This window comes from Cerasibacillus quisquiliarum (assembly GCF_014202495.1).
Classification (GTDB): domain Bacteria; phylum Bacillota; class Bacilli; order Bacillales; family Amphibacillaceae; genus Cerasibacillus; species Cerasibacillus quisquiliarum.
The window spans coordinates 57,672-173,014 of sequence record NZ_JACHHA010000005.1; the positions used below are offsets into that span (position 1 = coordinate 57,672).

Annotated in this window: 116 protein-coding genes, 1 tRNA gene, 1 pseudogene and 1 other annotated feature (1 of these 119 only partly in view); of the genes and pseudogenes, 51 read left to right on the top strand and 67 right to left on the bottom strand. The window is 34.3% G+C overall.

Features of this window, described 5'->3' with window-relative positions:
* The 4 genes from HNQ35_RS07410 to HNQ35_RS07425 form a co-directional block, all read right to left on the bottom strand.
* Positions 1 to 923, bottom strand: partial view of a UPF0182 family membrane protein gene (locus tag HNQ35_RS07410; protein WP_146936080.1) — the 5' end (the start) only. Its footprint begins 1,819 nt before the window's first position; only the first 923 of its 2,742 coding nucleotides appear in the window; its start codon is at positions 921 to 923; its stop codon lies off the left edge, out of view.
* A gap of 160 nt (positions 924 to 1,083) precedes the next feature.
* On the bottom strand, positions 1,084 to 2,241 hold the full coding sequence (locus HNQ35_RS07415; protein WP_146936082.1) for an iron-containing alcohol dehydrogenase: 1,158 nt from the start codon (positions 2,239 to 2,241) through the stop codon (positions 1,084 to 1,086).
* Positions 2,242 to 2,561: 320 nt separating this feature from the next.
* On the bottom strand, positions 2,562 to 4,286 hold the full coding sequence (locus tag HNQ35_RS07420; RefSeq protein ID WP_146936084.1) for a sulfate adenylyltransferase: 1,725 nt from the start codon (positions 4,284 to 4,286) through the stop codon (positions 2,562 to 2,564).
* Positions 4,287 to 4,599: 313 nt separating this feature from the next.
* Positions 4,600 to 6,660 carry a catalase gene (locus HNQ35_RS07425; protein ID WP_146936086.1) on the bottom strand — a complete coding sequence of 687 codons (2,061 nt, stop codon included), beginning with the start codon at positions 6,658 to 6,660 and terminating at the stop codon, positions 4,600 to 4,602.
* Between the two features lie 698 nt (positions 6,661 to 7,358).
* Here HNQ35_RS07425 and HNQ35_RS07430 point away from each other — a divergent pair.
* Positions 7,359 to 7,431, top strand: a tRNA-Val gene (locus HNQ35_RS07430).
* 197 nt (positions 7,432 to 7,628) lie between these two features.
* On the opposite strand, the gene HNQ35_RS07435 is transcribed toward HNQ35_RS07430, so the two are convergent.
* A complete protein-coding gene (locus HNQ35_RS07435; protein ID WP_146936088.1) occupies positions 7,629 to 7,826 on the bottom strand; it encodes a respiratory nitrate reductase subunit gamma in 198 nt (65 codons plus the stop codon).
* 267 nt (positions 7,827 to 8,093) lie between these two features.
* Between HNQ35_RS07435 and HNQ35_RS07440 the strand changes: the two genes are divergently transcribed.
* From HNQ35_RS07440 to HNQ35_RS07450, 3 genes are all read left to right on the top strand, one after another.
* On the top strand, positions 8,094 to 8,531 hold the full coding sequence (locus HNQ35_RS07440) for an NUDIX hydrolase (RefSeq protein ID WP_146936090.1): 438 nt from the start codon (positions 8,094 to 8,096) through the stop codon (positions 8,529 to 8,531).
* A 9-nt stretch (positions 8,532 to 8,540) separates the two neighbouring features.
* Entirely contained in the window at positions 8,541 to 9,086 is a 546-nt protein-coding gene (locus tag HNQ35_RS07445) for a histidine phosphatase family protein (RefSeq protein ID WP_146936092.1), read from the top strand.
* Positions 9,087 to 9,228: 142 nt separating this feature from the next.
* Entirely contained in the window at positions 9,229 to 9,417 is a 189-nt protein-coding gene (locus tag HNQ35_RS07450) for a hypothetical protein (protein WP_146936093.1), read from the top strand.
* Here HNQ35_RS07450 and HNQ35_RS07455 read toward each other — a convergent pair.
* Positions 9,385 to 10,118: pseudogene (locus HNQ35_RS07455) on the bottom strand (ISLre2 family transposase); the annotation flags it as partial. The gene HNQ35_RS07450 and the pseudogene HNQ35_RS07455 sit on opposite strands and share 33 nt — an antisense overlap.
* A gap of 341 nt (positions 10,119 to 10,459) precedes the next feature.
* Here HNQ35_RS07455 and HNQ35_RS07460 point away from each other — a divergent pair.
* From HNQ35_RS07460 to HNQ35_RS07495, 8 genes are all read left to right on the top strand, one after another.
* Positions 10,460 to 11,077, top strand: a complete 618-nt coding sequence (locus HNQ35_RS07460) for a hypothetical protein (RefSeq protein ID WP_146936095.1) — start codon at positions 10,460 to 10,462, stop codon at positions 11,075 to 11,077.
* On the top strand, positions 11,070 to 11,306 hold the full coding sequence (locus HNQ35_RS07465; protein ID WP_146936096.1) for a hypothetical protein: 237 nt from the start codon (positions 11,070 to 11,072) through the stop codon (positions 11,304 to 11,306). Before HNQ35_RS07460 ends, HNQ35_RS07465 begins: the two co-directional genes overlap by 8 nt.
* Positions 11,307 to 11,569: 263 nt before the next feature.
* Positions 11,570 to 13,300, top strand: a complete 1,731-nt coding sequence (locus tag HNQ35_RS07470) for an ABC transporter ATP-binding protein (protein ID WP_146936097.1) — start codon at positions 11,570 to 11,572, stop codon at positions 13,298 to 13,300.
* Positions 13,290 to 15,107, top strand: a complete 1,818-nt coding sequence (locus HNQ35_RS07475) for an ABC transporter ATP-binding protein (protein WP_146936099.1) — start codon at positions 13,290 to 13,292, stop codon at positions 15,105 to 15,107. Before HNQ35_RS07470 ends, HNQ35_RS07475 begins: the two co-directional genes overlap by 11 nt.
* A gap of 119 nt (positions 15,108 to 15,226) precedes the next feature.
* Entirely contained in the window at positions 15,227 to 15,955 is a 729-nt protein-coding gene (locus HNQ35_RS07480) for an alpha/beta hydrolase (protein WP_307724217.1), read from the top strand.
* Positions 15,956 to 16,109: 154 nt separating this feature from the next.
* The gene (locus HNQ35_RS07485) at positions 16,110 to 16,628 is read left to right on the top strand and encodes a YjcG family protein (protein ID WP_146936101.1); all 519 of its coding nucleotides are present in this window, start codon (positions 16,110 to 16,112) and stop codon (positions 16,626 to 16,628) included.
* Positions 16,625 to 17,050, top strand: coding sequence for a GNAT family N-acetyltransferase (locus HNQ35_RS07490; RefSeq protein WP_146936103.1), 426 nt, complete (start codon positions 16,625 to 16,627; stop codon positions 17,048 to 17,050). The genes HNQ35_RS07485 and HNQ35_RS07490 overlap by 4 nt, the downstream gene beginning before the upstream one ends.
* A gap of 108 nt (positions 17,051 to 17,158) precedes the next feature.
* Positions 17,159 to 17,860 (top strand): YetF domain-containing protein, encoded by a 702-nt coding sequence (locus HNQ35_RS07495; protein WP_146936105.1) that lies wholly within the window; start codon positions 17,159 to 17,161, stop codon positions 17,858 to 17,860.
* On the opposite strand, the gene HNQ35_RS07500 is transcribed toward HNQ35_RS07495, so the two are convergent.
* Complete coding sequence (locus HNQ35_RS07500; RefSeq protein ID WP_146936107.1) at positions 17,861 to 18,109, bottom strand: hypothetical protein; 249 nt, start codon at positions 18,107 to 18,109, stop codon at positions 17,861 to 17,863.
* A 159-nt stretch (positions 18,110 to 18,268) separates the two neighbouring features.
* On the opposite strand from HNQ35_RS07500, the gene HNQ35_RS07505 reads away from it, so the two are divergent.
* The gene (locus HNQ35_RS07505; protein ID WP_146936109.1) at positions 18,269 to 18,751 is read left to right on the top strand and encodes a CotY/CotZ family spore coat protein; all 483 of its coding nucleotides are present in this window, start codon (positions 18,269 to 18,271) and stop codon (positions 18,749 to 18,751) included.
* A gap of 51 nt (positions 18,752 to 18,802) precedes the next feature.
* On the opposite strand, the gene HNQ35_RS07510 is transcribed toward HNQ35_RS07505, so the two are convergent.
* From HNQ35_RS07510 to yjbM, 5 genes are all read right to left on the bottom strand, one after another.
* Entirely contained in the window at positions 18,803 to 19,252 is a 450-nt protein-coding gene (locus HNQ35_RS07510) for a CotO family spore coat protein (protein ID WP_146936112.1), read from the bottom strand.
* A 175-nt stretch (positions 19,253 to 19,427) separates the two neighbouring features.
* Complete coding sequence (gene mgtE / locus HNQ35_RS07515) at positions 19,428 to 20,777, bottom strand: magnesium transporter (RefSeq protein ID WP_146936113.1); 1,350 nt, start codon at positions 20,775 to 20,777, stop codon at positions 19,428 to 19,430.
* Between the two features lie 248 nt (positions 20,778 to 21,025).
* Entirely contained in the window at positions 21,026 to 21,907 is an 882-nt protein-coding gene (locus HNQ35_RS07520; RefSeq protein WP_307724218.1) for an RluA family pseudouridine synthase, read from the bottom strand.
* On the bottom strand, positions 21,900 to 22,724 hold the full coding sequence (locus HNQ35_RS07525; protein ID WP_146936115.1) for an NAD kinase: 825 nt from the start codon (positions 22,722 to 22,724) through the stop codon (positions 21,900 to 21,902). Before HNQ35_RS07525 ends, HNQ35_RS07520 begins: the two co-directional genes overlap by 8 nt.
* Before the next feature lie 19 nt (positions 22,725 to 22,743).
* A complete protein-coding gene (yjbM, locus tag HNQ35_RS07530; protein WP_146936117.1) occupies positions 22,744 to 23,349 on the bottom strand; it encodes a GTP diphosphokinase in 606 nt (201 codons plus the stop codon).
* Positions 23,350 to 23,479: 130 nt separating this feature from the next.
* Between yjbM and HNQ35_RS07535 the strand changes: the two genes are divergently transcribed.
* The 4 genes from HNQ35_RS07535 to HNQ35_RS07550 all read left to right on the top strand — a co-directional run bounded on the left by HNQ35_RS07535 (position 23,480) and on the right by HNQ35_RS07550 (position 25,942).
* Complete coding sequence (locus HNQ35_RS07535; protein ID WP_146936118.1) at positions 23,480 to 24,049, top strand: CYTH domain-containing protein; 570 nt, start codon at positions 23,480 to 23,482, stop codon at positions 24,047 to 24,049.
* A gap of 137 nt (positions 24,050 to 24,186) precedes the next feature.
* Complete coding sequence (locus HNQ35_RS07540) at positions 24,187 to 24,585, top strand: globin domain-containing protein (RefSeq protein ID WP_146936120.1); 399 nt, start codon at positions 24,187 to 24,189, stop codon at positions 24,583 to 24,585.
* Between the two features lie 19 nt (positions 24,586 to 24,604).
* Positions 24,605 to 25,510, top strand: a complete 906-nt coding sequence (locus tag HNQ35_RS07545) for a ClpXP adapter SpxH family protein (RefSeq protein ID WP_221261451.1) — start codon at positions 24,605 to 24,607, stop codon at positions 25,508 to 25,510.
* A gap of 252 nt (positions 25,511 to 25,762) precedes the next feature.
* Positions 25,763 to 25,942, top strand: coding sequence for a hypothetical protein (locus tag HNQ35_RS07550; RefSeq protein ID WP_146936124.1), 180 nt, complete (start codon positions 25,763 to 25,765; stop codon positions 25,940 to 25,942).
* A 56-nt stretch (positions 25,943 to 25,998) separates the two neighbouring features.
* Here the strand turns inward: HNQ35_RS07550 and pepF (HNQ35_RS07555) are convergent, their stop codons facing one another.
* Positions 25,999 to 27,801, bottom strand: coding sequence for an oligoendopeptidase F (gene pepF / locus HNQ35_RS07555; RefSeq protein ID WP_146936126.1), 1,803 nt, complete (start codon positions 27,799 to 27,801; stop codon positions 25,999 to 26,001).
* Positions 27,802 to 27,868: 67 nt separating this feature from the next.
* Positions 27,869 to 29,050, bottom strand: coding sequence for a competence protein CoiA (locus tag HNQ35_RS07560; protein WP_146936128.1), 1,182 nt, complete (start codon positions 29,048 to 29,050; stop codon positions 27,869 to 27,871).
* A 183-nt stretch (positions 29,051 to 29,233) separates the two neighbouring features.
* Here HNQ35_RS07560 and HNQ35_RS07565 point away from each other — a divergent pair, with 183 nt between their 5' ends.
* Positions 29,234 to 29,428 (top strand): hypothetical protein, encoded by a 195-nt coding sequence (locus tag HNQ35_RS07565; RefSeq protein WP_146936130.1) that lies wholly within the window; start codon positions 29,234 to 29,236, stop codon positions 29,426 to 29,428.
* 204 nt (positions 29,429 to 29,632) lie between these two features.
* On the top strand, positions 29,633 to 30,646 hold the full coding sequence (locus tag HNQ35_RS07570; protein WP_146936132.1) for a hypothetical protein: 1,014 nt from the start codon (positions 29,633 to 29,635) through the stop codon (positions 30,644 to 30,646).
* 55 nt (positions 30,647 to 30,701) lie between these two features.
* On the opposite strand, the gene mecA is transcribed toward HNQ35_RS07570, so the two are convergent.
* From mecA to HNQ35_RS07585, 3 genes are all read right to left on the bottom strand, one after another.
* The gene (gene mecA, locus HNQ35_RS07575) at positions 30,702 to 31,382 is read right to left on the bottom strand and encodes an adaptor protein MecA (protein ID WP_146936134.1); all 681 of its coding nucleotides are present in this window, start codon (positions 31,380 to 31,382) and stop codon (positions 30,702 to 30,704) included.
* Positions 31,383 to 31,697: 315 nt separating this feature from the next.
* A complete protein-coding gene (gene spxA / locus HNQ35_RS07580) occupies positions 31,698 to 32,093 on the bottom strand; it encodes a transcriptional regulator SpxA (protein WP_146936136.1) in 396 nt (131 codons plus the stop codon).
* 254 nt (positions 32,094 to 32,347) lie between these two features.
* Positions 32,348 to 33,553, bottom strand: a complete 1,206-nt coding sequence (locus tag HNQ35_RS07585; protein ID WP_146936138.1) for a putative glycoside hydrolase — start codon at positions 33,551 to 33,553, stop codon at positions 32,348 to 32,350.
* Positions 33,554 to 33,692: 139 nt separating this feature from the next.
* Positions 33,693 to 33,866 (top strand) — a binding site (T-box leader).
* A gap of 71 nt (positions 33,867 to 33,937) precedes the next feature.
* Here HNQ35_RS07585 and trpS point away from each other — a divergent pair.
* Together trpS and HNQ35_RS07595 are read left to right on the top strand one after the other, a co-directional pair.
* Positions 33,938 to 34,927: a tryptophan--tRNA ligase gene (gene trpS, locus HNQ35_RS07590; protein ID WP_146936140.1), complete on the top strand. Its 990-nt coding sequence runs from the start codon at positions 33,938 to 33,940 to the stop codon at positions 34,925 to 34,927.
* A gap of 222 nt (positions 34,928 to 35,149) precedes the next feature.
* Complete coding sequence (locus HNQ35_RS07595; protein WP_146936142.1) at positions 35,150 to 35,395, top strand: hypothetical protein; 246 nt, start codon at positions 35,150 to 35,152, stop codon at positions 35,393 to 35,395.
* A gap of 200 nt (positions 35,396 to 35,595) precedes the next feature.
* Here HNQ35_RS07595 and HNQ35_RS07600 read toward each other — a convergent pair whose 3' ends face one another.
* Both HNQ35_RS07600 and HNQ35_RS07605 read right to left on the bottom strand, forming a co-directional pair.
* Positions 35,596 to 36,030: a hypothetical protein gene (locus HNQ35_RS07600; RefSeq protein WP_146936144.1), complete on the bottom strand. Its 435-nt coding sequence runs from the start codon at positions 36,028 to 36,030 to the stop codon at positions 35,596 to 35,598.
* Between the two features lie 150 nt (positions 36,031 to 36,180).
* Positions 36,181 to 36,447, bottom strand: a complete 267-nt coding sequence (locus HNQ35_RS07605) for a hypothetical protein (protein WP_146936146.1) — start codon at positions 36,445 to 36,447, stop codon at positions 36,181 to 36,183.
* Between the two features lie 881 nt (positions 36,448 to 37,328).
* Between HNQ35_RS07605 and HNQ35_RS07610 the strand changes: the two genes are divergently transcribed.
* The 5 genes from HNQ35_RS07610 to HNQ35_RS07630 all read left to right on the top strand — a co-directional run bounded on the left by HNQ35_RS07610 (position 37,329) and on the right by HNQ35_RS07630 (position 40,723).
* Positions 37,329 to 37,814, top strand: a complete 486-nt coding sequence (locus HNQ35_RS07610) for a sigma-70 family RNA polymerase sigma factor (RefSeq protein WP_146936147.1) — start codon at positions 37,329 to 37,331, stop codon at positions 37,812 to 37,814.
* 4 nt (positions 37,815 to 37,818) lie between these two features.
* Positions 37,819 to 38,874 carry an anti-sigma factor gene (locus HNQ35_RS07615; RefSeq protein WP_146936149.1) on the top strand — a complete coding sequence of 352 codons (1,056 nt, stop codon included), beginning with the start codon at positions 37,819 to 37,821 and terminating at the stop codon, positions 38,872 to 38,874.
* Positions 38,859 to 39,152 carry a hypothetical protein gene (locus HNQ35_RS07620; protein ID WP_146936151.1) on the top strand — a complete coding sequence of 98 codons (294 nt, stop codon included), beginning with the start codon at positions 38,859 to 38,861 and terminating at the stop codon, positions 39,150 to 39,152. The genes HNQ35_RS07615 and HNQ35_RS07620 overlap by 16 nt, the downstream gene beginning before the upstream one ends.
* Positions 39,153 to 39,240: 88 nt before the next feature.
* Complete coding sequence (locus HNQ35_RS07625) at positions 39,241 to 40,035, top strand: phospholipase A2 family protein (RefSeq protein WP_146936153.1); 795 nt, start codon at positions 39,241 to 39,243, stop codon at positions 40,033 to 40,035.
* Positions 40,036 to 40,342: 307 nt separating this feature from the next.
* Entirely contained in the window at positions 40,343 to 40,723 is a 381-nt protein-coding gene (locus tag HNQ35_RS07630) for a hypothetical protein (RefSeq protein ID WP_146936155.1), read from the top strand.
* A gap of 1,010 nt (positions 40,724 to 41,733) precedes the next feature.
* Here HNQ35_RS07630 and HNQ35_RS07635 read toward each other — a convergent pair.
* The 8 genes from HNQ35_RS07635 to HNQ35_RS07670 all read right to left on the bottom strand — a co-directional run bounded on the left by HNQ35_RS07635 (position 41,734) and on the right by HNQ35_RS07670 (position 47,917).
* On the bottom strand, positions 41,734 to 42,255 hold the full coding sequence (locus HNQ35_RS07635) for a topoisomerase C-terminal repeat-containing protein (protein ID WP_146936157.1): 522 nt from the start codon (positions 42,253 to 42,255) through the stop codon (positions 41,734 to 41,736).
* Between the two features lie 462 nt (positions 42,256 to 42,717).
* Positions 42,718 to 43,044: a hypothetical protein gene (locus HNQ35_RS07640; protein WP_146936160.1), complete on the bottom strand. Its 327-nt coding sequence runs from the start codon at positions 43,042 to 43,044 to the stop codon at positions 42,718 to 42,720.
* An 85-nt stretch (positions 43,045 to 43,129) separates the two neighbouring features.
* Positions 43,130 to 43,888, bottom strand: coding sequence for a DUF3603 family protein (locus HNQ35_RS07645; protein ID WP_146936162.1), 759 nt, complete (start codon positions 43,886 to 43,888; stop codon positions 43,130 to 43,132).
* 91 nt (positions 43,889 to 43,979) lie between these two features.
* Complete coding sequence (locus HNQ35_RS07650) at positions 43,980 to 44,192, bottom strand: YuzI family membrane protein (protein WP_146936164.1); 213 nt, start codon at positions 44,190 to 44,192, stop codon at positions 43,980 to 43,982.
* 105 nt (positions 44,193 to 44,297) lie between these two features.
* Positions 44,298 to 45,536, bottom strand: a complete 1,239-nt coding sequence (gene fabF / locus HNQ35_RS07655) for a beta-ketoacyl-ACP synthase II (protein WP_146936166.1) — start codon at positions 45,534 to 45,536, stop codon at positions 44,298 to 44,300.
* A gap of 39 nt (positions 45,537 to 45,575) precedes the next feature.
* On the bottom strand, positions 45,576 to 46,514 hold the full coding sequence (locus HNQ35_RS07660; RefSeq protein ID WP_146936168.1) for a beta-ketoacyl-ACP synthase III: 939 nt from the start codon (positions 46,512 to 46,514) through the stop codon (positions 45,576 to 45,578).
* 117 nt (positions 46,515 to 46,631) lie between these two features.
* Positions 46,632 to 47,588, bottom strand: a complete 957-nt coding sequence (locus HNQ35_RS07665) for a BMP family ABC transporter substrate-binding protein (protein WP_146936170.1) — start codon at positions 47,586 to 47,588, stop codon at positions 46,632 to 46,634.
* 35 nt (positions 47,589 to 47,623) lie between these two features.
* Positions 47,624 to 47,917 (bottom strand): hypothetical protein, encoded by a 294-nt coding sequence (locus HNQ35_RS07670; RefSeq protein WP_146936172.1) that lies wholly within the window; start codon positions 47,915 to 47,917, stop codon positions 47,624 to 47,626.
* Between the two features lie 447 nt (positions 47,918 to 48,364).
* Between HNQ35_RS07670 and HNQ35_RS07675 the strand changes: the two genes are divergently transcribed.
* Positions 48,365 to 48,544 (top strand): DUF2929 family protein, encoded by a 180-nt coding sequence (locus HNQ35_RS07675; protein WP_146936174.1) that lies wholly within the window; start codon positions 48,365 to 48,367, stop codon positions 48,542 to 48,544.
* 62 nt (positions 48,545 to 48,606) lie between these two features.
* On the opposite strand, the gene HNQ35_RS07680 is transcribed toward HNQ35_RS07675, so the two are convergent.
* Positions 48,607 to 48,930 (bottom strand): hypothetical protein, encoded by a 324-nt coding sequence (locus tag HNQ35_RS07680; RefSeq protein ID WP_146936176.1) that lies wholly within the window; start codon positions 48,928 to 48,930, stop codon positions 48,607 to 48,609.
* Positions 48,931 to 49,015: 85 nt separating this feature from the next.
* Between HNQ35_RS07680 and HNQ35_RS07685 the strand changes: the two genes are divergently transcribed.
* Positions 49,016 to 49,828 (top strand): undecaprenyl-diphosphate phosphatase, encoded by an 813-nt coding sequence (locus tag HNQ35_RS07685; protein WP_146936178.1) that lies wholly within the window; start codon positions 49,016 to 49,018, stop codon positions 49,826 to 49,828.
* A gap of 36 nt (positions 49,829 to 49,864) precedes the next feature.
* Here the strand turns inward: HNQ35_RS07685 and moaD are convergent, their stop codons facing one another.
* From moaD to HNQ35_RS07700, 3 genes are all read right to left on the bottom strand, one after another.
* Positions 49,865 to 50,098, bottom strand: coding sequence for a molybdopterin converting factor subunit 1 (gene moaD, locus HNQ35_RS07690; RefSeq protein WP_146936180.1), 234 nt, complete (start codon positions 50,096 to 50,098; stop codon positions 49,865 to 49,867).
* A 91-nt stretch (positions 50,099 to 50,189) separates the two neighbouring features.
* Complete coding sequence (locus HNQ35_RS07695) at positions 50,190 to 50,501, bottom strand: metal-sulfur cluster assembly factor (RefSeq protein ID WP_146936182.1); 312 nt, start codon at positions 50,499 to 50,501, stop codon at positions 50,190 to 50,192.
* Positions 50,502 to 50,581: 80 nt separating this feature from the next.
* On the bottom strand, positions 50,582 to 51,346 hold the full coding sequence (locus tag HNQ35_RS07700; RefSeq protein WP_146936184.1) for a prolyl oligopeptidase family serine peptidase: 765 nt from the start codon (positions 51,344 to 51,346) through the stop codon (positions 50,582 to 50,584).
* A gap of 120 nt (positions 51,347 to 51,466) precedes the next feature.
* On the opposite strand from HNQ35_RS07700, the gene HNQ35_RS07705 reads away from it, so the two are divergent.
* The 4 genes from HNQ35_RS07705 to HNQ35_RS07720 all read left to right on the top strand — a co-directional run bounded on the left by HNQ35_RS07705 (position 51,467) and on the right by HNQ35_RS07720 (position 53,427).
* Positions 51,467 to 52,294 carry a Cof-type HAD-IIB family hydrolase gene (locus tag HNQ35_RS07705; protein ID WP_146936187.1) on the top strand — a complete coding sequence of 276 codons (828 nt, stop codon included), beginning with the start codon at positions 51,467 to 51,469 and terminating at the stop codon, positions 52,292 to 52,294.
* A gap of 82 nt (positions 52,295 to 52,376) precedes the next feature.
* On the top strand, positions 52,377 to 52,514 hold the full coding sequence (locus HNQ35_RS07710; RefSeq protein ID WP_170226610.1) for a hypothetical protein: 138 nt from the start codon (positions 52,377 to 52,379) through the stop codon (positions 52,512 to 52,514).
* A 1-nt stretch (position 52,515) separates the two neighbouring features.
* Positions 52,516 to 52,710, top strand: a complete 195-nt coding sequence (locus HNQ35_RS07715) for a DUF3813 domain-containing protein (protein ID WP_146936189.1) — start codon at positions 52,516 to 52,518, stop codon at positions 52,708 to 52,710.
* Between the two features lie 453 nt (positions 52,711 to 53,163).
* A complete protein-coding gene (locus tag HNQ35_RS07720; protein ID WP_146936191.1) occupies positions 53,164 to 53,427 on the top strand; it encodes a NifU N-terminal domain-containing protein in 264 nt (87 codons plus the stop codon).
* A gap of 63 nt (positions 53,428 to 53,490) precedes the next feature.
* On the opposite strand, the gene HNQ35_RS07725 is transcribed toward HNQ35_RS07720, so the two are convergent.
* Positions 53,491 to 54,336, bottom strand: a complete 846-nt coding sequence (locus HNQ35_RS07725) for a YitT family protein (RefSeq protein ID WP_146936193.1) — start codon at positions 54,334 to 54,336, stop codon at positions 53,491 to 53,493.
* A gap of 95 nt (positions 54,337 to 54,431) precedes the next feature.
* Here HNQ35_RS07725 and HNQ35_RS07730 point away from each other — a divergent pair, with 95 nt between their 5' ends.
* Both HNQ35_RS07730 and HNQ35_RS07735 read left to right on the top strand, forming a co-directional pair.
* A complete protein-coding gene (locus HNQ35_RS07730; RefSeq protein ID WP_146936195.1) occupies positions 54,432 to 55,292 on the top strand; it encodes a fatty acid kinase binding subunit FakB in 861 nt (286 codons plus the stop codon).
* A gap of 454 nt (positions 55,293 to 55,746) precedes the next feature.
* Complete coding sequence (locus HNQ35_RS07735) at positions 55,747 to 56,970, top strand: hypothetical protein (RefSeq protein ID WP_146936197.1); 1,224 nt, start codon at positions 55,747 to 55,749, stop codon at positions 56,968 to 56,970.
* Between the two features lie 58 nt (positions 56,971 to 57,028).
* Here HNQ35_RS07735 and HNQ35_RS07740 read toward each other — a convergent pair whose 3' ends face one another.
* Both HNQ35_RS07740 and HNQ35_RS07745 read right to left on the bottom strand, forming a co-directional pair.
* Positions 57,029 to 58,513 (bottom strand): alpha-amylase family glycosyl hydrolase, encoded by a 1,485-nt coding sequence (locus HNQ35_RS07740; RefSeq protein ID WP_146936199.1) that lies wholly within the window; start codon positions 58,511 to 58,513, stop codon positions 57,029 to 57,031.
* 67 nt (positions 58,514 to 58,580) lie between these two features.
* The gene (locus HNQ35_RS07745) at positions 58,581 to 58,961 is read right to left on the bottom strand and encodes a YisL family protein (RefSeq protein WP_146936201.1); all 381 of its coding nucleotides are present in this window, start codon (positions 58,959 to 58,961) and stop codon (positions 58,581 to 58,583) included.
* 177 nt (positions 58,962 to 59,138) lie between these two features.
* Between HNQ35_RS07745 and HNQ35_RS07750 the strand changes: the two genes are divergently transcribed.
* A complete protein-coding gene (locus HNQ35_RS07750; protein WP_146936203.1) occupies positions 59,139 to 60,332 on the top strand; it encodes an ornithine--oxo-acid transaminase in 1,194 nt (397 codons plus the stop codon).
* Between the two features lie 354 nt (positions 60,333 to 60,686).
* Here HNQ35_RS07750 and addA read toward each other — a convergent pair whose 3' ends face one another.
* The 3 genes from addA to HNQ35_RS07765 form a co-directional block, all read right to left on the bottom strand.
* Positions 60,687 to 64,400 carry a helicase-exonuclease AddAB subunit AddA gene (addA, locus tag HNQ35_RS07755; RefSeq protein ID WP_146936205.1) on the bottom strand — a complete coding sequence of 1,238 codons (3,714 nt, stop codon included), beginning with the start codon at positions 64,398 to 64,400 and terminating at the stop codon, positions 60,687 to 60,689.
* Positions 64,401 to 67,898 (bottom strand): helicase-exonuclease AddAB subunit AddB, encoded by a 3,498-nt coding sequence (addB, locus tag HNQ35_RS07760; RefSeq protein ID WP_146936207.1) that lies wholly within the window; start codon positions 67,896 to 67,898, stop codon positions 64,401 to 64,403.
* A gap of 84 nt (positions 67,899 to 67,982) precedes the next feature.
* Positions 67,983 to 68,645 carry a TVP38/TMEM64 family protein gene (locus tag HNQ35_RS07765; RefSeq protein ID WP_146936209.1) on the bottom strand — a complete coding sequence of 221 codons (663 nt, stop codon included), beginning with the start codon at positions 68,643 to 68,645 and terminating at the stop codon, positions 67,983 to 67,985.
* Between the two features lie 204 nt (positions 68,646 to 68,849).
* Between HNQ35_RS07765 and HNQ35_RS07770 the strand changes: the two genes are divergently transcribed.
* Positions 68,850 to 69,221, top strand: coding sequence for a YhjD family protein (locus HNQ35_RS07770; RefSeq protein WP_146936211.1), 372 nt, complete (start codon positions 68,850 to 68,852; stop codon positions 69,219 to 69,221).
* Here the strand turns inward: HNQ35_RS07770 and HNQ35_RS07775 are convergent.
* Both HNQ35_RS07775 and lplA read right to left on the bottom strand, forming a co-directional pair.
* Positions 69,193 to 69,777, bottom strand: coding sequence for a competence protein ComK (locus HNQ35_RS07775; protein ID WP_146936213.1), 585 nt, complete (start codon positions 69,775 to 69,777; stop codon positions 69,193 to 69,195). The two genes, HNQ35_RS07770 and HNQ35_RS07775, sit on opposite strands and share 29 nt — an antisense overlap.
* Before the next feature lie 181 nt (positions 69,778 to 69,958).
* Positions 69,959 to 70,954 carry a lipoate--protein ligase gene (lplA, locus tag HNQ35_RS07780; RefSeq protein WP_146936215.1) on the bottom strand — a complete coding sequence of 332 codons (996 nt, stop codon included), beginning with the start codon at positions 70,952 to 70,954 and terminating at the stop codon, positions 69,959 to 69,961.
* A gap of 238 nt (positions 70,955 to 71,192) precedes the next feature.
* Here lplA and yhfH point away from each other — a divergent pair, with 238 nt between their 5' ends.
* Both yhfH and pepF (HNQ35_RS07790) read left to right on the top strand, forming a co-directional pair.
* The gene (yhfH, locus tag HNQ35_RS07785; protein ID WP_146936217.1) at positions 71,193 to 71,321 is read left to right on the top strand and encodes a protein YhfH; all 129 of its coding nucleotides are present in this window, start codon (positions 71,193 to 71,195) and stop codon (positions 71,319 to 71,321) included.
* Positions 71,322 to 71,532: 211 nt separating this feature from the next.
* Complete coding sequence (pepF, locus tag HNQ35_RS07790; RefSeq protein WP_146936220.1) at positions 71,533 to 73,344, top strand: oligoendopeptidase F; 1,812 nt, start codon at positions 71,533 to 71,535, stop codon at positions 73,342 to 73,344.
* A 238-nt stretch (positions 73,345 to 73,582) separates the two neighbouring features.
* Here pepF (HNQ35_RS07790) and hemY read toward each other — a convergent pair whose 3' ends face one another.
* The 4 genes from hemY to HNQ35_RS07810 all read right to left on the bottom strand — a co-directional run bounded on the left by hemY (position 73,583) and on the right by HNQ35_RS07810 (position 79,271).
* Positions 73,583 to 74,989, bottom strand: a complete 1,407-nt coding sequence (gene hemY, locus HNQ35_RS07795) for a protoporphyrinogen oxidase (protein ID WP_146936222.1) — start codon at positions 74,987 to 74,989, stop codon at positions 73,583 to 73,585.
* Positions 74,989 to 75,924: a ferrochelatase gene (gene hemH / locus HNQ35_RS07800; RefSeq protein ID WP_146936224.1), complete on the bottom strand. Its 936-nt coding sequence runs from the start codon at positions 75,922 to 75,924 to the stop codon at positions 74,989 to 74,991. Before hemH ends, hemY begins: the two co-directional genes overlap by 1 nt.
* Before the next feature lie 26 nt (positions 75,925 to 75,950).
* Positions 75,951 to 76,985, bottom strand: a complete 1,035-nt coding sequence (gene hemE, locus HNQ35_RS07805) for a uroporphyrinogen decarboxylase (RefSeq protein WP_146936226.1) — start codon at positions 76,983 to 76,985, stop codon at positions 75,951 to 75,953.
* 87 nt (positions 76,986 to 77,072) lie between these two features.
* Entirely contained in the window at positions 77,073 to 79,271 is a 2,199-nt protein-coding gene (locus HNQ35_RS07810) for a transglycosylase domain-containing protein (RefSeq protein ID WP_146936228.1), read from the bottom strand.
* A gap of 143 nt (positions 79,272 to 79,414) precedes the next feature.
* On the opposite strand from HNQ35_RS07810, the gene HNQ35_RS07815 reads away from it, so the two are divergent.
* Complete coding sequence (locus HNQ35_RS07815; protein WP_146936230.1) at positions 79,415 to 79,915, top strand: antibiotic biosynthesis monooxygenase family protein; 501 nt, start codon at positions 79,415 to 79,417, stop codon at positions 79,913 to 79,915.
* A gap of 54 nt (positions 79,916 to 79,969) precedes the next feature.
* Here the strand turns inward: HNQ35_RS07815 and HNQ35_RS07820 are convergent, their stop codons facing one another.
* From HNQ35_RS07820 to liaF, 5 genes are all read right to left on the bottom strand, one after another.
* Entirely contained in the window at positions 79,970 to 80,455 is a 486-nt protein-coding gene (locus HNQ35_RS07820; RefSeq protein ID WP_146936232.1) for a thioredoxin family protein, read from the bottom strand.
* A gap of 6 nt (positions 80,456 to 80,461) precedes the next feature.
* Positions 80,462 to 80,887, bottom strand: coding sequence for a disulfide oxidoreductase (locus HNQ35_RS07825; RefSeq protein ID WP_146936234.1), 426 nt, complete (start codon positions 80,885 to 80,887; stop codon positions 80,462 to 80,464).
* A 78-nt stretch (positions 80,888 to 80,965) separates the two neighbouring features.
* Positions 80,966 to 81,592, bottom strand: coding sequence for a response regulator transcription factor (locus HNQ35_RS07830; RefSeq protein WP_146936236.1), 627 nt, complete (start codon positions 81,590 to 81,592; stop codon positions 80,966 to 80,968).
* Between the two features lie 20 nt (positions 81,593 to 81,612).
* A complete protein-coding gene (locus HNQ35_RS07835) occupies positions 81,613 to 82,656 on the bottom strand; it encodes a sensor histidine kinase (protein WP_146936238.1) in 1,044 nt (347 codons plus the stop codon).
* Positions 82,657 to 82,670: 14 nt separating this feature from the next.
* Positions 82,671 to 83,447: a cell wall-active antibiotics response protein LiaF gene (gene liaF / locus HNQ35_RS07840; protein WP_146936240.1), complete on the bottom strand. Its 777-nt coding sequence runs from the start codon at positions 83,445 to 83,447 to the stop codon at positions 82,671 to 82,673.
* A 249-nt stretch (positions 83,448 to 83,696) separates the two neighbouring features.
* On the opposite strand from liaF, the gene HNQ35_RS07845 reads away from it, so the two are divergent.
* Complete coding sequence (locus HNQ35_RS07845; protein ID WP_146936242.1) at positions 83,697 to 84,872, top strand: M20 metallopeptidase family protein; 1,176 nt, start codon at positions 83,697 to 83,699, stop codon at positions 84,870 to 84,872.
* 32 nt (positions 84,873 to 84,904) lie between these two features.
* On the opposite strand, the gene HNQ35_RS07850 is transcribed toward HNQ35_RS07845, so the two are convergent.
* A complete protein-coding gene (locus HNQ35_RS07850; protein WP_146936244.1) occupies positions 84,905 to 86,122 on the bottom strand; it encodes an ABC transporter permease in 1,218 nt (405 codons plus the stop codon).
* Positions 86,115 to 86,858 (bottom strand): ABC transporter ATP-binding protein, encoded by a 744-nt coding sequence (locus tag HNQ35_RS07855; protein ID WP_146936246.1) that lies wholly within the window; start codon positions 86,856 to 86,858, stop codon positions 86,115 to 86,117. The genes HNQ35_RS07850 and HNQ35_RS07855 overlap by 8 nt, the downstream gene beginning before the upstream one ends.
* A 410-nt stretch (positions 86,859 to 87,268) precedes the next feature.
* On the opposite strand from HNQ35_RS07855, the gene HNQ35_RS07860 reads away from it, so the two are divergent.
* The 3 genes from HNQ35_RS07860 (at position 87,269) to HNQ35_RS07870 (ending at position 88,842) form a co-directional block, all read left to right on the top strand.
* Complete coding sequence (locus tag HNQ35_RS07860) at positions 87,269 to 87,697, top strand: HIT family protein (protein ID WP_146936248.1); 429 nt, start codon at positions 87,269 to 87,271, stop codon at positions 87,695 to 87,697.
* A gap of 116 nt (positions 87,698 to 87,813) precedes the next feature.
* The gene (locus tag HNQ35_RS07865) at positions 87,814 to 88,332 is read left to right on the top strand and encodes a tryptophan transporter (RefSeq protein WP_146936250.1); all 519 of its coding nucleotides are present in this window, start codon (positions 87,814 to 87,816) and stop codon (positions 88,330 to 88,332) included.
* A gap of 144 nt (positions 88,333 to 88,476) precedes the next feature.
* Positions 88,477 to 88,842 carry a YtxH domain-containing protein gene (locus HNQ35_RS07870; RefSeq protein WP_146936252.1) on the top strand — a complete coding sequence of 122 codons (366 nt, stop codon included), beginning with the start codon at positions 88,477 to 88,479 and terminating at the stop codon, positions 88,840 to 88,842.
* Between the two features lie 84 nt (positions 88,843 to 88,926).
* On the opposite strand, the gene HNQ35_RS07875 is transcribed toward HNQ35_RS07870, so the two are convergent.
* Positions 88,927 to 89,253: a DUF1878 family protein gene (locus HNQ35_RS07875; protein WP_146936254.1), complete on the bottom strand. Its 327-nt coding sequence runs from the start codon at positions 89,251 to 89,253 to the stop codon at positions 88,927 to 88,929.
* Positions 89,254 to 89,473: 220 nt separating this feature from the next.
* On the opposite strand from HNQ35_RS07875, the gene HNQ35_RS07880 reads away from it, so the two are divergent.
* Together HNQ35_RS07880 and HNQ35_RS07885 are read left to right on the top strand one after the other, a co-directional pair.
* Entirely contained in the window at positions 89,474 to 89,659 is a 186-nt protein-coding gene (locus HNQ35_RS07880; RefSeq protein ID WP_146936256.1) for a hypothetical protein, read from the top strand.
* 100 nt (positions 89,660 to 89,759) lie between these two features.
* A complete protein-coding gene (locus tag HNQ35_RS07885; protein WP_146936258.1) occupies positions 89,760 to 90,623 on the top strand; it encodes a peptidylprolyl isomerase in 864 nt (287 codons plus the stop codon).
* Between the two features lie 26 nt (positions 90,624 to 90,649).
* Here HNQ35_RS07885 and HNQ35_RS07890 read toward each other — a convergent pair whose 3' ends face one another.
* The 4 genes from HNQ35_RS07890 to HNQ35_RS07905 all read right to left on the bottom strand — a co-directional run bounded on the left by HNQ35_RS07890 (position 90,650) and on the right by HNQ35_RS07905 (position 96,082).
* The gene (locus HNQ35_RS07890) at positions 90,650 to 90,841 is read right to left on the bottom strand and encodes a sporulation YhaL family protein (RefSeq protein ID WP_146936260.1); all 192 of its coding nucleotides are present in this window, start codon (positions 90,839 to 90,841) and stop codon (positions 90,650 to 90,652) included.
* A 74-nt stretch (positions 90,842 to 90,915) separates the two neighbouring features.
* Complete coding sequence (gene yhaM, locus HNQ35_RS07895; protein ID WP_146936262.1) at positions 90,916 to 91,854, bottom strand: 3'-5' exoribonuclease YhaM; 939 nt, start codon at positions 91,852 to 91,854, stop codon at positions 90,916 to 90,918.
* Between the two features lie 28 nt (positions 91,855 to 91,882).
* Positions 91,883 to 94,846 (bottom strand): ATP-binding protein, encoded by a 2,964-nt coding sequence (locus tag HNQ35_RS07900; protein ID WP_146936264.1) that lies wholly within the window; start codon positions 94,844 to 94,846, stop codon positions 91,883 to 91,885.
* 9 nt (positions 94,847 to 94,855) lie between these two features.
* Positions 94,856 to 96,082: a metallophosphoesterase family protein gene (locus HNQ35_RS07905; RefSeq protein WP_221261448.1), complete on the bottom strand. Its 1,227-nt coding sequence runs from the start codon at positions 96,080 to 96,082 to the stop codon at positions 94,856 to 94,858.
* A 139-nt stretch (positions 96,083 to 96,221) separates the two neighbouring features.
* Here HNQ35_RS07905 and HNQ35_RS07910 point away from each other — a divergent pair, with 139 nt between their 5' ends.
* Positions 96,222 to 96,407 (top strand): YhzD family protein, encoded by a 186-nt coding sequence (locus HNQ35_RS07910; protein WP_146936268.1) that lies wholly within the window; start codon positions 96,222 to 96,224, stop codon positions 96,405 to 96,407.
* Positions 96,408 to 96,459: 52 nt separating this feature from the next.
* Here the strand turns inward: HNQ35_RS07910 and HNQ35_RS07915 are convergent, their stop codons facing one another.
* Positions 96,460 to 96,801, bottom strand: a complete 342-nt coding sequence (locus HNQ35_RS07915) for a YlbF/YmcA family competence regulator (protein WP_146936269.1) — start codon at positions 96,799 to 96,801, stop codon at positions 96,460 to 96,462.
* A gap of 175 nt (positions 96,802 to 96,976) precedes the next feature.
* Here HNQ35_RS07915 and HNQ35_RS14420 point away from each other — a divergent pair, with 175 nt between their 5' ends.
* A complete protein-coding gene (locus HNQ35_RS14420) occupies positions 96,977 to 97,864 on the top strand; it encodes a PucR family transcriptional regulator (protein ID WP_146936271.1) in 888 nt (295 codons plus the stop codon).
* 108 nt (positions 97,865 to 97,972) lie between these two features.
* The gene (locus tag HNQ35_RS07925) at positions 97,973 to 99,076 is read left to right on the top strand and encodes an oligosaccharide ABC transporter ATP-binding protein MsmX (protein WP_146936273.1); all 1,104 of its coding nucleotides are present in this window, start codon (positions 97,973 to 97,975) and stop codon (positions 99,074 to 99,076) included.
* A gap of 266 nt (positions 99,077 to 99,342) precedes the next feature.
* Here HNQ35_RS07925 and HNQ35_RS07930 read toward each other — a convergent pair whose 3' ends face one another.
* On the bottom strand, positions 99,343 to 99,549 hold the full coding sequence (locus tag HNQ35_RS07930) for an alpha/beta-type small acid-soluble spore protein (protein WP_146936275.1): 207 nt from the start codon (positions 99,547 to 99,549) through the stop codon (positions 99,343 to 99,345).
* Between the two features lie 290 nt (positions 99,550 to 99,839).
* The gene (fumC, locus tag HNQ35_RS07935; RefSeq protein WP_146936277.1) at positions 99,840 to 101,228 is read right to left on the bottom strand and encodes a class II fumarate hydratase; all 1,389 of its coding nucleotides are present in this window, start codon (positions 101,226 to 101,228) and stop codon (positions 99,840 to 99,842) included.
* A 232-nt stretch (positions 101,229 to 101,460) separates the two neighbouring features.
* On the opposite strand from fumC, the gene HNQ35_RS07940 reads away from it, so the two are divergent.
* Entirely contained in the window at positions 101,461 to 102,381 is a 921-nt protein-coding gene (locus HNQ35_RS07940) for a zinc dependent phospholipase C family protein (protein WP_146936279.1), read from the top strand.
* A 30-nt stretch (positions 102,382 to 102,411) separates the two neighbouring features.
* Here HNQ35_RS07940 and HNQ35_RS07945 read toward each other — a convergent pair whose 3' ends face one another.
* Together HNQ35_RS07945 and HNQ35_RS07950 are read right to left on the bottom strand one after the other, a co-directional pair.
* Positions 102,412 to 103,689, bottom strand: a complete 1,278-nt coding sequence (locus HNQ35_RS07945) for an MFS transporter (RefSeq protein WP_146936281.1) — start codon at positions 103,687 to 103,689, stop codon at positions 102,412 to 102,414.
* A gap of 205 nt (positions 103,690 to 103,894) precedes the next feature.
* Positions 103,895 to 104,128: an IDEAL domain-containing protein gene (locus tag HNQ35_RS07950; protein ID WP_146936283.1), complete on the bottom strand. Its 234-nt coding sequence runs from the start codon at positions 104,126 to 104,128 to the stop codon at positions 103,895 to 103,897.
* 482 nt (positions 104,129 to 104,610) lie between these two features.
* Here HNQ35_RS07950 and nhaC point away from each other — a divergent pair, with 482 nt between their 5' ends.
* A complete protein-coding gene (gene nhaC / locus HNQ35_RS07955) occupies positions 104,611 to 105,993 on the top strand; it encodes a Na+/H+ antiporter NhaC (RefSeq protein WP_146936285.1) in 1,383 nt (460 codons plus the stop codon).
* Between the two features lie 29 nt (positions 105,994 to 106,022).
* Here the strand turns inward: nhaC and map are convergent, their stop codons facing one another.
* The 4 genes from map to HNQ35_RS07975 all read right to left on the bottom strand — a co-directional run bounded on the left by map (position 106,023) and on the right by HNQ35_RS07975 (position 110,125).
* Complete coding sequence (map, locus tag HNQ35_RS07960; RefSeq protein WP_146936287.1) at positions 106,023 to 106,796, bottom strand: type I methionyl aminopeptidase; 774 nt, start codon at positions 106,794 to 106,796, stop codon at positions 106,023 to 106,025.
* A gap of 144 nt (positions 106,797 to 106,940) precedes the next feature.
* The gene (locus HNQ35_RS07965; RefSeq protein ID WP_146936289.1) at positions 106,941 to 107,693 is read right to left on the bottom strand and encodes a (S)-benzoin forming benzil reductase; all 753 of its coding nucleotides are present in this window, start codon (positions 107,691 to 107,693) and stop codon (positions 106,941 to 106,943) included.
* 14 nt (positions 107,694 to 107,707) lie between these two features.
* Positions 107,708 to 109,075: a dipeptidase gene (locus HNQ35_RS07970; RefSeq protein WP_146936291.1), complete on the bottom strand. Its 1,368-nt coding sequence runs from the start codon at positions 109,073 to 109,075 to the stop codon at positions 107,708 to 107,710.
* A 393-nt stretch (positions 109,076 to 109,468) separates the two neighbouring features.
* Positions 109,469 to 110,125, bottom strand: a complete 657-nt coding sequence (locus tag HNQ35_RS07975; RefSeq protein WP_146936293.1) for a YhcN/YlaJ family sporulation lipoprotein — start codon at positions 110,123 to 110,125, stop codon at positions 109,469 to 109,471.
* Between the two features lie 158 nt (positions 110,126 to 110,283).
* On the opposite strand from HNQ35_RS07975, the gene HNQ35_RS07980 reads away from it, so the two are divergent.
* Positions 110,284 to 110,523: a YhdB family protein gene (locus tag HNQ35_RS07980; RefSeq protein ID WP_146936295.1), complete on the top strand. Its 240-nt coding sequence runs from the start codon at positions 110,284 to 110,286 to the stop codon at positions 110,521 to 110,523.
* Between the two features lie 45 nt (positions 110,524 to 110,568).
* On the opposite strand, the gene HNQ35_RS07985 is transcribed toward HNQ35_RS07980, so the two are convergent.
* From HNQ35_RS07985 to HNQ35_RS07995, 3 genes are read right to left on the bottom strand one after another with little or no spacing between them, the layout of a single operon-like run.
* On the bottom strand, positions 110,569 to 111,387 hold the full coding sequence (locus tag HNQ35_RS07985; RefSeq protein ID WP_246118053.1) for a S1C family serine protease: 819 nt from the start codon (positions 111,385 to 111,387) through the stop codon (positions 110,569 to 110,571).
* A 59-nt stretch (positions 111,388 to 111,446) separates the two neighbouring features.
* The gene (locus HNQ35_RS07990; RefSeq protein ID WP_146936298.1) at positions 111,447 to 113,477 is read right to left on the bottom strand and encodes an ABC transporter ATP-binding protein; all 2,031 of its coding nucleotides are present in this window, start codon (positions 113,475 to 113,477) and stop codon (positions 111,447 to 111,449) included.
* The gene (locus HNQ35_RS07995; protein WP_146936300.1) at positions 113,478 to 115,223 is read right to left on the bottom strand and encodes an ABC transporter ATP-binding protein; all 1,746 of its coding nucleotides are present in this window, start codon (positions 115,221 to 115,223) and stop codon (positions 113,478 to 113,480) included.
* Positions 115,224 to 115,343: the final 120 nt, after the last annotated feature.

A 115,343-nucleotide genomic window follows, 5' to 3' on the forward strand; every position in this document is an offset into this window, starting at 1 on the left:
ATAAAACTTTGAACGATGATTGCAGCACCTTGGCCAATAATCAATAATGCTAAATAAAGAACGACTGGCTTTATCATTTCATGAATCTTTCCACTTGTTAACGCTACAATCATCCAGATTGAACCAATAATTGCTACACCTGCTAATATATAACCTTTTGGAATATTAATTAATTTATCCGTATAACTTAATCCATGTACAACACTTTTCTGGAAAAGATTGACTGAGTCTGTTAGAACCGTTCCATATATGGATAAATAATGGAGTGCTGCAAAGAGAACCCCTAGAATAGCAAGCGTTATTCCCATATGTACTTGTGCTTGTCGATTATCACGATAAATGTTAAAAACAGAATATGCAGCGATCTCAATCATGAAAAAAAAGATTGTTAAACCGAGTAAAACATAAACAATAAACTTTAAAAATGGTAATACAAACATATAGAACGATACGTCTAAATTAAAATATGGATCTTTAATGCCAAAAGACGTATGCTTTAAAAATTTCAAGGCAACTTCCCAGCCGATACCTTGAACAATAACACTGCCTACTAACCCAATGATTAGAGTTATAAAAAGAATTATTAAATTCATCATTGGTTTTTTTTGAAGAATGGTGGATACTTGATGTGATCCGAAGTGACTGATATATACTCGACGAATCCAATGTAATGTTATCATAGTCGTTAAACCAAATAATATAAAACCAGTAAAACCTAATATAATTTTACTAGACAAAACGGTTGTAAATACACGACCAAATCCTAATGTATTCATCCAAATATAATCTACAAACCATTTAAACGTTGGCCATCCGATAATGACAAGAATAAAAAATATAGAAAGTGTCATTGCTAAGCGTTTACCAAAACGCCGCCATCTTTTTAATTGATCGATTTGAATTACTTTTCTAAAGTCCTCCATTATATTCCCCCTTCAAGATGTACTCCACTCTTTATCTTAACAAATGATTACAAGAGTTACATCTTTATTACGTCTAAAAATTTAAGATGTTTCAACAAAATCGCCTTTGTTAAAAAACCCTCCTTCAGCAAGAAGGAGGGTTAGATGTTTAGTTTAGTTATTACATAGCATTTTTAATAATTTCTTCAACTTCTTCAAGTTTTGGTCGACGTGGGTTTGTTAGTGCTGTTGCATCTTTCATCGCGTTTTTAGCCAATGTTGGAATATCTTCCTCTTTAGCACCCATTTCTTTAAATCCAGATGGGATTCCTAAGTCTTGTCCGAGTCTTACGATTGTGTCAATTGCAATTTGGGCGGCATCATAATCACTTAAACCTTCTACATTCTCCCCTAAGAATGAAGCAATATCAGCAAAACGCTCTTCCCTTGCAATTAAGTTAAACCGACACACATGTGGTAAAAGGATGGCATTACATACACCGTGTGGGAAATTATAGAATCCACCGAATTGGTGTGCAATCGCATGGACATAACCTAAACCTGCATTATTAAATGCCATTCCTGCTAACGATTGTGCATAAGCCATTTGTTCACGCGCTTCTAAGTCTTGACCATTAGCTACGGCACGTGGTAAATATTTTGGAATAATACGCATGGCTTGAATTGCAAGTGCATCTGTAATTGGTGTGGCATCAGTAGATACATATGCTTCGATTGCATGTGTTAATGCATCAAGACCAGTTGCAGCTGTTAAACCTGCAGGCATTCCTACCATTAAATCAGGATCATTAATAGAAAGTGTTGGAGTGACATGTTTATCAACAATAGCCATTTTTACTTTACGAGCTGTATCTGTAATAATAGTGAATTTCGTCAACTCACTACCAGTACCTGCTGTTGTGTTAATAGCTACTAAAGGTACCATCGGATTTTCAGATACGTCAACACCTTCATAATCATGAATTTTTCCGCCGTTTGCTGCTACTAAAGCAATCGCTTTACCAGCATCATGTGAACTACCACCGCCTAATGTAACGATACTATCACATGACTCTGCTTTAAATGCTTTTAAGCCGTCTTCAACGTTTTTATCTGTAGGATTTGGTTCCGCTTTAGGGTATATTGCTACATCTACTCCAGCTTCACGAATCATTGTCGCAATTTTATCTGCAAGACCTAGTTGATGAAGTCCTTCATCAGTTACTAAAAGTGTTTTCTTAACACCTAATCCTTTAAGACGAGTACCTGCTTCATTAACTGAACCAGATCCGAATAAGTTTACGGATGGCATATGGAAAGCTGATTGTTTATTTGCCATTTTATTTCCTCCTAATTTGTAGAAAAATGTTTAATCTCTATCATGATAGAAAACAAGTGGGAAAAATATCTTCTATATTCATTTTTCCAACTTAGTCATATTGTATACATAACAATTTTAAACATTTTATAACACGAAATTCAAACATCATGCTCATAACTTTACAAATTTATATAATTGAAATCAAAGTGAATTTTCCACCAATTGAAATCATCGTTTTATATACTACATAATGATTAAGTCAATTGACTGCTCAACACATCTAAATATGAGAGCAGCCATTCATATACAATTGCTTCTATCAAATTAAATATTGTCGTTTAAGCTTCATCGCTACCGCGGTAACGTTTATATGGCAATGGGTTCCATATTCGATATGATAATGTATCTTTTTTCAATGATAAAGGAATATCTTCCATAATACGTTTGGCAACTTCTAACTCCTTTTCAGCCTCTTCTTTATCTTGATACATAAACTCATCTGAAGCTTTATCCGGTGCTTGCTTTACTTTCTCTTTCAAGTTCGCAACAACCATTTTTTGTTGTTTACGCATAGATTCACGTGCCTCCGTTTTCCATTCTGGTTGTAACGAACGGTTTATATCCGTTACATAACTAAATTCATCGAATATATCTTGATAAATTCTATTAGCATTCAATCGAACATCCATGACAGCTCTTTCCAAATCTTGAATCGTTAATGCACTCATTTCTAATGGTTGTATGCGCTTCGTTCCCCCTAATTGAGCCGTTTCTAAGTAATAAGGAAATATACTATGAATGATTTTACCGACTGGCAATATAGACTGATGATCATCATCTAATCCTTTCGGTTGTACACCTTGCATTGCAATGCGAGCTGATTCTGGGCGTACAATTTCCTTAGGTGGTAAAAATCCATGTCTTAGTAATTCACGAATCCCCGTACCCGAAATATGAATGCGAAAACGCATATCATGTGGACATGTTTGTTTCGTACCTAAACTATCACAACGTGTACAATAAAAAACTTCATGATATAAACGTACGTCAATACCTAACTCCTCAGGTGTAAACTGTTCAAAAATCGTATGACTCGCATATTTATCATAATAATCACCAATTCCGGCATGATCTCTTCCGATAAGGGCATGCGTACAGCCATAATTTTTCATGATTAAAGCATGTAAAACAGTTTCTCTCGGTCCAGCAAAAATATAAGTCACTCTTAATGGTGAAAGGACAGTGCGATTTTTAGGATAATACGTATTTAACACACTTCGGTAAGCTAACATCCGAAATTCATGTCTTGTATATTCCCGTTTTGCCATCTCAACTAGCGGTTGAATGAGTAACCCATCCAGCTCTTCTAATGCATTTTTATGAATGTATTCATGTCCCCGGTGTAACGGATTAGCCCCTGTTATAAAACCACCGACAGAACGATATTTTTTCTCTTCATAGAATAAATACCACGTATCTTTTGGCTCCATGCGCATCTTTTCAAAAGGTCCCCAATGAACACGCCGTAATAATTGTATCGGACCTCCTAATGCAGTATCTCCCATTCGTCGATATATGGCATCGACACCAGGGTGATTTCGATCCGTCGTTCCAAAAAGATGGGAGGCTCGCATTTCTTTATTGTATGAGAAGATATCTTCTACTGTAAGTATAGCGACCGGTTCTTTACTTTCATCGGTAAGTACGACTTCATCTCCAATTGAAAGTGATTGAATCACTGCCCTGTTCTTCTCACCTATTGGAGCAAAGCTTAATGGCACCGGCCAAATAACGCCATTTGCCAAGCGACCATGTTCTAGAACTGATTTGTAATCATCTTCATTCATAAACCCCTCATTAGGAGATAAAACACCTGTCGCTATCATCTCAAGTGTAATGACAGCTTCCAAATCAACCATAATTGTGGGCAGTTCTTTCGTTCTGTGATATGCCGCTTCTAGGTCATCCCCCTTCAATACACGATTAACTAATTTCCCACCATGTGGTTGCTGCGGATAATTTAAGTATGCCTGATTTTGTTCATTAATCAATTTTTCTATCATCTTTCTCCTCCTTTTTCTTTAGGATAAGTCTCAAGGCAATGAAATCTCATAAATCCCCCTTATTAAATAATAGCCATTTGCGTAAGCGGTTACATAGTTATATAACTTATATTTGCGCTAATTTATTTAATAATATATATATAATTTATCGAATTGTCAAATATATTTTATTTTATAAAAATACCATATATTAGCTAGAAACAATTATAAAGACCTGGGGTATGCTGCATATTTTAAGCTAAAAATTATTTATTAATCATACATAACAGACAAAATACGGAGCCCGCTAGACTCCGTGTTAATCTTTTCAATATCATCTTCTATTCCAAAAACGTTGCTTAGCAATAGCAGATACAAATTCTTTATTAAAATTCGGATTATTTGTGGCGAAAATGACACCTTCTAAATTATTTTTTTCTGATGTTTGAATATAAGATTGACCACTAGTGGCGACACCAATTGGTTTATAATGTTGATATGTGACACGGATGTAGTACATCATGTCTTGATTAAATTTATCTTGATTTTTAGAACGTCCACCTACAACGTAAATCGAGTCTAACAAATATGGACTAGATGTAAGAAAGGTTTCATCAACTTTAAATTTCGTGCCATCTCTACCTGTAACAGTACCGAGCGTTTCGCTAATAATATAAATGAAAACGCCATATTCACGTAACAAATGAAGGACACTTTTTACTTCTTTACCATTAAAACCGTCCCCAATTAATATACCTACCCTTTGTGTATACGCGTAATGAGGGGTATTCATTTGACTAAGCGACGGGTATTTTATCGATACTGGAACATGCGAGCCACTCGGACGGTCTACGCCGATATTGTCTGCAACAATCGTTGCCATTTCCTTATCCACATGAACTAGCAAATCAACAACTTGCTGACGAACGGATTTCCTTTTCACACTTCCTACCTGAAAGCTAAGTGCTTCTATCGTGTGATGTTTTTCAACGGGGCTCAAACTATTCCAAAATATTCTCGGTTGTGTGAAAATATCGTTAAATGATTTACTTCTACCTCTTACGACATGCCCTTCGACCTTTTTAGGATAATGAACATAGCCACCTTCTTCCGGAGGTGTTGTATATGGCGTGTTATTTGCGATTGAATTTTTATGATAATTAACTTGATCAACATCAATACGATATCGCATATATCCCTTACGTTGATTATTATGAAACGGACAAAGTGGTCGATTAATTGGTAAATCTTGAAAGTTAGCACTGCCAAGTCGATGGTACTGTGCACTTTGATAAGCTATTAATCTGCCTTGTAAGACAGGGTCATTAGAAAAATCAATTCCTGGTACGACATTTGCAGGGTTAAAAGCGACTTGTTCTAATTCCGCAAATTCATTATCAACATTTTTATTTAAAGTCATCTTACCGATTATGTGAACAGGAACGAGTTCTTCTGGCCAAAACTTTGCCGGGTCAAGAACATCAAAATCAAATTTGAATTCATCCTCCATCGCAATCAACTGAACCCCTAATTCATACTCAGGATAAGCCCCTCTATCAATCGCCTCTCTTAAATCTCTTCGATGATAGTCAGGATCTATACCCCCTATTTTCTGTGCCTCATCTTGAAGCAAGGAGTGTACGCCGAGAACAGGCTTCCAAACAAATCTAACAAAAGTAGCTACACCTTCGTCATTAACAAATAAATACGTATTAATCGACCAAGATTCCATCATTCGGTAGTTTTTTATAATCCCTCTATCGGACATAACCCACAACACCATATGAAGTGCTTCTTGATTATTTGCGACATAATCCCAGAAATTATCATGTGCTCCTGAAGCCGTTGGCATACCACTTCTTGGTTCTGGTTGATATGCATGGATTACATCAGGGAATTTCATCGGATCTTGATTAATTAATACTGGCATAGCGATTGTTGTTAAATCATAATTACCTTCATCTGTATAAAACTTAACACCCTTACAACGCAGATCTCTTGCTGTATCTTTAGAACCCCTATCTCCTTGAACAGTCGAAAAGCGAACAAATACGGGCGTCTTTTTACCTGATTCTTGTAAAAATCCTGCTTTTGTATATTGTTTCATCGATTTATAACATTCAAATATACCATGTGCTCCGTAACCACGTGCATGAACCACTCTTGATGGTATTCTTTCCCGAACAAAGTGTGTCATTTTTTCAAAATAATGCCAATCCTCATGTAATGACGGACCTCGCTCACCTGCTTTTAATGTTTCCTGATCATTAGATATTTTTCTCGATTGATTCGTTGTCATTGGCTTCCCGGTATTTTTTACACGAAATTCGTCTAACTGATCATTTTTACTATTCATGGGTTTCTGATTTCTTGAAGCTGACTGATTATTATCCATATGAACACCCACCCATTAAAATTTTTCAATCCAATTATATGCTTATGCGATGTTTTACATTATAGAACATAGCTTTATGTTTAGTTTCCTTATAGCTAATATAAATATAATATTGGATTTTCTAAGTGATAAACGAACATATCAATGACAGTTGCACGAACCTCTATAGGACAGGTGTTGGCGATGTACAAATATGCGCACGCGAGCTTTACCTGTCAAAGCAGCGCTCTACTTATAAATTCAAACAATATCCTTTTAAAAGATATCTTCTTCAAAACCTTGAATACTAATCCATACAACTTCCCAAAAGCATTTGGATGATATACGTCATTTTTATAAAGTAAACCATCTAATTTGCTACAATAATCGATTATCCTATACCTTTTAAACTATAATAGTCATATTCTGCATCTAATATATTATGAATCAATCTCTACTAAGCCTAATTCCGTAACATCTTGCTCAATCACCATGTTTTGAAAGATATGGGGATAAGAATTTCAAAGGATCTAAAAGATAGATGAACATAACGTGTACCCATTACGATTACTCGATGCTCAAGTGCAACTTTCCTAGCTCCTACGATTCATTTAGCAAACTTCATTTCACCATTTTATCGGTTTCTTTTATTTTTTTAAAGAAACCCCTTGACTTTTATTACCATCGTCAATATAATAGTAAATGTTGACGCAATAAATGATTCCGTAGCTCAGCTGGGAGAGCGCTACCTTGACAGGGTAGAGGTCGTTGGTTCGAGCCCAATCGGAATCACTCATAAAAGTGCTTAATCTCATAATGATTAAGCACTTTTTATTTTAATTTAAAGACGAAGTGATTTAACTATGTTCTCATAACCTATTCGTGAGCATAATTGTTGTTGTGAGACGAATAGAATAACAGCCAAAAAAGCAAATGCTGCAATAACATAAACTTGAAAGAGTAATGGAACACTTTCATTAAGTTAATACTTAGGGTGAAACGTAAATAATAAATAAGCCTACAACAACCATTGAAACAACAATCCCACCACCAACAATCGCTCCGATATGATACATTTCATTTGTCACACCAATAGCGATGTAAAACTTTTCGGTTATAATAAAGCCCATCACATATCCAATAAGGGCAAAGATAATCCCATAGTCCTTTGTAAATCTCCATTTCATCCTTTTCTAATACAGACGCTACTAGATTAATTAAGTCCCCACCCGCAATTAGCATTGCTTCATGAATTGAAGATGACTTTCTACACGTCATAACGCAGGACCCGACATGCTTCATCACTCCAATATAGAAATTTGTTATTATCCAATATGCCTATAAATGAATAAATGACAACGATAATATTTATAAAAAGTAGAATTTATTTATAAGCTCATATCCATATAGTAAAATAGTGAAAAAGCTTAAGCTTAATAATTGGAGGTTAAAATATGTTTATTGTCAATGTAGAAGGAGCTATTTATAAAGATAATCAATGGTTAATTATTGAGCGAAGTAAAAAAGAAGAACATGCGGCTGGTTTACTCTCTCTTGTAGGTGGTAAAGTGGAGCAAGAAGGTAACACGACCGATATTTTGGAAAGAACTGTACAGCGGGAGATTTTTGAAGAAGTGGGTATCAAGGTAAAAGAAAACTTAACATATATTCATAGCACTTCTTTTATAACAGATACAGGTGAAGATGTGGTTAACATCGTATTTCTTTGTGAATATGAATCTGGTAAAGCAAGCGCTAAAAGTAAGGATGAAATCGAATCGGTCCATTGGATGACATCTCAACAAATAGAGAATCATCCTTATGCCCCATCATACTTAAAAGAAAGCATCATACTTGCTAACAAAATCATCACAACGATGAAAGGTTGTTAAGGAGTTCATATGACTAAAAACATCTACATCATTAGGCATTGTGAAGCAAAAGGCCAATCTCCTGATTCACCATTAACGAATAAGGGATTTATTCAAGCAAATGAACTAGCCATCTTTCTATCTGAAATAAATATCAACCGAATTATTTCTAGCCCTTTCTTACGAGCGATTCAAACGATAAAACCTTTTGCTAAGAACAATAATATTAAAATCGAAAAAGATAGCCGATTATCTGAACGTGTATTAAGCTCAGGAATTTTCTCTGATTGGATGGCTAAACTGAAAGCGACATTCAACGATATGGATTTAAAGTATGAAGGTGGAGAATCAAGTAATGAAGCAAAGGAAAGAATTGTCGCCGTTGTCAAAGATATTATCGCTAGTGATTCTAAAAATACGATAATCGTGGCACATGGTGGAATTATTTCTTTATTATTAAATACCTATGATGAGAATTTTGGCTTTGCTAAATGGAAAAGCTTAAGTAATCCAGATGTCTATCTCTTAACAATTTCCCAAACTGATTTTAACCTTAAGAGGTTATGGAAAAATTAATAAAAAGACCTTCAATATTATTGAGGGTCTATTTTGTTTTATAACATTTCTTCACTACTTATAATATCCTTTAATAACCAATCATATCTTTCCTACAATTACAAACAGTATATATAGTGTATAAATAAGGAGTGACATTTTAATGAAGAACTTGTTACCAATGATTAGTTTTATCATACTTTTTATAGCTGGTTGTTCTCCGGAACAGAGTGAATTTGGTGAAAAGACAATTGAACATATGGCCATGAGTGAAGAAGTTCAAACTTTATTTTCAGAAGGACGAAAAGAAGCGATTTTACTTGACGGTTACAGTGCTTTCATATGTGTCTAAAATGAGCGTAAATGTATTTAAATCATGTTTTTTATGGCAGCTTTCAATTGGTCCTTTAACTCGCTTTTTTTGTATCCAAATGTCCGATTTATTTCTTGAGCTATATGATAGGCATCTAATTGATGGAGGTGTTGCTTCTTTGATTGTGAAAAGGCTTGACGAAATCGCTCTGCTGAATAACCAGCGCCACCATCACTATTCGAAACAATTTGTGTCTGTTCGAGTGAGTATTCATGTGCTGCATAAGTTTGAACTTCTTGCCAAAAACGATCCACAGATTGTGTTGTCATCATCACTTTTGGGTTCTTTAAAGACACACGTTTCCCATTCTTATTCCAACCTTCATAAAAAATACCATGAGACACCTCGTGATGCTTTTTCTTTTTGAGACTACGAACGAAAACACCATCAGCCTCCGCATACAAATAATCAACCTTTTTTCCCTCAGGTAATGACGCTGATTCCTCTAACTCTTGAACCATCTTCTTATCCGCATCTCCCTGGGCCTTTCCAACACGATTTAAAAGATGACCAACCATTGTGTGACTGATGTCTACGGCAGTCCACTCTTTTAATATCTTAGATGATTCCCAGTACGTATTTTCACTTGCCAATTCTGCCAGTTTCACTTCAACTAAAGGACTATGACGCTGGCCTTTTTGAAAACCTAACCACTCATCTAACGGATAATGGGCGTGGCCTTATTGATCGTTCATTAAAACATCCATATCCAGCATCTAATTTACTAGACATGACTCACTTGATTCACTCACTTCTTCTTCCAATCCTACAAAATGCATTTCATCAATAACATTCTTAATCGATTCACTTTCAAATAATGAAGGAAATCAACCATCAACAGTCATTTAAAGTGTATAGCCACATGTATCACACCTTCATCTAATGACATGAAAGACATTTCGAAATAAAAAGCTCTACGTATGACACCTTACTCATTTCCTAATATTCTAAGACAAGCGCCAATTCACACGTACGACAATTGACATAACATATAACAAAACTGAAAGAAAGGAAGATATTTATGTCAAAATGTCAGTCAGATAAATATTGTGGATGTCATTGTGAGGAAAAGCCGTGTTACGAATGTGAATTTCATGAAACGAAAAAATGTCCACCTAAACTGGCTAGTGATTGTATAGTTGTTGATTCACTCATATGCTCTAAAAAAATTTATAAAGTTGCTGAGCTTTCTGTGCCTGTTTCTACTCTAGGTGATATTATTTCAATAGGACCAGGTGGTGTCATCACTCCACTCATATCGCTTACACCGGATTTAAATGGCGTTGTAAGTCAAATTACTGTTGTAAAGGATATGGTTATTAATACAGGTTACCTACCAGCTAATGTCACAATATTAGGTATTGAAACGCCATTACAAATAAACATTCCGTTTCAACAAGAAACGATGTGTCCAGGTGTCTGTCCAGAAGATACAGTAAAAGAATCTCCATATAAAATTGAAGCAAAAGTAACTCAAGGAATTGAAGCCCTTGGTGTAAGTGTTGCTAATATCTTGTTCAAAGTCGTATTATCAACTAATCTAACCGTAACTCGACCAGTTATTACGAAGGCAAAAAATTTAAAAGTTGTTAAAGATGTCAATGAAGATCGTTGCGAATCGAGGGATTGGTATGGTTAAACAAAGCCCGTTTCAACATGATTTATTTGATTTTAAATATATAGAAGAACAAGTTGCAGCTATTAAAAAAAACCAAAAAAGAAAAAAAGTAACAGACTTATCTAATGAAAAAGACTTGACAGAAATTCTTGATAATCAATTATCTGTTTTAAATAAAATTCAACAAATTCTGTCAGAAATAGAAAATAACACAAAAAAGAAAAAGCATTGGTTTAATTTCAAAGATTAATGATTTGTATGATTAGTCATATACGATAATGATAAGAACTCCACTAGTTATAAATTTCAAATAAGGATTGAGTCAATTATATGATTCAATCCTTATGGATTTTATATGCGTAAGTACTCTGTAATATATGTCATTCAATTCATTATTTTATCTTTTCAAAAAATATTTCTATTACCGAAGTAAATATATGGAATAGATAAATGATATTATGTATAATATAATGAAAATTGTTCTCATTTACAGTATATAGGTGGCGATTATGGATGAAGAAAGTTTTATCATATTTAAAACCATATAAAGTTTCAATCATTGTTGCATTTAGTTTAACCATTTTTGAATTAATTGTTGAATTACTTCTCCCCTTCTTTCTAGGTAAAATGATTAATTCAGGTGTTATGTATAAAGACATGAACGCTATCGTTATGTGGGGCTCAATTATGCTTGGTCTTACCCTCCTTTCATTTATTTCAGGGATCATTAATTCTTTTTATGCTTCCCATGCCAGTTTAGGATTTGCTTATGATATTCGTAAAGTGTTATATGATAAGATTCAAGCTTTTTCTTTTACGAACTTGCAACGCTTTCCAACTTCAGGACTTGTCACGAGATTTACGAATGATGTTCGCCAAGTTCAAAACACCATTTTTATGAGTCTAAGAATTATGTCACGCGCACCGTTAATGGTTATCGGTGGCATTATTATGTCTTTTGTCGTTAATGCTAAACTAGCACTTATTTTTTTGATTTCAGTACCTTTACTTGTTGGATTTTTATTATGGGTATTAAAAAAAGCTTCAGCCTTATTTAAGAAATTGCAACAAAATGTTGATATTGTAAATCGTGTCATGCAAGAAAACTTAGCCGGTATGCGCTTAATAAAAGCATTCTTTCGCAGGGATTATGAAGAAACGAGATTTCACAAGGCAAATAAAGATTTAGCTGACGTGACACGATTTACATTTCGCTTTGTCGAATCATCAATGCCTGTTCTCTTATTTATTATGAATTTAAGTCTTCTCTTTATTTTATGGTTTGGTAATCAGCAAGTCTTACAAGGTTCAACTAACGTTGGTGATGTCGTTGCCATTGTTAACTATGCGATGCGAGTATCCATGGCGATATCTATGTTTGCCTTTATTATTATGGCATTCTCAAGAGCAAAGGCATCGATTGAACGAATTAATGATGTATTAGAAGAAGATGTCGATTTAGTCGACCATCCACTTGCCAATCAGAAGCATGTTATTACAGATGGAAAAATAACTTTTCAAGACGTTTCATTCCGTTATCCTAATTCAAATGATGATGTTTTAAAGAACATTTCCTTTACCATACACCCTAAGGAAAAAATTGCTATACTTGGGGCAACCGGATCAGGAAAAACATCACTATTCCAGCTCATTCCGCGACTGCATGATATATCTAGCGGTGAAATATTCATAGATAATCGACCGATTTCCCATTTTACATTAAATCACTTAAGGAAAAGTATCGGTTATGCACCACAAACTCCCTTATTATTTAGTGGAACATTAGCAGATAATATCGCTTGGGGAAAAGAAAACGCATCGAGAGAAGATATAATTCAAGCAGCAAAAGACGCACAAATTCACGATACAATTATGAATTTTCCAGATGGATATGAAACAATTGTTGGGCAACGTGGTGTTAATTTATCAGGTGGTCAAAAGCAGCGTATTTCCATTGCACGTGCACTTATACGTAAGCCTAAAATCTTACTGTTTGATGATAGTACGAGTGCACTTGACTTAGCAACTGAAGCGAGATTATTAGAAAGAATACAAAATTATCATTGCACAATGCTAATCGTTACCCAAAAAATTTCAACCGCTCGCCGTATGGATCGGATTATCTTAATGGATCACGGGCGTATTTTAGACATCGGTACACATGATAAATTATTAACGCATTCAAAACTGTACCGCGATATTACTGTGTCACAGTATGGGGAGGCGTCCATTCATGCTCATTAAAGAATTAGTTCGTCCTTTTCAATATCAAAAAATAGATCTTAATCAAGTTGAGACACAAAAGAAAAAACGGGCAAAAGATACCCGAGGTACAATTAAACGCATATCGGCTTATTTAGCTGCTGAAAAAATAAAGCTCACATTAGTTATATTAATGGTATTATTAAGTACTATCCTAGGTCTTTTAGGTCCTTACCTAATCGGGCGTGCTATTGACTTATATATCGTTACAGAAGCTCATGAAGGATTAAAAACTTTATTAGTTTGGCTTATTTTTATATTTATCGGTCATTCATTAAGTATCTTTTTACAAAATTTCTGGATGGTAGGCATCGCACAAAAGATTGTCTACCAATTAAGAAAAGAGATTTTTCATCAATTTCATCGATTGCCCATTTCTTATTTTGATAAACGGCAGCACGGAGAACTAATGAGTCGTGTTACAAATGATATTGATAATATAAATAACACGTTAAATCAATCCGTTATTCAAATTTTTTCGAGTATATTAACACTCGTAGGAACAATTGTAGTTATGCTATCTTTAAGTCCGATTTTAACGTTTGTGACAATGACAATTATTCCACTTATGCTTCTTGCAATGAGATGGATTACAAAACGTACAGGACCATTGTATAAATTACAACAAAAACATTTAGGTGATTTGAATGGTTTCGTTGAAGAATCAATATCTGGACAACATGTTATTAAAACATACTCACAAGAAAAGCGCGTCATTAAAGAATTCAAAGAAAATAATGAACGCTTGAAGCTGTCTGGCTTCTGGGCATTAACGATAGCTGGCTTTATTCCAAAAGTGATGAATATGCTCAATTACTTAAGCTTTAGCTTAATCGCTCTTGTTGGGGGGATTCTGTATATTTATGACCTTGGTGTAACAGTAGGAATTATTGTCATATTCGCTGAATATGCCCGTCAGTTTACTAGACCACTAAATGAATTGTCTAACCAATTCAATATATTATTATCAGCTGTTGCCGGTGCGGAACGGGTTTTCTCTGTCTTAGATGAGCCAAGAGAAGAAAGTGATGAACGAGATGCAAAAGTGTTAAAGGAAGTAAAAGGACATGTCACATTTGAAGACGTTACTTTCGGCTATGAAGATGAACATATTTTAAAAGGCATATCATTCGAAGCACGTCCTGGTGAATCAATTGCTTTTGTCGGTCATACAGGTGCAGGAAAAACGACAATTATTAACTTACTTTCTCGTTTTTATAATTATGACGAAGGTAAGATTACAATAGACGGTCATGAATTAAATAAAATAACGAGAGAGAGTTTACGATCTCATATGGGTTTTGTTCTACAAGATTCCTTCCTATTTCACGATACAATACGGGAAAATATCCGCTACGGTCGATTGACAGCAAGTGATGATGAAGTTATACAAGCAGCTAAAGAAGCAAATGCTCACGAGTTTATCTCAAATCTTCCTAATGGTTATGATACAGTTATTGATCAATCTGGTAGTGGCATTAGTCAAGGTCAGAAACAACTATTAGCTATTGCAAGAGCTTTTATTGCTAAACCACGTATTCTAATTCTTGATGAGGCAACAAGTAATATCGATACAGTGACAGAATTAAAAATTCAACAAGCTTTGGAACGTCTCATGGAAGGGCGTACGAGCTTTATTATTGCACACCGATTAAATACAGTACAAAAAGCAGATAAAATCATTCTCCTTGAACATGGTCAAATTAAAGAACAAGGTAGTCATGAGAAGTTATTAGGTTTAAAAGGAAAATATTATGCTTTATATCAAGAACAATCACGTCATGAATGATTTTCTCTATGAAGATTTAGGAATGAAAGCATAGCTCAATCTATCAGTTCATGTTAGGATTTACTAAAGAAGGCATATTATTATACCAAATGGGGTAAATATTACAGAGGTGGCATGCATTGAGTAGAAAAAGAAAAGGTAAAATGCTAGAGCAGACGATTGAAAGTGAGTTTTTAAAGGAAAAGATGGACATGCTTATTTATTTTCCAGAAGCGTTTTCACCTATGAACACGTTTCACATATGTATTATGCAAGATGGAGATGATTATTTTCAACTCGGACGTGTCGCTACATTTAGTGATAAGCTTCATGACGAAGCCGAAATTGAAGATACCGTTTTTATCGGCATACATTATAAGGATAAGTATGACCGTCGGAAAAAATATCATCCAAATGGTGAACAACAAGAAGATTATTTTCTCTTCTTGACAGAAGAGGTTGTTCCAAAACTAGATTCAATCTTACCACATGAATTAACCCAATCAAGAGCACTTATGGGAGATTCATTAGCTGGGACATTAGCCTTAATGACCGCAATGAAACGGGCTGATTTGTTTTCTAAAGTCATTATGCAATCACCATATATAAATGATTTGGTGGTTGAAACGGTAAAAAAATCAAATTCCATTGGTGCATTAGACATCTATCACACCATTGGAACTGCCGAAACAAATGTACAAACACTCGTTGAATCAGACGTTGATTTTTTAACACCAAATCGTGAACTTTATACTATTTTAAATGATAAAGGAGGCACATATCATTATAAAGAAATTGAGGGAGGTAAACATACTTGGAAATATTGGCAAGAGGATATGCCTAACGCCTTACGGAAAATGTTTGAATAAACAAGGGGACCACCTCTTGTTTATTCATAATAAAATGAATTTTTTATTTCCAAAGTAAAAATGTTGCAATTTTTATTGAATAATTTGTTATAATGAATTATAATCATTTTTTAATAGTTATTTTTCGAATAATCCAAAAGGAGGTTTTGCACTGATGAAATATGGTATTGCTCTATTTCCAAATAAAACAATTCAAGACGTTGCCAATTCATATCGTAAACGATATGACACACACTATGCTTTAATCCCACCACATATTACATTAAAAGAACCTTTCGAGCTAATCGATGATGAAAGAGATGAATTGATTTTAAACTTGAAAAAAATTGCAAATAAAACAAAACCATTTCAAATCTCAATTCAAAAAGTAAGTTCTTTTCAACCTTTATCAAACACCATCTATTTAAAAGTCGAACCAGTCGATGAATTAACTACCCTACATGAAAAGTTGCATACTGGAAAGCTCCCTAATAATAGAAAACACCCATTTGTTCCGCATATTACAATTGGACAAAACATGAATGATGTTGAATTTTCAGATGTGTATGCTACGTGTCGGATGCAAAAGTTTAATCTAAAAGATACGATAGATCGCTTCCAACTTCTATATCAACTGGAAAATGGCTCATGGACCGTTTATGAAACATTTGTATTTGGAGATGAAAAAATATGATCATTAAAATAGCCGAAACAAACAAAGAAATAAATGATGCATTTTATATTCGTAAGACTGTTTTTGTAAAAGAACAGCATGTGCCTCTTTCTATTGAAATGGATGATTATGACAACGAAGCCATCCATTTTATCGGCTATTTGAATGATGTTCCTATACTTGCTGGCCGTTTACGATTTGTTAATGATTATGGCAAATTAGAACGTATTTGTGTCTTAAAAGAACATCGTGGTAAATCTTTTGGGAAGCATGTTATTCAAAAGATGGAATCAACTGTAAAAAGACACGGCTATGATAAAGCCGTCTTAAATGCTCAAGAACATGCCATTGATTTTTATAAAAAATTAGGATACCATGTCATATCAAAATCATTCATTGATGCTGGTATTCCCCATGTTACTATGGAGAAACACATCGCCTAATATAAAAGCAACAAAGCCAATTCTCACTGCTTTGTTGCTTTTATTATTGAATAATTAACGTCTTTTTGGAAAAGGTAACATTACCTTCTCCATAAGGAATGATTAATAATGAAATATATGTTCATGTTTATTGATACGATATTTAGCTTTTGTGCATTATTTATTTTAACGAAACTACTTGGTAAAACACAAATGTCGCAATTAACCCCTTTTGATTTCATCGCGGCAGTTGTTCTCGGTGAGCTTGTTGGTAATGCATTATTTGATAAAAATGCCGGTATTACAGAAATAGGATTTTTAATCATTCTTTGGGGGCTCCTTCTATATTCTGCTGAAATGATAACGCAAAAATATCGAAAATCACGTTTTCTCCTAGAAGGAAAGCCGTCACTTGTCATTCATAAAGGACAGATTATGTTTGAAGAAATGAAGAAAAATAAAATAGATATCGATGAGTTAAAACAATTACTTCGGTCTAAGGATGTCTTTTCTATCCGTGAAGTAGAGTACGCCATCATGGAATCAAACGGTGATTTATCTGTTTTAAAGAAAGCTGTTTTTCAAAATCCAATTAAAAAAGACTTTAATCTTTATGGCGAATCAACTTACCTCCCTTTTACGATTATTAGTGATGGAGAATTGATTGAAGACAATTTGAAAGAGGCAAATTTAACGAAAGAATGGCTTATACAAGAATTAACGAAACAAAAGATTTCTCATATAAAAGATGTGCTATATGCTGAATATACAGAAGGTGAACCTCTATTCATTCAGACTTACACCGAAAGAAATAATGAAGAAAGCACTTAATTATACACAATGATCTATAAACAAACCTTTATCACTTATTATTATCGGATAATCGTCAAATCGATATAATTTTCTTTTCTTACGTCGAGCCTTTCCCATCCGTGGGAAAGCTTTTTTAAATGGTTCTTTCTCGGGACGAAAAGTAACCTTATACGGCTGATTGATATACATGCGATTTTTATCTGTATGAATCATTCGTTTCTGATAATCATTTCCTACATAATCAACAATTGGTAATTGATACCCCATAATAATCCCTCCTTCATATTTATTATAGCAGATTAAATGTGAATATCAGAATATTTATTATTTAAGAGAATAAGTGGTTAGAACATATGCCCACACCTTATCATTTAAGACTCATATCTTATTATGGAACGATAAATCATTAGAAGGGAGAAATTATTTATGGGTTGTGGATGCGATAAAAAGCATGGTAAAAATTGCGTTTGTGAAATAGTAAAGGAAATTATCGATGCTCAAAATGATATTACAGAAAATTGCTGTATTACAAGTTGTGAACAATCAATTAATGACCTTTTAGGAGAAACAGAACCAGGAACGGGATTAGATACTGTACCAATTATTTTATACTGTGAAGGGAATTGCAAACCATTTCAAGGATTTGGTGCGCTACCAACAAGAGATGTTGACAGTGTTGGAAAAATGCAAGGTAGTTTCATTTTCCGTCCGAAAAAAATGCTTCATGACTGCTGTGCAGTCCTTGAATTAGTTCGTTCAAGAGATGAATCACCAGATAAATGTGGATTTAAAAGTCCTTGTGAACAAAAAACAACTAATTTAGAAGCAACTGGCATTTGTATCACTGTTGATCTGAAATGTTTCTGCCACATCACATGCTTACCAGCCGTTTCTTTGTTTAATAATTAACAAAGAAATAGATACCATTGAAAAGAGGAAATCCCCCTTTTCAATGGTTTTTTATCTTCTGCCCCACCCGATCAATTTAACATGTGTAATGTCATCTATAGATATTTTGACACGTTTTCGGTGCACAATAAGAGTAACTGTATCATCTTCAATTGAATGAACAATTCCACGATGTTTCTTATTGTGAACGATAATTTCACAACGAAGTTTAGGTGTATATTTTGGATGACGTGATAAATATGTTAGTCTTTCACGTATTGTCATTTTCTGAAATCTTTTCGAGTCTGCCTCATTAACTGTCAATTCTTCGACATCATGATCCAGCATATTTTGCTTATTAGACCTTCGTCGATATGATGTGTTTTTTCTAATTTGTCTCTTTCTCATTGATAGAGACTCCCTTCTAGTAAAAGAGTGCTTTTGCATATTTGCTTTAGGTATGTTCAAGTGCGGCTGATTGATATAATAAATAGGATGATGTGATTCCTCGCTTTTAGACATTCACTAGACTCCTTTCTGAACATGTAATTATTTCATTATATGAGCCTATTTCAAAAAATGTGTTTAAAGAAAATAAAAACAGCCTTAGATCTCTCAAATAGAGCTAAAGCCGTGTAAGTCAGATTTTTATTATCTCTGTCTACTTGAAAAAGTCACATTCACTTTGTCAAAGTCTTTAGTCAATAAGTAAATTCATAAAGGCTGTTGCAATACCAAAGTAAATGACGATAGATATGATGTCATTGATTGTTGTAATAAATGGTCCTGATGCAACCGCAGGATCAATCTTTAAGCGCTCCATAATTAATGGAACTAAAGAGCCAGCCAATGTTGCAACAGTCAAAGTAATCATAAGCGTCACTCCGACTAATAAACCTAAATAAAGCTGTCCCTTCCATAGAGCAATGATTCCAAAAATAACAACTCCACAAACAATCCCAATAATAAGTCCTGTGCCAGCTTCTTTTAGTATCAGTTTAAACTTATCTCCCTTTCCATATTCTCCCGTCGCTAACCCACGGACAGCTACAGCTAATGCCTGTGTTCCTGTATTTCCTGCTGTTCCAGCTATAACAGGGATAAATGCTGCAAGTAATGCAACTTGGGCAATCGTTTCTTCAAACATGCCGATTAAGCTTGCTGTTAACATCCCTAAAAAGAGTAAGATAATTAACCATGGCAACCGCTTTCGTGCTGCTGCTAAAGGATTATCCTCTGGTCGATCAACATCAACTGCTGCTAACTTTGAATAATCATCACTTGCTTCTTCATCCATAACATCCAGTATGTCATCTACAGTAATAATTCCTAAAAGATGTTTTCTAAAATCAACGACAGGTAAAGCTAAAAAGTCATAATCTCGTATCATTTGCGCAACTTCTTCTTGGTCTTTACCAACTGATACGTAAACAACATTTTCTCCCATTATGTCTTCGATACGAGTATCTTCATCAGATATAATTAAGTCACGTAAGGATAGCACACCGACTAAATGCTTATCCTCATCAACGACATAAAGGTAATATATCGTTTCAGCTTCAGGTGCATCACGTTTTAACTGTTCTAATGTCTCCTTAACTGTTTGCGATTTATTTATGGCAACATATTCCGTTGTCATGATACTTCCAGCTGTTTTCTCTTCATAATGGAGAAGCTTTTTTATTTCATTAGCAGATTCTTCATCCATAATGGTTAAAAAACTTGCAACCTTATCCTTCTCCATCTCATTTAATACGTCTACAGCATCGTCAGTCGCCATTTCTGCTAGAACAGCCGAGGAAAATCGCGGGTCCATTTCTAATATAAATTCTTCTGTATCATATAAATCAATATGCTCCATTAAATTAGCAACTTCTAATGGGGATAAATAGCTATATATTTTCATGCGTTCTTCTTTAGATAATTCCATATAAAATAACGCTTGATCATATGGATGTAGATCTAAAAAAATCGTGCGAAATTGCTCAATCTCATCCTGTTGGAGAGCTACTTTAATATTTAAATGTTCATTATCCTGTTTTCCCATTTAAATGACCTCATTTCTTGAATAAAGAAATATCTATTAGGTAATCGATTATAATAATCGTATCATGCTTTTTCAAGTATGAATATATCTACTCTATCGTATATGATTGGCAACTTTTCTTCAAGAATCCAATAAAATAATTAGAACATGTAAATATGAATGATGACAATAGATGTTATGACGTACTTTACAAGTATTAATAAAAATAAGTCACAAATCAAGAAATGATGGTCTCATCCTAAACATGACTACGTCTTCTCTGTTAATCCGAGCATGTCAGATGGTATGGAGGATTGAAACACTAAATGCTTATTCGAAATCGGATGTAGGAAAGATAGCTCCGAACAATGTAACGCATGGCGTTCACACGTGCTTCCACCGTATAAATCATCTCCTACTATAGGACATCCTAAATAAGACATATGGACCCTAATTTGGTGTGTTCTTCCTGTTTCTATAACGATATTTATTAATGAATAGCTATCTTTTTCCCAAACGACTTCATAATGTGTTACCGCACGTTGTCCATCACTTCGGACTGTTCGCTCAATAATTGAATCTTCTTTTCGGCCAATTGGTTGATTGATTGTTCCTTTCTTTTCTTCTAAAATCCCCTCAACTATTGCATGATAGCGCCGTTTAATATTTCCTTTTTGTTGCATTTTTGCAAGTAGTGAATGGATATATCGATGTTTAGCAATTAATAATAAACCAGATGTATTCACATCCAGTCTCGTTACAATATGTACCGTATAAGGCAATTTTTTTTCTTTATAATAAGCTATTACTCCATTAGCAATTGATGTATCCGGATGATGCATAGACGGAATGGATGCCACCCCTGCTTGTTTATTTATAACCATCAATGCATCATCTTCATATATAATATCAAGTGGCATAGGTGTTGCTATTATCGTATTATTTTTTTCAATTGGTAAAGTGACAGAAAGTTTATCACCGGCTTTTAAGACTGCTCTAACGGTCTTTTCTTCGCCATTTAATAATATTTTTCCACCATCAAATTTAACTGCTTTTAATATCCGGCGAGAAAATTGTTTCTCAGTTTTTAAATACGTCCCAATTGTCATGCCGTGACATGTGGATTGAATGGTCCATTCCATATTAATCATGTTGACCTCTGAAAGTCTTATCACCTTCAGCTATGAACGAGTCACGGACACGATTCCAAAATGGTACGGGACGATATCTGGCAAAACGAACCTTTTCATCAGCGACACGACAACGGATAGATTTTATCTCGCTATATTGTTTTGATAAATGGTCAACTGTCATTAGAAAGCTTTGATCAGCTGCGGGTTTTAAAATACATTGGTGATGTTTAGGTAATATAAGCGGTGAACCAATCGTTCTAAAAACCCGATTATTAATCGATGCCATTTCAGTTAATTGAATCGCTTCAATTGAAGGATGGATGATGCCACCACCTAGCGCTTTATTATACGCTGTACTTCCAGATGGAGTCGAAATACATAAACCATCACCACGGAAAGTCTCAAAATGTTCACCTTTTATTTCAACATCTAATACGACAGAACCATCAGCTGTTTTAATTGTCGCTTCATTTAGAGCAAGAAAGCATACATTTTCTTCTCCAGATTGAGATTGTATGTCAACTTGTAAAAGTGGGTACTCGACTACGTTATAAGGTGTCTTAGCAATTTCAATGATTAACTTTTCAACTTCACTTGGTAACCAATCAGCATAAAAACCGAGATGCCCCGTATGTACCCCGATAAAAGCTGTACGATCCAAGCGATGAACATACCGATGAAATGCTTCGAGAAATGTTCCATCTCCACCAACAGAAATAACTAAATCGGGTTCTTCTATATCATAAACAAGATCAAATTCAGTCAGATAACGCTTTATCGTTTCTTGTATTTCATTTGAACGCATATCCCCTTTAGAAACGATCATAAATTTCATATGAATATCTCCCTTTTTCTCATTTTTGGTAAAAAAGTCGTTGTGCTTCCTGAACTTCATCACGTATTTTAGACATTTCCTCATCAAGCATAAACGCTGCTTCAGCCGCCATTTTAAGTCTTGCTTTAATTTTTTCAGGAATGCTCCCTTTATATTTATAATTTAATGAATGTTCATTGGTTGCCCAGAAATTCATTGCTAATGTACGAATTTGAATTTCTGCCAGCACTTCTTTCATTCCATGAATCGTCTCCACGGGGTATTCAACAATAATATGATAAGAACGATAACCACTTTCTTTATTTTTTTCAATATAATCTTTTTCAGCAACAATTTTTAAATCTTTGCGTTCACGAATCATATCCACAACCATATAAATATCTTCTACAAATGGACAAACAACTCGAACACCGGCAATATCTTGAATCTCTTCAATTTTATTCAATGGAATTTGTTTTCTTTCGGCTTTTTCTAATATGCTTTGGACAGGCTTCACACGTCCTGTAATAAATTCAATTGGAGAATGTCTAGATTCATATTCAAATTGTATCCGCATTCCTTTTAACTTCACTTTTAATTCCTCTACGACTTGAGCATAAGGAGCTAAAATGGCTCCCCAATTCATAATATCCACCACCTATCTCTTGTCCATTCTTTTCTTATTTTAACATAAGTTGTCACAGGGTATAACTTTTGCGTATTAAGTTGGATTTAGAGATAATTGAATAAGAGTTATCATTGAATGGAGACGAGAAATGACACAAGAAATTGAAATTGAATTTAAGAACTTATTAACGAAAGAAGAATACAACATCTTATTAAATAAATTACCATTTCCAGAACAAGGCAAAAAACAAATCAATTATTATTTTGAAACAGAATCATTAGATTTAAGGTCAAGACGATGTGCTCTTCGCATTCGTGAGAAAGATGGAACATATTTTTTAACATTAAAAGAACCATTCAAAACGGGACTATTAGAAACCCATGATATCTTAACAAAAAATGAAGCTTTTCATTGGATATCTGGCAAAATGATCTCAAAACCGAATACATCAAATCGTTTAAAGCTATTAAATATTAATCTCTTTGATTTACAATACATTGGAAGCTTAACAACCATTCGTCGTGAATACAATCACAACGGTTTTATTATCGTTTTAGACAAAAGTATGTATAATGGACATACCGATTATGAACTTGAAATAGAAGCATCATCTTATATAGAAGGTGAAAAATATTTTTTAGCTTTACTTCATAAATATCAGATTAAGCAAAAAACAACACCTAACAAAATCGAACGATTCTTTAACAGTAAAAGATAACATGCAACATATCAGATAATTTGCTGAAACAAAGATACGTTGCTACAATGATATATACTAAAATAGTTGAAAGATTATTTAAATGATTTTGTTATATTTATCATAGATAATATACAAAAGAGCGAGGGATATGACCTATGCAACAAGATATAATAAATAATAAATCGGAAACTATTTACGATGCCATTGGTGGTGATTCAACAATTAAAGCACTTGTTAAAGCATTTTATAAACGTGTAGGTAAACACCCTAAATTAACGCCTATCTTTCCTAAAGATTTAACGGAAACTGAAATCAAACAATATTGGTTCCTAAGCCAGTTTTTTGGTGGTCCGAAGTTATTTAATGAAAACAGAGGACACCCAATGATGAGAAGAAGACATCTCCCATTTGAAATAACACCATCTAGACGAGATGCATGGTTAGATTGTATGGCTAAAGCTTTAGATGAGGTTCAAATAAAGGAACCGTATCGTACGATGATGTTTGAGCGTTTAACATTAACAGCCCATCATATGGTTAATACATCTGATTAAGGAAAGGAGAATCGGTGTGATGTGGAGTCAGTCTGGGTTAGTTAACACGAAAGAAACAAATACATCGGCTGTCGATTCCTCTTTTAATTCAGCTTATAAACCAATTGAAATGTATGTCTTTCTTGATCCACTTTGCCCTGATTGTTGGGAAATCGAACCATATTTGCGTAAGCTTTCAATAGAATATGGACGTTTTTTCACCATTCGTCCAGTATTAAGCGGTCGTAATAAGGCTTTGGAACTTTATCAACTACATGTTTCTAGAAAAATCAGGGAAATTTATCATCAATCATATCAGAAAATACACCGTACAAGTGATATAAAGGCAAAACGAAATCATCTCATTCACACACCCGATATGATCTCATTAGCAATTAAAGCAGCTGAATTACAGGGTAAACGAGCTGGAAGGCACTTTTTAAGAAAAATACAGGAAAAGTTATTTTTAAATTGGAAAGACATTTCACATAAATCGATTTTAATCGAATGTGCTAACGAAGCTGGAATAGATTTAGAGGAATTTAAGAAAGACCTATATTCATATACAGCTAAAAAAGCATTACAATCTGACATTAAACTTACTTATGAAATGAATATCGACCGTTTACCAGCTATTGTTTATATAAATCATCAAACAGATGAACAAGGTATAAAAATTTCGGGCTTGTATTCATATGATATTTATGTGCAAGTATTAGCTGAAGTGATGAATACACAACCGATTCCGTCCGAAAAACCATCATTAATTCAATTTATTCGATATTATAAAATGATTAGCACGAAGGAAATAGCAATTATATATGATTGGCCATTATCTAAAGTAAAACGTGAACTTAAAAAGCTGCAACTTAAACAATTAGTCGAATATATACCTGGAAAAAAAGAATCATTTTGGAAATACGTAGAGCAAAATCATGTTAAATAAAATAGAAGAGGATATACGGGGCAGCGTATATCCTCTTCTGTTTCTCACGGTCTTTGTATATTATAACAAAGGGGGATGGGAGAAAGATTCATGATCAAACAAAGGGGTTTTGTTTGTGATTCATCTCACAATTATATATTAACAAGGTAATCTATAGATTTCAATCCCTTTGTGTAATCTTTCACAAATTGTTCACTTCTATTTTGAATTTTAGTCACATATGATATAACGACCATTTTTAGGGGGGATTTTATGCGTGAATTCATACCGTTCGGTTTCTTAATTATAACGATTGTCTCTTTCTTTTTAAATATTTTAGGCTTGATGCAACTCATGCCACTTTACTTTACACTACCACTTCTATTCTTCTCAATTTACTTCACGATCTTTTCATTTACACATCGGCGCGTTTATCGGGGAAGAATGCGCTGAAGAAAAATCTATATAGCTTAAAAGAGGCCTATCATACGGCCCCTTTTAAATTATTTTTATAATAATTGTTCCATTTTCTTGAGGTTTTCTTCAAACACATCTAATGCATCTAAAATCGGCTGTTTTGAGGTCATATCAACGCCAGCTCGTTTTAGTACTTCGATTGGATAATCACTGCTACCTGCTTTTAGGAAATGAATATAACGATCAACCGCACCATCTTCTTTTGAAAGAATTTTATGAGCTAGAGCTGTTGCCGCAGAGTATCCAGTTGCATATTGATAAACATAATAATTGTAATAAAAATGAGGTATTCTAGCCCATTCCAGACCAATTTCTGGATCAGAGACAACATCTGCTCCATAATACTTCTTATTTAATTCATGATAAATCTCTGTTAATTTATCAGCCGTTAAAGCCTCACCTTTTTGCATTCTTTGATGTATATCATGTTCAAATTCTGCAAACATTGTTTGGCGGAACACTGTTCCACGAAAACCTTCTAAGAAATGATTTAATAAATAAAGTTTCTGTTTTTCATCTTTTAAATGATTAAGCATATAATCATTTAATAGTGCTTCATTACATGTTGAAGCAACTTCCGCAACAAAAATAGAGTAATTTCCATAACGATATGGTTGTGTTTTTCTCGTGTAATAACTGTGTACGGAATGCCCTAATTCATGTGTCAATGTATATAAGTCATTTACTGAATCTTGCCAGTTAAGTAAAATATATGGATTGGTTCCATACGCCCCCGATGAATAAGCACCACTTCGTTTACCAACGTTTTCCTCAACATCAATCCAGCGGTCTTCAAAACCTTGTTTTACGATATTAACATATTCTTCTCCTAATGGTTGTAAGCTATCTAGTACATATTGTTGTGCTTCTTCATATGTCACCTTCATATCAACATCTGTTACAAGAGGTGTATAAATATCATACATATGCAATTCATCAAGACCAAGGACTTCTTTACGCAATTTTAAATATCGATGTAATAAAGGTAATTTCTCATTCACTGCTTCTACTAAATTCTCATATACTTGCTCTGGAATATTATTACCATATAATGCGGCTTCACGTGCCGATTTATACTTGCGAACTTTCGCATTAAAATTGTTTGCCTTTAAATTACCTGTTAAAGTTGAAGCAAATGTATTTTTATATTTTCCATACGTATCATACATCGCTTGAAATGCTGCTTTACGTACATTTCTATCTTTCGATTCCATGAAAGTAATAAAACGCCCATGTGTTAATTCAACTTCTTCTCCATTTTCATCTTTAATCATCGGGAATTTTAAATCAGCATTGTTTAACATACTAAATGTTTGGGAAGAACTCGATAATGCATCGGATGCTTCGGCTAATATTTCTTCTTCTCGTTCACCAAGCACATGGTCCTTTTGACGTAAAATACGCTCAATCGTATGTTCATACAGCTTCAACTCTTCTTTTTCATCCAAGAATGATTTTAAACGTTCTTCATCTATACTTAGTAATTCTGGTACGATAAAACTCATCGTACTATATGCCTCTGTTAACACATGGTCAGCTTTTGCATTCATTGCTTGATAAAATGAATTCGTCGTATCTTGATCATAACGCATATGGGCATATGTATAGAGCTTTCCTAGTCGTTCAGATAACTCATCTTGTAATGTAAACACTTCATAAACTTGCTCAGCTGATTCATGTAGTGTGCCTTGTAACTCTTTCATTTTTGGCAAATCATTTTGTAGTTTATTTAATTCTTCTTCCCATAAATCATCGGTAGCAAAAATATCTTCTAAACGCCATGTTCTTTCAACTGGAACATCGCTTCTTTTTTGTAATGTTTTTGCTTGTGACACATTCCATTCCTCCTTCAATATGATTATTAATCATTTTACTCCATTCAAAACTTTCTTTCAAAATATTTCACTTCGGTTTGCGAAGTTTTTGCTTTAGTATATCTATTAACTTTTTATCCTCTTGAAGTGAGTCTTCTATATGACGAGTAGGTAATATCTCTTTCATTTTACGATAAATATGGGAATTTATTCGTTTTAAATAACCTAACTTTACTAAGAGATTCAAATATTGTTGAATAGGTTCTTGTGGCATGACTAGGAGGGGATAGTCTGAATGCGAATAACGCATTGACTGAAGTTGATGTATACATGTATTTAATGAAAATGTTCCTCCTACGGGAAGTGGTCGTAGGATTTTTACATATATATAACTTTGCCACTCTTCAAGTGGAATCTTCATTAAGTAGGAAGAATAAACAGGAAGATAAATGATAGATGGTAAATGTTCCACATGTAAATGATGATGATATAACCATTCTTGCCATTTACGTTCTCTTCCAGTTAATCGATAACGTGGTCTGAGCCGAAATTGTCTTTTTTCTTCTCTCCATAAATAAAGCAGTTCTTCTTTTGTAAAGCGTTTATTTTGAAATATGTCAATGAAGCTTGCTCGATGTAAAGGGAGATATCTTATTTTAGCTAATGCTCGGGTTTGCTGAGTAAGGTGAATATCTGAAACAGTCGTGAATAATAATGCATTTGGATCAAAGTAGTATAAAGTCGATGGATGGCGTGGATGTAATTGATGAATAAAGTGGCGAGTAAAGGTGTCCATTCGGATATGTAATGGACCGAATCTCTTTAATAATTTAGTTCCTAATATCCAGATGGATGGGAGTTCTAATTTCTGATAACCTCTTTGTCTATCGATAACTGATGCAACTGGGAGGCGGACACATTGATATTCAATCGGGATTTGCCTTTTCTTCCATTCTAAAAAAAGATCAGCTCGTTGTTTAATTGACTCAAAGTAAACCTCCAGTTGAACTTGGTTTCCTTGTTGTTTTAACCAGTTATAAAGTTTCATTTTACCTGTCTCATGATATGTTCCTTCGCCCCCCTGATTTGAAGGACAAGCTGATTCTGCTTGATGTGAAAAATGGGGTATGTTTATTTTACCAGCCTTGATGATTAGCTTTTCATTGCAATCGGGACAGAAAAAATCATCTTGTTTTAATCGCTTAATTTCTTCACGTGTCAAGGTAGCTAACGTAATCACCTGACCCGCATGATTGATAGCTGATAACATAATCAATCTCACCTCGTATAATTATATTCGACACGTTGACATGGATTTCCTGCTCTATTTATCAAATGACCATTTTAAAAAATATGTCGAAATAAGTCGAATGAATTTTCTGTATTTTAATTGAATAATGTACATTATAGTGGTAAAGTTGTATTTGTAAAATAAATAATGAAGGGAAAAGTAGTGAAAGTATTTGTAAGGTTAATTATTTTATTTATGCTTTTTATCCCAACTATGGTATCAGCCGAAGACTATGATTATTCAACTGGAGCTTTAGAAGAGGACGATGTTTCAGAACAAGAAGTATTAGAGGCTCAATTAGAAGAGCAAAAAGCTGATAAAGAAATTGAAACTTTTTTAGGAATAAAAAAATCCTAAGGTTCAAATCTCGGATAAAAGTGAAATTCAAGAGGTGAATGAGTTTTTTGGCAATCATGTAATAGATGAAAATAGTGCCCAATTATCCAGATTACCAGATGGTGAGTGGTATTCTATTTAGATGGCAGCTAGATTTATTGATGAATCAATCGCATGCATAACCTGAAAAAATAACACTCGCATCTTAAAAGGGGGACACATGATTTGAATCGCTATTTTCTAATTTCTGTTAGTATGTTCTTTTTATGTATCTTAGGATCCTGTACTAAAAAACAAGAAAACATTGTACTAGAACTTTCAGGTTATAACGGTCATTCACGGATAGATATCAATCATCATTCTCTTTTTATTCCTACTGCAACAAAAGACGAAGATTTTAATAATAAAATAATAGAAGTAAATCTGGATAACAAAACTGAAACCGTATTTTATGAATCAAAGGCACCCTATCTCGCTATCAATGATCTAATGGTTAATGATCATTATATGACATGGGTAGAGTCTGAAATATCTGGTTTAATGGCTAGAGTTATTCTTCTAGACCGAGAAACAAATGAAACAAAAATATTATATGAAGCAGAGCCAGATGATTTAGAATTAGTCGCTCCTTTTTTAAAAGACAATATCGTCGCTTGGATTCAAAGAGATCATGACAATGATGATGCCCGTGTTGTCATCTATGATATTGACAAAGATAACTATGAAACGATTGGTAAAGTATATGAGCATTCCTTTTATAATAATTGGGTTTATATTGATGGTGATTCTATTTACTGGTCCGATATCATAAATGATGAAAATTATTTTGTCTCTTATAATATGAAGACAGGTGAAACCCAAAGTTATCAATCTAAACAAGGGACACCTGGGTATATAGAAGTTGGTGGAGATTATTATTATGCTCTTGAATTCAGAGACCACCGAGATTGGACAACAAATCAATTAACCTTTACCAATGTAAAAAATGATGAACATATTGTGATTAGTGATACATGGATAAGTGAATTTCGTTCATTCGGAGAAGATGTATTCTATATTGACAGTGAACATGAAAACATTTTCAAATATAATATCCATTCAAAGGAGCAAATAAAGATAGAAACCGCCTTAAGTCAAGTAGATGCCATAACAGCGTCGAGTGATAAACAATATTTAATAATAGGTTATGCTGATTCTGAAAATAGAAAGATTCACTTAGAAATCATTCGTATACAATAAAAAAGCAAGCGCTACTCAATGATTTGCGCTTGCTTTTCTACTCTAATTTCATATCTCATGCAGAAAAATAATAACGTACATTTTCAAAGACGTTTTCTGAGAAGATTGGTTTTCCATATTCTTCAAGAACATGGACAGTAATATCTGCTTCAGTTGTAAATTCTAAAATACGACTGATCAAATCCTCTTTACGCTCATCGTCTATCCATTCATCTAACAACTCAATATACATGTAGTAATGTCCTTTATAAGCATATAATTTATTCATGATAGGATCTGTCACATCACTTACATAGTGACTAAGCTGAATCACGTCCTCAAAATCTTTGAACCTAGTAACCATTGAGAAGTGACCTTCCTCTAATTCTGCCTCTTCTTGTTCAACTTGTGCTTTATTTAATTTTTCTTCTAAGAGCTGTTCAACCTGGTTAGGTTCAAGAACGTCTTCTACATTTTTAAGCCCTTCAATAGAAATTAGATTTTCATTATTTTTTGCCATATTCGCTTTTGTCACAATGATTTCTAAACCTTTATCCATTGCTTGCACTTGAATCCATAACGGTCCTTCGACATCAAACTCTTCTTGATCATTAATTTCCTCCATCATTTGCCAAAAGAGTTGTTCACTCCGTTCGCGATTATACCAAATCTCTTCTCGCTTAAAGCCACGATCTTCTATATCTTGATATGTCACAAAAAATTTAATTGTATGATCATTAATTCTCTCGATATCCATGTTTCTCTCTCCCTTCTAGCTATTATTTTAAGGGGAACACCATTTAATTTTCTCTTGCGGTGACCACTTCTATGATGGGATACCCCATATATTTAAAATCACTCATCTGTTACTATATATCTATTGTATGAAACATCATCCGTTTTGAAAATTCAAATGCCTAGAATGAATGCTTAAATTAGTATTTTACCTTGTTCTTTCATACTTGTCACTCTTATCGCCTTTTTATTGACTAATTTCCTGAAAATGAATATAGTATAATAAAAGCGAAGACCCGATTGTAAGTGATCTCCGCTTATATTGAACATTTCTCATTTAATTAACCATGCGTTGTGCTTCACGTAGCTGGAAGGTGCGAACCGTTCTTGGTAAGAAACGGCGTATTTCATCTTCATTGTATCCGACTTGGAGACGTTTTTCGTCTAATATAATTGGGCGTCTCAATAATCCTGGATTTTTTTGAATCAATGTAAATAATTCATTTAACGGCAGCGTGTCAATATCCACATCTAACTGTTGAAACACTTTAGAGCGAGTGGAGATTATTTCGTCTGTTCCGTCTTCAGTCATTCGCAATATTCCTTTTATTTCTTCGAGCGTTAACGGCTCTGAAAAAATATTACGTTCTTTAAATGGAATGTCGTGCTCCTCTAGCCATGCTTTTGCTTTTCTGCAAGATGTACAGCTCGGTGAGGTATAAAGTGTTACCATATAATACGTCACTCCTCATATAGTATCTATATTTATCATACATAAACAAATAGCTTATTAAATAATAATAAGTTTAAATAACCCTATGTATAAGTATACTATAAATGTCAAGTAAAAGGTAGGGGGTTTTAAAAGAAAACCATAATTTATTTTTCTTTTTATAATAACTTCACATATTTGTAACATTCCCAAATAATTTTAAATCTAAACCTCTATGATTAAAAAAAATCCAAAGATCTCTTTCTTTCTTGTTATTACTCCACTAAATAATTCACATCTTTTGTATACGTATTAGCAGCATTCCATAATAAAAACTCATCAATCCCATTTTCTTTCAATGCTTTTATTTGGGCTTCAACTTCATTTTTTCCATAATAAAATGGTTTTGTACCATTATACAACCATGTCGCACTAAAATCTTGGATCCACGGTCTAGATGTAGGTGGGTTTTTAAGTTTTCCAAGCACTTTATTTTCCACTTTGGCATATTCTGAAACTAGTCGATACGGTTCTTTATCTGGAACTGGAATTCCAAAAAAGTTATTCCCCCAATGGCTTGGATAAATCATTGAAGAAATGACATCCACATGTTCTGATATTTTTGAGAAATTTTGTCCAATTCCAGGTGTCTCAACAATTGTCGCTGCATAACCAAAAATATCTACAGAAACATCAACATCATAATAGGCGAGTTCTTTTTTTGCATATTGGACAAAATCTGTTACAGCATCGACGCGACGTTCTATAGAATCTTTACTTGAATGCTTATAATCTCCCAAGCTATACTTTAATAATTCATCACGCGTTTCAAATCCTTCTGGAAAACGTACATAATCGAATTGAATTTCTTTAAAGCCCATTTCTGCTGCAAGTTTAGCAATTTCAACATTGTACTTCCAGACTTCTTTTTCGAATGGATTAACAAAAGCTTCGCCTCTATTGTTTACCCATACTTTCTCACCGTCAACAAATGATAGTTCAGGGCGTTTTTTAGCTAAGTATGTATCTTTAAACACCACGATGCGGGCAATCGGATATATTTGTTTTTCTTCAAGTGTTTTCATTAATCGGTGTGGATCTTTTATATCATTTGATCCTATATCAGTAAAGGGTGAATCTTTTTCTGGTGTAAATGTTAAATAACCGAAATCATCTTTAATATCAATAACCATCGCATTGAGATCAGTGCTATCAACGAAATTTAATAAGCTTTGAAATTGATCACCACCAACTGATGGACCTGTGACATATATCCCCCTAACTGCATCTGGATATTCAAAATCATATGCTGATGAAAATGTATATCGTTTAAAACGTTGCTCTGGATCAAGTAATTTAATCTCCGTTTGTTTTTTCGTATGGAAAGATACTTTTAATTCATCTTTCGCATGAATAACTAGCGGCATAAATAAAACGACAGTTAATACGATGCTCATGAAGATATTTTTTCTTTTTTTCATAACATCCCCTACCTTGAAATAATCTATTTATCTATTATATCGAAAGATTTATAAACTGTGAATCCTACATAAGTATGAAAAACGTAATGTTTTTCTTGCTTTTCATTAAATTAAAGGATATAATAAGGCAAAATGTATAAGTATAGCTATGAAGAAGATATAGTACAATTGCCCACTGGATTGTAGAGAGCTTGTGGCTGGTGTGAACAAGTACCATGGCAATTCGGAAATGGGACTTTGGAGCTATTTTTTTAATGAAGATCTTACAACGTAAGATAAATAAGGGTGGCACCGCGGTTCATTCGTCCCTTCTTAATAAGAAGACGAATGAGCTTTTTTTGTTATCTTAATTTATTGTATTAAAATGAAATGGAGTGATGTCGGATGAAAACCATTTTTTCAGGTATTCAACCAAGTGGTACGTTAACATTAGGAAATTATTTAGGAGCATTAAGACAATTTACTGAACTCCAAGATGATCATGAATGTTATTTCTGTATCGTTGATGAACACGCAATCACCGTGCCACAAGACCGTTTAGAACTTCGCAAAAATATTCGTTCACTTGCTGCATTGTATCTAGCATCAGGTATTGATCCAGAAAAATCAACCTTATTCATTCAATCTGAAGTACCAGCACATGCCCAATTAGGTTGGATGATGCAATCGATTAGTTACATAGGGGAATTAGAGCGAATGACACAATTTAAAGATAAATCTGAAGGGAAATCTGCTGTTTCCGCAGCATTATTTACGTATCCCGCCCTAATGGCGGCTGATATTTTACTTTATAACACCGATATTGTACCTGTCGGTGATGACCAAAAACAACACTTAGAATTAACACGAGATTTAGCACAGCGTTTTAACAATCGATATAATGATATTTTCACTATTCCAGAAGTACGTATTCCTAAAGTAGGCGCTCGTATTATGTCATTAAAAGATCCATTAAAGAAAATGAGTAAATCTGATGAAAATAAAAAGGGGTTCATTTCAATGTTAGATGAACCGAAACAAATCATAAAAAAAATAAAAAGCGCTGTTACTGATTCAGAAGGTATCATTAAATACGATAAAGAGAATAAACCTGGCGTATCAAATTTATTAACAATTTATTCAAGTTGTACAGGAGAATCAATCGAATCACTAGAAAAGAAATATGAAGGGAAAGGCTATGGTGACTTTAAGCAAGATGTCGCTGAAGCAGTTGTCAATCTACTTGAGCCAATTCAAAATAGGTACTATGAATTGATCGAATCAAAAGAGCTTGACACTATCCTTGATGAAGGTGCTGAAAAAGCATCCTTTAAAGCGAATAAAATGTTACAAAAAGCTAAAAAAGCCATGGGATTAGGCAGGGTAAAAAAATGAGTTAGAGCAATCATTATTTGATGCTGAAAGGTACATATATAACACTGATTTAGCAAACGATTATCTTCCCTTTCCAGATTCAGAAATCCTCTATAAAGAAGTCAAAGAAACACAGTACTTGATTCTCTTTACGCACGAAAAGGTAATGAACTTCTTTTCGGTTCGAAAGAGCTTGGATTTAATGCGCTATTATCACTGTCTAATTCTGAAGATGGTATCTCAGTGGCAAATACGGGAGTTCACGACTATCACTATCTTGGTGGAATAATTACTGATAATGAGATTAAAGAAGTGGAGATCATTCAAAATGCTAATGTACATCATGAGGCTAACATTTTTAAAGTGGATGAGGAAACTTATGGTTGGTATAGCATTATAGAGGAAGGTCGATTGCCAGATAAAGATGATGAATTTATTATTAAAGCGCTAAATCAAAACGATGAAGTTTTATGGCAACATTCTATGTAATATAGTTTAATAAACATTATGTTGTTGTAAATACAATACTTGAGTAAATAAATAGGGCTAAAGCGAATATCTCGTAACAGCTTTTAATCCCTTTTTTGTAAACACATGGGTTCCAATAATTAATCAATAAGCAAAGAAAAAGAAGCTATACATTTTAATAGCTTCTTTTTCATATATCTAACCATATGTCCTCTAAGATATTACTTAACAAGTTCTACAAATATACCAGATTCAAGATTTTGTTCTTCACCATCAATGAATACTACATATCCGGTTAATTTATATTCTTTTTCATCCTTAAACACAGTTTCTTTTACTTCTAATTCAATAATAGATGTATTAGCTTCTTCCGTATTATAGAAAGTAACTCCATCTGCAACAGGAGTCTTGCTATTCTCAGCGGCTAAATTTACAATGTTGAAATCACTTACAGATACTTCTTTACCATCCTTATAAGTAAATTCAGTAACATCAGTTTCGTTATCAGCTAATTGTCTTTCAACAACTTCTGTAATATCCTGCTCTAAGTTTGTACTATTCAATGTGTTTTTGCCATTTTTAAGCTGATTATACAATTCTTTTAACGTGTCACGTTCAAAATCACTTGATTCTTCTCCTGTAGTAAGACTAGACAATGATACACAGTGATAGGCTGTAGATTTAGGTGTCCAAGAAGATCCGCCGTTCTTAAAAGTAAAGCGTGCATCTGATTCTTCAATTGGAAGCCTATTAGCAGACTTATCACTTACATTTCCTCTATTACTGTGTGTAATACCACCCGCATCCTAAATACCTCCAGTAAAGACACTTCTAACATCCCATTTAACTCCTATTGTACCTATAGCTCTATTAGCATTACCTTGATAATGAGCTTGAGTATTCATTCCGCAACGAGTATCAGTATAGGTTAAATAGTGCGAATAGGATACGTATGTACCGCCAACTTCTCTACCTCCTGATCGAAAGTCAGATGCTAATGCATTGATCGTAAAGCTTGAGAAAACCAGTAAAAATCCTAAAGCCAACGCCGTAAACTTCTTGATACCTTTCACTTCCAACACCCTTTCTGAATTTTTTGAGTGACATATATTTTCTTATGTTAAAAAATGGAATATGTCATCTCTCAACCCAATGTTAACAAAACATAAATGATTTGCAATATTTTATATAGAACGTATAGTCTATTAAATATGCTAATTTAACGATTATTTTGGCATGAATTAGATATATTATGGAAAATTTTATATGAAATTTAGATTAGTGAAAGGTTAGCACCATATATCAGGTGTGAATTTCCCAATACTTAATATTACATTTTTATAGATTTATTAAATGTTTGAAACAGGGGCTAACCTTACATTTCGTGTTTGCATTGCAAAAAATGTAAGAATAGATGGCTATGTTGTAGAAAGTGTAGACTGTAATTTCACCTAATAGCAATGTTTGTACATTAAACAATAGTTAACCCTATTTTTCACTATGCTGCATGTATTTTTCCAATAATATTTTTCAAATAAGCAAAAGAAAAAGTGTAGGACAACACCTACACTTTTTTTCATTTTCTACACCTTCAGCACTTCTAATACTCGAAGAAAGCGCAATAGTTGGAACACATTAGCTGCAAGAACAGTATCTAAACTCTTCTCTGCCATCTAAATAGCGATAAAATGTACCCCAACACCCTTCATTTCCATAAGCACAACAACTGCGTCTTTTATCACAATAAATAAGCGCTGGACCATCCCGTGTAATTACAGAATTCTTTTTTTCTGACAATGTAAACCCTCCTTTGAAGTGATGTGTTTCAATATTATAAAGAGGTGCTGATGGTAAATTAAACAATCATATTTTGGAGAAATGATAAAATAAGTAAAAAAAAGTGAAACAATTCTTAGCCGGTTTACGTGGTTAAGGTAGAGGGGGGAGAAGATGGTTGAATATAGAAGAAGTTTTCGAAGATTATCTGGATGACATTTATCGATATTTATTTTCGCTGTGTAAAGATCATCATCTTGTAGAGGATTTATTACAAGAGACTTTTTATCGGGCGTTTATAAATATTAATGATCTAAATGTTAACAACGTTAAGCCATGGTTATTTAAAGTATCCCATAATTTATTGATAGATTATTTCCGTAAAAACAAAAGAAATATTTTGATTGATGAGGAACAACTTCAAATGATGGAATCTGGAACTAATATAGAAGAAAACATCCTAAAAGATGAGATGATAAAAATTATATTAAAGGTTATTAATGGACTTCCACTAAAACAAAAAACCGCAATTTTGTTATGTGATTTTCACGAATTAAGTTACGAGGAATGTGCGGAAGTAATGGGTATTTCTTTAGCAAGTTTTAAATCTTCTCTTCACAGAGGAAGAAGAAAAGTTAGACGGTTAAAAAATAGTGAGGTGTAAATTAATGGATAAAGAGCAGTTTAATGATTTACTAAACAAGTACAAACAAAATAAACTTTCTAAGGAAGAAGAAATTTTGTTTGAAAAAGAACTTGATAAATATGAATCTTACCAGGACTTTCTCGACGGTGAATCGGAAAAAGATTATAAAAAAACTATCTCAAATCCCCCTAGTAAGCATATGAAGTCACTTAATAAAGGTAAAAGAAAGGCTATTATATCAAATGCGTTGATGACAATCGCAATAGCATTAATGATTTTACCTATGTGTACAATATTTTCATTTGTATATTATGGCTATGGTATAGCCGATAGTCGCGGAAACAACTTTATTCAAGTTGCAGCAGATACTATTTCAATCACAGAGCCAAACGCAACAGTTGATTTTCAAAATATCAGAACCAATGTAGGGCTATTTTCAATGGAGGGCGACTTTGATATCTACAAGCAAATTGGAAATAACCAAAAACATCTTAGAACAGATAATTTAACATTATTCTTAAATAAAGTGGATCAGCCAGAACGACTGAAAGATTTTAATGCACAGAAATTTTCACACCCTGAGAATCCCTCTCTTTCAACAACTAATGATGTAAACCAACAATTACAAAATTTACCTGATGGAACGGTTTCAGAGGTTTTTGTATCGCTCGATGCATTTTATAGTGAGGAAGAAATTAAAAATATATTTAGCGATATTGAGTTAGATATTCTCTGGTATGCCGTAAATACTGGAATAGTCGATGATACCAAATATACGGCTATTGGATACCCTGCCCAGGACGGTGATATTAATTCTTCTTTTAACAATAAAGAGGAAAACAGCAAACAATTTATCCAGGTATTAAACAGATTAAATAAATACCAAGATTGGGCAGAAACAATTACCCAGAATAGATCTCTAAATATTAACGAAGTCACTAAGTTTATAGATGAAAATGGCATCGAAATATATGGCGTTGTAGTAACTGGACCAACAAAAGAGCTTTTAAAATTAAATGAGATACCTGAAGTAACGAATCAAAATTTAGGAGGTGTTGAATTATGGAATTGGCGATAAAGGGTAATAAATTTTCACGATTACTTTCTCTGTTTAGTTTCGGGTTAGGGCTTATCAATCTTTTAAGCCTGAATATAGCTATCTCGATTCAAAGAAATATCTTCCCTTCTTATTATTTATATATAGTAATTTTAGGGGTTATATCTGGTGTAATCGCACTCTTTCTTAAAACAAATAGCAAGGGTTTTACAATTTTAGGATTATTGATGAATCTATTAACTGGCCTAACAATTATATGTATAATTGTATTTTCTTTTTCAATTAATCCATCTCCTTAAAAAGATAATCTTTATTTTTTATCTACTTGTTTTTAGACTGTTAACTCCTCTTTATATAATGAACCACAAAATATAAGGAGGTTGTTTTATGTTTGGAAATGGTAGACATTTAACACAGGAGGAAGTTGTTAAGCTAGAGATTATGGAAAAAGAGGCAGTGGATAAAATTAAAGCGTATGCTAGTAATTTTATTCAAGAAGTATCAAACCTGCCTACAGAGGAACAGGCCTTTATCTACGACATGTATCACCCAGCTTTTAAGGAGAACGTTAGGTACAAAGGATTTATTGGTATTGGTACTACCCATTATCAAAAATACGGGGATGATTTGCTAGTTGAATTTAATGAAATAAGTATCCCTGAGAAAGATAAAACAGTTAAAACCATCCATGGTTACTTTAATTTTAGAGTAGCGGATAAGGTTCTTTCACAAAAAGTTGAGATTGTTAAAAACGGAGATTTAGTTGTAAATGACACTTCGGTAGCGGAAACAGATTCTTTTTATATTCCTTCAGGTGATTTTCCAAATGATCCTGACTATACTCCAGGGGAAATTTCAAATGACGGTCTGATTACACCTCAATGGGGAGCACTATGTGTAAATGCATGCTGTAAGTTTAGAAAATATGGTAATCCATTTGGCACATTGGTAACTTATAGACACTGTGGTTCAAATTGCGGAACTATCGGTGACTATGGTGGCGGTACTCCAGTAAACGCACTAGATCGCTGTTGTGCATCACACGATGCTTGCTGGGCCAACTTCGGTTCGTGGGATTGTGACTGTGATCGTAACTTAGTGAATTGTGCAAGAAACACAAGTAATGCAGGTTCAAGTAGGGTTGCAAACTTCTTTGCCGGTGTTGTTGCAGCTAACTGCTAATATTTGTAATTTCATCTCTAAGAGTACTAGATAATGTTGTCTAGTACTCTTCTAAATCTCATATGTATGAACGAATGAAAAAGTAATAGCCACAGAGAATTAATACTCTCCCTGTGGCTATTGGTAATTACTAATATTTTATTTTAATAATTCCCATATACTGGGGCAATCATCATACCTAATCGTAGAATATTTTTCTATTATTTTCATGTTAATTTCTTGCTCAAGGTCTTCTCTATCTTGATGTTCCGTGTTTTTTAGACTTTTCTTAATCTTTGGATGAAAACTATCCAAGGAGGGATTTATAATGATTAAAGCAAAACAATTGAGAACTTATGTAAACAGAGCTTATAAACTGATGAAGCAAGTCTACATTGAACAAGGATACTTTGCATCAGGAAGTATTGGTATGGAAGAAATTTATTCAATTCATGCAGACAAAGAGAAAGCCGAAATTATCGTAGATGAGCTGCTTGATTCTGGATTAGTTCAAATCAGAAAAGAATGCCATGCACTTGCATTCGAATTAGTAGCGGAAGAAAGACTTCATTTGATTAGAGAACATAATTTAATTGAAGAATGGCAGCACGCTTCACTATTTGCAGTGATGGAAGATCATGGAGAAGTATTTTCTGTTCTGCGTGAAGTAAAAGAGCGGAATAAAAAATTACATACAATAGCTAGTTAAAGGGGCTTTGTAAATTGTAAATTGAAAGACATCAAAAATAAAACATATCTAGTTAGAATGAGCGAAGCACAATATAATGCTTTTATAAAAGTTGCTGCTAGTAGAGATGAAAATCGTTCAGAGCTTTTAAGATTGTGGATTGATAATTACATTAATCAATATAAAAACTGTAACTGTGAAGGAGAAATTTAACTTAAAAAATTTCATACAACACCATAAATGGCCACTTCTTTGTATATGAAGCATCATCAAACGAACCTATTGCAACTCACCTCTCGAAGGAATTAGATAATGAAGATTGGTATAAAGAAATACTGGATTTGTTTTATGAGACTGTGGCTACTTAATCGATACAAAAAATCATTTTAGCTCTAAAAAACACACCATTAGATTTGGTGTGTTTTTTACATTTAACATATTTATGAAAACAGCATAATTACACTTCCATACAATTGTCTTATAAAAATAACGATTACTAAACTCACTGTCTGACAGATCCAAAACATTGCTTTCTTGTCTTTTTCTCGTTCAAAGTTAAAGGCTTGAACTGTTAGTCTGTTTGGATAAATGAACAACAAGGATAGTAATATTACAAATAATAAGTTGGCCAGCATTAATAATAGAAACTGATTAATACCTAATGGCTCCAACAAATGAAACACATAATATGGTATTGTATTAGGCAATAAAAAATAATTCCAGGTAAATACAAACAATAAAAGCAAGTAAAAAAAGAAATTTTCCACTATATGTACTCTAAATAACATACGAAAAAACATCATGCCTTCTCTGCCCACCTCCCTTCTCTTCATCTAAAAAATCGTTGAATATATTTCTCCAGATTAATAAATAAAAATTTTAGTAACTCTGTAATCCCTTTGATTATAGTCTGTAGCAAGAATATTACCCACTGTTTTAATGCATACATAAAAACTGCTCCTTGGTTACAACCTCATTGATTTAAAATTTATTTTTAACGTTAAAGGTAGACAATTTATACCAACCAATCTTTATCTCTTATTCATAGGACGCTTAATTCTCTCGGGAAAAGCTAAATTTAATTCATTTTTATCCTCATTCCAAACAATATAAGCAGAATAGTGTTTATTCTTTGGTTTAGAAAAAAACTCGAGTAATGGTGTTGTTCGCTTTTCTAGAATACTATGTGCATGTTCTAATTCGATATTTCTACCAAACTGAGTTTTCCATATCTTAAAATCACACTTTGTTTCATCTTTACATGCATATAGCTTGCCTTTATCGATAACTGGTCTGTCACATAGTAAACAAACCCCTATTGGTTCAGTTGAAGTAATTTCGTGTACTTTTTCTTTAATTAAGCTGGATAAATCGATAGAAGAAAAATCCCATTCACTATGTACCTTCATTACTTCATTAATCGTATGAACAACTCTCTTTCGAATCCCTTGAATGAATCGATGATAGGTTGCATGATCCTTTATCTCTTCATTGAGGTGTTTCTGCATATTTCCAGTAGATACAGGAGAAGTAAACAAGTTAATATTCTCCATGGAAACAGAACCTTTTCTGGATTTACAAAACGCGTATCATTTGAAATGTCTTTAAGTGGAGCGGGTAATAGGGCCTGATATTCCTCTAATGAAGCAAGGTTACTCAAAACAGTAGGGAATGTCTCTGCTTCTCCCTTTCCTACATATTCGATATTTGTTCTTGGATAACTAACATAACCAGCAAGGTACTTCTTTTAACCCCTCCACCAAGTCGAATGTATAAGAGAACAGGTTTTACCACGATTGATAAAACGATAGATATACCAGAAAATAGGAATAAACGGTTACTCCATCTACTATAAGCAGGATGACTGATCAACTTATTAAATATACGGAACAGCAAGCCGATTAATATCATACCCAATGCAACAAATAGAATGGCAGAGGATAAGAATGAAATAATGCTGTTCAAGTAACCATCTACATTAATGATATCATTTTCCCCTAATATAAATATACCAACTATTCTAAAAAAAAAATTAGCGGAATAGTTATCAAACCCCACGTTGCACTCTTTAATGTCGTACCCACCTTAGTAATTAAAGCGTAAGCCAGTCGAATAAGAAAATAAATAAACAATGCAGTAAAGATAGCAGGTATTATGTTTGCCCAAATATAAGTGTTTTCGTCGATAGTCATTGCAAGATTATTTGCAGCATCCCCTAAACTTTCTTCGCCTTGAAACATTGTCTTTCCCATTTCAATCCGGTCCAAATCAACCATAGCCATAGATGAAAAAGGAGAGATAAAACTGAAAACAATTAATAGAAGCATTATTTTTTTTCGCATAATACGTCTCCTCAATGCTCTTTAGTTGCAAGGGCAAAGTACTGATCAACTAATTCCATTTTATACTTAACGTTTATCTTCCCATTCACATTTTTTGATTTCTTTTTGACGTTTGTCGAACATCTTCTACTTCCCATAACTTTTCAAGAAACGGATGCCCTTTTATTAATTTCTTACATAATTCCTCATGTGCTTTACTCCAACCTAGCTGAACACCTTGATACAATTGGTTCCAAACTTCAGTTTCGTCCATATAACGTATTTCTGAGTACTGCTTTGGGTCCCATTCAGTTAACCAATAACGTAATTCATCTAAATGAGCTGATGTACGTAGCTGATCTAAAGCCATCATTAATAATTGTTTAAGTTGTCTTTCTCTTCTTGTTAATCCGATAATAAGTTTTGGCGACATGGACAACAGATGATACTCCTTTTTATGCTGCTCAAAATGAAAACGCCTTTTCTTTAAATCCTTTATGATATCGTAAATATGTCGCTCTTGTCTTGGAATTAATCGACTCTTTCGAATAGGTATTTGATAACCAATCGTATCAAAAGCAATGATATCATTTCCATCTGTTATAACACATGCATAATCAATAACTTTCCTTTCCATACCACGTCTCATATAAGCTTGACGATAGATCTTATCTAAAAGAGCTTTTGGGATATCTTGCATATCATTTTCAATATATTGATAGAGAGATTCTTCTATGTATAAGAGTGGTATTTGATCTAATAATTCTATTTTGTCTTGCCGCCTCCACTCATGAAAATAAGGTACATTATAACCATTCTTCTCCCCTTCAAACCAATTTACCCATACATCATGTAATAATTGCATATCACTACCCTCACTTTTTAATACTTAAGTCTGTTCATCTTTGGTAAAGCCTGCCTGTCCTACCATTAAGTATGACCCAACAGTAAAGATTTTATTCGATGTCATGAGGAATACTTTTAAGTGATATTGCCATGATAAAAATGCCCAAAGGTAAGAAATAACATTCTATTCGTCGACTTATAAACTCAAGATATTCGATCCAAGATACCCCTGCAGGTAGGAAATTAAAGTAAGCTATAATAGATACCCCACCAATAATAGCTAGTCCAAAACCGATTAAAAAAGAGAAGATACGTCCGACCACTATAAATCCCCCATACTTGTCCACTTTATGTTATCTTATGCTTTTGTTCCTCTCTTATTCTGAAATAAAAAAGGTCGACCGAAAACAGTCAACCTTTAACAAAAATTATTCATATTTTTTAAAAACAAGTGATACATTATGCCCACCAAAGCCAAGTGAATTACTCATAACAACGTTTACATTCTGTTTTATCGCCTCATTAGGAACATAATCTAGATCACATTCCGGATCAGGTGTTTCATAGTTTATTGTTGGTGGTATCATTTGCTCTTGCAATGCTTTAACAGAAATGACTGCCTCTATTCCACCCGCTGCTCCAAGCAAGTGACCAGTCATGGATTTTGTTGATGAAATCTTAAGTCTGTATGCATGATCACCGAAAACTGTTTTAATCGCTTCTGTTTCATACTTATCATTTAAATCAGTGCTTGTTCCATGTGCATTGATATAATCAACATCTTCCGGTTTTAACCCCGCAACTTCTAAAGCTTGTTTCATAGCTCGAACTGCACCTTCACCATTTTCAGCAGGAGCAGTAATATGGTATGCGTCACCTGTAGAACCATATCCAATGATTTCCGCATAAATTGGTGCTTGTCGCTTTAATGCCGATTCTAATGTTTCTAATACTAAAATTCCAGCCCCTTCTCCCATAACAAATCCATCACGATTTTTATCAAATGGACGACTAGCACGCTTAGGGTCGTCACTAAAGGACAACGCACGCATTGATGAAAATCCAGCAAAAGCCATATTCGTAATTGGTGATTCTGTTCCACCAGTAATCATATAATCAACATCACCACGTTGAATCGCTCGGAAAGCATCTCCTATTGAATTCGCTCCCGAAGCACAGGCTGTTACGGTACACGAATTAATGCCTTTTGCACCGAGTTGAATAGATACTTGTCCAGCAGCCATATCTGGAATCATCATAGGAACGAAAAACGGACTGACACGCCGATAACCTTTTTCTTTAAATTTCATAAATTGCTCTTCATATGTTTGCATGCCACCGATTCCTGAACCAATCCATACACCAACTCGTGTTGCATTTGTTTTATCAATCGTAAGCTTTGCATCTTCTACAGCCATTTTGCTTGCTGCAACAGCATATTGAGTAAAAGCATCCATCCGTCTTGCTTCTCTTTTATCAATAAAGTCTTTTGGCTCAAATTCTTTAACCTCTGCTGCCACTTTAGCGGGAAAGTCATCTTTGTTAACCCGAGTAACAAAATCAATTCCTGATTTTCCTTGAATTAAATTTTCCCACATTGTCTGTACATCATTTCCAACTGGTGTTACCGCCCCTAATCCTGTTACAACGACTCTTCTATCTTTCATGTTCATCCTCCTATAATCAATAACTATATGAATAATAGGTTATTTACCCCAACGTAATGCAACTGCTCCCCATGTAAGACCACCACCGAAACCAACGAGAACGATAAGATCATCTTCTCTAATTTTACCTGAATGAACACTTTCAGATAAAGCGATCGGTATGGAAGCTGAAGAATTATTTCCATATTTGTGAATGACTTTAGCCATTTTTTCTTCCGGAATTCCTAAACGTTCTCGTGCTGCATTCATAATACGTATATTAGCTTGATGAGGAATTAAATAATCAACATCTTCTTTTTTTAAATCAATTTGCTCGATCACGTTAACTGATGATTGTGGCATTTGACGAACGGCAAATTTAAATACTTCTCTCCCATTCATAGAAATATAACGGTTATCATTTTGGTATAAATGTTTCGTACCTGAACCGTCAGCACCTAATTCAAAAGATAATATCCCTTTACCATCGGATACTTTCCCCAAAACGACTGCACCTGCGCCATCACCAAATAAAACGCATGTATTTCGATCTGTCCAATCTGTTATTTTCGATAGTTTTTCAACGCCTATAACGAGTATATGTTGATAGGCACCCGTCTCAATAAACTGTTTGCCAGTAATCATAGCATACATAAACCCTGCACAAGCAGCACTTAAATCCATTGCAGCAGCCTTTTTTGCACCGAGACGTTCTTGAAGCATACATGCAACTGAAGGAAATGGTGTATCTGGTGTGACAGTTGCAACTAAAATCAAATCAATATCACTAGCCTTAATCTGTGCATCTTCTAATGCTTTTTCCGCTGCTAAAAAAGCCATATCTGATGTATCCATATCATCTTCAGCAATTCTTCTTTCTTCAATTCCGGTTCGTGTACGGATCCATTCGTCGGTTGTATCGACTATTTGTTCTAGCTGTTTGTTCGTTAACACTTTATCTGGAACAAAATGGCCTACACCTAATACGCCTACACCCATTTAGACATCTCCTTATTAGTATAAATTAATATCTATCATTATGACTTGGTACTAATTTTAAGCGATAGAAGGTAATTATTCAAGAATTAACTACCCATCTATTTTAAAAAACTCTGTTTAATACGGAAGTAAACCCGATTCATGATAGTCCTCTAAAATGCGGTTAATTTTATTCTTAACATATGCAGGTACGAATGGACTATATTCACTTAAAGACACAATATCTTGTTCATGTTTAAATGTATAAACAGTACCTTTTAAATTATCTTTTGCCTTTTGTTCAGCTGCATAAAGATAAAGACGGTCGATATTTAATAATGTACTCGATAATACATATTCTTGTCCGATGTCTGACTGATCCATCATATAACCAATTGTATACAGCCCGTCTTCACTTGCCTCTTTGATTAATTGAGTGCTAAACACATCATTTGCTGGATAAATGACATCTACATGATCTTCAATAAGAGAATAGTAATGTTCACGTATTTTGTCCTTATTAGTCATTTCTTGAATAAACTCAACACGAACATTACATCCTGGATTCGCATGCTTAACCCCTTCATAAAATCCTTCAATTTCTGGTTGCCACTCATATGCTGCAAATATTGCTACCTCATTCGTTTCTGTCATTTCACCAGCTATTAGTCCTGCAAAGAAACCAAGAGCATGAACATTAACATTCAAGCTTGTTACATTATCGCTCGTATAACCACCGTTAAAATAAACAAAATGAATATCAGGATAATAATTCGCTATATCAACAAAGTATTTCCCATATTGGCTACTATGCCCAAATAATAAGTTGACCCCTTTTTTCGCAAAATCATCCACTGCTTGTAAAACATCTTCTTCTGTTTCAATATTTTCTTCATAGTATATTTCTACATCTGTATACTTATCTTTAATATGTTGAATGCCTTTATATCCAAGAGCATTCCAACCATATTCGGTCATCTCTCCTTCAGTAATTAATCCTACTTTATATAGTTCTCCACGTTCTGAACTACTACAGCTAGACAATAAGATTAAAATTAAGATTATAACGAAGAGTATACTTAATGACTTTTTCACCTTTTGCACTCCTTTATTTGTCGAGCTGCTCCACTTTACAATATATAGTAAAAGCGGTCAAAGCGCTGGAAATGTTTTTTTAATCGATCTACAAATAATGTCTTAGGTCTATTGTCACGAATAAACAAGTAATTTTCAAGGTTTTTAGTTCTATTATTTGCCATTTTTTGCGACATGACATTTATTTTCGAAGGTAAATCACTTTTATTCAATAAAGATATAAACAGTGGTAGGAAATCATTAATATCAATGGCTCTTTTTTTAAACAAATCTGAGTTATAACGTATATAACGACTTTCGATGTAAACACCTGAATCATCAAGTGGCATCCACTCACCAACTAAAAAATGAACAAATATTTGTGTCGTTTTCGTGCTCTGTTTTATTTCAATAAGATGTGTTAATGGATGTGACGTTTTTGTTACGATAACTTTTGTCTGATTCCATCCATTATCAACCGATTCGACACGAATAAATGAAGCGTTTCGTCCTAAAAAGTCAGAAAGGAATTGTTCTTTCTCCCCATACTTCTTACTAAATCCCTTTACTTTAAAACCTTCTTCTATTAGTCGATTAACAAGATGAAAGCCAATCCAATGAAAACAGTTTAATACTAAAATTGGTTACACAACCTTTCTATAACACTATATTATCTTGTTTTAAACAAATGCTTTCATTTTATGATTTGTTTTGTTAAAATGTATAAAGAAAACAAGTTCATATCCAATGAGTGTCATTCATTTGGATGTTAGCTATTACGTGAACGAGGTGTTAACATGCGTTTTATAATGACAATTATATGGGCTCTATTAATCGGTGGCGTCTTATCTTATGTGCTAACAAGTATGGCCGGTGAACCGTTTAATTTAAATCAGTCCATCATACTTTCGTCCATTATTGCTGTTCTTATCTTTATTTTGAGTGGTGTACTTAAAGACTCCAGTCAAGAGCAATAAGAATGCACATGTATCTTGCATGGGAAACCCTTGCCTAGGCAAGGGTTTCCTTTATGTTATCGCTAATACCAAGGTAGTAAAGCAAGAGTTGTTAGAGCAGCAAGTGGAATAACTAGTCTTCTAAAACGTCTACCAGGATAGCCATAACCTGGGTAACCATAATATGGATGATCAAAACCTCCATATGGACCGACATAAGGGGGTGAATAAATATTTCTTATTTGATCCCTTTCATATGGTTCAATAGGTACGGCGAAATATACATTTTCATCATCCAAACCTGTCATGATGCCATCAAATGTCATACCGTCTTTTGTCTCTACTAAGACATATGCATGTAGATGCTGTTTACATAAATCATAGATTGACTGATTATTCTTATCCATTTTCCTCCTCCTCAACATAGCCTATTCAATAGCCTATAAACGGGTGACAGGAGAAAATGAAAATTCTTTATTAGGGGGAATTATTATGGAAATAACTGAATCCATTATAACAATTGTTAAGTACTTGATACTCGGACTTATTCAAGGATTTACAGAGCCTATTCCTGTATCCTCTAGTGGTCATCTTGTTATCTTTAGGGATTTATTTGGTGTTTATGTCGAGGGTCTATCTTTTGAAATACTGGTTAATTTCGGTTCATTAATTGCTGTATTAATGGTTTACTGGAAAGATATTATGCGCCTAATTAAAAATGGCTTGCGTTTTATTTTTACACGTGAACGAGATGCCAAAGAAGACTTCTTATTTATCATGTACTTAGTCATTGCCACATTACCAGCCGGTATTATAGGTGTCTTATTTAAAGACAAAATCGGTGATATAAGTAAAGCATCGACGGTCGGTATCACACTAATTGTCACCGGAATAGCTTTATGGATCATTCGTAATCTACGAGGAAGAAAAAATGACGGTGATTTATCATGGAAAGATGCGGTAATTGTAGGTTTCGCTCAAGCTATCGCACTTATTCCTGGTATTAGTCGTTCAGGGGCTACCATCGTTGCTGCCATGTTACTCGGAATGAAACAAGAGACAGCATTGCGTTTTTCATTTTTATTATATATTCCTGTTAGTCTCGGTGTAACCATTTTATCTATTGATGATGTAATTGGTGATCCAACCTTTGAATGGGCTCCGAATATCATCGCATTTATTGCATCACTCGTTGCTACATTCTTCGCATTAAAATGGTTTATGAACGTTATGGCTCGTGGTAATCTTAAATATTTTGCTTATTATTGTTTTGCCGTAGGTACGTTGGTCATATTCTTCATGTAAGCAAAAACGTGTCTGTTATATGGACAGACACGTTTTTTAACCACCACTTACAGGTGGAATAAATGCTACTGTATCACCCGCATGAGCATATGCATTTTCTGGAACATATTCTTCATTAATAGCTATCATAATCGAATCTTCTGTATTGATTCCATATGAGGACAATATTTTTTGCTTCAATTCTTTAACCCTTATTTTTTCCGCCTGAATTGAAATTCTTTCCTTACCAACATCTTCTCGCAATTGAGCAAATAATAACACGTTAATCATATTGACCCTCCTTCACTTTTAAATTGAATGTTCATGCTATTCATTAAAAAAGGAGGTTAATCCTTTTTTAAAAGAATTAACCTAATATTTTTTAATCTGGAATACCGAGTGCAATTTTCGCATAACGCGACATGCGATCTTTAGACCATGGTGGATCCCATACAATATCAACTTGTATATCCTTAATTTCTGGAAAATCCGCTAATGCACGACGTACATCTTGTTCGATATGACCTGCTAGCGGACAACCCATTGATGTTAAAGTCATCGTTACCTTACATAAACCATCATCATCCATATCAACATCATATACTAAACCGAGATTAACGATATCTATACCTAATTCTGGGTCAATCACATTTTCCAGTGCCCCGAGAAAATTCTCTTTCAATGCTTCATCCATGATAGTACTCCCTCCTTACATCTTATCTTTATTTAAACATATATTGATCTTTTTTCAAGTGAAAATCATTAGGGTACTTGTTAACGCAAATGTTTCTTAAACCATTTTACAGTTTCTAAAATAGCGAATCGACTTACTTTGTGGTCACGCCCTACTTCTTTGATAAAATGAATTTGTTTCTTGTCTTTATACATATCACGCGCCGCTTGATAGAACGTATAAGAGTGTTCAAATGGGACAACCGGATCCTTATCACCATGCCAAAACAATAATGGTCGCTCTTTTAGTCGATTCATATGTTTAGCCAAATCAATGGACTCTAAATCATTTAATAATGTTTTTATTTTTTCTTCAGGTAATGGTGGATGATCCGTTTTTTCATATTCCTCGATGATAACTTTAGCAAAGTCTAATAATTTCGGACTCCCCATTAATACTGCGGCAACTCGAATCCAAGGATATTTTACAAGAGAAGCAGATGTTGTAATCCCGCCCATACTTGTTCCAGCTACGCCAAATAAGTCATCTTTTATAAGCTGTTTACCCTGAAAATATTGGTGTATTGTTTGTAAATCAGCGACATTTTGCATGACGATATCCCAAAAGGCCAATTGTTTCTTAATAAAAGTCGTATTCTTTTCTCTTTCCCCATGTAACATACTATCAGGTAAAATGACCCGATAGCCCTCTTCTGCTAAAAGAAAAGCAATTGGTAAATTATGTTCTTTTGCACTTGTAAAACCGTGAAAATATGTAATCATTGGTAACGGTTTGTTTTTTACTTCGTTATCTTCGACGATTAGACAAGGAATGTCAGCTATTTTTACCTTTTCTATTCCAATCACTCTTACAAACCTCCTTAATCATGTATATATATTAATCATATAGTGTTCAACATCATCTGAAAAGAAATAACCTTTACGAATTGAATATTTATTTATACACTTATACAGAGGTGAAGGGTTATGAAAAACGAAAGACATTTAATTGCTTTAGATTTAGACGGGACATTATTAACGAGCGAAAAAACAATTCGTTCATATACAAAGGAAATTATTTTTGAAGCGAAGAGAAGAGGACATATTGTTGTTATTGCAACAGGTCGACCACATCGATCGAGTATTAACTATTATAATGAACTCAACCTAAACACACCTATGGTCAACTTCAATGGTGCTCTCGTTCATCATCCTAAAAACAAAGCTTGGGAAGCTTTACATCAACCTCTCGATTATAAGACGGCTCTTAAAATCGTCGACACTTGTTATGATTACGCAAAAAATATAATGGCTGAAGTTCAAGATCATGTCTTTTTAGATCAAGATGATCCGCATTTTATTGATACTTTTATTGATCATACGAGTGAATTACAATTTACAATCGGTCGCTTGCATAAACAACTACGTGAAGACCCTACATCATTACTTATCTATCCATATGAAGAATATATCGATGAGTTGAAGCAAATCTTAGATGATATGCACACTGATTGGATTGAACATCGAAAATGGGGGTCTCCTTGGCATATGATAGAAATTGTAAAAAAAGGAATGAACAAAGCAGTCGGTTTAGAAAAAATAGCACAATATTATCGTATCCCAAAAGAAAGAATTATTGCATTTGGTGATGAAGATAATGATTTAGAAATGATTGATTACGCTGGTATCGGTGTAGCAATGGATAATGGTATTAAAGAATTAAAGTCCATTGCTAATTATGTCACTGATACAAATGATAATGATGGGATTGGTAAATTTATTCAAGAATACTTAAGCATAAATGTCAAAATGTAAATATTACCTTAATAATTTTACTACAAACTTCCCATAATAGTATTGAACGCCACCATCATTCATATCTTTTGGAGGATCTCATATGGAGACAAAACAAAAACAAACTCACTTTCACCGATCCACTACAAAAGACCAAAATAAACGTGCTCATCATGCTGCTTTTACTGATAAAAAACGAAAACAAAAGGAAACTTCCAAACACACAGTAGGAGGGTTTTAACATGGAGAAAAATTTATTTCAACAAGCTAAAGATTTAGTGTCAAACCTGACAAACATGGGTGGAAGTGCAACTGAACAAGATAAACAAGCTGCACGAAACGCTATTCAAGCAGCATATAAAGACTGTACACCAGAAGAAAGAGCGCAACTCCAACAACTTGAACAACAACTGTTACAAAATAATCAATTAAAATAACTCGTTCATGATGGTAATTGCGGAGTCATTTCATTAATGATGATGAGTTACATGAGTTACTTTAAGTGAACAAGGTTATAATAAGGTTTTGACAATTTAAAGTCTCTTATCAAGTAAATGGTAAAAAGAAAAGTGGTTTTAGCACGATGTTTAAAAGAGCTAAGACCACTTTTTTCTAATCCATTTATCATATTAAATTCAGGCTATATGCCATATTGCTACAATATCGCATTTGTGTTCGTATAAATTAGCTCGTTGAATCCGACACGAATTAAACTTACATCACTTGATAACTTGTCTCCTTTGTAGAAAAGGTGATAAACTTTTTACAATAAATGTTTCTGTACCTTCTCAAGGCATATTCATCATTTGATGCTAATCATAGCCGATTATTTTTCTTTTGCTTAATTATTTGATAAAATGAATTTAAGTATGTCTAGGAGGGATACAGTTATGGGTGTACGTGCTGAAGAAACACCGAATCCAAATGCAATAAAATTTACTACAGAAAAAATGATTTTCGAAGGTACAGATAGCATTTCTGTTATGCCTGGTGAAACAAGCGAACATGAGATTTTAAATGATTTAATGGATTTAGATGGTGTCGATAATGTCTTTGGATATCAAAATTTCATTACTGTTAATAAAACGTTTGATGCCGAATGGGATGAATTAATTGAAAAAGTAAAAGAAGTATTTTTGAAACATGGATACTAAATACATAAAGCAGCTAGCCACCTTAACAATTACATTTCTTTAGTTGGCTAGCTTTTTTTATTTTTACTTATCCTGACGAAAGAATCCTAAAACACCTGTCGTTTGGACAATATTAGTAAAAGCTCCAGGATCAACCTCTTTTATAATTGTTTCTAAATCATACAGTTCATAGCGTGTAATGACTAAATAAAGCATATGTTTTTCATCATTAGAATAAGCTCCTTTAGCTGGGATAATCGTAATACCTCTAATTAATTTTTCATGTATTGCCCGCTGTAATTCATCCTTTTTGTTCGTTATAATCATTGCGGTCAATTTTTGATAACGTGTATGAATCGCATCGATAACACGAGTATTAATATATAAAGATAAAAGTGTATACAATGCATTTTCAGGTTCATAGAGAATGCCTGCAGCTGCAATAATTAGCGCATTAAGCATAAGAAAGTAAATACCAATAGGGCGATCTTTAAGCCGTGATAATACTAAAGCAATGATATCCATTCCACCAGTTGATGCTCCTATACGAAGGGTGATACCTACACCCGCCCCACCTATCAAACCACCAAATACGGCATTTAAAATAATATCTTCTGATATTTCAATAACAGGAAGAAGCTCTAAAAATACAGTTGTAAAAGCAACAGATATTAAACTATACACTGTAAACGCCCGGCCAACTTTTAACCATCCTAAAATAATAACAGGTATATTAAATAGAAAAAGCAACACTCCTGTTCCAACGCTCATATTTAAAAAATCTTTAAATATACTTGATATAAGCTGTGCAGCTCCAGAAAAACCACTCGCATATACATTCGCACCAATTAGAAAGAAATTTAATGCGATGGCATTTAATAATGCTCCTGTAATGACAATGAGCGTCCTTTTCATTTCTTTTATAACCATTTCATCAACTCCTTTTAATTGCATTAATTTTTGACTAAACATCTTTCTGCATATAGACTTATTAATAATACAATAAATAGAATGAAGGTGAAACAATGAATGTAAAAATACTTGTTGATTCAGCCTGTGATTTAACTGAAGAACAATATAACAAATACGGGATTGAGATGATTCCGTTAACAGTCCAACTTGATAATAAAGAATATAGAGATGGTATTGATATAACACCTAAGACTATTTACGATGCCATGCGTAAAGGAAAAAAACCAATGACGTCACAAGTGTCTTTACAAACGTTTAAGTCCATATTTACTAAATACGCTGAAAAAAAACAACCACTATTATATTTAGCATTTTCTTCAGAACTATCTGGTACATATCAAACTGCTAAAATGATGGAACAACAAGTTCGTGATGAATATCCAGATGCCGAACTTCATGTACTCGATACGAAATGTGCATCAATTGGCTATGGTTTAGTCGCCATAAGAGTTGCTAAATTAGCTAATGAAGGCGCCAAGATGGATGAATTAATTGAAATGGCATCTTATCATGCGACCCATATGGAACATATCTTCACAGTAGATGATTTAAATTATTTATATCGTGGTGGACGTGTCAGTCGAACAGCTGCATTTGTTGGAACATTACTAAACATTAAGCCTATCCTACACGTCGATTCTGGAAGACTCATACCAATTGAAAAAATACGTGGTTCAAAACGATTGCTTGATCGTATGTTGGAAATAATGGATGAACGTGGGATTGATTTTGAAAATCAAATGATAGGTATTAGCCATGGTGACGATTTGGAGCGTGCAGAAAAGCTCGCAGCTAGGATAAAAGAAAAATATCCTGTAAAAGACGTTATCATTGAGATGGTTGGCGCAGTCATTGGAGCCCACTCTGGTCCAGGAACACTTGCTTTATTCTTTTTAAATAGTTCTTATAAATAAATCATATCGGCAGAGATTGCTATTTAAATAGTAGTCTCTGCTTTTTTTTCGACCTTTTATTGACAATTTACCAAAAGGGCTTGTCTTTCATTAAATACTCCTTCATGATAAAGTAGACTCGGTTCATGTGGAGCAAATAATTCACATGAATCTTAGTCGCACTTATTTCGAAGCTTGGTAAATAAATGTTCATTTATTTGCATAAGTGCAAGCACACTACCTGACTTCGATACCAGCTCGTCAGTCAGTGTGTTAGCTTTAGCTGCACTTAACTCCAACGTACAGTCGACGTGACACAGGACGTGCAAATTAAAGGCTTTTCGGTGATGCGAATAACCGTAGTCCCAGGCGTTGCGACAGGACGTCGCGTACTTAGCCTGCCTTTACCTGCCTGCGGGAGTCTTAGTAACGCCGCGGAAACAAACATACATCATAAGTTTTAGGAGTGGAAGTTATGCCTACCTATTTAAGACATACGGTATTTTCCTTTTTTATTATTGTCGCATTAACAGGAATCTGGATGCGTTTGATTCCATTACATTCGATTGATTTAATCCCTTACACACATTTACTCCATGGGCATTCACATTTAGCGTTTTTGGGGTGGGTGTTCCTTGGTTTAATACTCATATTCCTCAAACTATTTTGGCCTTCTATTAGGGCTAAGAAACAAATCATTCCAATGACAATTACTTTGATTGTCGTAACGATTCTTATGTTTATTGCTTTCTTATATCAAGGATATGCACTCTTCTCTATTATCTTATCAACCTTACATATTTTCATACAGTATTGGGTAGCAATCTTTATTTACCGAGAAATGAAACAGCTATCAATGCCAAGTTCCGCTTCATTATTTATGAAAGGCGGCTTAGTGACTTTAGTCATTTCATCTTTTAGCCCATTTTCATTAGGGTTTATTGCTGCTAAAGGGTTACAAGACTCCCCTTTCTTTGATATGGCTATTTATTTTTATTTACATTTTCAATACAATGGGTGGTTTTTCCTTTTTTTAATCGGATTATTTATAGCAATCATCCATCGAAAGAACATCCATTTTAATCAAACTTTATTAACATACGCTTTTTGGCTATATTTTATCGCCCTATTTCCTAGTTATTTACATTCCATTTTATGGGCTGAATTAGGCCGTGGAATGACGATTCTCTCAGCAGTTGGTAGTATTGGGCAATGGATTGCTGTTTTATTAATCTTGATTAGTTTTAAAGAAATTTATCAAGCGATATCATCATACTTCGGAAAGCTGTTCACCATCACGGTAAAGTTAGTCTTTATACTCTTATTTGTTAAGCATACCCTTGAGCTTGGACTGATGATTCCGGAACTGGGGACTTTAGTCTATGAATCACGCTCTGTTATCATAGGTTATCTTCATTTAACTTTGCTTGGTTTTGTTAGTCTATTTTTATTTATACAGTTCTATATGATTGGTTTATTTAGAAAAAGCTCGATAACCGTTTTTGGCTTCTCCGTATTTATCATTAGTTTTTTACTTAATGAAGGTTTATTGTTTATGCAGGGCTTGACAGAGTGGACGACTTTACCGGTTTTCCCATACATATTAGAAGGCTTGCTATTAGCAAGTATTCTTTTGGCTATCTCAGGCTTTTGCTTATGGTATTCTAGTAGAAATAACTCAATAGAAAATATATATTAAACAGATGAATAGAAGGATGTCCCTTTGGTCTTGGGACATCCTCTATTCACACATATATTTAAGCCTGTTGCTTTTGTTTTCTACTTAAATGTATGACAGATCCAACAAACAATAGAAATACAACGGCAATAGGTATAATAAATAACCAATTAATACCTGAATTCTCTTCAACAATATAAACTTCTTGTGATTCGCGCGAAATACCGATTTTGAATTCACCATCACTATTAGCGCGTACTAAATCATCACCTAACAAACCTCTTAATTGACTATTCGTATCAATCCCAGTTAGTGTAGCCTGTCTTGATTCTTCATCATTATTAATGACGATATAAAGTGTCTCACCTTCATATGATCGTTTAAAGACACTCATGCCTTGATCAACAGCAACCATGTCGAAGTCTCCATGCTGTAAGGCAGGGAATTGTTTACGTAACGATGCCATTCGTGTAAAATACTCTTTTAATTCCGGTTCTCCGCTATTAAATTGCATTAAATACATCATTTCTGGATAGTTTTTCCCGAACATCGGTAGTTCAGAACCTTGATAAATATAAGGGACACCTGGTGTTGTATACATATACGTTAAGGCTAATTTCCAAGCTGTTAATATATTTCGTCCTTCTTCTGAGAACTTCTGACTAAATCTCTCACTAAATTTATCATCTACTTGTGTTAAGGTATTATTATTTTCCATCTCTTTCCATACATCATATATATTTGCAATCGGTTGATTAACCTGTGAAAGAACTTCACTTAAAGCATTCTGTAACTTTTTATTTTCAATCAGATCAAATGGCATCTCACTAAGATGATCCATATTAGCTTCAGAAGAAACATTGGCCAATAAAATTAAATCAGGTTGAATAGATTTTAGTTCTGTTGTATATGTTTTTAAAAAATCTTGATTTGCTCTGTCTGCGGCATGGATTTTAAGACCATCAACCTCTGTCTCCTTAATCCAAAACACCGCCACATCAATTAAATAATCAACGACTTCAGGGTTAGATTGATTTAAAGTTAGAGCTTCTTCTAACCATGGTTCCTCTTCAACTTGAATATTGTTCCCTTGATTAATCCAATCTTGTTTCTTAGCAATGGGATTTGTTTTAGCTACATAGTTAGGAACCATTTCTAGTATGACTTTTATGTCTCTATTATGAGCTTCCTTGACCAACTGTTTGAGTTCTTCCATTGACCCAAATTGTTCTTCAGTTTCATAAAAATTTTCTATCCAATAGCCATGGAAACCATCTTCTGCATTCGCCATAACTGGCGATAATGTAATCGCCGTAAAACCTAAACTTTTAATATCATCAAGTTTCATGATAATGCCTTTAAAGTCTCCACCATGATAAGCATATAAATCATCAGGTCTTACTTGATTACTTTTTTGCTGTTTTCCATTATTGAAGCGATCTATAATGATGTCATAGATAATTTCCTCGTTGATAGATGTCTCGTTGTTCCCCTCTGCAGTGACTAGCCAAGGAAAATATAGTAACAACCCACTTAGTACAATAATTGTAAACAATCTCTTCATGCAATTTCCTCCACGTTAAAATAAGACTATCTCGGCGACTACGAGATAGTCTTATTCGCTTATTTTATCATCCGAATAAATGAACGCCATATGGTAGACGACCAAATCCTAAAATTAATGTCAGTAAGAATGCAATAACGAACTGGATCCATGCCCCTTTTGTTGAACGGCCTTTAGCCATTCGAACTGCAATCAGTTCCATTGCTGTGATGACCCAAAGTCCGAGTATCGTCTTAGCAATCACTTCACCTAACATAGCTCCTGAGGCATGTTTGAAATACTCAGATACTAACATGCCACCTGATATGATGATTATAATATAGAACAAGCGTAATATCATTTGAGTTATTTTTGCGCCCTTTTCATTTCCTTTACGTTGTAACATCACAACAACAATCAATAAAATCAGTGCGACGACCCATGACGTAATATGTAAATGTGTGTTCATTTAAATGATTTCCTCCTCTAATAAATTAACTTATACAGTATTAATAATAATCTTAACATGTTTATGTGAATTAATCACGAATAAATACCGTGGCTATTTTAATATTCATATTTACACGGTATAATAGACTTTGAAAACGCTTTACTTTATTAACGCTTATGTATTGGAGGATTACAAATGACGATAACGAATAAAATTATTAAACAAACAGAAACATATGGTGCCCAGAATTATCATCCGTTACCTGTTGTTATTTCTAAGGCAGAAGGGATTTGGGTAGAAGATCCTGAGGGCAAGCGTTACATGGATATGCTTAGTGCGTATTCTGCAGTTAATCAAGGTCACCGACATCCGAAAATCATTAAAGCTTTAAAAGACCAAGCTGATAAAGTTACTTTAACATCACGTGCATTCCATAACGACCAACTTGGACCATGGTATGAAAAGATATGTCAATTAACAGGAAAAGAAATGGCCCTACCAATGAACACTGGTGCTGAAGCTGTTGAAACAGCGATTAAAGCAGCACGCAGGTGGGCCTATGACGTTAAAGGTGTTCCAGAGAATAAAGCAGAAATCATTGTTTGTGAAGGCAATTTTCATGGTAGAACAATGGCAGCCATCTCATTATCATCAGAATCCGAATATAAACGTGGTTTTGGTCCGATGTTACCAGGAATAAAAATTATTCCGTATGGTGATATTGACGCACTTAAAGCAGCTATCACCGAAAATACAGCCGCGTTTCTATTCGAACCTATTCAAGGTGAAGCAGGAATTATCATTCCACCTGAAGGTTTTCTAAAACAAGCCTACGATGTTTGCCATGAAAATAATGTGCTTTACATAGCTGATGAAATTCAAGCAGGATTAGCACGCAGTGGAAAAATGTTCGCCTGTGACTGGGAAGGGGTGACCCCTGATGTGCTTATTTTAGGTAAAGCTCTTGGTGGTGGTGTCATGCCTATTTCATGTGTCATCAGTGATAGGGAAGTTTTAGGCGTTTTTAATCCGGGTTCACATGGTTCTACCTTTGGAGGAAATCCACTCGCTTGTGCAGTCTCACTTGCTGCCCTAGATGTCATTATCGAAGAAGATTTAGCCACACGTTCATTAGAGCTGGGCACATATATGATGGACGAATTAAAGAGAATTAAAAACCCAATGATCAAAGAAGTTCGTGGTAAGGGATTATTTATCGGTGTTGAATTAACAGAGTCAGCACGTCCATATTGTGAAGCATTGAAAGAGCGTGGTCTATTATGTAAAGAGACACATGAAAATGTTATTCGTTTTGCGCCACCATTAATTATTGAAAAGAAAGATTTAGACTGGGCCTTAGAACAAATTCATAACGTTTTGGAAGGTTAAAAATCAATAAGATAAAAGGAGCTAAATAGAATCTGTTAAATAGACAAGGGAGAAATGTAATGATACGGTCTTAACTCTAATTAAAACAAGGTTAAGACCGTTTTCCCTTTCCTAATACTTTTCATATTGATAAATATCAATGTATTTAACAATAGTTTTTGAAAATCCTGTGATGTGCAGATAAATATTTTTAAGTAAAGTTAATTCACTTTGTGATGGCATATTATGACCTATAAAACAGATATCCACCCCTATATAATAGGAGTGAATGATTATATTTATGTTTTTCGTTTCAGTGCTCTAAATATGATATATCTAACCTAGTTACTCACAATTTTTTCTTTAAGAACATCATTATCGCTTTGGAACATTAAGCAGTAGTTCCTTGGAGAAGAAGTATAAATAAACAGACTTAACAGGTTGTTGCCAAATCTTTTCGATAGCTTGGCGATACAGATTCATCTGTATTTGATAACGTTTGATTAATTGATCTTTTATATTATCCGTTACGTCACCGTTTATTCGGTCTGTTTTATAATCTAAGATTATCCACCCTTCATCTGTCGGGATAAGACAGTCAATAACTCCTTGGATTAAGACTTCTTCTTGTTCAGATTCGTCCCAGTTTCGATAAACGTCTTGAGCAGGTAAAGTTAAACTAAATGGAACCTCACGATATATTTTTTCAACGGTCATCATATATTTGGCAATATCTGTTGTATAAAACTTTTCAATCGCTTGGGTATCTATCACTTCCACCATTTCTGAACGGAGTATTTCTCGATCTACTAAGCTATGAATAAATTCATTAATTTCATTTTGTGCTAATGCTTTTGCAAATGGAAGATGCTGCATCACCGTATGCATAATAGTCCCTTTTTCAGCTGCTGATACTGTTTTTTCTCTTTGCATAAAGACAGGACGTTTTGTAATAGGTGCTTGATAAGGTATAACAAACTGATTATCACTATACTCATCAGGCTGCTCTTGTTGGCGTTTGATTTCTGTCACACTTTGTTTTGCTCTTGAAAGCTTTGCTAAACGGTGCGTATATTGAAAGTTAAGCCGAGCATCAACTTTTTCAAATGTTATTCGATCAGTTGTCTTAACAGGCTTCCAGTTTACAAGATGATCTTTTATTTTTTGTTCTGAAACATTTTTATCTGTTTCAAAGTCTGTCAGATCACTTCCGTGAATCACTTGAATATCCCAATTAGATTGATCTTGTCTAATTTCCTTGGAGACATTTGGCCCAATTTCCCCTTTTCTTAATACGCTACTCTGTTCGTGGCGAATAAGAGCAGGCGCTACCCAATCAAGATACGTTTTTGATTGGCTTCGATAATATGCAGGAAGAACCCATGTTGGATGAGCCAGCATCTGTTCCCAGGCTTCCTGTTTTTTCACAAATGAATTTACGTTTCCTACCATGACTAACTTTTCCTTGGCACGTGTTAATGCAACATATAAGACACGCATCTCCTCTGCCAGTTGTTCACGTAATTTCTTCTGTTTAACGGCCTGCTTATATAATGTCGAATAAGTAATACGTTTAATCGGATTAATATAATTGCTTGCAAAACCTAGATCTTTGTCTAATAAATAACGTTTTTTTAAATCTTGAAAATTAAATTCACTTGCCATCGCTCCAACAATAACGACCGGAAATTCCAATCCTTTACTCTTATGAATCGTCATCATGCGAACGACATCTTCTTGCTCACTTAGTGCCCTTGCTGCCCCTAAGTCATCGCCTTGTTCTTCCATCCGTTCGATAAAGCGTAAAAAACGGAATAAACCACGAAAGGAAGTTGTCTCATAAGCACGTGCCCTATCATATAAAGCACGTAAATTTGCTTGTCGTTGTCTCCCACCAGGCATACCACCGACAAAATCATAATAACCTGTATCTCGATAAATATTCCATATTAATTCTGACAAAGCGCCTTGTCTTGATTGTTTACGATAATGGTCAAGTTGAGTCATAAATCGCCTAATTTTTTTGGCTGTGTCATCGTTATTTTGTTCAACATATTTTTTAAGTGCGTGATAATACGTGCTTTTCTTATCTGCCAAACGAATGCGAGTCATTTCATCTTCATTTAACTGTACAATTGGTGAACGTAAAACAGAAGCTAATGCAATGTCTTGTTGTGGGTTATCAATTGCTTTTAATAAGCTAATCATAACCTTAACTTCAATCGCTTCAAAATATCCCGTTGACAATTCGGCATAAACTGGTATCCCTTGTTTTTTCAGTTCATCAACAATGACTGGTGCCCATGTCAATGAGCGTAATAGTATAACAATATCACGATATTGAATGTCCCTTTGTGCTTGTCGTTCTTTATCGAATACTTGTAATGGTTTTTTAATCCATTGTTTAATTTTCTTTGCATAGATGCGTGCTTCAAGCTGTGCCTTTTCTAAATCTAGGTAACTTTCTTCATCTTCATTTTCAGACTGTACATCAGACTTTTCTCGATCAATAATAATGAGTTCAGGTTTTGCTTCTTGAAAAGGAAAGTCATCATATTGGGTGTTTCCATAAACTAGCTCCGCGTCTTTCGTATAGTTCATCTCCCCAAGTGTTTCGTCAAGTATTTGTTTAAAAATATAATTAGTCGCTAATAATATGTCTTTGCGACTTCGAAAATTTTTGGCTAGATCAATACGTTCTGCTGGATGCTCCTCTTTGTTAAATGTGTTGTATTTTTCAATAAACAATGTTGGTTCAGCATGTCTAAATCGATAAATACTTTGCTTGACATCTCCAACCATAAATCGATTTCCTGGTCCTTCTTGCTCACTTACAAGACGTAAAATCATTTCTTGGACATAATTTGTATCTTGATATTCGTCAACTAGTACTTCGCTAAATTGCTCTTGTAATTTTTTAGCGACGTTTGACGGTAAAATGTTCGATGGAGTGGATGATTCATCAACTAAGAGTGCAAGACAATAATGCTCTAAATCCGAGAAATCAACGACCCCTTTTTCTTTTTTAAGTTGAGTGAAGCGGTGCTTAAAATCAATTACTAATTCGGTTAATTGTTTAACTACTGGAGCTAAGTCTTTCATATCTTTTATATGACTTGCTAAGTCGCGTAAAAAATAATCATCAATCATATCTGTCCAACGATCCTTATAACGATTACGAATCGCCTTGACCATTTCTTTTTTGTCCTCGTTACATTCTAATCGCTTTCTAGATAGTGGCTTAAATTTGCTCGATTGCATATACGGTTGTAATGTTTCCCAGGATGTTAAAAGACTTTTCGCTTCTTCTAACATCAATTTGTCCTGCTCTAACGTTTCAATATACGTGTACGGACCATCACTTTCTTGAGCAATTTCAAATGCCATATTAATCTCCTGTTCAATGGCTTGAAACTGTTCACTTACAGCTTGTTTAATCATTTTTAGCCATGTTAGATCATGTTCTGTCCATTCATCAGGAATATCATAAACATCGCTTAACTGATGGAGCCATGCTTCCGGCCATGGATTTTGAATAGCAAATTGATAAAGGTTTAATATTAACTCTTCAACTTCTTTATCACTACGATCATTTGAAAAGCGATCAACGACAGCGAAAAAACGCTCTTGTTCTTCGCCTTCTTTTCCATACCATTCTTCAAATAACGACTCAAGTGCTTCTTGTTGCATTAAATCAGCTTCCACATCATCAACTATTCGAAATGCAGGATCAAGATCGAGTAAATAAGCATGTCTTTTAACAATATCTAAGCAAAATGAATGCAATGTTGAAATCGACGCACGTTGCAATAGCGATAACTGGCGTTTTAAATGATGTGAAGTTGGATGTTTTGATAATGCTTCTTCTAAAGCCTGCCCCACCCGATTACGCATCTCTTGTGCAGCCGCATTTGTAAATGTTACAACGAGAAGTGAGTCGATATCTATTGGATCATCTTGTCGTAATATTTTCTGAATAATGCGTTCAACTAGAACAGCTGTTTTACCTGAACCAGCAGCTGCAGCGACTAGAATATCTTTTCCTGATGTATAAATAGCTTGTTCTTGTTCTGTTGTCCACGTTACCATTTACTTCTCACTCCCCTTTCTTAATTTTTCTAAAACTTCATCATCTTTCATATCCGGTAACTTATGGAAGGTGTTTGCTTCTGTTAAAGGGTCAAATTGGCAGACAGATTTAAAAGGACAATACGTACATGCCTCTTTATTTTTATATTTAAATGGATTAAGCTTAATCGTTCCTTCAATCATATCTAACCCAGCTCTGATCATAAGTTTATGGATATGTTCTTGGAGTATAATAAATGTTTCTTGATCTGCTACTTTTGAATAACTATAAAATCCACCATTCTTCTTCAAACCTACTGGAATGATTTGGCTTGTTCCTGAATCTAAAGAGGTATCCATCAATTGTATGACACCTTCATCAGCAATTAAAAGCCCCTTCATTTTATATTGTTTGAAAATCTCCTTTTCTAGTGCATGTTCGTTCAAATTTGGTTTACCTGAAATCATCGGATTATGCACGTGGAAATATAGGACGCCAGCTGGGGTAGCTTTAATACCTAGCCATTGTTCTGAATGAGCTAATACAACGTCTAAATAAGTTAACATCTGTAATGCTAAACCATAATAAACTTCAAGTAAGTTTAAGCTATGATCACTCGATTTATAATCAATAATTCGCAAATACAATTGGTCATCTTTCTGAGCTCGATCTACCCGGTCAATTTGTCCCCGCAAAATAAGCTCATATCCATTCGGTAATGTCAAAGTAATCGGTGGAAGATCATCTTTTTCACCAAGTCCAAACCCTAACTCTAATCCAATCGGTGAAAAGTCACTTCTTCTTGCTTGTTCACTCAAAATAAAAGTCGCTCTTGCGATGACTTCTTGTAACTTCCTTTGAATATATTGATAACGATTTGAACTATATAGGATTTGATGCTGCAACACAGGTGCTAAACGGCGAACTGCTCGTCTAGCGTAACCATTCGCATCTTCCTTCGTTAACAGAGCATAATCTGTTCCTTCTTCTTGAACCCATTCTGTAATGATTTTTAAAGCTTCGTGGAATAACTGGCCAATATCAGGTGCATCTAATTTATATGTCCGTCTTTCTTGTAAGCCGAGGCTATATCTTGCAAAATGTTGAAACGAACAACGGTAATATGTTTCTAATCGTGATACACTTGCTTTAATTTTCTTCGGATATAATTGCTTAACCGTCTTTTGTGCCAAGCTAGTCGGCTTGTTCTCATAAACTAAACTTTGTAAGACGTTAAATGTTACCCCATGCTTTGGATGATTTATAATATACCAATTTAATACATGCCACCAAATATCCTTCATCGGATAACCTCTTACATAACGTGATAGTTGGGCAGTTAATGCAGCACGTGTTTTTTCTGGTGTCGTAATAAATCGTTCTGCTTCTATTAATTCATCTGGATCCTGTAACATGAGGTAAGTCATGCCATTAGGAAATAGCTGCTCTAGTTTACGTATCATTTGTGAGGGCATTTTCGCCTTTCCTTCTTCATCACTAATCGGATAACTCACCCATAAAAATTCATTAGCTGACGTAAAAACAAGATACATATAAAACCAATCGTCCAGCAATTGACGTTTTGCCGTATCTGCTAACTTCATACCGTGAATGGCAAGAAATTCACGTTCTTCTTCGTTTATGACTCCTTCAGCTGGTGGTTTTAGTGGCCATAATCCTTCATTTACGCCTAATAAAAAAGTACATTTCTTCCCACTAATACGAGAGCGTTCAACAGAGCCAACAATAACATGATCCATACTTGGAGGAACATGAGCAAATTTCAATGAAGTAAGCCCCGCTTCAATCATTTCACGAAACAGGGCAAATGACATTTTTTCATCTCCTGCCATCTCCACAATTTCATCGAATAATTGAATAAGAGCATGCCAAACTTGTTCTTGCTCTCTCCCTTTTTCTATTTGTCCCTTCTCATCATACTCATTCCGTAATTGTTCAAGCCTTTTAGGAACTTGTATGTTTTCAAGCAATACATAAATAAGTTCACAACGTTCTTTAATCGTTTCTGCCTGTCGCATTGCTTCATCAAATGAGCGTAACGGCCCTACAACTTGTGCACGATAACGATTTATCTTTTCCTGCATATCACGCTCATCATCTGTCTGAGTCTTTCTATCAAAACCACGAAATCGTTGAAACACCCATTCATCATTTGAAAACCAGCTTGACCTTGAGCGAATACCATACTCTAAACAATAATTTTCTAATTCATCAATAGCATCGGCTGTTAAAGGATAGCGTTCATCCTGAATAGGTATAAAACCTGTTTTCAACATACGGAACACAGCATCATAGCGCCAATTACCATGAATAACATCTAAGATAGAACGAATAAATTCGATTAAAGAATGGTTTAACATCGACCGTTTCTCATCAATAAAAACGGGAATATTATAATCGGCAAATAACGTTTCAATTAAATCATGATATGTTTCCGGATCGCGTATAAATATAGCCATATCACGGAAACGATACCCATGTTCTCGAACAAGTGACAAGATCTCTTGTGCAACTCCTTCAACTTCAGCACGTGGATGAACAGCTTCACCTAATTTAATTGGAACATCTCCCACATATTCAGGTACAGGATGCGTATCAAAATGTTTCTCTAAATGGGCAAAATAAGGGTGATGTTTAAAACGATCGTTTTCCGCATCTAAACGAACATGTGACTCTATATTAATTTGATGAACTTCAGCTAGCTGTTTTAATTGATTATACGTTTCAGTCGTTTGGTAAAACAAGTCAAGATCAGAACGTTCTTTTTCACCTAAATCATCGACTGTTAATGCAATCGTTACTTTGCGACATGTTTTTAAGAGAGCTTCGATTACACGCATTTCAATCGGAGTAAATCGATGAAAACCATCTAAATAAACTTCTGCATCTTGCATTAGTGTCGCTTCTGGGATCTTCTCTGCAAGAAGTCTTAATTCATCTTCCCCATCCATATAATTATCCTTTAACACAGTCATGAAACGATCGTAAATATATGTTAAATCTTTTAATTTATCGACAAGCGCTTTTTCTGTCGGATGTTGATGAACAAATTGATTCATTACTATCTGCTGTTCAACTAACATACTTGGTGTGATTTCATATCGCTTAAACTCTTTCATAATCGCTTCTAATTGTTCGAGAAACCCTTGTTTTTCAGTAGTCTTCTGAAACACAAGCCAATCTTCTTGTTTTTCCTTCAGAATCTTGCGAAGTAACATTTGAATACCGACAGAACTAATATATTGCCGTGTAGCACCACCTGTTTCTTGAAATATCCGCCAAGCTAAACGGGAAAAACTAACCACTTGTGTCCGAATACTACCTGTAAATTCAGGATCACGAAATAAAGTATATTCTTGATCGAATGTCATTTGATCAGGTACAATATAAAAAATCGCTGACCCTTGTGGATCGTGGAGTGATTTCTTCTTTATTTCTTCAAACATCAAAGCACTCTTATCTGTTCCTGATCTTCCTACAATAAAACGAAGTGTCATTTTTCTCCCCCTTTTCCCTCTAATCATAAACAAAAAGCTTCTATCTTCTTATTTTAACAAAGATAAAAGCATTCCCATAGCAACTTAATGAGTACGGTCTCCAATAGTTGTTCCTGTTGGATTAAATCTTTTTTTTCGTTGGAGTCTTTTTTCTATATATTTCCCTAATGTCCAAAACAGACCGATAAAAATAACAACTAAAATTGTTTTTAATGGATTTTTAGCGAATGACGCAATGCTTGAACCGACATATGACATCGAAAAAATCATCACCGCTTTACCGAGGAGAATTGCCAAAACGTACTGATAAACCTTAATTTTCGATAAGCCTGACACGACATTAATGACCGATGATGGGGAGAAAGGAAAGCTAAGTAGAATAAATAATGGCCCAAAGCCGTGTTGTTCAACCCAACCTGTCACTTTATATACTTGCTTATGATTACGAATACGTTTAAAAAACTTCTTCTGACCAAGCTTTCGAATAATCATAAAAACAGTAAGGTCACCAAGGATGGAACCTAACCACGAATAGATGAATCCTTTTAACAACCCATAAGCCGCAGCATTAGCAAAAACAAAAACAAATAATGGTAAAAAGGGGAAAAAGGATTCTATAAACGGCAAGAAAACACCTGGTAATGGCCCTAAACTCTCATACTGCTCTAATAATTCCACAATATATTGATCAAGTTGACCTGCATCATAATACTGTTTCCAGTCCGAAAAAATATGTTGTACATACATTAGAAATCTCCTTAAAGTGCCTGTTCTAACGGGAAGTTATTATGTATATCTTACATTTTAAATCAAGTAACGTCATATGTATAGTGCTATTTTAAAAAACGCCTCTTTCTTATCATTTCATAATCATATTCATTTATTATTGTTGCATTTTTTTCTTGTTTTCACATATAATAGAACAGACGTTCCCTTTAGGAGGCTTTCATGATGCGTTATTTGAATAAACAAGAGTTACAAATTGCTTCTCGTTTCCTATTTCTATCTATGACAATTATCGTTCTTCGACAAGATATTAACCATATCCAAAATGGCTCATTCAAGATAAAAGACCCGTATATCACCTTGTTAGAACACATGCTTACAATCGCTTTAAATGAAAGAAAAAATTTACGTAAACAAATGAAAGAACGACAAATGCAAGTGCTCTTAACGAGGCAAAATGATGCTTTTTCGTCTTATCTTTTCATTTGCCAAGGGAAAGAGGAAGAGCGTCATTATTTTAATCCTGTCATTCGTAAAAAAGTAGAATATATTATTCAGGAACTGATGCTTAAAGCTCACGATTTGATGTTAAATTAGCATCTAAAATAGAGTTAGGGTCTAAAATAGAGTTTGCTTCTAAAGCAGAGTTCATATCCGTTGGTGGTTGGTGAAAAAGTAGTTTTAGTCGACTATCTAGTAAATAACGGTATTGTGCTGTACGCTGAACTTGGTTAATAATCGAGCCAAACGAAACGTTAAGCAAAAGTTTTTTACCATTTTTAAAGACAATTTCTGCTTGCTGATTGATCGCTTTATTTACTCGCTCGATATGTGAATGTGAAATCCATGAACATTGTGGGTTAGCTGGTGAAATAGTAGGAAAAAAGTACATTCCACTCATTGGATTAATAGAGATAGGAGCTTTATGTGTAATACCGCAGATGTCGCGCGTCCCTTCTTGTCTGCCTTTTAGATTTGCACCAAAATAACGACAAGTATAGTCAATCATTTTGGTTGGCGTTAAACCACTGACATAATGTTCTTCATCTTCATCAAAAATTCGTGAGCCAATATGTCCATACTTATCTTGTTCTGCAACAACCGCTAATGTTAGAGGAGTAATTTCATGTGATGGAGTGTAATACTTTTTCATTCAATCACTTCCCTTCATGAAAAGAAAGAGGCTTATATACTAATTTATCAAATAAATCAAAAAAAGTATAATAGAAAGTATTGAAAATCTGAAATAATTATATCTTATTAAATATTTTGTATTTTGTTTTGTTTTAAAAAAGGGTTGTCCCGCTAAAGGGGACAACCGAATAAATTATCAATTAATATAATAACCCTATAAATTCATCTTTCGTAATTTTTCCTAAATAATGTGCGACATCTATATTTTCTAAAGCCTCTTCAATTGCCTGTTTATTATGGCGAACACCTTTTAATCGCTCTTCAACGACTTTAATGTCACCAAGTCCAAAAAAATCGCCATAGATCTTACAGTTTTCAATGATGCCTTTTTTAACATCAAGACGAACGTCAACAAGCCCTGATGGGAACTTATGTGAACGTTTGAAGTTAAATGCTGGAGATTTACCATAAGTCCAATCCCAATTGCGATAACGCTTTTCAGATATGTCGTAAATATTTTTCCAATCTTCTTCCGTCAATTCATAGTGCGGAACATCTTTCACATCATCAACATCAAAAATATGCTTTAACAACACTTCCTTAAATTCATCCATTGTCATATCTTCATCCATAAATTCAACAATGTTAGCGACACGACTACGAATTGACTTGATCCCTTTTGATTCTATTTTTGCTTGATTGACATTTAGAGCAGCTACAACATGATCGATTTCAGAATTAAGCATTAATGTTCCATGACTAAACATACGACCTTTTGTAGCGAACATGGCATTACCTGATATTTTACGTCCCTCTACAACAAGATCATTTCTTCCCTTTAGTTCTGCAGGAACACCCAATTGATTTAATGCTTCAACAACAGGTTTTGTAAACTTCTCAAAGTTGTGGAAACTATTACCATCATCTTTTGTTATAAAACTAAAGTTAATATTTCCTAAATCATGGTAAACAGCACCACCACCAGAAAGCCGGCGAACGACTTTGATATTATTTTTTTCTACATAATCGGTATTAATTTCTTCAATCGTATTTTGATTTCTTCCAATAATAATTGACGGCTCATTAATATAGAACAGAAGATATGTATCATCTTCTCCAAAGTTTTGTAAAATATATTCTTCTAAAGCTAAGTTTACCGTAGGATCTGTAATCCCTTTATTGTCAATGAACTTCATCACAATACCTCCCAGGTTTTGTATATCTTTAGTTTAATCGATTCATCAGTGACTGGCAACCCATGTTACTTTTTTCAATCGTCTTTCGCCTTAAAAACAAAAAAATGTTATAAAACAGCCTTGACAAAAATATGACTGTTGTATTACAATATAATCAACGCTTGAATTTGTTATATCACAGTGGTGTGCAGACAAATTCTGTTGCATCACAAAAAAGGTGGACATAGGGGGATCATCAATGGTTAACGTATTAGAATTCTTTAGGAATCTTCCTAAAAAGAGATGTCATGAATGTGGCAATGAAATGTATGAACAAGCGGATTGCTATGGTAACCTATGTGATGAATGTAACCATCCAGCTCGATAGGTTTATAGTACATCCCAAAGAATCTTTTTACTGTAATTAGTAACATGATACTTCCTTTCCTCTTAACAGCTATTACCCAAATAGCTGTTTTTTTTTAGCTATTAATTTCAGAATAGGTAAAAAAGTATAAAAAACCGTATCTTTTTTAGTGTGAATATATTATAATTATTTAGGAAAACGAATCATTTTATGAAGAAAGGGGAAAGTTTACATGTCAACAGAAGGCTTACAAACACGTTCTTCCGTACCAGCAGAACAAAAATGGGATTTATCAGATTTGTTTACCTCCCATAAGGCTTGGGTAAAAGAACTTCATACCTTAGAAAAAGATATTCAACGAATCACATGTTATAAAGGGACATTACATAAGGGTGCAGCACAGTTACTCGAATGTATTAAAGCATATGAAACATACTTAGAAAGACATATTCAAGTAAGTACCTATGCAAGTCTTCATTTAAGTACAGATGGAAGTGATCCTAAGCGGCAACATGATGCAGCTAAAGTCGCTGCTTTAACCGCTCGCATCAATGCACAACTTACGTTTATTGAGACCGAGCTACTCGAAATGTCAGAAGAAAAGCTAGAACAATTTAAACGAGAAGAACCAAAATTGAATCATTATGAAAAAATGTTAAAAGATATTTTAAGAAAAAAACCGTATACACTTACAGCAGAAGTCGAAGAAACGTTAGCAACATTAGAAGAAGTCCATCAAGCACCATATACGATTTATCTACGGAGCAAATCTTCGGATATGGTGTTTGAACCAATTCAAGATGGAAACGGTAAAGAACTTCCAATGTCAGCTGCTCTCTATGAAGAAAAGTACGAAATATCTGCTGACACAACTGTTAGACGAAATGCCTATGATTCCTATATGCATACACTGGAAAAATATAAACATACATTAGCGGCTACCTATGCAACAGAAGTAACGAAACAAGTCACTTTAGCAAAACTAAGAGGGTATGATTCGGTAACAGAAATGTTATTACAACCACAGGAAGTCACTTTAGAAATGTATGAGAATCAACTAGATATTATTCAGTCAGAGCTTGCACCACATATGCGTCGTTATGCAAGACTTAAAAAAGAAAAACTTGGATTAGACGAGATGCGTTACTGTGATTTAAAAGCACCGCTTGATCCAAATTATAATCCTAAAACAACATATGATAAAGCTAGAGAAATCATTATTGATGCTTTAAAAATAATGGGACCTGAATACACTGAAATCATCAAAGAAAGTTTTACAAATAGTTGGATTGATTGGTCTAATAATATCGGTAAATCAACAGGTGCATTTTGTTCTAGTCCGTATGGATCACATCCTTATATCTTATTAACATGGACAGATACGATGGAAAGCGCCTTCACACTAGCCCATGAGTTAGGTCATGCTGGTCATTTTTATTTGGCACACAAAAATCAAACTTTATTCAATACAAGACCTTCAACTTACTTTATTGAAGCACCATCAACAATGAATGAATTATTACTCGGTAACTATTTATTAGATAAAACTGGAAACAATATACAAATGAAACGTTGGGTTATTACACAACTATTAGGAACATATTATCATAACTTTATTACACATTTATTAGAAGGTGAATTCCAACGTCGTATATATGATTTAGCAGAGAAAGGCACGCCTTTAACAGCAGATGTCCTTTCAACACAAAAGAAAGAAGCGATTCAATCATTTTGGGGTAAAGACGTTATTGTCGATGATAGCGCTGGCCTTATTTGGATGCGTCAACCACATTATTATATGGGACTTTATCCATATACCTATTCTGCTGGATTAACCATTTCAACAGCTGTCGCTCGAAAGATTAAAGAAGAAGGTGAATCTGCTATTCAAGGTTGGCTAGATGTCTTAAAAGCAGGTGGCACATTATCACCACTTGAATTGATTAAAAAGGTCGGTATTGATATGACAGAACCTGATGCTATAAAGACAGCAGTCCAATATGTTGGTTCCTTAGTTGATGAGCTTGAAAAAAGTTATGAATAACTTAGACTTAAGATAAATAAACAAAAGCGAAGAAATAAGTACTCTTCGCTTTTGTTTTTATTAACCCTTTAGATAAATTATTGGCATAGCATAGCATTTCACCAATAATTCAATTACAAATAGTCATATCGTATACTCTATTCAATCTTAATACCTTCAAACCATTCATCATAGCAATCAAATATCAAAAAACAAAGCAGCCAGAAGCGGATTGAACGCATCAGACTGCTTTTCTTCATTAATCTCTTAAATAATTTAACACGTTAGCAACTGCTTGTTTTCCTTGATCAATACAATCAGGTAATCCTACCCCTTCATATGAACTACCTGCTAAATAAATACCTGGTAGCTGTTCAGTCATTGCTTGCTTTACTGTTGCTAAACGCTCTATATGCCCTACTGTATACTGTGGCATAGCATTTTTCCATCTTGTTACAACAGAAAATATCGGTTTATTTTTAATTTTCATGATCTTGTTTAAATCTTTAAGTACGAGTTTCACCATATCTTCGTCTGATAAATCAACTGCTTCTGGATCATCAGGCCGGCCAACATAACAACGAATAAGCGCCTTATCTTCTGGTGCTGCATTTGGCCATTTTTTATGTGTCCAAGTACAAGCCGTAATACGAAATTTACTATTTCTAGAAACGACAAATCCTGTACCATCAATATCTTTTCTAATTGCTTTTTTATCAAAAGCCATTGCAACATTCGCAACTGAATTTAAAGGCATATCGTTAAATACATTGAAAAAATCATACTGGCTAAATATGTTTGATAATGTTTGATGTGGTGTTGCCATAATAACAGCATCTGCTCGATAAACTGTTCCATCACTTAATAACACATGATAGCCATGATCTTTCTTTTGAATATGGTCAACTGCTGTTTGTAATTGAATTGTACCTGGATTTAATTGTGTTTCGAGAGCGTTAATTAATGTTTCTAATCCACCTTTAAGTGAGAGGAACATACCTTGTTTCTTTTTATTTTTAGCCGTCTTTTTTCTCTTTGGCATTGATTTATTTAATCCTTTAATTAAACTTCCATACTTCTGTTCAAGATGGTAGAAGTTAGGGAAAGTCGCCATTAAACTCATCTCATCCATATCACCAGAATAAATTCCTGATAATAATGGGTCAATAAGATTCTCTACTAATTCATCTCCGAAGCGACGTCTAAAAAAATGTCCTAAAGATTGATCATCAACCTGTTTACCTTTCGGAATAAGAAAATCCATTCCTGCTCTTAATTTACCTGTCAGAGAAAACATCCCTGAAAAAAGAAACGGTCTCACTTGTGTAGGAATTCCCATAAAAGAACCTTGTGGCATTTTATGCAATTTCTTTCCGACTAAAATATATGACTGCCCTGTTCCATTACGAACAAGTTGGTCTGTTAAACCTAGATCCTCCACAAGTTCAACAGCAGACTTTTTACGTTCTAAAAATGAATCTGGTCCTCGTTCGATCGTAAAGCCGTCACGACGAACGGTCTGAACTTTCCCACCAAGACGATTAGATGATTCTACTAACTTAACTTGATATGGAAGATGATGTTCTTTAATATGCTTTTGTAAGTAAAAGGCTGCTGCTAAACCTGTTATGCCCCCGCCAACAACTAAGATGTTCTTAGATTTCATTAAGCATCACGTCTTATCTTCGTCATAACTGCATTTGCCATAGCATTTATAAAAAGCGGATCAACGTTTGGCATTTCTGGACGATAATAATTTGCACCGATTTCGTCACAAACTACTTTACACTCATAATCATTATCATATAGGACTTCTAAATGATCAGCCACAAAGCCCACTGGCGCATAAACAAAAGCTTTATACCCTTTTTGTTTATATAAGTCACGTGTTAAATCTTGTACGTCTGGACCTAACCATGGATCTGGTGTATTTCCTTCACTTTGCCAGCCAATCTCATAGTTTGTTACCCCGGCTTCCTTCACTATTAATTCAGCTGTTTCTTTTAACTGCTCAGGATACGGATCATTATTCTGTATAATTTTCTCTGGTAAGCTGTGAGCTGAAACGATTAACACTGCTTTTTTACGTTCCTCATCACTCATCTTTGCATATTCTTTTGTAATTTCTCTTGCCCAATAGGCGATAAAATCTGGCTCAGTATACCAACTTTCAACTGATGTTAATGTTATTCCATGTTTTTCTGCTTCTTCCTGAGCACGACCATTGTATGACTTAATACTAAATGTTGAATAATGTGGCGCAAGCACGATTGATGCAGCTTGTTTAATACCATCTTTAGCCATCTTTTCTACCGCATCCTCAATGAACGGTTCGATATGTTTCAGACCGATATATACTTGGAAATCATAGGCATCTTGAATTTGATTTAATACTTTTTCTAATGCGTATGCTTGTTCTTCAGTAATCTTAGCAAGCGGTGAAATACCACCAATTGCTCTATATCGCTCTGTTAAATCTGCTAAAGCTTCTGGAGATGGTTTTCTACCATGACGAATATGTGTGTAATATCGCTCGATATCTTCTTCTTTATATGGTGTACCATATGCCATTACTAATAGGCCCATTTTCTTTCTTCCCATATCAACTCACCTCATGTTTTTAAGTGTTATCGCTTTGAGTACGTATGAATGAATTCTGTTAAACGAATTAACGTTTCTGGCTTTACATCTGGTGTTACACCGTGACCTAAGTTAAATACATGATGTCCATCATCTTTTGATTGATCTAAAATCTCTTTTGTACGTGCTTCAATCGTATCCCAGTCAGCTAATAAAATCGCTGGATCTAGATTACCTTGCAATACTTTCGTTACTCCTAACTCACGTGCTTCCTTAATGGAAGTACGCCAATCAAGCCCAATAACATCTACTGGTAAATCATTCCATTCCATTAATAAATGACTAGCACCAACACCAAATATAATTAGTGGAACATCAAAGCGTCGCAACTCTGTAAAAATCCGTGTCATGATTGGTTTTATGTATTTACGATAATCTCTAACATCTAATGAGCCGACCCAAGAATCAAATATCTGAACCGCTTTAACTCCTGCCTTTATTTGCACTTCAACATATATAATAATCATATCTGCTAATTTATCCATTAACATAAACCACAAATCAGGATTGCTGTACATAAGCGCTTTTGTTTTACCATAATTTTTAGACGGTCCACCTTCAATCATGTAACTTGCCAAAGTAAATGGAGCCCCACTGAAACCAATTAATGGAACATTTAATTGTTCTTCTGTCAATATACGAATCGTGTCTAATACATATGGTATATGTTTTTCTGGCTCCAACACTTTTAAGTTTTCAACATCTTCAATTGTTTTAACCGGATTATAGATGACTGGCCCTACGCCTGGTTTTATTTCCACATCGATTCCCATTGCTGGAAGAGGCGTCATAATGTCTTTATATAATATTGCTGCATCTACATCATAATTTTCTACTGGTAAACGTGTCACATAAGCACATGTTTCTGGTCGATGTGTAATTTCAAATAATGAGTATTTCTTCTTTAATTCACGGTATTCTGGTTGTGAACGACCTGCTTGACGCATATACCAAGCAGGAGTATAGTCAACTTTCTCTCCACGATAAGCCTTAAGGATTGTATCATTAAATTGCTTTGACATATTTATTTTCACCCTTTTATAACTTTCTTCATATTATCCACCATTATTAACTATAACCATTTTTCACATACGTGTATAGCATACGGCTTATTTTGTCATTAATTTGTCATATGATAAAGATAATTCAACATCTGGCGAGCGTTTCCCTTCTAATTTAGTCAATGGGTCATAAGGGACGACATAATATGTCTTCGCTTTAAAGAGTGATGGTAGACGGATTCGATATTCATGATGCCCAATAACTTCACCTACTCGTCTATCAATTCCACTCGAATCAACTTGATAAATTCGATAAACAACACGTTTATCGTCCGAACCGTCCCAAGTCAATTTACCGTTTATTGCGAAGTTTTTCCATTCAATATCTGCTTGCAAATTATGTATTACAGGTAATTGGATTGGTCGTTCAAGTGCTTCAACACCAGTTGGCTTTTCGAATGTTTTTGCCAATGGTTCTAACTTATTTACTTCTGTTAAAATTTGTTTTACTAATATTGTTGGATAGCTACTCCCCCCTGTTAAATAATGGGCCTGATCAGATTTGTCATAGCCAATCCAGGCAACCAACGCATACTCAGGGGTATATCCAGCAAACCATATGTCCTTATTTTTTCCTGTTACATGTGGATGCTCGGTTGTACCTGTTTTTCCCGCTAAAGCATGGTCATAGAAGCCTGCCTTTGCCGTTCCTTGATTAACCGTTTCTGAAAGTATTTCCGTTATGTTCCAAGCAACCTGTTTTGTAAATACTTGTACCTGTTTTTTATTCGCTTGATATAGTAGTTCCCCATTTGATTTATAAATTTTATCAATCACATGTGAATCTTGAAATTTTCCTTCATTAGGAAATGTAGCATACGCATCCATTAATTGTATAGGTGTTATGCCATATTTTAAACCACCTAAAGCGATTGATAATCCATGATCATTAGGTAATGGGATATTCAGTTGCTTCAAATACTCTTTTGAATAATCAATTCCAATCTGATCAAGGAGCCATACCGCTGATGTATTCTTTGACTCCATTAGTGCGGAATATAATGATACATAACCACTATATATTTCCTCACTATTACGGATTTTTAAAGCATCTAATAAATCCTTTTGATCTGGGATTACACTATATGGTCCAAACGATTCTGTCATCATTGCGGGTGCATAGACTGCAATTGGTTTTATCGTTGAACCTGGCTGACGTTTAATTGTCACTCGATTTAAATGACCAAATTGATAATCTCTCCCACCAATAGCAGCAACGATTTTACCTGATTTCACTTCCCGCATAACAAATGAACCTTCAACGCCTGATACATTGCCTGGGAAATATTGATCATTTTTAAAATGGTCATAGCTTATCTTCTGAATCTTTTCATCCATGTTAACAACGAGTCGATAGCCGCCACGCTTTAATTCATTTATGGTGAGATGATGTTTGTCAGCAGCTTCTTTCGTCACTAGATCAATATAGCTTGCTAAATATGGACGACTCATCTTTTCACTATTCTTTAATCCCAATGTCTTTCCTGATTCTCGTACTCGATCTTCTGTTGAAATAAATCCACTATCATCCATCGCTTTTAAAACAGCATTTCGTCGTTTAAGTGCTTTGTCTGGATAATGAATAGGTGAGTAGCGATTCGGTGACTGAACAATACCTGCTAATAATGCTGCCTCAGTCATCGTTAAATTACGAGCCGATTTAGAAAAATACTTTTGTGCGGCCATTTCAATTCCATAAACACCATGCCCATAATATATTGAATTGATATATAGCTCTAAAATATCATTCTTTGAGTAGTGTCGTTCTAAATAAATCGCTGCCATTACTTCTTTCATTTTACGCAACCATGTTTTCTCATGCGTAAGAAACAAATTCTTGACAACCTGTTGAGTAATCGTGCTTGCTCCTTCTACCTTACTTCCTGCCATTATATCTTTTACAATCGCACGAAATACCGATTTACTATCAACCCCAGCATGTTTATAAAAACGTCGGTCCTCAATTGCGACGAACGCCTCCAATACATAATCAGGCAATTGATCAATGTTAATAGGTAATCGATTCTCTTCATATAACCGATAAATCTCCGCACCATCAGCCGTTTCAATAATAGTAGCCGCAGGAAGAATCATTTTTTCTTCATCAACAAAAAAACGTCCCCCATACAAAATAAAGAGATAACCAGTTAAACTCATGACAAAAATAATAGATAATATAAAAAAAGGGCGCTTTAAATTCTGTTGAACACATTTCAGTGACTTCCTGATCACTGACTTCCCCTTCATCATAGATTCACCTCAAATATTTGGCGGAAATGTACTTAGTCTACATTATACGACATTTTTTTTAACGGGAAAAGAACAAGTCCTTAATAGCTCTTATACAATGTCTATGACATAATAATATATAGAAAGGAGTGGCATGATAGATGGTAAAAACAAAAGCATTTATGACTAATGGGACATATGCCTTCTTAAAGAAACTCGAACAGAAGCATGATCACTTATCTTTTTACTTCATGAAGAATCACGACACACTAGCTTATTATGAAGGAATTGGTAAATCTGTATTTACTGCAGGAAGAGTCTATGACATTTTGTTATCTAAGGGGCTTATTGAAAAACAAGGATTTGTTGCTATGAATCATATCCCTGTAACAACAGATGGGCGCCCCGTCTTTGAAGAGCGCTTCAAGCAGAGACAACACGCAGTCGAAACAATGCCTGGCTTCCAAGCCTTTCGATTGTTAAAGCCTAAAAAAGGCCTTGCTTATATCGTCTTAACACAGTGGAAGCGAGAAGCATATTTTAATGAGTGGCGAGAATCAAAAGCATTTGAGAAAGCACATAACAAACAATCGGTTAAACAACCAGCATATTTTGCTGACCGCCCATTTTTAAAAACATACACTATGATAAAAGAAGAATAAGGGGATCCTCTTTTTTTAGGACACCCCCTTATTGTTCTAATCAAAACAATTTCTTTATTTTTCTTTTAAAACATGTTCTTCAAAAAAATCTCTAAACACACTTTCTTCATTATATCCTTCTATACGCGCGACTTCCTTACCATTTTCATAATGAATAAGTGTCGGTGTTCCTTCTATTTGATAAGAATCCCAACCCTTTTTAAACTCAGATAAGTTAATTTTCTTCAGATCTATGTTCAGTTCCTCAGCTAATGGGACTAAAATTGGGGTTGTTTCAAGACAATAGCTACAGTCAGGTTTGTAGAAATAAACTGTCATCGATTCTTTTTTATCAAGTACTTGATTCAGCGTGTTAGGAGTGATTTGGTTTTGATATAATGGATCATCCATTTGCTTAATTGTCGAATGGTTTAAATCATTTTTTTCGTAACTATTGTTACCACCATCTATTGCTTGCTTCGTTTTATACTGGTTCACAATAAACAAAGCTAAAAACAATAGAGCGATTGTACCAATAATTACTAACATCTTCTTGTGCATTCTAACTCACCTCTTAACTAGTTTTAATATCAGTAAATGAAGAACAAATATACTTAAAAAGGAAATACCAGCTTGAAAGGGAATGGTTATAAACCCTAAATAATTAACATATTGCGTATGACATGGAATAATTCCACATGTATCACCAACTTCTTGCAATAAAGGAAGCTTTTGTAATAAATAATGATAGGATGATATAAGAAAACCTATTCCACTTAGAAATAAACCCGGTAATGCGATTTGGATATTTTTTTTCCATAAAGCGACACCATAAATCATAATAAGTGGATACATGAAAATACGTTGTACCCAACATAATTCACAAGGCGTAAAGCCCATCACTTCTGAATAAAAAAGACTGCCACCTGTCGCTAATAATGCAATTGTCCAAATCACAAGCATGAGGTTATCTAATGATTTGTCAGACGTCATTGTACGACTCTCCCTCAAACGTAGTCGTGATAATTATACACGAAAATATAAAAAGGCTCTAACAATATATCAGATAAACTACAGCAAACCATTGCGATGAACGTAAACAGCTGCTTGTGTACGATCACTTACACCTAATTTAGATAGAATATGACTCACATGTGTCTTAACTGTTTTAATGCCTATGTATAATTTTTCACTAATCTCCTGATTTGTTAAACCATTCCCAATACATAGGAGAACCTCCATCTCACGTGGTGTTAATTCATCATGTGGTTTTAAAGGCTGCTTTTGAAAGTTTGTTAACATTTTATTAGCTACTTTTGGTTCAATGACATTTTCTCCTATAACAGCTTTCTTAATGGCCTGGACAATTTCATCGGCGGACGCTGTTTTCAATAAATAGCTAAAAGCGCCTGCTTCAAGAGCTGGAAAAACTTGCTCATCGTCATAATAACTCGTCAGTATAATAATTTTACACTCTGGATACTTTTCTATTACTTGCTTTGTCGCTTCAATTCCCGATCCATTCTCCATTACTAAATCCATTAAAACAACATCTGGCTTTTCACGTAAAATGATTTCTACACTAGAAAATCCACTCGCTGCCTGACCTACTATCTCAATGTCATCGTCTGTCTGTAGATAGGCGATGATTCCTTTCCGAACGATTTCATGATCATCAACAACTACAACTCTAATCATTATTAAAACCTCCTTTTGAATTATTTGTGCACTGGAATACGAATATCAATATTCGTTCCCTCATCTTTATTTGAACGAATCGTAAATGTGCCACCAAGTTCTTGACTTCTTTCACGCATTGTCTTTAATCCATATGATGTTTTTCTATTCAGATCTTGTTCAATATCAAATCCTCTGCCATTATCACGAATATGGACGAATAATTCATCGTGGCGCATATAGACATCGATTCTAACTCGTGTTGCATGAGCATGCCGTAGAATATTAGATAATGCTTCTTGAATAATGCGAAATATATGATCTTCAATTGCTTCACTTAAAGTGAGATCATCTTGTATATTTACTTGGAACTCAATCTGACATTTATCTTTTAATTCAGCAATTAACTGTCGAACTCCTTTATGAAGCGGTTCACCTGATAAATGTACAGGTCTTAAATGAAGCATTAAAGCACGCATCTCGGTCTGGGCTTTTAAAGCAGCTTGAACGACTTCCTGCATATGGTCTTTTGCCATTTGCGGATTCTCATCAAACTGTTTAATTGCTGCTTGTGACATCATCGTTAAAGCAAATAATTGTTGGCTAACAGCATCATGTAACTCGCGAGCCAATCGTTGCCTTTCTTCCATAACAGCTGATTTATGAGCTGATTTTGCAAACTCTGCCTTTTCATCTGCTAAACGTTGTAATGATTTAACTTGTGCTTGCATATTCACCCCCAACTGATTCAATTCATTACTTATACGGGAAATCTCATCGTCACGATCACAATAAATATTAGATAAATAATTTCCATTCGTATATTGTGCGATTAGAACCGACAACCCGTCAATTCGGTTTTTTAAATCGCCGCTCGACTCAAAACCCGCATAAAAAGAAATCATTGTCCCACACACAATATATAAAATAATAAAGACAAAAATACTCGTAACATGAAGCCATTTTGGTTCAAAGAGGACATAAATCGTTAATAAAATTGCGAGTAATGTAACCGTTGTAATAAATAAACTATAAAGATTGGAGCGGATATATACATAACGTATACCATTTAATCGCTTAAACAAATAATCACCTCTTCCTACACGTAATTAATACGAATTGAACCTGCTTTTAACCGAATTTGGAAATCTAACTTTTGTTCAGAAAAACCATAGCCAGGTGTTTCAAATGTAAATGAACGATTAATCCCATCAGTAGATTGACCAACGACATCAATTTCACCAGCGACGACATAGGCTCGTACACGAAATTCAGCATGTTCTGGCATTAAAATATGGACATCCCCTGCTAAAGAGTCAATGAGAATAGGAATCTTTTTCTCCGGTATAAATGCTTTTGAGAAATCGAAAAAGAAATCCCCTGCCAAGCTTCTTAATGACATCGGCTCGACTTTCCAATTCGGCTGATTATATTCATAACTACCGACTGAAAACATAGAACCTTTGTCATCGACTTCCGCATCATCAAAATTATCATCAGCATCTGTTTTATCTTTTGACCAGTTCATGACAACGACTGGGCGTGATCCTTTTAATAATGAAAATCCAACATAAATTATTAGTAATGGCCATAGTTTAAATAAATCTTTGAAATGAAATGTAATGACTTGAAATCGATCTAAGATTAGTAATGAACCAAAGAGGATGAAAAGACTTCCAAAAAACAAACTGCCCCCTTGATACCTAAAACGATTACTCACCCATTTTAAACCAAGCATAATGATTAGAACTGGATATAGATAATGCCATCCCGTTTCAAAACTAAATGACATGATACCGATATTTTCTAAAATTAATAAGGTCCCAAACCCAATTAAAAAAAAAGCAATGATATAATAAAAAATACTTCTTCTCATATCTATCCCACCTATCACAGGTCATAAAATCAATTTATCCAATTCAACTCATACATCTATTCTATCAGGGAGTTGTTGGAAGATAAACCACCTTAAGGTGTTTTCCGCCTCCACCTTAAGTCTGAGAACTCTCTTAATCATCTTAATTGAGCTAAAAGAAAACATTTTAGACACCATCTTCTGAAAAATGGTATAATAAAAGGAATTTCATTTATTTAAAGTATATACATTATGGGGGAATGATGCATCATGTTTTCAAAAATAAAACGAGCTATTGACAAATCCTTTAATGAAATGGTTGATATTCGTCGTTACTTACACCAATATCCTGAATTATCTTTTAAAGAGGAGAAAACCGCAAAGTATATTGCTAATTTTTATAAACAACTCGGTCTACCTTATCAAGAAAAAGTCGGGGGAAATGGTGTAATTGCAACCTTAAAGGGTGGTAAACCTGGTAAAACAGTTGGCTTACGCGCTGACTTTGATGCTCTACCAATTCAAGATGAAAAAGATGTTCCGTATCGCTCTAGAGTAGACGGTGTCATGCATGCTTGTGGTCATGACGGACATACTGCAACTCTTCTCGTTATTGCCCGTGTTTTGAAAGAGTTTCAAGACGATTTGCCTGGGACGGTTGTTTTCATCCATCAACATGCTGAAGAAATGAATCCTGGTGGAGCAAAGCCAATCATTGAATCAGGTGCACTTGATCACCTTGACGCTATATTCGGAACACATTTATGGTCTGGCATACCAGTCGGACGAATTGAAATTTCAAAAGATGTTCTGATGGCAGGCGCAGATAGCTTTCGTATTACGTTACACGGTAAAGGCGGACATGGATCTGAACCTCATGAAACAAAAGATGCCATCACAATTGGCGCTCAATTAGTCACTCAATTACAAACAATCATAAGTAGAGAAGTCAACCCGATGCGTACAGCTGTCTTATCGATTGGAAAATTCCATGCGGGTACAGCCTTTAATGTGATTGCTGATAAAGCTGAAATTGATGGTACCGTACGCTATTTAGATTTAGAGGTTCAAGCACAAATAATTGAAGCAATGGAGAAACATATAAAAGGAATCTGTCTAGCAAATGATATTACTTATACATTTGATTACGCGAAAGGATATCCGCCAGTTGTCAACCATAAAAAAGAGGCGGAACTCGTGATGGAAGCAAAAGATAGCATTGAAGACATACAAGAAATTGTTGAAGTCGAACCATCAATGGGCGGCGAAGACTTTGCTTACTATTTAATGGAAAAGCCAGGAGCTTTTTTCTTTACAGGTGCACTTAAAGAATCGAATCCTTATCCACATCATCATCCGAAGTTCGATTTTGATGAAAAAGCGATGCCAATCGCTGCCAAAACATTGATTAAAGCTTATTTAAACTATCAAGAAGCATCATATTAGCCAGCTTCACATGACTGGAAGCTGGCTATTTTTTATGATACTAACTTCTCTTTCATATAAAAGTAAACAAATCCATAGCTGAATATGACGCCAACGATAAACATGATGCCCGTTAAGAAGTAATTTTGTAAAAAAAGAGTGACAATTGTAAAAATCACTGTTTGTAGCAGTCCTAACTTTATAATCAGTCTTAATAAAGCTTGCTTTCTATTTTCTTCAGAAATTGGATATATGTCTAACCATATATTTACTCGATGATGACGATAAATCGTCATCATTTGAAATAAACTCATGTAAAGAAATAAAATGGCAAATAATACTTTCACCCAAACAATTGGTACAAAATAAATGAACAAGCTACCGACAATGATTAAGCGAATATACATACTTAAATAATCTCCACTACGAATAAACGTTAAACGAAATAAGTAATCATATGTTAAACGCTGTTTATATGGTACACGATGTGCCCATAAAGATACGAGCCAGTTTCTTTTTTTAACTGGATTTCGTAGATGGGGTACATCTGTAAATAAATTAGCCATCCGATAAAAAGCTTGCATGCGATTTTGATCTTTTTCAATGAGTAGATACCAATTGATATTCGGTTGTTTCCGTGAAATGAATAGATCGTATAAAAAGACACCGATAAACAAGCCTGTACAAATAGTTGCTAAAATCATCGTACCATCAATAAGAAAGTAGAAAACAGCTGTTGAAACAAGTAAGCGGGTGAACAAATCAATGACACGGATTGTTTTATCTTGAATATTATTCATCCACCAAGTTGCTAGTAAATTCCACCCCTTAAAAATAAGTAACACGACAATAAGCAATAAATATGTTCGACCACTACGTTCAGGGAAACTAGCAAAATATAAAGGACCAAATAAAGCTGCAACTAAAAAAATCGGATACCAGCCAATGAAATAACTAAGTAGGACAGTCTTTTTAAAATATCGACGCATTTTCTTTTCCGCTGGTACTAAAAAGACTAAATCTGCTTCTTGAAGCAGTGTTCGTACAGATCCTAAACTCACTAAAATACCGAACACAGTCGCCATGATAATTGTACTTGGAAAAGATTCTGGTATGGTTAATAACCATTGTTGATAGAAATAAGCAAAAGCCGCAATAAAGAAAAATAATGCAACCGCAATATGACCATTAAATATATACCGTAAATAACGTCCTGTTTCCTTCATGTAATGTGACAAACGTTCTTTAAATAATCGATCAGCATCAAACATCGTTCTCTTCCTTTGTCAACTGAATATATAGGGCATCTAAACTTGCATTTGGCATAGAAAACTGTGTCCGTAATTGCTCTAAACTGCCTTGGGCACGTATTTTTCCGTTATGTAGAATGATGAAGCGATCACAATATTTTTCTGCTGTCGTTAAAATATGTGTCGACATCAAAATACCTGCTCCTTGCTCTTTCATTTTAATCATCAAATCGATAAACGACTGAATACCTAAAGGGTCTAATCCTACAAATGGTTCATCGACAACATACAATTGCGGTGCAATCAAAAATGCACACATTATCATCACTTTTTGTCGCATACCTTTAGAAAAGTGAACAGGAAACCATTTCAGTTTCTTATCCATCCGAAATTCCTGGAGTAAATGATCTAGTCTCTGTTCGAATAAATCTTCTGGGAGATTATACGCCATAGCTGTTAAACGAAGATGTTCATATAATGTTAATTCATCGTATAATATAGGGATCTCAGGAATATATGCGAGTTGTGTACGATATGCCTCTGGGTCATCGTGTACTGTTTTTTCATTAAGTGTGATCTTTCCTTTTTTTTCTTTCATTAAACCAATAATATGCTTAATAGTAGTACTTTTTCCTGCACCATTTAGGCCAATTAGTCCGACGATTTCATTAGGATATACATCAAATGTTAATCCATGTAAAACATTTTTATGTGTATAACCACCATGAAGATCTTTAACACGCAATAAAGCTTTCACAATAAGTCCTCCGTCTCGAAAACGTTCTTTTTACAAATTTTATCATTAAATTCAATAAAATACATCTCACACCTATTACTTATATGTATAAAAAACGATGGTTCGCTCATAATACGTACTGAAGAGATGTGGACGATTCACCTACATTTATCAATTAATGGGGTGATTTGGTGATCCCAATCAACAAGTATATGATTTAAACCCTTTTGACAGGTTGATATCCTTTCGGTCAAAGGATGCTGTTAAAACGGTTGTCATATAATAGCAACTAATCAATAGTTGTTATGTGAACTGTTGACGTCCCTTCTCTCTCAATGAGGCACGACGAGCGTCGCGCCTCATTATTTTTTGACATACCATTCATCCATTATTACAATGTACGTAACGATACGAAAAGGGGATGAAATGAATTGGAAGAAAAAGACTGTATCTTTTGTAAAATCATCGCTGGAGAATTACCATCTGCAAAAGTTTATGAAGATGAACACGTCTATGCTTTTCTAGATATCAGTCAAGTAACAAAGGGGCATACATTAGTCATACCAAAAACACATACAAAAAATATATTTGAAACACCACCTGAAGTAGCAAAGCATTTATTTGAGCGTATACCGACGATTGCTAATGCTATTCGTGATGCATATCAACCACTCGGTATGAACCTACTTAATAATAACGAGCGTGCTGCAGAACAATCTGTTTTCCATTTACATCTACACCTCATACCACGATATGGTAAGGGAGATGGTTATTCACCAAACTGGCACACACATGAGAACGATTATACACAAGATGATTTACAAAAAATTGCTAAGGAAATAAATCTTCAAATAAAGTAAATAGCTCTTTTCCTTTTAGTCATAGTTTGTTATACTGACCATAAGTTCCGCAACTGACAACAAGTGTACAGTTGGGAAGTTTAGAAGAGTTAGAATAGAATAGGAGAGATGAGTCAATGAAGACAAAAGATTTAGTTTTATTGTCCCTATTAGTAGGGATCGGTGCTGTATTACATACAGTGATACCGCCGATTTTATTCGGGATGAAACCCGATATGCTTTTAGCGATGATGTTCTTAGGTATTATTTTATTTCCAAAACCACATCATGTCTTGTTACTTTCTGTTGTAACGGGATTTATATCCGCTTTAACAACAGGTGCACCAGGTGGACAAATTGCTAACTTAATTGATAAACCGATTACAGCTTTTGTATTTTTAGGTTTATTTCTGTTCTTGAAGGAAAAAGGAAATATCAATATTATAATTCCTATGTTAACCGCTTTTGGCACAATCATTAGCGGTAGTATATTTTTAACGGTTACTCTATTTATTGTCAATCTAATGGAAGGTGGTTTTATCACCTTATTCGTCGGTATCGTTTTACCTGCAGCAATCGTTAACACGATTGTGATGACAATTGTTTACCCAATTGCCCAAGGGGTGTTGAAACGAATACGCCCAAAAACCATTTAACAAAACCAAGTAAACCTTTGGCTTTAATAGTCAGAGGTTTTTTTATTTAGTTAATGACAATGGACATTCCATTATTGTTCTTGGATCTCATTTTAAGTTATAATGATATGTGAGCACTTTTTCAAATGAAAGGGGTCATAAGCCATGTCAAGAACTAAATCATTACTACTCGGTGTTTTCGTTGGCGGTGTTGTTAGTGCAACAGCTACTTTATTAAGTGCGCCAGCTTCTGGAAGAGATACACGTCTAAAAATAAAAGATCAAGCTACAGAGTGGAAAGAACTGCTTGAAGGATTAAAGCGTGACGGTTTAAAATTAAAGGACCAACTCGCTAAAACATCAAAAGAAAGCTCGGCACTGATTAAAGATCTTACTCATGAAATGAAACGGTCAGTTATTGCCTGGAAAGAATCCGTTGAACCTCATCAAGAAAATATTAAAGATTATTTAGAACAAATTGAAGTCAGTTTAAAAGAACTAGAAGAAAAAGTAAAGAAAAGCAAAAAGTAATCGGACACATACCGATTACTTTTTTTGCCTTTATGAACGAGAGTGTTGTACTTATTTACCTTATGACTACTATTACAATCAATGTTAAAGATTATATCTATTTAATAAAAATATAAATTCATCCATAAGTTCTTTATAATAGCCTTCTTGTTGTAAAGCTAGAATCGTTTCATTTGGACTTAATTTTTCATTTAACATTCCAACAAAATGTATCAGTAATGATGTATAGTCTAACAACCCTTGTTCTTTTTGTTCCTTATACTCAAAATTAAGATGATCGAGCAATTGTAATAAATCTTTGTACTCTTGTTCAGATAAGTCTTTTTCAATTAATAGTTTCTTGAATGGATATTTTTTCATATCAATTAGATCCATAATAAGCTGTAGATGGAATGCCGTCTTATCCTGCATGACAACACCTCGTTTACAACAAAATCCAAACAGCTACAAATAGTATATTATATTATACCATTTTTTTGAGTCTAAGAGGGTAACAATTGACTTTTTTAGACATGATTTTTAATTTTATCAATGTTCCCCCCTGTTCAGTCGGCATTTATTTTGTTAAAGTGAATAAGAGAACATCATTATAGAGATATTGGGACTGGTCTTTGATTAGGGGGATTCATGGATGAACATCATATTTCCAATTTATAGTTTTATCGTCTTCTTCGTTTTCAATATACTGACACATAGATTTTGTGTTAAGCTTGAATTAAGTAAGCAACGTCAAGATAAAATGTTTCGATTTATGAATATGATCGTGTTAATCCTTTTAATCACATCATATATAAAAATTCAGCATGCAATCATTTAATATAATATTCAGTAAAACGATAGTATGTTTTTACTTGAAAATATGTTATATTTATTGATAGCAAGAAAATGAAGTTCATATCTAGATTAGGAGTGTTCAAATGAAGAAGTTAGCCATTGCCGCAACAATTAGTGCGGGTGTATTATTATTTTCTGGATGTAGTAATTCAGGAGATGTTATTGTAAAGTCAAAATCAGGTGACATTACAAAAGAAGAATTTTATACGGAAATGAAGGATCAAATCGGAGCTAATGTCCTACAACAAATGATGTTAGCTAAAATTCTCGAGGACAAGTTTGAGGTTGATGATAAAGAAGTTGACAAAGAAGTTAAGCAAATGAAAGATGAAATGGGAGATCAGTTTGATCTCGTCTTACAGCAACAAGGCATTAAGGACGAAGATCAATTACGGGAACAAATCCGTATTAGTATGCTCTATGAAGAAGCGATGTTCGGTGATGTCAAGATAACTGATGAAGAATTAAAAGAACAATTTGAACGAATGAAAACGGAATTAAAAGCAAGCCACATTCTTGTCGCTGATGAAAAAGAAGCAAAAGATATTAAGAAACAACTTGACGAAGGTGCCGATTTCAAAAAACTAGCTAAAGAACACTCAACAGATGGTTCAGCTGAAAATGGTGGCGATCTTGGGTGGTTCTCAACAGGAGATATGGTTCCTGAATTTGAAGATCAAGCATATAGTATGAAAAAAGGTGAAATTAGTGAACCTGTTAAATCTCAGTTCGGTTACCATATCATTTTATTAAAAGATAAGCGGAAAAAAGAAGAAGACATTGGCAACTTTGAAGACAATAAAGACATGATTGAAAACGACTTAAAAAATAAAAAAGTGGATACTGAAGCAAAACTAAAAGAGCTTCTCGAACAAGCCGAAATTGACGTTAAAGACGAACAGTTTAAAGATTTATTTAACATGGATCAACAAAATGCACAAGGTTAAATTAAAAAAGTGGGGATAGCTCCGTGCTATTCTCCCACTTTTTTTATGAAACGTTTCTTACGTTCTTCTTCGATTCTTTTCATGTACACTTGTCCTTCTTGTTCAATAAACCGTTCTTCCAATCGTTTCTCTGCAACCATAGCTCGTAATGCCATATATCCACTTAAAAATGTAAAAGCAATCAATAAAATAACCCACCAAGGTACTCCAAAAAACAATGTACACACCCCTCGTCCCTTCTTATTAATAGATATATGTCATTTATTTTTAAAAATGCCATTTATTTATATTCTCATATGTTAGGTTTATAAAATGAACGGTTATCTAAAGCAAAGAGCTTTTCAGTAAATTCTCCTGGTTCAACATATTCAAGTGCTCGATTTAATGTGTTCATTCTAGCATCAATGAGATCGATAAGATGCAGCAGTTCCGCTTCACGAATCAGTGGCGGTCTTGGACTGCCCCACTCTAATTTTCCATGATGAGATAGGACTAAATGCTGTAATACAATAATTTCTTCCCCTTCTATTTTAAGTTGTTTAGCCATTAGGCCAATTTCTTCAACCATCATTGGAATATGACCAATTAACTTTCCTTCAAGTGTATAGGATGTCGTTACAAAACCTGATAACTCTTTAACTTTAGCTAAATCATGCAAAATAATTCCCGCATAAAGCAAATCTCGATTAACATCTGGATATAATTTACACAATTCTCTTGCTAAATGTAACATATTAACAATATGATGCGCCAAGCCAGACATATATGCATGATGATTGGATACAGCCGCAGGATATGTGAGTAACTCATCTTGATATTCTTTAACAAAAGCGCGGATAATACGCTGGATATTTGGATTTTCCATTTCAAAAATAGCTTCCATTATCTTTTCATATAGGACTTCTTTTTCAACCGGTGCCTTTTCAATAAAATCACTAATTTGTACACCATCAGTCACTTGAGCGGGGCGAATGGAATAAATTCTAAGTTGAGCTTTCCCCCTAAATTGTGTGATGTCACCCGTTACATATACAATCTGTTCAGCTGTATATATCGTCTCATCCCCGGGTTTTGCATCCCACAGTTTAGCTTCAATTTCCCCTGACATATCTCGTAATATTAACGTTAAAAATGGCTTCCCATTACTTGTTACCCCTTTTGTAGCCTCTTTTATTAACATGAATCCTTTAAATTTGTGACCTACTTGTAAGGATTTAATTCCTTTCTTCATTCGTTCATTCTCTCCCTTTTAATATGCGTTATATATGTTGATAGGTATTTTCGATTGTTATAACATTCGTCTTATCCATTCTATTTAAAATATCTTTCTTACATGTAAATAAAATAATCTGTCTTTCTTTTGCTAAAGTAGCTAATATATCGAGAATTCGATTCGTCCGTTCATAATCATAATGCACAAAAGCATCATCAATGATAAATGGTAATCGCTCAGATTCATTCATAACAACACCTATTGCTAGGCGTAAAGAAACATATAACTGATCAATTGTTCCTTGCGATAGTTCTGTTACATCATATCTTAGCTGATTCTTAGATTCCACTTTAAACCCGCTATCATCTGTTGGTGCAATAATCTTAACATACTGTTCATTCGTGATATACATAAAAAAAGTGGATGCTTTGTCTAATATATGTTGTAAATAATGTTCCTTATATTGTTTCTTCGTTTCCTGTAATAACATTCTAGCAACTTTTAAAGTGGACCATTGTTTAGCTAGGGAATTAAGCTCGTCTTTTTCAAGTTGAAAACGGTGAATCCATTCTGAATAAGCATGAGAAGATACCAATTCTTTCATTTCTGTTTCCACTGTTATCATCCGCTTCCTAATATGCTCAATATCTTCTTCAATATGATTCATTTGAAGGGATTGTTCTTGCTTCTTCATACTTATCTCCTTATGAGTCGGTTTTTCTTTTACTAAGGCATCCCATTCTTCCTTTGAAAACATTGGAGAGTAACTCGCCTCTATTTGTTCAATTTTTAATAATAATTGTTGCTGTTGTTCATATTGTTTTGCCTTTCTGTAATAATCTTCCTCACTTTGGACGCAAGCTATCTGAAATAGAACTTGCTTTTCTTCTTCATAAATGTTTATCTGTGCCTTTACAGATTCTAAATGTTTCATATTATCTTCATATAGTCGCTTATAATTTTCATATTTTATTTGCTTTTTCTCATCCTCATCTAGCATCTCTTTCAATTGAGTAAAATATGATAATAATGACTTCTGTTCACCTTGAAAGACATGTAAGTCTTTCATTAACGTTGTAACAATATTTTCTATATCGTGCATCTGTTCTTTATAGTCATTTATATCCATTTTCAATTCAGATATGGCTTCATAACGTGACAATATACGCTTTAATGAATGAAAAACTGTTGGCCAATGTGCTACTTCTATATCGATTAAAAAAGGATATCTCTCTTGTTGTTTGCGAATAGAATGGTCTAATTGCTGCTCCTTAATGTTATGATCAATCATTTTTTCTTCACAAATATGATATTGCACTAATACCTGTTTTATTTCTTGTTCAATTGAGTTTAACTGTTGTCTATTTGTATCATCTTTTGCTAATTGTGATAAAATGTCTTGTTCTTCTTGTTGTGAGAGAATAGATGCAGGTAATTCATTCATAACCAGCATCCATTGCTCTACATACGCTTTTGATTTCTTCTCTATAAATAATGAGCCACCTATTAGGAGAAACCCGAATAATATTCCAACATAAGATAATGGAATATCCATTATAAATATAAAGATACTTATAACAGCAATAATAACCCCTATCATACGTGCAAATTTAGTCTTTCGCTGCAGTTGATCTACACTTGATTTCGCTTTCTTATTCGTTTTCTTATATTGCTGTTCGAAACTTTTCAAATATGTAGCTTTCTTATTATCGTCTATCGCTTGTTTCATTTGGAAACGTGACTCTTGTGAAAGTAATTCAGTTTCAATAGATTTTCGCTCTTCTTCCAGCTGTGTGAGACGTTTTTCTAGCACACGTTTTTCCCGACTAAGCTGTTCGCGTTGTACTGTTAATTCTTCATGATGTTGTTTTATCATTGACCATACTTCTTCAATATGAAATGGAAAACGGAGATTGGCTAAATCTTCTTTCGTTAAATCTAAATTTAACTGTTCGAGCTCTAGATTTAATTGGACTTGTTCTAAATCATATACTTTTACCAATTTATGCAATTCTTGTTTAATTTGTTCATATTTTGCTTCATATTGTAACACATCTTTAATTTGTATAATCAATGCTTGCTCTAATCTAGTTATCTCAATTTCAGTCATTTTTTGATGGTATACATGCATATTCTTTTCACAAATAGAATACTCGCTTAATAAAGGATTCACTTTTTCTTTTATTTGTTCTAAACGTAGAATACCATCTTCTGGAAACCCTTTAATCTCTTTTAAAGCATTTAGCTCTTTCATTGAATCAATGTATGAATAAAGATACGGAAGGACTTGTTCAATTCTTTCCAACTGTAATAAAGCTTCTTTTTTCTTAGTAAGAAGCTCTTCTAAACGATTTAATTCAGCTTGCCAACGTGAAAGTTGCTCGCTTTTTTCACGATAGCGTCTGCTTTCATCTTTTAATTGTTGTCGCTTTTTCACCATTCCTTTTATGTTAGATAGTTGTTGATTAATTTTAGGACGAGAGCCATATGGTTTAAACAACTCAGCTAAAGAATTATCTAATTTCTTTTCAATCCTGTGTATATGTGTTGATCCTGTTAGACCAATATTTAATAACACTTCACTTAATTCATCTTCTTTCATTTCCCGAATTTGTAAGAGATCAATTGCTGAAAAGGCGTAAATTGCCTGATATGTTTCACGAGTTAATCCATTTAATCGTTTCTTTAGCCATTCTTCATCGTATTGTTCTGTTTCTGTATAACAAACAGCCTTTCCATTTCGGACATGATCAAGTCGTTCAATTGTAAATTCCCCGATTTCTGAATCGATGACTGTCAATCTGCCCCCCATTTTGCTACTCGTTTTTGGTCTATAAAAAGCACGTTCTTTCGGGTATAAACCAAACAACATAAACAATATATATGCCTGAATGGTTGACTTACCAGATTCATTTGTACCGTAAACGAGAAGAAATGATGAATCTGTAAAATCAATCGTATAATCAACCCATTTACCGAAACCATATATGTAAGCTTGTTTTAATCTCATGACATCACCTCACAATGACTTGTCGTAAAACATATAAAACAAAAGTTGTTTTACTTCATCTTTTAACGCTTGCTCCTCATCTACTGTCATAGGGGTTAAATATTTCCGTGCTTCACGGTGTTCATATAAATCCTCTAGATATTCCGCGATATTGGCTTTCTCAATCATACGTTTTAATTCAGAAATAAACGGATCATGATTTCCTAATAATTGCTCTTCCTGTCTTATATCAAACGACCAGTGATGAATATACTTCCATATATCATATGTCGTCAATTGATCATTGATGAGTTCTATTAGCTCTTCAAGCATCCCGCTACTTTTCCAATTTAAAGGATGCGTACGTGTCCCTTTGAAAACAATATCGAATAACTGTGGCACTTCAGAAGTGCATTCATTCATCATTTTATGTCTTAATGTCTCTTCCAATTGTTGAATTGTTTCGACATCATCAACATCTATGTTGACTGTTTGAAACTCGATCGCTTGTAAAGGTATAAAATTCATTTGTACATTTTCAACCGACAACTCGACATAATAACAGCCTTTCTTTCCTGTTTCTTTACGATTTCTTCCTTGTATATTACCAGGATAAACAATTGGAGGATTCATTTTTAAACATTGCCTCTTATGGATATGGCCTAATGCCCAATAATCAAACGGCCTCTGAGATAAGTCATTCAGTGAAAACGGAGCATAAACATCATGTTCTGTATTTGTCTTTAAGCTCCCATGTAACATAGCTATATGAAACGGTGTGTTTGTTTGAGCAAGTTCATACTCGTTAGCCTTTACACTATGGACAGCACGTTCTTCATAACTAAATCCATAAATCGTTGCTAAATCGCGGTTATTCCTTCTATAAATAACATGACGTACGGTCTGATCAGGAAATACATAGACATTATCAGGATAATTTATCGGATGAATATTTCCTGCGATATAATCATGGTTACCGTAAGACAAGAAAACATCTATACCATGTTCTCTTAATCGTTCGAATCCTTGACGTAATTTGTATTGTGCTTTAAGACTTTGACGTTCATTATCGAATAAATCACCAACTAATAAGACGAAATCAACTTGTTTTTGTATAGCTACTTCAACAAGGCGATAAAATGCTCGAAAAGTACTTTCGCGAATATCAGGGTATACTGTCTCTGGTATTCGAGATAGCCCTTGAAATGGTGTATCTAAATGTAAATCTGCCGCATGAATAAACGAAATCTGGCTCATCACCATTTCCTCCTTATCTTTTCTATCTATTTTACCAAAATAACAATACGAATGCACGTTCGATAATCAGCCTATTTATTCAAAAAAACACTGAAATATATTATAATGGTGGTAAGCGATTTCATTAAGGGGGATCATAATGAAAACATATGTACTAACTGTTTACGAAAAAGACGGAAAAAAACTACTTGATGAGAAATTCGAGGCAAAGAATGATTTAGAAGCTAAGGAGATAGGTCAAGAAAAATTGGAAAAAGAGGACTATCATGAACAGACACATCGTCTTGTTTCACCTGATGCAAAATTACTATTATTTCATTCTTAATACAAAATAAGACTCACAAATGTGAGTCTCCAATCTAATAGAAGCCAGTTGATTAATATTCATATAAATCTTCTAATGGCCTTGTTATAATGCGACTAATATCATCGATGATTAGATTTAGTCGCTGTTCTTTTTCTATCAACTTGGAAATCATTTCGTTCTGTTGAACCTTTTCAACGATTTGTCGTGCCCTATCAATTTCTTCTTGCGATATTTCTATACCTTCCATTTGCTTTTCTTGTAAATTCATTTGTGTATCACGAAATGCCTCAAATAACTGCTTTGCCTCTTCATCGTTCATTACGTTGTGATAGCTTTCTACAAGCTCTTTAAACTCAACACTATTGCGAATTGCTTTTTCTATATCATTTGCGCTATCATACATATTAGACATTGCTCACTACACCCCTTTAGAATCTAAAAAATAATCATCTATCCTAAAATAACTATAACAAACGATTTAATCTATGTATACCATTATGACAAAATACCTAGTGATAAAATATAAAATTCCCCACACTTTGATATTAAAAACATAAAAACCTTATAGAGAAAAGAGGTTTTTCAACGTGTATAAACAATTAAAGGAGATTTTTCCATCTGTTCGCTTTTATAAAAGTGCGTTTATACCCTTAGATCATGAATATGAATGGTTTTTAGGAGAAAACGATGAATATATCGGCATCCTCAAAACTGAATTAACGGAAAAAGACCGTGTATTGCTCAAAACATTTTTAAAACCTGTTCATGGACATTTCCCACCCTTAACAAACAAAGAACAATGGTGGCAACAAATTCTTCATGACAAACAACCAAATGATGATACTTCATCTAAGCGTATTAAATTTCGTTTAATCTATTTTCAATTTCCTGAAAAACGAATGAAACCAATTCTATTTAAAGACGCCATGAAACATTTTTTTCAAAACGATATCATCATCTTATGGGAGAATAATCATTCAGGTCTACTAATTGAAGAAAGTCAACCTAATTCTAAACTTCTTAATTTTAAAGAAATTATCCATGTGTTAATGAGTGATTTATATGTGAATTTGCGATTTCTAGTCGGGCCACTACAAACAAATTATTTAGAGGCACCCTTTGTCTATAATCAAATAAAACGCTTTGCCTCTTTAGCCTTTAAGTATAACAAAGATCCGGTTATATCTTTAATAGATATATTACCTGCTATAATGATTGAGAATAGTAATAAAACCTTAATTAGAAAATTAATTCCAAATGAATTAATTCGTGCATTAAACAACCAAGAAATAAAGCGCATTATATTAACATTAATTGAATGTAATCTTAATATTTCTCACACTGCTAAACAGTTATATATGCATCGTAATAGTCTACTATATCGATTAGATAGGTTTTCTGAACAGACAGGCTTAGATATAAGATATGTCCACGATGCATGGATTGTTTACTTAAGCTTAATGATCCTCAACTAGTCATGTTGCACAATATATCTGCAATTTTTTGTGCATCATGACCATTTATTTGACTTTTATTAGACGATATAATGTATGAAACAGATTCAAAGCAGTGGAGGAGAACATATGGCTGAAATAAAACTAAATAATTTAAAAAAAGTATTCGATAAAGATGTTGTTGCCGTTAATGATTTTAATTTACATATTAAAGATAGAGAATTTATTGTATTTGTTGGTCCATCTGGATGTGGGAAATCAACAACATTACGTATGATTGCAGGTTTAGAGGACATTTCAAGCGGCGAATTGTATATTGATGGTAAATTAATGAATGATGTTGCGCCAAAAGATCGTGATATTGCTATGGTATTCCAAAACTACGCACTTTATCCACATATGAATGTATACGATAATATGGCTTTCGGACTTAAGTTACGTAAGTTCAAAAAAGATGAAATTGAGCGGCGTGTTAAAGAAGCAGCAAAAATATTAGGGCTTGAAGCTTACTTAGACCGAAAACCAAAAGCCTTATCAGGTGGACAGCGTCAACGGGTTGCTTTAGGTCGTGCGATTGTAAGAGATGCTAAAGTATTCCTTATGGATGAACCTTTATCAAATTTAGATGCAAAATTAAGAGTACAAATGCGAGCTGAAATTCAACGATTACACAATCGATTAAAAACAACCACCATTTATGTAACTCATGACCAAACAGAAGCGATGACAATGGCAACACGTCTCGTCGTTATGAAAGATGGCGTTATCCAGCAGGTCGGTGCTCCTAAAGAGGTTTATGACAATCCTGAAAATGTTTTTGTCGGTGGCTTTATCGGTTCACCTGCTATGAATTTCTTAAAAGGCACATTACATGATGGCTATTTTGCAATAGATGATGCGCAAATTAAAGTACCAGAAGGGAAAATGAAAGTGCTTCGTGAACAAGATTATGTTGACAAAGAAATAATTCTTGGTATTCGACCAGAGGATCTTCATGATGAACTAAGCTTTATGGAAGCGTCACCTCATACAAAAATAACAGCAAAAGTTGAAGTCGCTGAACTGATGGGATCAGAAACATATTTATACTTGTCTTTTTACAACCAAGAAATTATAGCTCGTATTGATTCAAGGACAGACGTGACAAATGGTGAATCAGTTGAATTGGCACTAGATATGAATAAAGCACATTTCTTTGATTCAGAAACAGAAAAGCGCATTTATGCTTCATAATCAAGAAACTGACTTACTTTGCATTAAATCTGTCAATAATAGAAATCTGTGTTCTTGGTATGAGTTATTTGACTCGCTTTAAACAAGAACTTTAACAGTGATGCAATAAGAAGATATACCATACATAAGAAAAAGCGCATGAAATCAAACTTACAAATCTTGATTTCATGCACTTTTTTAGTTTTTATTGGGTTATGTCTTTTATAACCCAATCTCTTGTTTTAATGTTAAAAAAGGAATAACCTTCCTATGAAGCCATTATTATTTTATTGTGAGATATTTCCACCACCTAATTGTTGCTGGGCAGTCTGAACTAAGCGTTTAGTAATCTCTCCACCAACAGATCCGTTAGCACGAGATGTTGTATCCGCTCCTAAATTCACACCGAATTCCTGGGCAATCTCATATTTCATTTGATCTAATGCTTGTTGAACACCAGGAACTAGCAATTGGTTTGAATTGTTATTAGCCATTGATATCACCTCCTGTATTCAATATTGTCCACAGTTCAAAAAATCTTATCACTGATAAACGCTGGAAATTTGCACATGAATTACCTAAATAAAAAAGCGTTTATGCAATATAATAAACTCCCTATCATATGAAGTGGTCGGCAACAGTCGTGAAACCGTATTAAAACTACAATTAACATATATCTATTGCTGCAAAATAAAATCCACCCCTAAAAAGGAGTGGATAATAGCGATACAGCATCCGAACACTGTTTTCTATTACGGACTCATTCGTAACGGTCCCAAATCATTTATTCTTTCGGATGAGTCATATTTTTTGGGACTACATATTCATCAAATTGTTCCTCAGTTAATAAGCCTAATTCAACAGCTGTTTCTTTTAATGTTGCATTATTTTCATATGCTGTTTTAGCAATTTTAGCAGCATTTTCGTAACCGATATATGGATTTAATGCGGTTACAAGCATTAATGATTCATTTAAGTTCTTCTCAATATTCTCTTCATTTGGCTCGATACCACGTACACAACGCTCATCAAATGAACGCATACTATCCGCTAATAATTGACATGACTGCAAGAAATTATAAGCCATTACGGGTTTAAATACGTTTAGTTCAAAATTACCTTGACTTGCTGCAAAGCCTATTGTCGCATCATTTCCCATTACTTGAGCAACAACCATCGTGACGGCCTCAGATTGAGTCGGATTTACTTTACCCGGCATAATTGAACTTCCTGGTTCATTTGAAGGAATCGTAATTTCACCAATACCACAGCGTGGACCACTTGCAAGCCATCTCACATCATTAGCAATTTTCATTAAATCTGCAGCTAACGCTTTTAATGCACCATGAGCATAGACTAACTCATCATAACTCGTTAAAGAATGAAATTTATTTGGTGCAGAAATGAATGTTTTTCCTGTTTCTTTACTAATTGCTTCACAAACAAGCTTAGAAAAGTCAGGATGAGCATTTAGTCCAGTACCAACAGCTGTTCCACCAATAGCAAGCTCTTTTAAATGTTCAGCACTTTCTTTAATCATCATGTATGACTTTTCTAACATACGATGCCAACCACTTATTTCTTGCCCTAATGTTAGAGGTGTTGCATCTTGTAAATGTGTACGTCCAATTTTAACAATGTCGTTGAAAGCTTCCATTTTTTCTTTAACAGTTGCTTTTATTTGTTCTAATGCTGGTAAAACCGTATCTTCTAATTTTAATACAGCTGATACATGTAATGCTGTTGGATATGTATCATTTGAACTTTGCGATTTATTAACATCATCATTGGGATGTAAGACTAAATCACTTCCTTGCTCTTTCAACCATTTATTACCAACATGTGCCAGAACCTCATTAACGTTCATATTAGATTGTGTACCACTTCCTGTTTGCCACACAACTAATGGAAAATGTTCATCTAATTTACCTTCCAACACTAAGTCAGCAGCATATGCAATCGCTTCTGCTTTCTTCTTTTCGAGAAGACCTAGTTTACTATTTGCTTTAGCTGTACTTTTTTTCAAAATAGCAAAAGCACGAATAATTTCTTTTGGCATTTTTTCATTTCCAATCGGGAAGTTTTGTTTACTGCGTTGTGTTTGTGCCCCCCAATATTTATCCGCTGGGACTTTTACTTCACCTAATGTATCATGTTCGATTCGAAAATCCATCTCTAGTTCCTCCTTTGATAAGCTATACCATACACCATATATTGTACCAAATTTCTCATTAATGTCATTTGATAGTGCTAGTTTGTTACAAAACAAGTAATTTTCATTAGAAAGCTCATGTCACGTATTATTATCATTTATAATGATGTTTAAGAAAGCTGGTTATTTGAAATGTATGATAAAAATATTATTACTTAATATAACTCTTTTATATGGGAAGGAGGGATATACATTGCCTAATATATGGACACATATTCTTTTTTGTGAAGATGTTGTTGATTCAATGAATAATACACAACATGCATATTTAACTAATGAAAGAGTCATGAAATTAGGTGCTCAAGGTCCTGATCCTTTCTTTTATTATAATTTTTGGCCTTGGTTTAAAGATGGGCCTATTCAAGAGATTGGCACATTAATTCATACAAAACGATGTGGGCCATTTTTAATTGATTTAATTAAAGGGGCTAAAGAGAGAGATGATACTGTTCAGGCGTTTGTCTTTGGCTTTATAACGCACCATATTCTCGACCGGCACACCCATCCATATATTCATTATCGAGCTGGATATAAAAAAAATAACCACCAGCATTTGGAAATAATCATCGACACATTAATGATGGATAAATATTATCATGTCAAAGCATGGAAATTACCTGTTATTAATGAAATAAATGTCGGTTTTTCCTTGCCTAAATCGATTGTTTCACTATTACACGAAACAATTCATAAACATTTTCCGAACAATGCACAACCGTCTAATAAATATATTCAAAAAGCTTATCGTGATTTAAAACGAGCACAACGCATTCTTTATGATCCGTATGGATGGAAAAATATCGTGTTAAAACCATTTATATCCGCCTATTCCCACCGACCAGTGACAGATGAGAAGGATTTTTTAAATCTGAATCATACTGTATGGTATCATCCTGCGACAAAAGAACCCTCGACGAAAAGTTTCATTGATTTATACAATCAAAGTAAATTAGATGCGTGTGAAATTATGCCAATCGTCATGAATTATTGGGCATCACCCTCTCAAAAACAGCTTAAAGAACAACTAGTTGATCTAATTGGTAATATTTCTTACGACACAGGGCAACCTGTGGCTTCAGGCTTGGAAAATAAATACTGTGAGCCTCTGTTATGAATAAAAAAAGTCAGGTGAATGACCTGACTTTTAGCTTGCTTTTTTTCCATTAACTTCTTTCATACCTTTTTCAATATTAACGCATTTCAATAAAATAATACCCGCTAAGAAGAAGAAAATAAGTGAAATAATCCCGAGTCGACTAGACCCTGTTAATTGACCAACTAACGCAAATACAAATGGCCCAAAAACAGCAGAAAACTTGGCCGACACACCGTAAAACCCAAAAAATTCTGCTCGCTTATTTTCTGGAACTAAACGTCCATATAACGAACGACTTAATGATTGTGCTCCTCCTTGAACGAATCCGACACATATAGCAAGTAAATAAAAATGAATTGCGGTTGACATGAAATACCCAAATATAACAATTCCCATATAGATGAAAAGTGATAGCATTAATGCTGGTTTCACCGAGATTTTCTTCGCTAGCCAACCGAAAAAGAAAGTACAAGGTATGCCGATGAACTGCGTGATTAATAGAGCTGCAATTAAATCATTCTGATCAATATTAATATCTCTTCCATAAATTGTTGCCATTTTAATGATTGTTGAAATACCGTCATTATATAACCAAAAAGCTAATAAAAAAAGTAATAATTGCTTATACTTTGTGATTTCTTTTATTGTCTCACCTAACCGTGAAAAACCTATAACAATATATGATTGGTCGCGTTTAATTGCTGGTTTTCTTTCTTCTTGGATATTTTTAAATAAAGGAATTGAAAAAATAAACCACCAAACTCCTACAGATGCAAACGAAACCTGACTAGCTACAGTAGCATTCGGTAGACCAAACCAGTCATGCTTTAATATCATTAACAAGTTTATAGCTAGCAGTACACCACCACCAACGTATCCCCAAGCATATCCTGCCGCTGATACACGGTCCATTTCTTTTCCTTCTGCGATTTCGGGTAAAAAAGCATCGTAGAAGACATTTCCACCAGAAAAGCCAATCGTACCTATAATTAATAATATAGAGGCGAATATGTAATCCCCTTCACCGACAAAAGCTAATAAAATACTAGCAATAACACCCATATAACAAAAGAACCTTAAAAACTTTTTCTTTGCAGCAGAAAAATCACTAATTGCACCTAATATGGGACCTAATATAGCTACGATTAATGCGGCTATAGATTGAGAATATCCCCAGTAGCTAGTTGCCAGATGACTTTCCAAACCTTTAGCAGCAACATCATAATAAAATGTTGGTAGAACAGCAGCCATAATTGTCGTAGCAAATGCAGAGTTACCAAAATCATATAGTACCCAGCCTAATGTCTGCTTTTTCTTTGATTTCATATAGCCTATTCCTCCTTTCTTTTAGCATATCAAAAGAACAACTTGATTATTATTAATTTTTTGTTAAATATATCTTGGATGAAAGCAATATAAATAACACATAAATTCCCTAGGTTAATAAGAAAGTTTTATGACCAACGATGAGTTGTATTCGATTGTATATACACTTTGACATTATTAATTAGCACACTATCTCCCAAGCACTTTATTCCCAAACATATTGTTTATAAAGTTCACTATACCTTTGGAAAGCTTCCTGATCACCGGAATCAATAGCTTTATTTAAAATGTCCATAAGATGATGTTTATTCCGTATAAAACACAATTCATCTAATAATAATCGAGCAGATAGCATCATTTCAAATGAAATTTCTCGTTTTGCTTGAACACGGTTTCCTCTATAACGTTTGAAACGATATATTGTTTTTTCTTTATTCATGACATATCACTCCTCGTGTCCCTTTTTCTACATTATCCTAAATGTTTAGAATAATTTCAATAGAATAATTGAAAAATAAATAAAATTTATTTTAAAACTTGATTTTTCTATGCTTATGTCGCGATTATGATGTCTTAATCATTAATTTCTTATGTTGTTCTCATTTCTGAATTTTACTTCATTTTAAAAACAGTTGACAATCAGGATAATAACAGTGTATATTATTTTTTAATATTTAAAGTCGAATATTCGTTATCCTGAAATGACCGAGTAGTTGATTTCTGAGCAGTCTAAGAGACAAGACGGATGGTGCAAGTCTTGGCAGGAAATCAATCGAAATACACATTTCATCAAAAGGATATAGCTAAGTAAGTGGCCAATTGACGTCATTGGCAACCAGGGTGGTACCGCGGAGTATGCTTCGTCCCTTTCACTAGGGATGAAGCTTTTTTATTTTATTAAAATTAAAAGGAGGAGTATGAATGTTTCCAATCCAAGCGAAGTACAAACCACATGTGTTCGAAGCTGTCATTATTTTCATGATTCTAGTAGGGATGATTAGTTATTATATTATCGGGATTGGGACAGTCCCACATATTCCTATTTTATTAGGTATATTTTTTCTAATTATTTATGGATTAATTCATAGAATTACTTTCCGTGACTTACATGCTGGTATGCTTGAAGGGGCAAGAAATAGTTTAGGAGCGTTGTTTTTGTTTTTATTAATTGGTGTATTAATGAGTAGCTGGATTATAAGCGGAACAATTCCAGCATTAATCGACTTAGGTTTTTCAATTGTGACTGGAAAATGGTTCTATGCGATCGTTTTCACAGTCACCGCCATTATTGGGGTGTCACTCGGAAGTTCATTAACGACAGCTGCAACAATCGGTGTCGCTTTCATCGGAATAGGTCAAGCGCTAGATGCTTCTTTAGCTATAACAGCTGGAGCAATCGTTTCAGGAGCTTTTTTCGGTGATAAGATGTCACCTTTATCTGATACAACGAACTTAGCTTCTACGATTGTTAAAGTTGATTTGTTTGATCATATTAAGCATATGAGCTTAACAACGATACCAGCATTTATGATTTCATTTATCTTATTTATCTTTCTATCTCCTAAAACAGGAGCGAAAATTGATACAACAACAGCATATATGAATGCTTTACAATCAACTGGATTGATTCATTGGACATCATGGTTACCATTATTAGTACTCGTGATAGCTGTTTTATTTAAAATGTCCGCTTTTATGTCGATTACAATGAGCAGTTTATTAGCAACGATACTCGCTATTATGACAAAAACGATTTCCTTCAATGGCGTATGGGATATATGGTTTAAAGGTTATACGGCAACAACTGACTTTGAGCCTGTTAATACACTCCTTTCTAAAGGTGGAATAGAAAGTATGTTTTTCACGATGTCCCTTGTCATTTTAGCACTTGGATTTGGTGGACTTCTATTTGTAACAGGTATTATTCCATCTATTCTAGAGACGTTACAACGGAAGTTACAACGTGTCCGTTCCATTATTGTATCAACAGCTTTAACTGCAATTGGAATAAACGTTTTAATAGGTGAACAATATTTATCCATTTTATTAACAGGTGAAACATATAAAAATTTATACAATAAAGTTGGCTTATCAAACAAAGCTTTGTCACGGACTTTAGAAGATGCAGGAACAGTCATTAACCCTCTCGTTCCTTGGAGTGTATGTGGTGTGTTTATAGCTGATGTACTCGGTGTTCCTGTTCTCACTTACTTACCATTTGCCTTCTTCTGTTTATTAAGTCCATTGATTACTGTGATCTTTGGCGGTAAATCGAATAGTGCACAAATTCAAAAGCAAGCATAAAAAAATCCTAGGGAAAGCCCTAGGATTTTTTATTTATCTAATGTAGGTATTTCACGATCTTGTTCAGTTAAAATAATCGGATCTCCTTTCGTAATAACAATCGTATGTTCATATTGTGCAGACCGACCTTTATCAACTGTACGCGCTGTCCAACCATTAGCATCCATTTTACTTTTCCAATCACCTTCGTTTAACATCGGTTCAATGGTGATAGTCATACCTTCTTTTAAACGTAAACCTTTACCCTTTTCTCCATAATGAGGAACGTATGGACTTTCATGAATCGTTGGTCCGATTCCATGACCAGTAAAGTCGCGCACGACAGAGAAACCTTCTTTTTCCGCATATGTCTGAATCGCATGCCCTATATCACCTAGGCGATTCCCATGCCTTGCTTGTTCAATTCCTTTATATAATGCTGTTTTTGTCACTTCCATTAAACGTTTACCTTGTTCATCAACTTCTCCGACAGCATAAGTCCAAGCCGAATCGGCAAGACCACCGTTTAAATTGACTACCATATCAATCGTGACAATATCACCATCTTTTAGAGGTTCATGACGTGGAAAACCATGACAGATTTCATCATTAATCGAAGCGCATGTGGCATACTTATATCCTTGATAACCCTTTTGTTCTGGGGTTGCACCATGCTTTTTTAAAAAATCACCAACAAATTGTTCAATTTCCATTGTTGTTATGCCTGGCTTAATCATTTTTGCAATTTCTTTATGTGTGAGCACAAGCAAATCAGCAGCCTTTTGCATTTGTACAATTTCACGTTTACTTTTCCGTGTAATCATTTATGACTCCCTTTCCCAACATAATCAAATAACCTATTAATCAGCTTATTAAAAAACTATTTAAAGTTTACCACAAACAAATCATTCCTGCAGTCCCGTTCAATCCGAGAAAAAATCTGCCATATTGCAAGCAGATTTTTTGAATTATAAATAATTTCGAGCATCATATATTTTTCCATTAGAAAGTTGCTCTTCAAATAATATATACATAAGAATTTGTGCAATCTCTTCTGGCTGACGTAACAACTTATTATCCTTATATTGAATAAATGTATCTACTTCATCAAATGCTTCACGCGTGCTTTTGCGAATTTCAGTTTGCATCTCTGTATCCATAATACCAGGACTTAACCCAATAATCATATGATTTGTTTTTAAGTTTTTCTGTTCTAAAGCGACTGTTTCAATATAACGGTTCATTGCGGCTTTCGTACTACAATAAGCGCTCCAACCATGTACTGCACGTTCTGCTGCACCTGATGTAATAATCGTATTTATCATCGTCCCACGCTTTTGATTTAGAACATGTAACAAATAATTCGTTATCATCATCGGTGTTGTTAAATTTACTTGAACATGTTTTGCTAGTTGATATGGATCTATTTTTGCTGCTTGATGAATCGGTTCAATCATTGCCGCATTATTAATTAAATAAACCTTTTGATTCTTTTTTAATTGAGCAGCGATTTGTTTCATCACTGCCATTGTTTCATGATGATTACTTAAATCACATGTCATATGTTGATAAGACGTTTGATATTCAATAGCTAGTCGGGATAGGTTTTTATTTTCATGTCGGGATAGGCCAATGACACGTATTTTCTTTTTTAAAAATAATGTGGCTATATGATGGCCAAGGCCCCTTGATGTCCCTGTTATGACTGCTAATTTACTCATTTCTACGCCCCCCCCTATTTTTGAAATGATGTCCAATAATAGACGAGTGTCTCCATCCCTTTGTCAAAGCTTGATAATGGAAAGCTTTCATTCGGTGAATGGAGACGATCTTCTGGTGTACCGAACCCTAATAACACTACAGGAACATCATAAATCGTATCAAGCCATTCAACAACTGGAATTGATCCACCCATACGAGCGTATACCGTCTCTTTTCCAAATGCTCTCGTATAACTCTCAGCAGCTTTCTGAATAAGTGGATGATTAGGTTCTACCTTATAAGCTTTAGCGGAAAATTTCTCTTTCTTTAGCTCAACAGTTACCCCAGATGGTTTTACCTTTTCAATATGCTTTTCAATACATTGTTGAACATGAACAGGGTCTTGGCCTGGGACTAACCGACATGTAATCTTTGCTGTTGCGGACGTCGGGATAATCGTTTTCGTACCCTCACCTTGATACCCCCCGTATATACCATTTATTTCAAACGTTGGCCGTGCCATCGTATGTTCTTTTGCTGTATATCCCTTTTCAGATACAGCTTCTGGTACGCCAGTCGTTTGAACATAATCCTCCCCTGGAACACTCTGTATCAATTCACGTTCTTCAAACGATAACTTTTCAGCTCCATCATAGAATCCCTTTACTAAAATCTCTTCGTCTTCATTTTTTATCGAGGACAAAATATGAGATAAAGCCATAATTGGATTTCGTACCGCTCCACCATATATACCAGAATGCAGATCTCGTTTAGGGCCTGTAACTGTTAACTCAAGAGCAGTTGATCCTTTTAAACCATACAATATCGTAGGTTGATTTTCAGCAACCATACCTGAATCGGAAATGACGACAAAATCGGCCGCGTATAATTCTTTCTTCTCTTCAAGCATTGTGTATAAATTTTCACTTCCGATTTCTTCCTCACCTTCAATACATACTTTAATATTAAGTGGAATATGACCTTTCGTTTTCATAAAAGCTTCCAAAACAGCTAAATGCATAAAGACTTGGCCTTTATCATCACTTGCTCCACGAGCATATAATCGCCCATTCCTAACCTCTGGTTTAAATGGATCACTGTCCCATTCTTCAAGAGGATCAGCTGGTTGAACATCATAATGACCATAAATCAGAACAGTTGGCTTATCCTTTCCTGCTTGATCATAATGGGCATAGACAATTGGATGCCCCGCTGTTTCTTGTAATTCAACTTGGTTAAAACCTATATCTCTTAAATATGTAATGAGATAATCTGCTGCTTTTCGGACTGCATCTTTATACTCACTGTCCGTACTTACACTCGGTATCGATAAGAACTCCTTTAAACGATCTAATAAGTGTTCACGATTTTCTTGTAAATAATTTAGTACTTCTTGCGACATCTCATTCATCCTTATGTCTTATATTTAAGGTTTTAGTCTCCCGACTTTTGAAAGGTAAACCTTATGAACCTATATTTGCTTCTCACTGGTATCTTCTCAAATTTTATATACTTAATATATTTAAGAAATGAATCGGATATCTATATTCTATTTTACCATAAAGTATTGTTGTTTCTACATTTGAACATTAATTAACATGTTCAGTGATCATGAAGTGAACGAAAATATAAGATGTGTTTCATATTGGAAATGGAAGTTGTATCGAGCATTTAGACAAGATTTGTTGGGGCAAGTTATACGTTTGCGCAATCTTTAGAGATGAAAGTTCAATCCACAATCTCTTCTATTTTAAACAGTAAAAAAACGAGAAAACTCTCGTTTTTTTACTTAAACTTATCTATTTTGCGGAAAAAGACGCTCAATCATATTTCCAAATTGATCAAAGAAACCCTCAATCGGTCTTCCTGCATTAACATCGTCTACATAATTTGTTGTTAAATTATAAAAGTCAGGATTTGTAGACACAAAAACGTTATCAATATCATTATCAACAGAACGAACAATCTCGGCAATACGCTTCTTCATATCATCCGTTAATTCATGACCTTTCTCATTTGGTCTCGGATTTCGCATATTGTTATTGTTACGGTTGTTTCGACCGTCTTGATTCCTTTTTTTATTATTTGTATCCATTCGTGCAGCGACATAAGCATTATTTTCAGTCGTTAATACATATGCTGTTTCAATTTCTGGTATCTTATCAGTAATTTGTTCTGCAGCCTCTTCGGCAACATCAAAACGATTTCGATTGTTTTGGTCCTTCTTATTAGTATGATCATTGAAACGCCCTTCACCACGATTACGCTCACGATAATCTGTATGGTTCCGGTTATTATCGTTCATACCGTCACTAGTTCCTGTGTTTTCGAATCGTGTCGGTTGAGCGCCATCATTATCATTGTTGCGCATTGCATCATTGGTATCGTCCGTTACATTACAACCAGTTAGTAATGCAAATGCTGTAAAAGCCGTTATTAATTTACGATTCAAGTTATATCCCTCCTTTTTTCTTGTTTGTAGTTTATATCGAATTCAATTTATTATACAAATATCATAAAGCCTTTAAATGGTAAGCACACCAGCATTGTATTGTAAATATATTATAAAAAGCGGGAAAGATATAATGACCCTTTTATAGGAGGGATGTTATGGAAATACCAGATTATGACAAAGCATTATATTATATTTTATGGGGACAATGGGATAATTTACTTATTCTCATGGTCCGTACAAAAGACGATATCCTATCAAAACGTATCCAACACTTTCTTCATGCCTATCACTATGCGACAGATCAACAAACCATTGTTGAAACCCACGATAACCTCCTATGCTATCTAGATCATGCAATGAATTATACAACACCAACAATTACAGCTGAAATGTAATGACATGCAATGAAAAAAGGAATGCCCTTCTATAAGGCATTCCTTTTATTTACGCTCATGATAATAATCGATTGGGATAAATAAACCAACCGTCCCATATTCATTATGATTAATCGTAGCGAAAACGACTCCAATCACCTCACCTTGCTCGTTAATAATTGGACTTCCACTATTGCCCCGGTAAATCGGTGCTTCTATCATAATAACTGGATCATTCCATTCTTTTAGTTGTATATAATCTAAAATATATCCCTCATTTACAATGCCTTGAAAGCGAAGTGGGTTTCCGATAAACGTCACTTTTTCTCTTTCTTTAAAAAGTGTTTCTCTAGCTAAATTTAAATACGGCAATTCATTTCCTTCAATTGTTTGTAATATAGCCAAATCTATTTCAGGATATGTTTCAACAACAGTGGCGCGAAATAGTCCGTCATTTTTAAAGGCTACGGTTACTTCAGTTTCATCTTTAACAATATGTTGATTCGTAATAATTTCACCATTAGCATTAATTGAAAAACCCGTACCACGACTTTCTTCAGTTTCAATCACGACAACTGCTTCTTTATATTTTTGAATTGTTTCATTCTTTGACAATTTTGCTGATGTCATAAGAAAGTCAATCGCTGGTATAGATAAAGTTTGTGGAAATAAAGCCACTATATTAAACATAAGAGCTAATGCAATAAGCCAATAGATCCATTTCGGGAAGGGACGATGAGCAGACTTGCTTCTTGCTCGTTCACTTTCCCTTTCCAAAGCTTCCTGACGCGCCTGTTGAACGAGTTCATACATTTCTTCATCGTCTATTTCTTCATATAAATCATCATCAATGATATCGACTTCGTATTGTTTGTTTTCCTTCACGACATCACCATCAATCTATATTAAACTTTGTTTGTGAAGTCAAATGTGAAAAACATCTATTATGTTAAGGACATCCGAGCACCTTGTTGTTGCATACGGTACATCTCACTATAAATACCTTTTTGTTCTAGTAATTCATGATGATTTCCACTTTCCTTTATCTTACCATGTTCCAGAACAAAAATCGTATCTGCGTCCCGAATCGTTGAAAGTCGATGGGCAATCACTAGTGTTGTTCGGCCTTTTTTCAACACTTTTAATGCTTCTTGAATCAATGTCTCTGATTCAGTATCGATATTTGCCGTTGCTTCATCTAAGACGAGAATCGCTGGATCAAATGCTAGAGCACGTGCAAATGATATGAGTTGTCTTTCACCGAGTGAAAAGGTCATTCCACCTTCTGTCACTTCAGCGTCATATCCTTTCGGTAACTTCTCAATAAATCGATCAGCACCTACAGCTTTTAATGCAGCAATCGCTTGTTCACGAGATATACGTTCATCATTCATCGTAACATTGGAAAGCACCGTACCAGAAAATAGAAATGGATCTTGAAGTACAATTCCCATATGACTCCGCACTTGTTGACGCGACCACTCCTTAATATTATGATTATCAATAAATATTTTACCTTTTTGTGGATCATAAAAACGGAAGAGCAAATTCATTAATGAACTCTTTCCCGAACCTGTATGTCCAACAAAAGCAGCTGTTTCGCCAGATTTTATATTGAATGAAATATCGTGTAAGACATATTCATCATCATAAGCAAATGATACATTTTCAAAAGAAATATTACCTTGATATCGTGGTATCCTTATATGATTTACATCCTCAATTTCTTCATCCATGAGTTGAAAAACACGCCCCCCAGCAACACGGGCCTGTTCTAATAAAGGCAATTGATTTACGATATTGTTAATTGGACCGAATAAACGTGTTAAATAATCAACAAAAGCATATAACAATCCGATCGATACGACACTTCCTGGTTCTAATGAAAACGAACCGAAATGCCATATAAAAACAACAAATGTCATATTGCGAAAAAATGTAACTAAATTATGCGATGTTAAAGCGTTTAATTTTAATAATTTTCGCTGATAAGTAAAATGTCTCGTATTTAATATCTCAAATTCTTTCTTTGTCTGCTTTTCACGACTAAAAGCTTGGATGATTGGCATACCTTGAATGGATTCATTTATGTTTCCATTTATTTTACTATTTGTTGAACGAATCACTTGATTAAACTTAGAACCATATATTTTATATAGTCTCATCCATATATAAATGAGTGGAATAGCTAATAAACATAGAGCCGCCAATTTCGCATCAAGAAAGAACATCGCGATATAAACACCAAACATATAAATAAAACTTGTAATGACAATGGAGAGAACGCGTTCATATAAATCACGAATCGCCTCTGTATCATTTGTTACACGAGCGACAATTGTACCAGCTGGGCGCTTGACAAAATATTGGATAGGTAACCTTTGAATATGTGAAAAAACATCATTTCGCATTTTCTTAACTATTTGGTTGGATGATTTTTGCAACATATACGTTTGAAAGAATTGAAATAAACCAGCTACAACTAACAACAAAACGTATAGTACTAGTAAGAGCATAATAGGTCGTTTCTCTGGTTTTATAAATTGAGCTAAATCCGTTAGGCTTAGCTTTTGTCCACTTGCTTTAATCGGACCTTCAGGTGTTTGTATCGTCACTTGATCTCCATTAACGGATCGTTTTCCTGTTAAAGGAACTTCTCTGTTAACAAAGTAATAATTTTTATCAATTTGTATCAGTGTCGCTTTTCCTATAATATGATCATTGGCTGACTCGCGATCAGATCGTTTATAATATTTATCTTGATAGTAAATCGTCTTTTCATCTTTCTTTTCCGCAATCTGATGCCATACACCTTCAATGCCGACAATATGGTCATCGATTATTTTTTTCGCAATCAAAGGTCCAGCTAATTCCATACCTGTTGCTATCATTAAGCAAATAATCCCAATGAGGATCCCCTTTTTAAACGTTAAAGCGTATTGAAATAATCTTTTTTCAGTCGTTTCTGTCTTCATTTAATCGCCTCCTTCGTGAGAAAGCTGTTGTAATTCATACTGTTGTTTATACCAGCCATCATTTTTTATTAATGAATCATGTGTCCCATGCTCAATAATTTTCCCTTCATCTAATACAATAATCAGATCTGCATGCTCAACAGCAGACAAACGATGTGAAGCAATAAAAGTTGTCTTTCCTTTTCTTTCTTTCCGTAAATGTTGAATAATATTTGCTTCTGTCTTACCATCGACAGCAGACATAGAATCATCTAAAATTAATATCTCTGGATTTTTTATAAAAGCACGCGCTAAAGCGACACGTTGTTTTTGTCCACCAGATAGAGACACTCCGCCTTCTCCTACTTCTGTATCTAACCCTTTAGGTAATTGTTCAATATCTTCTAAGAAATGAGCGAGCTCCATAACACGGGTTATTTCTTTGTCGGAAGCATTTGCTTTTCCGAATTGAATATTTTCTCGAATCGACTTCGAAAATAATATCTGCTCTTGTGGAACATAACCTATCCAACGACGTAATTGATCGATATCAATCTGTTCAATCGGTACTTTAGATAAGCGGATATTACCTTTAAAATTTGGATATTGTCTTAATAACAATTTAAATAAGGTCGTCTTGCCCGCACCAGTCTTACCGACGATACCTATTGTATCGCCTCTATTAACATGAAAACTTATATCGTCAAGACTTTTTTGTTCACTTCCCGGATATGTAAATGAAACATGATCAAAAACAATGTCATTTACTTTATTAACAGCTTGAACTTCATGACTATTTTTTACATCAGGTTCATAATCTAAGATTTCATTCACCCGATCTAATGATGCATTTCCACGTTGTAAAATATTGATTAATTCGCCCATCGCAAACATCGGCCAAATAAGCATACCTAAATAAACGTTAAAACTAACTAAATCTCCAAGTGTCATGACTTGATTAAAAACAAGGTGAGCGCCATAACCGATTCCGATCGTGTATGATAAACCAACTAAAATTGTAACCGTCGGTTCAAATAAAGCGTCAACTTTCGTAACAGCCATATTTTTTTCATATACTTCATCTGTTTTCTTGCTAAAACGTTCAATATCTTGTTTTTCTTGAACAAAAGCACGCACAACTCGAATGCCGCGAATAGATTCCAATACTTCTGTGTTCATTTCTCCAAATGCTTCTTGCGCTTTTGTAAATCTCGCATGGATAGCTGCACCATACTTATTCATAATCAATGCCATAATCGGTAATGGCAAAAGCGACGCCAATGTTAACTTCCAACTAATCGTAAATCCCATCACCGCAACAATCATTAACATAAAAATACTAGAATCAACAAGGGTCAAAATACCAAAGCCTGCTGTTAATGCAATGGCTTTTAAATCATTTGTACTTCTCGCCATTAAATCTCCTGTTTTAAATTTTTCAAAAAAGGGCGGTGTCATCTTTAAAAAATGTGCAATTAACTTGCTCCGCATCGATTTTTCTAAAATAATGGCTCCACTAAATAACGTATAATCCCAAAAAAAGGAAACCGTATAATGAAGAAAAGCTAATAAAATATATCCAATAATAACGGTCATTAAAATTTTTCCCGTTAACGTATTGTATTGAATATGGTCAATGATAAATCCTACCAATTTAGGTGGAACTAGCGAAAGCGTACTTGCGAATATCAATGCTAATATAGCAAATAAATATCTTTTCCAATATTGCTTGAAAAACCAATCTAACTTCTTAAAAATTGAAAACAAAGCTTATCTCATCCTTTCTCTCTCGCCAAAAGATTTTTTTATGAAAAAATAAAAGGCACACGTCTATGACGCATGCACAATTAAATTAGAATATAGACAGATTATTCTATTCCATAAAAA

Bases quoted from the DNA above. Each gene is read 5' to 3' on its own strand.
- HNQ35_RS07510 (WP_146936112.1), bottom strand. From the start codon at position 19,252: ATGTCTAAAAGCGAGGAATCACATCATCCTATTTATTATATCAATCAG.
- HNQ35_RS07830 (WP_146936236.1), bottom strand. From the start codon at position 81,592: ATGATTAGAGTTGTAGTTGTTGATGATCATGAAATCGTTCGGAAAGGA.
- HNQ35_RS07725 (WP_146936193.1), bottom strand. From the start codon at position 54,336: ATGGTTATAAAAGAAATGAAAAGGACGCTCATTGTCATTACAGGAGCA.
- HNQ35_RS07540 (WP_146936120.1), top strand. From the start codon at position 24,187: ATGCAACAAGATATAATAAATAATAAATCGGAAACTATTTACGATGCC.
- HNQ35_RS07715 (WP_146936189.1), top strand. From the start codon at position 52,516: ATGGAGAAAAATTTATTTCAACAAGCTAAAGATTTAGTGTCAAACCTG.
- HNQ35_RS07950 (WP_146936283.1), bottom strand. From the start codon at position 104,128: ATGAATAAAGAAAAAACAATATATCGTTTCAAACGTTATAGAGGAAAC.
- HNQ35_RS07980 (WP_146936295.1), top strand. From the start codon at position 110,284: ATGGAAATACCAGATTATGACAAAGCATTATATTATATTTTATGGGGA.
- HNQ35_RS07965 (WP_146936289.1), bottom strand. From the start codon at position 107,693: ATGAGTAAATTAGCAGTCATAACAGGGACATCAAGGGGCCTTGGCCAT.
- HNQ35_RS07440 (WP_146936090.1), top strand. From the start codon at position 8,094: ATGTTTATTGTCAATGTAGAAGGAGCTATTTATAAAGATAATCAATGG.
- HNQ35_RS07735 (WP_146936197.1), top strand. From the start codon at position 55,747: ATGCCTACCTATTTAAGACATACGGTATTTTCCTTTTTTATTATTGTC.
- HNQ35_RS07705 (WP_146936187.1), top strand. From the start codon at position 51,467: ATGAAAAACGAAAGACATTTAATTGCTTTAGATTTAGACGGGACATTA.
- HNQ35_RS07535 (WP_146936118.1), top strand. From the start codon at position 23,480: ATGACACAAGAAATTGAAATTGAATTTAAGAACTTATTAACGAAAGAA.
- HNQ35_RS07585 (WP_146936138.1), bottom strand. From the start codon at position 33,553: ATGAAAAAAAGAAAAAATATCTTCATGAGCATCGTATTAACTGTCGTT.
- HNQ35_RS07905 (WP_221261448.1), bottom strand. From the start codon at position 96,082: ATGAGCCAGATTTCGTTTATTCATGCGGCAGATTTACATTTAGATACA.
- HNQ35_RS07865 (WP_146936250.1), top strand. From the start codon at position 87,814: ATGAAGACAAAAGATTTAGTTTTATTGTCCCTATTAGTAGGGATCGGT.
- HNQ35_RS07820 (WP_146936232.1), bottom strand. From the start codon at position 80,455: ATGCACAAGAAGATGTTAGTAATTATTGGTACAATCGCTCTATTGTTT.
- HNQ35_RS07495 (WP_146936105.1), top strand. From the start codon at position 17,159: ATGAAATATATGTTCATGTTTATTGATACGATATTTAGCTTTTGTGCA.
- HNQ35_RS07525 (WP_146936115.1), bottom strand. From the start codon at position 22,724: ATGAAATTTATGATCGTTTCTAAAGGGGATATGCGTTCAAATGAAATA.
- HNQ35_RS07930 (WP_146936275.1), bottom strand. From the start codon at position 99,549: ATGGCTAATAACAATTCAAACCAATTGCTAGTTCCTGGTGTTCAACAA.
- HNQ35_RS07660 (WP_146936168.1), bottom strand. From the start codon at position 46,514: ATGGGTGTAGGCGTATTAGGTGTAGGCCATTTTGTTCCAGATAAAGTG.
- lplA (WP_146936215.1), bottom strand. From the start codon at position 70,954: ATGAAGTTCATTGACAATAAAGGGATTACAGATCCTACGGTAAACTTA.
- HNQ35_RS07445 (WP_146936092.1), top strand. From the start codon at position 8,541: ATGACTAAAAACATCTACATCATTAGGCATTGTGAAGCAAAAGGCCAA.
- HNQ35_RS07680 (WP_146936176.1), bottom strand. From the start codon at position 48,930: ATGGATAAGAATAATCAGTCAATCTATGATTTATGTAAACAGCATCTA.
- HNQ35_RS07625 (WP_146936153.1), top strand. From the start codon at position 39,241: ATGTTTGGAAATGGTAGACATTTAACACAGGAGGAAGTTGTTAAGCTA.
- HNQ35_RS07745 (WP_146936201.1), bottom strand. From the start codon at position 58,961: ATGAACACACATTTACATATTACGTCATGGGTCGTCGCACTGATTTTA.
- nhaC (WP_146936285.1), top strand. From the start codon at position 104,611: ATGTTTCCAATCCAAGCGAAGTACAAACCACATGTGTTCGAAGCTGTC.
- mgtE (WP_146936113.1), bottom strand. From the start codon at position 20,777: ATGGGAAAACAGGATAATGAACATTTAAATATTAAAGTAGCTCTCCAA.
- HNQ35_RS07945 (WP_146936281.1), bottom strand. From the start codon at position 103,689: ATGAAATCAAAGAAAAAGCAGACATTAGGCTGGGTACTATATGATTTT.
- HNQ35_RS07620 (WP_146936151.1), top strand. From the start codon at position 38,859: ATGGAATTGGCGATAAAGGGTAATAAATTTTCACGATTACTTTCTCTG.
- HNQ35_RS07545 (WP_221261451.1), top strand. From the start codon at position 24,605: ATGTGGAGTCAGTCTGGGTTAGTTAACACGAAAGAAACAAATACATCG.
- HNQ35_RS07490 (WP_146936103.1), top strand. From the start codon at position 16,625: ATGATCATTAAAATAGCCGAAACAAACAAAGAAATAAATGATGCATTT.
- HNQ35_RS07710 (WP_170226610.1), top strand. From the start codon at position 52,377: ATGGAGACAAAACAAAAACAAACTCACTTTCACCGATCCACTACAAAA.
- yjbM (WP_146936117.1), bottom strand. From the start codon at position 23,349: ATGAATTGGGGAGCCATTTTAGCTCCTTATGCTCAAGTCGTAGAGGAA.
- HNQ35_RS07615 (WP_146936149.1), top strand. From the start codon at position 37,819: ATGGATAAAGAGCAGTTTAATGATTTACTAAACAAGTACAAACAAAAT.
- HNQ35_RS07880 (WP_146936256.1), top strand. From the start codon at position 89,474: ATGAACATCATATTTCCAATTTATAGTTTTATCGTCTTCTTCGTTTTC.
- pepF (WP_146936220.1), top strand. From the start codon at position 71,533: ATGTCAACAGAAGGCTTACAAACACGTTCTTCCGTACCAGCAGAACAA.
- HNQ35_RS07415 (WP_146936082.1), bottom strand. From the start codon at position 2,241: ATGGCAAATAAACAATCAGCTTTCCATATGCCATCCGTAAACTTATTC.
- yhfH (WP_146936217.1), top strand. From the start codon at position 71,193: ATGGTTAACGTATTAGAATTCTTTAGGAATCTTCCTAAAAAGAGATGT.
- HNQ35_RS07775 (WP_146936213.1), bottom strand. From the start codon at position 69,777: ATGAAAAAGTATTACACTCCATCACATGAAATTACTCCTCTAACATTA.
- HNQ35_RS07850 (WP_146936244.1), bottom strand. From the start codon at position 86,122: ATGTTTGATGCTGATCGATTATTTAAAGAACGTTTGTCACATTACATG.
- HNQ35_RS07465 (WP_146936096.1), top strand. From the start codon at position 11,070: ATGGTTAAACAAAGCCCGTTTCAACATGATTTATTTGATTTTAAATAT.
- spxA (WP_146936136.1), bottom strand. From the start codon at position 32,093: ATGGTAACACTTTATACCTCACCGAGCTGTACATCTTGCAGAAAAGCA.
- HNQ35_RS07695 (WP_146936182.1), bottom strand. From the start codon at position 50,501: ATGGATGAAGCATTGAAAGAGAATTTTCTCGGGGCACTGGAAAATGTG.
- HNQ35_RS07685 (WP_146936178.1), top strand. From the start codon at position 49,016: ATGGAAATAACTGAATCCATTATAACAATTGTTAAGTACTTGATACTC.
- HNQ35_RS07475 (WP_146936099.1), top strand. From the start codon at position 13,290: ATGCTCATTAAAGAATTAGTTCGTCCTTTTCAATATCAAAAAATAGAT.
- HNQ35_RS07740 (WP_146936199.1), bottom strand. From the start codon at position 58,513: ATGAAGAGATTGTTTACAATTATTGTACTAAGTGGGTTGTTACTATAT.
- HNQ35_RS07485 (WP_146936101.1), top strand. From the start codon at position 16,110: ATGAAATATGGTATTGCTCTATTTCCAAATAAAACAATTCAAGACGTT.
- HNQ35_RS07875 (WP_146936254.1), bottom strand. From the start codon at position 89,253: ATGCAGGATAAGACGGCATTCCATCTACAGCTTATTATGGATCTAATT.
- HNQ35_RS07520 (WP_307724218.1), bottom strand. From the start codon at position 21,907: ATGATTAATATGGAATGGACCATTCAATCCACATGTCACGGCATGACA.
- HNQ35_RS07825 (WP_146936234.1), bottom strand. From the start codon at position 80,887: ATGACGTCTGACAAATCATTAGATAACCTCATGCTTGTGATTTGGACA.
- HNQ35_RS07435 (WP_146936088.1), bottom strand. From the start codon at position 7,826: ATGAAATGGAGATTTACAAAGGACTATGGGATTATCTTTGCCCTTATT.
- trpS (WP_146936140.1), top strand. From the start codon at position 33,938: ATGAAAACCATTTTTTCAGGTATTCAACCAAGTGGTACGTTAACATTA.
- HNQ35_RS07815 (WP_146936230.1), top strand. From the start codon at position 79,415: ATGGTAAAAACAAAAGCATTTATGACTAATGGGACATATGCCTTCTTA.
- moaD (WP_146936180.1), bottom strand. From the start codon at position 50,098: ATGATTAACGTGTTATTATTTGCTCAATTGCGAGAAGATGTTGGTAAG.
- HNQ35_RS07915 (WP_146936269.1), bottom strand. From the start codon at position 96,801: ATGTCTAATATGTATGATAGCGCAAATGATATAGAAAAAGCAATTCGC.
- HNQ35_RS07925 (WP_146936273.1), top strand. From the start codon at position 97,973: ATGGCTGAAATAAAACTAAATAATTTAAAAAAAGTATTCGATAAAGAT.
- HNQ35_RS07640 (WP_146936160.1), bottom strand. From the start codon at position 43,044: ATGCGAAAAAAAATAATGCTTCTATTAATTGTTTTCAGTTTTATCTCT.
- HNQ35_RS07560 (WP_146936128.1), bottom strand. From the start codon at position 29,050: ATGTTATCAGCTATCAATCATGCGGGTCAGGTGATTACGTTAGCTACC.
- HNQ35_RS07910 (WP_146936268.1), top strand. From the start codon at position 96,222: ATGAAAACATATGTACTAACTGTTTACGAAAAAGACGGAAAAAAACTA.
- HNQ35_RS07885 (WP_146936258.1), top strand. From the start codon at position 89,760: ATGAAGAAGTTAGCCATTGCCGCAACAATTAGTGCGGGTGTATTATTA.
- HNQ35_RS07500 (WP_146936107.1), bottom strand. From the start codon at position 18,109: ATGGGGTATCAATTACCAATTGTTGATTATGTAGGAAATGATTATCAG.
- HNQ35_RS07810 (WP_146936228.1), bottom strand. From the start codon at position 79,271: ATGAAGGGGAAGTCAGTGATCAGGAAGTCACTGAAATGTGTTCAACAG.
- hemY (WP_146936222.1), bottom strand. From the start codon at position 74,989: ATGAAATCTAAGAACATCTTAGTTGTTGGCGGGGGCATAACAGGTTTA.
- fabF (WP_146936166.1), bottom strand. From the start codon at position 45,536: ATGAAAGATAGAAGAGTCGTTGTAACAGGATTAGGGGCGGTAACACCA.
- hemE (WP_146936226.1), bottom strand. From the start codon at position 76,985: ATGTCAAAGCAATTTAATGATACAATCCTTAAGGCTTATCGTGGAGAG.
- yhaM (WP_146936262.1), bottom strand. From the start codon at position 91,854: ATGAAGAAAGGAATTAAATCCTTACAAGTAGGTCACAAATTTAAAGGA.
- HNQ35_RS07425 (WP_146936086.1), bottom strand. From the start codon at position 6,660: ATGGATAATAATCAGTCAGCTTCAAGAAATCAGAAACCCATGAATAGT.
- HNQ35_RS07765 (WP_146936209.1), bottom strand. From the start codon at position 68,645: ATGTATGTACAACATATTTTTTCGGACTGGAAACAGTATTATGATGCA.
- hemH (WP_146936224.1), bottom strand. From the start codon at position 75,924: ATGGGAAGAAAGAAAATGGGCCTATTAGTAATGGCATATGGTACACCA.
- liaF (WP_146936240.1), bottom strand. From the start codon at position 83,447: ATGAGAAGAAGTATTTTTTATTATATCATTGCTTTTTTTTTAATTGGG.
- HNQ35_RS07460 (WP_146936095.1), top strand. From the start codon at position 10,460: ATGTCAAAATGTCAGTCAGATAAATATTGTGGATGTCATTGTGAGGAA.
- HNQ35_RS07770 (WP_146936211.1), top strand. From the start codon at position 68,850: ATGCGTTATTTGAATAAACAAGAGTTACAAATTGCTTCTCGTTTCCTA.
- HNQ35_RS07450 (WP_146936093.1), top strand. From the start codon at position 9,229: ATGAAGAACTTGTTACCAATGATTAGTTTTATCATACTTTTTATAGCT.
- HNQ35_RS07720 (WP_146936191.1), top strand. From the start codon at position 53,164: ATGGGTGTACGTGCTGAAGAAACACCGAATCCAAATGCAATAAAATTT.
- HNQ35_RS07845 (WP_146936242.1), top strand. From the start codon at position 83,697: ATGTTTTCAAAAATAAAACGAGCTATTGACAAATCCTTTAATGAAATG.
- HNQ35_RS07550 (WP_146936124.1), top strand. From the start codon at position 25,763: ATGCGTGAATTCATACCGTTCGGTTTCTTAATTATAACGATTGTCTCT.
- map (WP_146936287.1), bottom strand. From the start codon at position 106,796: ATGATTACACGGAAAAGTAAACGTGAAATTGTACAAATGCAAAAGGCT.
- HNQ35_RS07630 (WP_146936155.1), top strand. From the start codon at position 40,343: ATGATTAAAGCAAAACAATTGAGAACTTATGTAAACAGAGCTTATAAA.
- fumC (WP_146936277.1), bottom strand. From the start codon at position 101,228: ATGGATTTTCGAATCGAACATGATACATTAGGTGAAGTAAAAGTCCCA.
- HNQ35_RS07670 (WP_146936172.1), bottom strand. From the start codon at position 47,917: ATGCCACTTGATGATTCAGGTGTTTACATCGAAAGTCGTTATATACGT.
- HNQ35_RS07635 (WP_146936157.1), bottom strand. From the start codon at position 42,255: ATGGAGAATATTAACTTGTTTACTTCTCCTGTATCTACTGGAAATATG.
- HNQ35_RS07730 (WP_146936195.1), top strand. From the start codon at position 54,432: ATGAATGTAAAAATACTTGTTGATTCAGCCTGTGATTTAACTGAAGAA.
- HNQ35_RS07870 (WP_146936252.1), top strand. From the start codon at position 88,477: ATGTCAAGAACTAAATCATTACTACTCGGTGTTTTCGTTGGCGGTGTT.
- HNQ35_RS07900 (WP_146936264.1), bottom strand. From the start codon at position 94,846: ATGAGATTAAAACAAGCTTACATATATGGTTTCGGTAAATGGGTTGAT.
- HNQ35_RS07645 (WP_146936162.1), bottom strand. From the start codon at position 43,888: ATGCAATTATTACATGATGTATGGGTAAATTGGTTTGAAGGGGAGAAG.
- HNQ35_RS07970 (WP_146936291.1), bottom strand. From the start codon at position 109,075: ATGTCGCAAGAAGTACTAAATTATTTACAAGAAAATCGTGAACACTTA.
- addA (WP_146936205.1), bottom strand. From the start codon at position 64,400: ATGGTAACGTGGACAACAGAACAAGAACAAGCTATTTATACATCAGGA.
- HNQ35_RS07990 (WP_146936298.1), bottom strand. From the start codon at position 113,477: ATGAAGACAGAAACGACTGAAAAAAGATTATTTCAATACGCTTTAACG.
- HNQ35_RS07420 (WP_146936084.1), bottom strand. From the start codon at position 4,286: ATGATAGAAAAATTGATTAATGAACAAAATCAGGCATACTTAAATTAT.
- HNQ35_RS07470 (WP_146936097.1), top strand. From the start codon at position 11,570: ATGAAGAAAGTTTTATCATATTTAAAACCATATAAAGTTTCAATCATT.
- addB (WP_146936207.1), bottom strand. From the start codon at position 67,898: ATGACACTTCGTTTTATTGTAGGAAGATCAGGAACAGATAAGAGTGCT.
- mecA (WP_146936134.1), bottom strand. From the start codon at position 31,382: ATGGATATCGAGAGAATTAATGATCATACAATTAAATTTTTTGTGACA.
- HNQ35_RS07505 (WP_146936109.1), top strand. From the start codon at position 18,269: ATGGGTTGTGGATGCGATAAAAAGCATGGTAAAAATTGCGTTTGTGAA.
- HNQ35_RS07675 (WP_146936174.1), top strand. From the start codon at position 48,365: ATGCGTTTTATAATGACAATTATATGGGCTCTATTAATCGGTGGCGTC.
- HNQ35_RS07750 (WP_146936203.1), top strand. From the start codon at position 59,139: ATGACGATAACGAATAAAATTATTAAACAAACAGAAACATATGGTGCC.